The sequence below is a fragment of the Pseudomonas sp. SZ40 genome (assembly GCF_052958135.1).
Window position 1 is genome coordinate 1 of the sequence record NZ_JBQWIF010000013.1, and the last position, 114,682, is coordinate 114,682.

General features: G+C 61.7%; 103 protein-coding genes, 3 tRNA genes and 1 pseudogene (1 of these 107 cut by a window edge). 27 read left to right on the top strand and 80 right to left on the bottom strand.

Annotated elements, in window-relative coordinates:
* Both ACT9T4_RS12365 and ACT9T4_RS12370 read right to left on the bottom strand, forming a co-directional pair.
* Positions 1 to 73 (bottom strand) — tRNA-Gly (locus tag ACT9T4_RS12365).
* A 27-nt stretch (positions 74 to 100) separates the two neighbouring features.
* Positions 101 to 176, bottom strand: a tRNA-Glu gene (locus ACT9T4_RS12370).
* A gap of 387 nt (positions 177 to 563) precedes the next feature.
* Here ACT9T4_RS12370 and ACT9T4_RS12375 point away from each other — a divergent pair.
* On the top strand, positions 564 to 1,322 hold the full coding sequence (locus tag ACT9T4_RS12375) for a hypothetical protein (RefSeq protein ID WP_231570248.1): 759 nt from the start codon (positions 564 to 566) through the stop codon (positions 1,320 to 1,322).
* Positions 1,323 to 1,331: 9 nt separating this feature from the next.
* Here the strand turns inward: ACT9T4_RS12375 and ACT9T4_RS12380 are convergent, their stop codons facing one another.
* Both ACT9T4_RS12380 and ACT9T4_RS12385 read right to left on the bottom strand, forming a co-directional pair.
* Positions 1,332 to 1,814: a free L-methionine (R)-S-oxide reductase MsrC gene (locus ACT9T4_RS12380; protein ID WP_042556659.1), complete on the bottom strand. Its 483-nt coding sequence runs from the start codon at positions 1,812 to 1,814 to the stop codon at positions 1,332 to 1,334.
* Positions 1,811 to 2,701, bottom strand: a complete 891-nt coding sequence (locus tag ACT9T4_RS12385) for an ATP-binding protein (protein WP_179537964.1) — start codon at positions 2,699 to 2,701, stop codon at positions 1,811 to 1,813. Before ACT9T4_RS12385 ends, ACT9T4_RS12380 begins: the two co-directional genes overlap by 4 nt.
* A 99-nt stretch (positions 2,702 to 2,800) precedes the next feature.
* Here ACT9T4_RS12385 and ACT9T4_RS12390 point away from each other — a divergent pair, with 99 nt between their 5' ends.
* Positions 2,801 to 5,110, top strand: coding sequence for a hybrid sensor histidine kinase/response regulator (locus ACT9T4_RS12390; protein WP_179537963.1), 2,310 nt, complete (start codon positions 2,801 to 2,803; stop codon positions 5,108 to 5,110).
* 4 nt (positions 5,111 to 5,114) lie between these two features.
* On the opposite strand, the gene ACT9T4_RS12395 is transcribed toward ACT9T4_RS12390, so the two are convergent.
* The 3 genes from ACT9T4_RS12395 to msrB form a co-directional block, all read right to left on the bottom strand.
* On the bottom strand, positions 5,115 to 5,567 hold the full coding sequence (locus ACT9T4_RS12395) for a MarR family winged helix-turn-helix transcriptional regulator (RefSeq protein WP_499117199.1): 453 nt from the start codon (positions 5,565 to 5,567) through the stop codon (positions 5,115 to 5,117).
* The gene (locus ACT9T4_RS12400) at positions 5,560 to 6,048 is read right to left on the bottom strand and encodes a glutathione peroxidase (RefSeq protein WP_042556663.1); all 489 of its coding nucleotides are present in this window, start codon (positions 6,046 to 6,048) and stop codon (positions 5,560 to 5,562) included. Before ACT9T4_RS12400 ends, ACT9T4_RS12395 begins: the two co-directional genes overlap by 8 nt.
* Positions 6,049 to 6,164: 116 nt before the next feature.
* Positions 6,165 to 6,563, bottom strand: a complete 399-nt coding sequence (gene msrB, locus ACT9T4_RS12405) for a peptide-methionine (R)-S-oxide reductase MsrB (RefSeq protein WP_042556664.1) — start codon at positions 6,561 to 6,563, stop codon at positions 6,165 to 6,167.
* Between the two features lie 147 nt (positions 6,564 to 6,710).
* Between msrB and ACT9T4_RS12410 the strand changes: the two genes are divergently transcribed.
* From ACT9T4_RS12410 to htpX, 3 genes are all read left to right on the top strand, one after another.
* Complete coding sequence (locus ACT9T4_RS12410) at positions 6,711 to 7,922, top strand: pyridoxal phosphate-dependent aminotransferase (protein WP_042556665.1); 1,212 nt, start codon at positions 6,711 to 6,713, stop codon at positions 7,920 to 7,922.
* 21 nt (positions 7,923 to 7,943) lie between these two features.
* Positions 7,944 to 8,390: a hypothetical protein gene (locus ACT9T4_RS12415; protein WP_042556666.1), complete on the top strand. Its 447-nt coding sequence runs from the start codon at positions 7,944 to 7,946 to the stop codon at positions 8,388 to 8,390.
* Positions 8,391 to 8,616: 226 nt separating this feature from the next.
* Positions 8,617 to 9,489 carry a protease HtpX gene (gene htpX, locus ACT9T4_RS12420; RefSeq protein ID WP_042556667.1) on the top strand — a complete coding sequence of 291 codons (873 nt, stop codon included), beginning with the start codon at positions 8,617 to 8,619 and terminating at the stop codon, positions 9,487 to 9,489.
* A 58-nt stretch (positions 9,490 to 9,547) separates the two neighbouring features.
* On the opposite strand, the gene ACT9T4_RS12425 is transcribed toward htpX, so the two are convergent.
* Positions 9,548 to 10,198, bottom strand: coding sequence for a thiopurine S-methyltransferase (locus ACT9T4_RS12425; RefSeq protein ID WP_042556668.1), 651 nt, complete (start codon positions 10,196 to 10,198; stop codon positions 9,548 to 9,550).
* Between the two features lie 106 nt (positions 10,199 to 10,304).
* Between ACT9T4_RS12425 and ACT9T4_RS12430 the strand changes: the two genes are divergently transcribed.
* A complete protein-coding gene (locus ACT9T4_RS12430; RefSeq protein ID WP_499117203.1) occupies positions 10,305 to 11,072 on the top strand; it encodes a DODA-type extradiol aromatic ring-opening family dioxygenase in 768 nt (255 codons plus the stop codon).
* Here ACT9T4_RS12430 and pabB read toward each other — a convergent pair.
* The 4 genes from pabB to ACT9T4_RS12450 form a co-directional block, all read right to left on the bottom strand.
* Complete coding sequence (pabB, locus tag ACT9T4_RS12435; RefSeq protein ID WP_499117205.1) at positions 11,069 to 12,421, bottom strand: aminodeoxychorismate synthase component I; 1,353 nt, start codon at positions 12,419 to 12,421, stop codon at positions 11,069 to 11,071. The genes ACT9T4_RS12430 and pabB overlap by 4 nt on opposite strands.
* A 197-nt stretch (positions 12,422 to 12,618) precedes the next feature.
* Positions 12,619 to 14,301, bottom strand: a complete 1,683-nt coding sequence (locus tag ACT9T4_RS12440; protein ID WP_444964374.1) for a DEAD/DEAH box helicase — start codon at positions 14,299 to 14,301, stop codon at positions 12,619 to 12,621.
* A gap of 324 nt (positions 14,302 to 14,625) precedes the next feature.
* The gene (locus ACT9T4_RS12445) at positions 14,626 to 15,024 is read right to left on the bottom strand and encodes an ester cyclase (protein WP_499117208.1); all 399 of its coding nucleotides are present in this window, start codon (positions 15,022 to 15,024) and stop codon (positions 14,626 to 14,628) included.
* 56 nt (positions 15,025 to 15,080) lie between these two features.
* Positions 15,081 to 15,854, bottom strand: coding sequence for a spermidine synthase (locus tag ACT9T4_RS12450; RefSeq protein WP_156152820.1), 774 nt, complete (start codon positions 15,852 to 15,854; stop codon positions 15,081 to 15,083).
* Between the two features lie 167 nt (positions 15,855 to 16,021).
* Between ACT9T4_RS12450 and ACT9T4_RS12455 the strand changes: the two genes are divergently transcribed.
* The 3 genes from ACT9T4_RS12455 to ACT9T4_RS12465 all read left to right on the top strand — a co-directional run bounded on the left by ACT9T4_RS12455 (position 16,022) and on the right by ACT9T4_RS12465 (position 18,488).
* A complete protein-coding gene (locus ACT9T4_RS12455; RefSeq protein ID WP_042556673.1) occupies positions 16,022 to 17,368 on the top strand; it encodes a class II 3-deoxy-7-phosphoheptulonate synthase in 1,347 nt (448 codons plus the stop codon).
* 152 nt (positions 17,369 to 17,520) lie between these two features.
* Positions 17,521 to 17,688, top strand: coding sequence for a DUF2897 family protein (locus ACT9T4_RS12460; RefSeq protein WP_082045928.1), 168 nt, complete (start codon positions 17,521 to 17,523; stop codon positions 17,686 to 17,688).
* A gap of 44 nt (positions 17,689 to 17,732) precedes the next feature.
* Positions 17,733 to 18,488, top strand: a complete 756-nt coding sequence (locus ACT9T4_RS12465; RefSeq protein ID WP_499117211.1) for a CPBP family intramembrane glutamic endopeptidase — start codon at positions 17,733 to 17,735, stop codon at positions 18,486 to 18,488.
* Positions 18,489 to 18,540: 52 nt separating this feature from the next.
* Here the strand turns inward: ACT9T4_RS12465 and ACT9T4_RS12470 are convergent, their stop codons facing one another.
* From ACT9T4_RS12470 to ACT9T4_RS12505, 8 genes are all read right to left on the bottom strand, one after another.
* The gene (locus tag ACT9T4_RS12470; protein ID WP_499117213.1) at positions 18,541 to 19,071 is read right to left on the bottom strand and encodes a hypothetical protein; all 531 of its coding nucleotides are present in this window, start codon (positions 19,069 to 19,071) and stop codon (positions 18,541 to 18,543) included.
* Positions 19,072 to 19,188: 117 nt separating this feature from the next.
* Entirely contained in the window at positions 19,189 to 19,776 is a 588-nt protein-coding gene (locus tag ACT9T4_RS12475) for a hypothetical protein (protein ID WP_042556675.1), read from the bottom strand.
* Positions 19,773 to 20,363 carry an RNA polymerase sigma factor gene (locus ACT9T4_RS12480; RefSeq protein WP_042556676.1) on the bottom strand — a complete coding sequence of 197 codons (591 nt, stop codon included), beginning with the start codon at positions 20,361 to 20,363 and terminating at the stop codon, positions 19,773 to 19,775. The genes ACT9T4_RS12475 and ACT9T4_RS12480 overlap by 4 nt, the downstream gene beginning before the upstream one ends.
* A gap of 2 nt (positions 20,364 to 20,365) precedes the next feature.
* Positions 20,366 to 22,027 (bottom strand): vWA domain-containing protein, encoded by a 1,662-nt coding sequence (locus ACT9T4_RS12485; RefSeq protein ID WP_499117216.1) that lies wholly within the window; start codon positions 22,025 to 22,027, stop codon positions 20,366 to 20,368.
* Positions 22,028 to 22,097: 70 nt separating this feature from the next.
* Complete coding sequence (locus tag ACT9T4_RS12490; RefSeq protein WP_042556721.1) at positions 22,098 to 23,540, bottom strand: aminotransferase-like domain-containing protein; 1,443 nt, start codon at positions 23,538 to 23,540, stop codon at positions 22,098 to 22,100.
* Positions 23,541 to 23,749: 209 nt separating this feature from the next.
* On the bottom strand, positions 23,750 to 24,559 hold the full coding sequence (locus tag ACT9T4_RS12495; RefSeq protein ID WP_042556678.1) for an OmpA family protein: 810 nt from the start codon (positions 24,557 to 24,559) through the stop codon (positions 23,750 to 23,752).
* Positions 24,556 to 24,828, bottom strand: coding sequence for a DUF4398 domain-containing protein (locus ACT9T4_RS12500; protein WP_179540036.1), 273 nt, complete (start codon positions 24,826 to 24,828; stop codon positions 24,556 to 24,558). Before ACT9T4_RS12500 ends, ACT9T4_RS12495 begins: the two co-directional genes overlap by 4 nt.
* Positions 24,829 to 24,918: 90 nt before the next feature.
* A complete protein-coding gene (locus ACT9T4_RS12505) occupies positions 24,919 to 25,752 on the bottom strand; it encodes a substrate-binding periplasmic protein (protein ID WP_042556680.1) in 834 nt (277 codons plus the stop codon).
* Positions 25,753 to 25,850: 98 nt separating this feature from the next.
* Between ACT9T4_RS12505 and ACT9T4_RS12510 the strand changes: the two genes are divergently transcribed.
* Positions 25,851 to 26,804 (top strand): alpha/beta fold hydrolase, encoded by a 954-nt coding sequence (locus ACT9T4_RS12510; protein ID WP_042556681.1) that lies wholly within the window; start codon positions 25,851 to 25,853, stop codon positions 26,802 to 26,804.
* Positions 26,805 to 26,859: 55 nt separating this feature from the next.
* On the opposite strand, the gene ACT9T4_RS12515 is transcribed toward ACT9T4_RS12510, so the two are convergent.
* Positions 26,860 to 27,606: a sulfite exporter TauE/SafE family protein gene (locus ACT9T4_RS12515; protein ID WP_499117220.1), complete on the bottom strand. Its 747-nt coding sequence runs from the start codon at positions 27,604 to 27,606 to the stop codon at positions 26,860 to 26,862.
* 88 nt (positions 27,607 to 27,694) lie between these two features.
* Between ACT9T4_RS12515 and ACT9T4_RS12520 the strand changes: the two genes are divergently transcribed.
* Entirely contained in the window at positions 27,695 to 28,651 is a 957-nt protein-coding gene (locus tag ACT9T4_RS12520; protein WP_499117222.1) for a LysR family transcriptional regulator, read from the top strand.
* 10 nt (positions 28,652 to 28,661) lie between these two features.
* Here ACT9T4_RS12520 and ACT9T4_RS12525 read toward each other — a convergent pair whose 3' ends face one another.
* Together ACT9T4_RS12525 and ACT9T4_RS12530 are read right to left on the bottom strand one after the other, a co-directional pair.
* A complete protein-coding gene (locus tag ACT9T4_RS12525; protein ID WP_042556684.1) occupies positions 28,662 to 29,591 on the bottom strand; it encodes an electron transfer flavoprotein subunit alpha/FixB family protein in 930 nt (309 codons plus the stop codon).
* Entirely contained in the window at positions 29,592 to 30,341 is a 750-nt protein-coding gene (locus ACT9T4_RS12530; RefSeq protein ID WP_042556685.1) for an electron transfer flavoprotein subunit beta/FixA family protein, read from the bottom strand.
* Positions 30,342 to 30,654: 313 nt separating this feature from the next.
* On the opposite strand from ACT9T4_RS12530, the gene ACT9T4_RS12535 reads away from it, so the two are divergent.
* Positions 30,655 to 32,319 (top strand): electron transfer flavoprotein-ubiquinone oxidoreductase, encoded by a 1,665-nt coding sequence (locus tag ACT9T4_RS12535; protein ID WP_499117224.1) that lies wholly within the window; start codon positions 30,655 to 30,657, stop codon positions 32,317 to 32,319.
* Positions 32,320 to 32,500: 181 nt separating this feature from the next.
* Here the strand turns inward: ACT9T4_RS12535 and ACT9T4_RS12540 are convergent, their stop codons facing one another.
* The 3 genes from ACT9T4_RS12540 to ACT9T4_RS12550 all read right to left on the bottom strand — a co-directional run bounded on the left by ACT9T4_RS12540 (position 32,501) and on the right by ACT9T4_RS12550 (position 34,454).
* On the bottom strand, positions 32,501 to 33,067 hold the full coding sequence (locus ACT9T4_RS12540; protein WP_499117226.1) for a DUF1285 domain-containing protein: 567 nt from the start codon (positions 33,065 to 33,067) through the stop codon (positions 32,501 to 32,503).
* A gap of 42 nt (positions 33,068 to 33,109) precedes the next feature.
* Positions 33,110 to 33,715 carry a DUF4823 domain-containing protein gene (locus ACT9T4_RS12545; RefSeq protein WP_499117228.1) on the bottom strand — a complete coding sequence of 202 codons (606 nt, stop codon included), beginning with the start codon at positions 33,713 to 33,715 and terminating at the stop codon, positions 33,110 to 33,112.
* 100 nt (positions 33,716 to 33,815) lie between these two features.
* A complete protein-coding gene (locus ACT9T4_RS12550) occupies positions 33,816 to 34,454 on the bottom strand; it encodes a TetR/AcrR family transcriptional regulator (protein WP_027906448.1) in 639 nt (212 codons plus the stop codon).
* A 74-nt stretch (positions 34,455 to 34,528) separates the two neighbouring features.
* On the opposite strand from ACT9T4_RS12550, the gene ACT9T4_RS12555 reads away from it, so the two are divergent.
* Positions 34,529 to 35,662 carry an aminotransferase class V-fold PLP-dependent enzyme gene (locus ACT9T4_RS12555; protein ID WP_042556689.1) on the top strand — a complete coding sequence of 378 codons (1,134 nt, stop codon included), beginning with the start codon at positions 34,529 to 34,531 and terminating at the stop codon, positions 35,660 to 35,662.
* Between the two features lie 219 nt (positions 35,663 to 35,881).
* Here ACT9T4_RS12555 and ACT9T4_RS12560 read toward each other — a convergent pair whose 3' ends face one another.
* The 13 genes from ACT9T4_RS12560 to ACT9T4_RS12620 form a co-directional block, all read right to left on the bottom strand.
* On the bottom strand, positions 35,882 to 36,664 hold the full coding sequence (locus ACT9T4_RS12560) for a TatD family hydrolase (RefSeq protein ID WP_179537945.1): 783 nt from the start codon (positions 36,662 to 36,664) through the stop codon (positions 35,882 to 35,884).
* Positions 36,665 to 36,756: 92 nt separating this feature from the next.
* Positions 36,757 to 37,113, bottom strand: a complete 357-nt coding sequence (locus ACT9T4_RS12565) for a PilZ domain-containing protein (RefSeq protein ID WP_042556691.1) — start codon at positions 37,111 to 37,113, stop codon at positions 36,757 to 36,759.
* A gap of 34 nt (positions 37,114 to 37,147) precedes the next feature.
* Positions 37,148 to 38,134, bottom strand: coding sequence for a DNA polymerase III subunit delta' (locus ACT9T4_RS12570; RefSeq protein WP_499117232.1), 987 nt, complete (start codon positions 38,132 to 38,134; stop codon positions 37,148 to 37,150).
* On the bottom strand, positions 38,127 to 38,759 hold the full coding sequence (gene tmk / locus ACT9T4_RS12575) for a dTMP kinase (protein ID WP_042556693.1): 633 nt from the start codon (positions 38,757 to 38,759) through the stop codon (positions 38,127 to 38,129). Before tmk ends, ACT9T4_RS12570 begins: the two co-directional genes overlap by 8 nt.
* The gene (mltG, locus tag ACT9T4_RS12580) at positions 38,756 to 39,820 is read right to left on the bottom strand and encodes an endolytic transglycosylase MltG (RefSeq protein ID WP_499117234.1); all 1,065 of its coding nucleotides are present in this window, start codon (positions 39,818 to 39,820) and stop codon (positions 38,756 to 38,758) included. Before mltG ends, tmk begins: the two co-directional genes overlap by 4 nt.
* 3 nt (positions 39,821 to 39,823) lie before the next feature.
* Positions 39,824 to 40,636 carry an aminodeoxychorismate lyase gene (gene pabC, locus ACT9T4_RS12585; RefSeq protein ID WP_042556695.1) on the bottom strand — a complete coding sequence of 271 codons (813 nt, stop codon included), beginning with the start codon at positions 40,634 to 40,636 and terminating at the stop codon, positions 39,824 to 39,826.
* Complete coding sequence (gene fabF / locus ACT9T4_RS12590; RefSeq protein WP_179537884.1) at positions 40,636 to 41,880, bottom strand: beta-ketoacyl-ACP synthase II; 1,245 nt, start codon at positions 41,878 to 41,880, stop codon at positions 40,636 to 40,638. The genes pabC and fabF overlap by 1 nt, the downstream gene beginning before the upstream one ends.
* Positions 41,881 to 42,093: 213 nt before the next feature.
* Positions 42,094 to 42,330, bottom strand: a complete 237-nt coding sequence (gene acpP / locus ACT9T4_RS12595; protein ID WP_003245177.1) for an acyl carrier protein — start codon at positions 42,328 to 42,330, stop codon at positions 42,094 to 42,096.
* A 192-nt stretch (positions 42,331 to 42,522) separates the two neighbouring features.
* On the bottom strand, positions 42,523 to 43,266 hold the full coding sequence (gene fabG, locus ACT9T4_RS12600; RefSeq protein WP_042556697.1) for a 3-oxoacyl-ACP reductase FabG: 744 nt from the start codon (positions 43,264 to 43,266) through the stop codon (positions 42,523 to 42,525).
* Positions 43,267 to 43,280: 14 nt separating this feature from the next.
* Complete coding sequence (fabD, locus tag ACT9T4_RS12605) at positions 43,281 to 44,219, bottom strand: ACP S-malonyltransferase (RefSeq protein WP_499117239.1); 939 nt, start codon at positions 44,217 to 44,219, stop codon at positions 43,281 to 43,283.
* Between the two features lie 99 nt (positions 44,220 to 44,318).
* A complete protein-coding gene (gene plsX, locus ACT9T4_RS12610) occupies positions 44,319 to 45,335 on the bottom strand; it encodes a phosphate acyltransferase PlsX (RefSeq protein ID WP_499117241.1) in 1,017 nt (338 codons plus the stop codon).
* 3 nt (positions 45,336 to 45,338) lie between these two features.
* Positions 45,339 to 45,521: a 50S ribosomal protein L32 gene (rpmF, locus tag ACT9T4_RS12615; protein ID WP_025167420.1), complete on the bottom strand. Its 183-nt coding sequence runs from the start codon at positions 45,519 to 45,521 to the stop codon at positions 45,339 to 45,341.
* A gap of 12 nt (positions 45,522 to 45,533) precedes the next feature.
* Complete coding sequence (locus ACT9T4_RS12620; RefSeq protein ID WP_042556700.1) at positions 45,534 to 46,061, bottom strand: YceD family protein; 528 nt, start codon at positions 46,059 to 46,061, stop codon at positions 45,534 to 45,536.
* A gap of 111 nt (positions 46,062 to 46,172) precedes the next feature.
* On the opposite strand from ACT9T4_RS12620, the gene ACT9T4_RS12625 reads away from it, so the two are divergent.
* From ACT9T4_RS12625 to ACT9T4_RS12640, 4 genes are all read left to right on the top strand, one after another.
* Positions 46,173 to 46,751 carry a Maf family protein gene (locus ACT9T4_RS12625; protein WP_499117244.1) on the top strand — a complete coding sequence of 193 codons (579 nt, stop codon included), beginning with the start codon at positions 46,173 to 46,175 and terminating at the stop codon, positions 46,749 to 46,751.
* Between the two features lie 277 nt (positions 46,752 to 47,028).
* Positions 47,029 to 47,973, top strand: coding sequence for an aliphatic sulfonate ABC transporter substrate-binding protein (locus ACT9T4_RS12630; RefSeq protein WP_197077073.1), 945 nt, complete (start codon positions 47,029 to 47,031; stop codon positions 47,971 to 47,973).
* A 98-nt stretch (positions 47,974 to 48,071) separates the two neighbouring features.
* Positions 48,072 to 48,995, top strand: a complete 924-nt coding sequence (locus ACT9T4_RS12635) for a sulfurtransferase (protein WP_042556703.1) — start codon at positions 48,072 to 48,074, stop codon at positions 48,993 to 48,995.
* A gap of 253 nt (positions 48,996 to 49,248) precedes the next feature.
* Positions 49,249 to 50,406: a YeeE/YedE family protein gene (locus ACT9T4_RS12640; protein WP_499117247.1), complete on the top strand. Its 1,158-nt coding sequence runs from the start codon at positions 49,249 to 49,251 to the stop codon at positions 50,404 to 50,406.
* Positions 50,407 to 51,809: 1,403 nt separating this feature from the next.
* Here the strand turns inward: ACT9T4_RS12640 and recD are convergent.
* The 9 genes from recD to ACT9T4_RS12685 all read right to left on the bottom strand — a co-directional run bounded on the left by recD (position 51,810) and on the right by ACT9T4_RS12685 (position 67,522).
* Positions 51,810 to 53,834, bottom strand: coding sequence for an exodeoxyribonuclease V subunit alpha (gene recD, locus ACT9T4_RS12645; RefSeq protein WP_499117249.1), 2,025 nt, complete (start codon positions 53,832 to 53,834; stop codon positions 51,810 to 51,812).
* Positions 53,831 to 57,466: an exodeoxyribonuclease V subunit beta gene (gene recB, locus ACT9T4_RS12650; RefSeq protein WP_499117251.1), complete on the bottom strand. Its 3,636-nt coding sequence runs from the start codon at positions 57,464 to 57,466 to the stop codon at positions 53,831 to 53,833. Before recB ends, recD begins: the two co-directional genes overlap by 4 nt.
* On the bottom strand, positions 57,463 to 60,912 hold the full coding sequence (recC, locus tag ACT9T4_RS12655; protein WP_499117253.1) for an exodeoxyribonuclease V subunit gamma: 3,450 nt from the start codon (positions 60,910 to 60,912) through the stop codon (positions 57,463 to 57,465). Before recC ends, recB begins: the two co-directional genes overlap by 4 nt.
* Before the next feature lie 352 nt (positions 60,913 to 61,264).
* Positions 61,265 to 62,530 carry an OprD family porin gene (locus tag ACT9T4_RS12660; RefSeq protein WP_499117255.1) on the bottom strand — a complete coding sequence of 422 codons (1,266 nt, stop codon included), beginning with the start codon at positions 62,528 to 62,530 and terminating at the stop codon, positions 61,265 to 61,267.
* Between the two features lie 130 nt (positions 62,531 to 62,660).
* Entirely contained in the window at positions 62,661 to 63,977 is a 1,317-nt protein-coding gene (locus ACT9T4_RS12665; protein ID WP_042556708.1) for an MFS transporter, read from the bottom strand.
* Between the two features lie 180 nt (positions 63,978 to 64,157).
* Positions 64,158 to 64,799, bottom strand: a complete 642-nt coding sequence (locus ACT9T4_RS12670) for an N-carbamoylsarcosine amidohydrolase (protein WP_499117257.1) — start codon at positions 64,797 to 64,799, stop codon at positions 64,158 to 64,160.
* Between the two features lie 7 nt (positions 64,800 to 64,806).
* Positions 64,807 to 65,559, bottom strand: coding sequence for a maleate cis-trans isomerase family protein (locus tag ACT9T4_RS12675; protein WP_042556710.1), 753 nt, complete (start codon positions 65,557 to 65,559; stop codon positions 64,807 to 64,809).
* Positions 65,556 to 66,377: an alpha/beta fold hydrolase gene (locus tag ACT9T4_RS12680; RefSeq protein ID WP_499117259.1), complete on the bottom strand. Its 822-nt coding sequence runs from the start codon at positions 66,375 to 66,377 to the stop codon at positions 65,556 to 65,558. Before ACT9T4_RS12680 ends, ACT9T4_RS12675 begins: the two co-directional genes overlap by 4 nt.
* Positions 66,374 to 67,522 (bottom strand): FAD-dependent monooxygenase, encoded by a 1,149-nt coding sequence (locus ACT9T4_RS12685; RefSeq protein WP_499117261.1) that lies wholly within the window; start codon positions 67,520 to 67,522, stop codon positions 66,374 to 66,376. Before ACT9T4_RS12685 ends, ACT9T4_RS12680 begins: the two co-directional genes overlap by 4 nt.
* Before the next feature lie 318 nt (positions 67,523 to 67,840).
* On the opposite strand from ACT9T4_RS12685, the gene ACT9T4_RS12690 reads away from it, so the two are divergent.
* The 4 genes from ACT9T4_RS12690 (at position 67,841) to ACT9T4_RS12705 (ending at position 73,911) form a co-directional block, all read left to right on the top strand.
* Positions 67,841 to 68,893, top strand: a complete 1,053-nt coding sequence (locus tag ACT9T4_RS12690) for a 2,5-dihydroxypyridine 5,6-dioxygenase (protein ID WP_499117263.1) — start codon at positions 67,841 to 67,843, stop codon at positions 68,891 to 68,893.
* A 188-nt stretch (positions 68,894 to 69,081) separates the two neighbouring features.
* Positions 69,082 to 69,531, top strand: coding sequence for a MarR family winged helix-turn-helix transcriptional regulator (locus ACT9T4_RS12695; RefSeq protein ID WP_042556714.1), 450 nt, complete (start codon positions 69,082 to 69,084; stop codon positions 69,529 to 69,531).
* A gap of 352 nt (positions 69,532 to 69,883) precedes the next feature.
* The gene (locus ACT9T4_RS12700) at positions 69,884 to 70,378 is read left to right on the top strand and encodes a (2Fe-2S)-binding protein (RefSeq protein ID WP_499117266.1); all 495 of its coding nucleotides are present in this window, start codon (positions 69,884 to 69,886) and stop codon (positions 70,376 to 70,378) included.
* A complete protein-coding gene (locus ACT9T4_RS12705; RefSeq protein ID WP_499117268.1) occupies positions 70,369 to 73,911 on the top strand; it encodes a molybdopterin cofactor-binding domain-containing protein in 3,543 nt (1,180 codons plus the stop codon). The genes ACT9T4_RS12700 and ACT9T4_RS12705 overlap by 10 nt, the downstream gene beginning before the upstream one ends.
* A 6-nt stretch (positions 73,912 to 73,917) precedes the next feature.
* Here ACT9T4_RS12705 and ACT9T4_RS12710 read toward each other — a convergent pair whose 3' ends face one another.
* From ACT9T4_RS12710 to ACT9T4_RS12780, 15 genes are all read right to left on the bottom strand, one after another.
* Complete coding sequence (locus ACT9T4_RS12710; RefSeq protein WP_042556086.1) at positions 73,918 to 74,565, bottom strand: TetR/AcrR family transcriptional regulator; 648 nt, start codon at positions 74,563 to 74,565, stop codon at positions 73,918 to 73,920.
* 90 nt (positions 74,566 to 74,655) lie between these two features.
* Complete coding sequence (locus ACT9T4_RS12715) at positions 74,656 to 75,432, bottom strand: hypothetical protein (protein ID WP_499117271.1); 777 nt, start codon at positions 75,430 to 75,432, stop codon at positions 74,656 to 74,658.
* Positions 75,433 to 75,811: 379 nt separating this feature from the next.
* Entirely contained in the window at positions 75,812 to 76,372 is a 561-nt protein-coding gene (locus ACT9T4_RS12720; protein ID WP_499117273.1) for an ankyrin repeat domain-containing protein, read from the bottom strand.
* 109 nt (positions 76,373 to 76,481) lie between these two features.
* A complete protein-coding gene (locus ACT9T4_RS12725) occupies positions 76,482 to 77,981 on the bottom strand; it encodes a catalase (RefSeq protein WP_499117325.1) in 1,500 nt (499 codons plus the stop codon).
* A 92-nt stretch (positions 77,982 to 78,073) separates the two neighbouring features.
* Positions 78,074 to 78,781, bottom strand: coding sequence for a hypothetical protein (locus ACT9T4_RS12730; RefSeq protein ID WP_499117275.1), 708 nt, complete (start codon positions 78,779 to 78,781; stop codon positions 78,074 to 78,076).
* Positions 78,782 to 79,136: 355 nt separating this feature from the next.
* Complete coding sequence (locus tag ACT9T4_RS12735; RefSeq protein ID WP_499117277.1) at positions 79,137 to 81,059, bottom strand: methyl-accepting chemotaxis protein; 1,923 nt, start codon at positions 81,057 to 81,059, stop codon at positions 79,137 to 79,139.
* A gap of 395 nt (positions 81,060 to 81,454) precedes the next feature.
* On the bottom strand, positions 81,455 to 81,991 hold the full coding sequence (locus ACT9T4_RS12740; RefSeq protein WP_042553237.1) for a cupin domain-containing protein: 537 nt from the start codon (positions 81,989 to 81,991) through the stop codon (positions 81,455 to 81,457).
* 149 nt (positions 81,992 to 82,140) lie between these two features.
* Positions 82,141 to 83,328: an MFS transporter gene (locus tag ACT9T4_RS12745; protein WP_499117280.1), complete on the bottom strand. Its 1,188-nt coding sequence runs from the start codon at positions 83,326 to 83,328 to the stop codon at positions 82,141 to 82,143.
* Between the two features lie 188 nt (positions 83,329 to 83,516).
* Positions 83,517 to 84,329, bottom strand: a complete 813-nt coding sequence (locus ACT9T4_RS12750; protein WP_179537868.1) for an aspartate dehydrogenase — start codon at positions 84,327 to 84,329, stop codon at positions 83,517 to 83,519.
* Entirely contained in the window at positions 84,326 to 85,093 is a 768-nt protein-coding gene (locus ACT9T4_RS12755) for an alpha/beta fold hydrolase (RefSeq protein ID WP_042553240.1), read from the bottom strand. The genes ACT9T4_RS12750 and ACT9T4_RS12755 overlap by 4 nt, the downstream gene beginning before the upstream one ends.
* Before the next feature lie 157 nt (positions 85,094 to 85,250).
* Positions 85,251 to 86,285 (bottom strand): proline racemase family protein, encoded by a 1,035-nt coding sequence (locus ACT9T4_RS12760; protein WP_042553241.1) that lies wholly within the window; start codon positions 86,283 to 86,285, stop codon positions 85,251 to 85,253.
* 72 nt (positions 86,286 to 86,357) lie between these two features.
* Positions 86,358 to 87,845 carry an aldehyde dehydrogenase family protein gene (locus ACT9T4_RS12765; protein WP_042553242.1) on the bottom strand — a complete coding sequence of 496 codons (1,488 nt, stop codon included), beginning with the start codon at positions 87,843 to 87,845 and terminating at the stop codon, positions 86,358 to 86,360.
* A gap of 65 nt (positions 87,846 to 87,910) precedes the next feature.
* The gene (locus ACT9T4_RS12770) at positions 87,911 to 88,468 is read right to left on the bottom strand and encodes an NIPSNAP family protein (protein ID WP_042553243.1); all 558 of its coding nucleotides are present in this window, start codon (positions 88,466 to 88,468) and stop codon (positions 87,911 to 87,913) included.
* 10 nt (positions 88,469 to 88,478) lie between these two features.
* A complete protein-coding gene (locus ACT9T4_RS12775) occupies positions 88,479 to 89,231 on the bottom strand; it encodes an SDR family oxidoreductase (protein WP_179537863.1) in 753 nt (250 codons plus the stop codon).
* Between the two features lie 74 nt (positions 89,232 to 89,305).
* Positions 89,306 to 90,961, bottom strand: coding sequence for a choline dehydrogenase (locus ACT9T4_RS12780; protein ID WP_042552883.1), 1,656 nt, complete (start codon positions 90,959 to 90,961; stop codon positions 89,306 to 89,308).
* Between the two features lie 478 nt (positions 90,962 to 91,439).
* On the opposite strand from ACT9T4_RS12780, the gene ACT9T4_RS12785 reads away from it, so the two are divergent.
* Complete coding sequence (locus ACT9T4_RS12785) at positions 91,440 to 92,468, top strand: LacI family DNA-binding transcriptional regulator (RefSeq protein ID WP_042552882.1); 1,029 nt, start codon at positions 91,440 to 91,442, stop codon at positions 92,466 to 92,468.
* Positions 92,469 to 92,529: 61 nt separating this feature from the next.
* On the opposite strand, the gene ACT9T4_RS12790 is transcribed toward ACT9T4_RS12785, so the two are convergent.
* Entirely contained in the window at positions 92,530 to 93,465 is a 936-nt protein-coding gene (locus ACT9T4_RS12790) for a cupin domain-containing protein (protein ID WP_499117285.1), read from the bottom strand.
* 117 nt (positions 93,466 to 93,582) lie between these two features.
* Here ACT9T4_RS12790 and ACT9T4_RS12795 point away from each other — a divergent pair, with 117 nt between their 5' ends.
* Positions 93,583 to 94,497, top strand: coding sequence for an alpha/beta fold hydrolase (locus ACT9T4_RS12795; RefSeq protein ID WP_499117287.1), 915 nt, complete (start codon positions 93,583 to 93,585; stop codon positions 94,495 to 94,497).
* A gap of 15 nt (positions 94,498 to 94,512) precedes the next feature.
* On the opposite strand, the gene ACT9T4_RS12800 is transcribed toward ACT9T4_RS12795, so the two are convergent.
* Positions 94,513 to 94,758 carry a hypothetical protein gene (locus tag ACT9T4_RS12800; RefSeq protein WP_499117289.1) on the bottom strand — a complete coding sequence of 82 codons (246 nt, stop codon included), beginning with the start codon at positions 94,756 to 94,758 and terminating at the stop codon, positions 94,513 to 94,515.
* 158 nt (positions 94,759 to 94,916) lie between these two features.
* Here ACT9T4_RS12800 and ACT9T4_RS12805 point away from each other — a divergent pair, with 158 nt between their 5' ends.
* Entirely contained in the window at positions 94,917 to 95,180 is a 264-nt protein-coding gene (locus tag ACT9T4_RS12805) for a hypothetical protein (protein ID WP_499117291.1), read from the top strand.
* A 144-nt stretch (positions 95,181 to 95,324) separates the two neighbouring features.
* Here ACT9T4_RS12805 and ACT9T4_RS12810 read toward each other — a convergent pair whose 3' ends face one another.
* Positions 95,325 to 95,573, bottom strand: coding sequence for a hypothetical protein (locus ACT9T4_RS12810; protein WP_499117293.1), 249 nt, complete (start codon positions 95,571 to 95,573; stop codon positions 95,325 to 95,327).
* A gap of 419 nt (positions 95,574 to 95,992) precedes the next feature.
* Here ACT9T4_RS12810 and ACT9T4_RS12815 point away from each other — a divergent pair, with 419 nt between their 5' ends.
* Entirely contained in the window at positions 95,993 to 96,268 is a 276-nt protein-coding gene (locus ACT9T4_RS12815) for a hypothetical protein (protein WP_042552876.1), read from the top strand.
* 280 nt (positions 96,269 to 96,548) lie between these two features.
* Here the strand turns inward: ACT9T4_RS12815 and ACT9T4_RS12820 are convergent, their stop codons facing one another.
* The 5 genes and pseudogenes from ACT9T4_RS12820 to ACT9T4_RS12840 all read right to left on the bottom strand — a co-directional run bounded on the left by ACT9T4_RS12820 (position 96,549) and on the right by ACT9T4_RS12840 (position 103,768).
* Positions 96,549 to 97,337 carry a methyl-accepting chemotaxis protein gene (locus ACT9T4_RS12820; RefSeq protein ID WP_499117326.1) on the bottom strand — a complete coding sequence of 263 codons (789 nt, stop codon included), beginning with the start codon at positions 97,335 to 97,337 and terminating at the stop codon, positions 96,549 to 96,551.
* A 75-nt stretch (positions 97,338 to 97,412) separates the two neighbouring features.
* Positions 97,413 to 98,234: pseudogene (locus tag ACT9T4_RS12825) on the bottom strand (MCP four helix bundle domain-containing protein); the annotation flags it as partial.
* A gap of 409 nt (positions 98,235 to 98,643) precedes the next feature.
* A complete protein-coding gene (locus tag ACT9T4_RS12830) occupies positions 98,644 to 99,366 on the bottom strand; it encodes a hypothetical protein (RefSeq protein WP_499117295.1) in 723 nt (240 codons plus the stop codon).
* A gap of 1,105 nt (positions 99,367 to 100,471) precedes the next feature.
* The gene (locus tag ACT9T4_RS12835; RefSeq protein WP_179537854.1) at positions 100,472 to 101,524 is read right to left on the bottom strand and encodes a hypothetical protein; all 1,053 of its coding nucleotides are present in this window, start codon (positions 101,522 to 101,524) and stop codon (positions 100,472 to 100,474) included.
* Between the two features lie 537 nt (positions 101,525 to 102,061).
* Positions 102,062 to 103,768 (bottom strand): DNA cytosine methyltransferase, encoded by a 1,707-nt coding sequence (locus ACT9T4_RS12840; RefSeq protein ID WP_257026806.1) that lies wholly within the window; start codon positions 103,766 to 103,768, stop codon positions 102,062 to 102,064.
* Positions 103,769 to 104,089: 321 nt separating this feature from the next.
* On the opposite strand from ACT9T4_RS12840, the gene ACT9T4_RS12845 reads away from it, so the two are divergent.
* Entirely contained in the window at positions 104,090 to 104,554 is a 465-nt protein-coding gene (locus ACT9T4_RS12845) for a very short patch repair endonuclease (protein WP_179537853.1), read from the top strand.
* Positions 104,555 to 104,825: 271 nt separating this feature from the next.
* Here the strand turns inward: ACT9T4_RS12845 and ACT9T4_RS12850 are convergent, their stop codons facing one another.
* The 5 genes from ACT9T4_RS12850 to ACT9T4_RS12870 are packed head-to-tail and all read right to left on the bottom strand — an operon-like array spanning position 104,826 to position 112,303.
* Entirely contained in the window at positions 104,826 to 105,740 is a 915-nt protein-coding gene (locus tag ACT9T4_RS12850) for a PD-(D/E)XK motif protein (protein ID WP_179537852.1), read from the bottom strand.
* The gene (locus ACT9T4_RS12855) at positions 105,733 to 106,431 is read right to left on the bottom strand and encodes a DUF6339 family protein (protein WP_179537851.1); all 699 of its coding nucleotides are present in this window, start codon (positions 106,429 to 106,431) and stop codon (positions 105,733 to 105,735) included. Before ACT9T4_RS12855 ends, ACT9T4_RS12850 begins: the two co-directional genes overlap by 8 nt.
* Positions 106,428 to 107,387, bottom strand: a complete 960-nt coding sequence (locus ACT9T4_RS12860) for a hypothetical protein (RefSeq protein ID WP_179537850.1) — start codon at positions 107,385 to 107,387, stop codon at positions 106,428 to 106,430. The genes ACT9T4_RS12855 and ACT9T4_RS12860 overlap by 4 nt, the downstream gene beginning before the upstream one ends.
* Complete coding sequence (locus ACT9T4_RS12865; RefSeq protein ID WP_499117300.1) at positions 107,384 to 109,429, bottom strand: hypothetical protein; 2,046 nt, start codon at positions 109,427 to 109,429, stop codon at positions 107,384 to 107,386. The genes ACT9T4_RS12860 and ACT9T4_RS12865 overlap by 4 nt, the downstream gene beginning before the upstream one ends.
* Positions 109,430 to 109,432: 3 nt before the next feature.
* Positions 109,433 to 112,303 (bottom strand): Z1 domain-containing protein, encoded by a 2,871-nt coding sequence (locus tag ACT9T4_RS12870; RefSeq protein WP_499117302.1) that lies wholly within the window; start codon positions 112,301 to 112,303, stop codon positions 109,433 to 109,435.
* 304 nt (positions 112,304 to 112,607) lie between these two features.
* Here ACT9T4_RS12870 and ACT9T4_RS12875 point away from each other — a divergent pair, with 304 nt between their 5' ends.
* The gene (locus tag ACT9T4_RS12875; protein WP_179537847.1) at positions 112,608 to 113,075 is read left to right on the top strand and encodes a hypothetical protein; all 468 of its coding nucleotides are present in this window, start codon (positions 112,608 to 112,610) and stop codon (positions 113,073 to 113,075) included.
* Positions 113,076 to 113,209: 134 nt separating this feature from the next.
* Here the strand turns inward: ACT9T4_RS12875 and ACT9T4_RS12880 are convergent.
* The 4 genes from ACT9T4_RS12880 to pheT form a co-directional block, all read right to left on the bottom strand.
* Positions 113,210 to 113,286 (bottom strand) — tRNA-Pro (locus tag ACT9T4_RS12880).
* A 90-nt stretch (positions 113,287 to 113,376) separates the two neighbouring features.
* Positions 113,377 to 113,733, bottom strand: coding sequence for a MerR family transcriptional regulator (locus ACT9T4_RS12885; RefSeq protein ID WP_042552872.1), 357 nt, complete (start codon positions 113,731 to 113,733; stop codon positions 113,377 to 113,379).
* Positions 113,714 to 114,016: an integration host factor subunit alpha gene (gene ihfA, locus ACT9T4_RS12890; RefSeq protein WP_013791841.1), complete on the bottom strand. Its 303-nt coding sequence runs from the start codon at positions 114,014 to 114,016 to the stop codon at positions 113,714 to 113,716. Before ihfA ends, ACT9T4_RS12885 begins: the two co-directional genes overlap by 20 nt.
* A gap of 3 nt (positions 114,017 to 114,019) precedes the next feature.
* On the bottom strand, positions 114,020 to 114,682 hold the 3' end of the coding sequence (gene pheT / locus ACT9T4_RS12895) for a phenylalanine--tRNA ligase subunit beta (RefSeq protein ID WP_499117305.1). 1,716 nt of this gene lie beyond the right edge of the window; only the last 663 of its 2,379 coding nucleotides appear in the window; the start codon falls outside the window, past its right edge — the gene reads right to left on this strand; its stop codon occupies positions 114,020 to 114,022.

The following is a 114,682-nucleotide window of genomic DNA, read 5'->3' on the forward strand; positions in this document are numbered from 1 at the left end:
AGCGGGAAACGAGACTCGAACTCGCGACCCCGACCTTGGCAAGGTCGTGCTCTACCAACTGAGCTATTCCCGCATTTGTTGCTTCCACTTCTTTTCGAAGTGGCGTCCCCTAGGGGACTCGAACCCCTGTTACCGCCGTGAAAGGGCGGTGTCCTAGGCCACTAGACGAAGGGGACGTTGCCCGGAATTTCCGGCTTCCTCGTTGTGCTTTTCAGCATTACCGTGGAAGTGGCGCGCATTCTATGGAGCCTTTCAACGGTCGTCAACCTCTCAAATAAATATTTTTAAAATCAACGACTTCACCCGGGATTTCAGCCACCCGGAGAGAGCCGTGGCCCCTTCTTGCCAGCAGTCCCTATAGAGGATGGCAGTCAAGCGTGTTGCTGCCATGCTGGCAAGTGGCCCACAATGCGAATGATCGGCGGCTCGGCTTGCCTACGGGCTATGGCCACAGGGTCTGCGCTGCTCCCCTGGCTCGGCGCAATCACCGCTAGGAGCCTACTCAACTAAGCACTACACTCGTGTCGAAAGGCGCTCTAGAGGTTAAAACGATGTCCTCGTTGATGATTACCATGGCGATAGTAGCTGGCATCACCTTGCTGGTGCTCATCGCCTATCTGAATCAACTGGCCGAAAACAACAAGCGCAAGAAGGCACGCCTCAAGGCGGACCTGGGCGAGCGCTACCGGCGTATCGCCGATCTCAACGAGCAGTTCGCCGGCCAACTGATGAGCCCGGAGCTGAAACTGCTGCTCAGCCGCCTGCAGTTGCACTTCGCCGAACGCCTGCTGGAAGTCGACAAGAAGGATGCGGCCTATGCCGCCATGGCCGAGGAACTGCGCAAGTTCATTGGCCAGGGCGAAGCCATCGCCGTTCGCAACGCGCCCTTCCCGGTGACCGATGATGAACGCGCCAAACTGGTTCGCGCTCAACTGGAAGCCCTGCATGGCCAGATCACCAAGGCGGCGCAGACCGGTCTGTTACCGGTCGATGAGGCCAAGCACTGGGCACAGGAAACTCGCCACATGCTGGCCCAGCTCTATATAGAGCTGTACGGCAATCAGGCCCGTCAGGCGCTGCAGCAGCAACAGAACGGCCATGCACGCCTCGCTCTGGAGCGCGGTGTGCAGTTCCTGCAGAAGCAGGCCGACACCGCACGCTACCAGGCACAGTTGGCGCAGTTCCAGAAACAGTTGGCGCGCGTAAACGCCACGCTGGTCAGCCCGGAGCGGCAGGAAGGCGACGAGTCCAGCGAGCTCAACGAAGGGCTGAAATCACTGGAAGGCGATGGTGACTGGAAGAAGAAGGCGCTGTACGACTAGCGCCTCCCCTTAGCAATCACTCGCCTGTAGCAGCACAGCCGCAAGGCCTTCGATACCGCGCTGGTCTGCCTCGCTGAAGCGACCGATCAGCGGGCTGTCCAGGTCCAGCACACCGATCAGCCGGCCGTCCTTGATCAACGGCACGACCAGCTCACTGTTTGACGCACTGTCGCAGGCGATATGCCCGGCGAAGGCATGCACGTCCTCGACCCGCTGGGTTTGCAGCGATGCCGCCGCAGCGCCGCATACGCCGCGGCCGAACGGGATGCGCACGCAGGCGACCTTGCCCTGGAATGGCCCCAGCACCAGTTCATCGCTCTTGACCAGATAGAAGCCGGCCCAGTTGAGCCCTTCGAGCTCGTGGAAGACGAAGGCGCTGAACTGCGCAGCGTTGGCGATGAAATCCCGCTCGCCACTCAGCAGCGCCTCCAATTGGGCGGTCAACAGCGGGTAGCCGTCGAGGCCGGCACCACTTTCACTCAAATCGATCATCGCGACGTCTCCAGCAGTTGCAGGCCCACCCACTGGCGGGCGAATTGATAGGCACAACGGCCGTTGCGATTGCCACGCCCGGTCGCCCAGCGCACGGCAAGCTTTTCCAGATCCTCGTTCCACTGCCACTGCAGGCCGTTCTCCGCCGCCTGAACCTCGATCCAGTGGCGCACCACATCCAGGTAATGCTGCTGGGTAAAGGGATAGAAGGACAACCACAAACCAAAACGATCCGACAGCGCGATCTTGTCCTCGACCGCCTCGTTCGGGTGCAACTCGCCATCGACGACCTTGGTATTGGCGTTGTCACTCTCGCGCTCCGGCACCAGGTGGCGACGGTTAGAGGTGGCGTACAGCAGCACGTTCTCCGGCGAGCGCTCCAGGGAACCGTCGAGCACGCTCTTGAGCACCCGGTAATCGCCCTCGCCCGCCTCGAACGACAGGTCATCGCAGAACAGGATGAAACGCTGCGGCAGTTTCATCAGTTGCTCCACCACACGCGGCAGATCGGCCAGGTGATCACGCTCGATCTCGATCAGGCGCAGCCCGGCGCTGGCATGTTCGGCCAGCAGCGCGCGTACCAGTGACGATTTTCCGGTACCGCGAGCGCCCCACAGCAGCGCGTGGTTGGCCGGCATACCCTGAACGAACTGGCGGGTATTGCGCGCCAGTTGCTCGCGCTGGGTGTCGACACCGATCAAATCGCTGAGGCTCATGTCCAGGCTCACCTTCAACGGCTGCAGATAGCCGCCGCGTCCTTCACGCTGCCAGCGAGCGGCCAGGCTGCGCTCCCAGTCCAGCGGTTCGCGGGTGGCAGGCAGCAACGGCTCCAGACGTGTCAGAACGCTGTCGGCACGTTGCAGAAAATCAAGCAAGCGGGAATCCACGGTCAGTTCCTCGAATCATCAGTATGTGAGGCAGGTGTGCCGAAAAGCAGGCCATATCGACTATGCTTGAGCAGCGATCGGAACGAGACAGCGCCTTATATGGAAATCCCACTGACACAGCGGCTGTCATTCAAACAGGCCGGTATCACCGTCATGGTGGCGTTCATCATTGGCACGCTGCTCAGCCTGGTGCAGATAGGCGTCGATTATGCCAGCGAAGATGCCGCCATCAACCGCGAGATTCGTGCGCTGATGGAGATCAGCCACAATCCTGCCGCGCGTATCGCCTACAACATCGACGCCGAACTGGCACAGGAGCTGGTCGCAGGCCTGTCACGCTCGCCCGCCGTGACGGGCGCACGCATCGTCGACAGCAATGGCGAATCCCTGGCCAGCACCACGCAGCCCCCGGCGGAAAGCAACTATCGAATCTTCAGCGACTTCCTGTTCGGCAACAGCCGCCATTTCGAAACTCGCCTGTCGGTCGAGCATGCGCCTGACGAACAACTGGGCATGCTGCAACTGGACATCGACACCTACGCATTCGGCAGCAACTTCCTCAAGCGCTCGCTGCTGACCCTGGTCAATGGTTTTACCCGCAGCCTGCTGCTGTCGGTGATTCTGCTGGTGCTGTTCTATTTCATGCTGACCAAGCCACTGAACCAAGTAATCCAGGCGCTCGCCGATCGCGACCTGCGCACCCCGGATCGCACCCGCCTGCCCTGCCCGCCCGGCCACGAGCGCGACGAGATCGGCGTGCTAGTGGATGTCGCCAACCGCCAGTTCGCCAGCATCGCCACCGAGATCGAGCATCGACGCAACGCCGAAGACCGCCTGACCGACTACCTGGGCGAACTGGAAGCCATCGTTTCCGCCCGCACAGTCGAGCTGAAGGCCGCCAACAGCCGCCTCAGCCGCTCCAACGAAGAGCTCGAGCAAGCCCGGCACGACGCCCTGGCCATGGCCCAGGCACGCTCCATTTTTCTGGCCAACATGAGCCATGAGATCCGTACCCCGCTGAACGGCCTGCTGGGCATGCTGGCACTGTCTCTGGAAGGTCCATTGGGCAGCGAGCAGCGCCAGCAACTGTCGATCGCCCATGATTCCGGCAAGGTGCTGGTCGACCTGCTCAACGATATTCTCGACCTGTCGAAATTCGAGGCCGGGCAGCTGGAACTGGAACGCATCGCCTTCGACCCAGGCGCACTGGTGGAAGGTACCGCGAGCCTGCTATCGCAGAATGCCCTGCCCGGCGTGGAGCTGACCTGCCTGATCGACCCGAACCTGCCTGCCCAGTTGCTCGGCGACCCGACGCGGGTGAGGCAGATCATCAGCAACCTGCTGTCCAATGCCCTGAAGTTCACCCGTGAGGGCCGCGTCGATATCCGCATCAGCGCGGAGGCGGAGCGGGTTCGCATCGAGGTCTGTGACACCGGCATCGGCATAGCCGCCGATGCCCAGGCACGTATCTTTCAACCCTTCACCCAGGCTGGCGCGGACATCACCCGGCAATTCGGCGGCACAGGCCTGGGCCTGGCGCTGACCCGACGCCTATGCGAAGCCATGCAAGGCCAGCTGGAACTGCAATCCACGCCCGGCAGCGGCAGCCGCTTCACCGCAACGCTGCCACTGCCGAGCCTGCAGGCGGCGCCAACAGCACCTCGGCTATCTGGGCGTGTACTGGCGATCTGCGCAGCCGACACCGGCCTCGCCGAACTGCTGCCCACCCTGGTGGAAAGCTGGGGCCTGGATTACCGGCGCCTGGACAGTGCCGAACAGGCCAGTGACATCGATGCCGACGTGCTGATCAGCGACTGCCCGAGCTGCATGAAGCGCCTGCGCCAGCGCACGGCGACGCCGATCATTCTGGTGACTGCCTACGGCAGCTTCCTCGACACCGAACAGGCAATCGCGCTATCGCCGCTGGAGCAGGTCGCCAGGCCCCTGACCCGCCAGCACCTGCTGCAGGCGCTCGGCCACGCCCTGCAGGAGCCCGCCGAGAACCCGGCAGGCTCACAGGCACCTGCCGCGGCGCCACGCAAGCAGGCGCGTGTATTGCTGGTCGAGGACAACCCGGTCAACCAATTGGTGGCCAAAGGCATGCTCAGCAAGCAGGGCATCGACGTGACGCTGGCCAACAACGGCGAGCAGGCACTGGAACGACTGCAGGAGGAGACCGTCGATCTGGTGCTGATGGATTGCAACATGCCGATCATGGACGGCTACGAAGCCAGCCGACGCATTCGCGCCAACCCCGCCTGGCAGCATCTGCCGATCATCGCCCTGACCGCCAACGCGCTTTCCGAAGAGCGCGAGCGCTGCCTGGCAGCGGGCATGAGCGATTACCTGGCCAAGCCCTTCCGTCGCGAAGAGCTGCTCGGCCTGCTCGACAAGTGGCTGCCAGCCTGACGGTTCAAGGCACCTGAAGACTGCGCATGCGCTGCAGCAACTGATCCAGTTGCGCGCGCAGCGGCTCCAGTTCCGCGCTGTCGACAGCGTGTTCGCAGAGCAGTTCGCGCTTCAGTTCTGGCACTTGGGCGCGCAACTCGCGCCCAGCGGCGCTGAGCCCCAGATGCACTTCGCGCTCATCCTCGGCACTACGTCGACGCTGCACCAGGCCGGCTTGCTGCAGGCGCTTGAGCAGAGGCGTCAGGGTGCCCGAGTCGAGCAGCAAGCGTTCACCAAGAGCCTTCACGGTCGGTTGCGCAGGCGGCGTTGCATCCCACTCCCAGAGCACCAACATGGCCAGATACTGGGGATACGTCAGTTGCAACCTGTCGAGCATCGGCTTGTAGGCACGCACCACCATGCGGGAAGCGGCATACAGCTTGAAACACAGCTGCTGATCGAGTTGCAGTTCATCCATCGAGCAGCGCTTCGATGGCAGCGCTCAGCGCCTGGGGCTTGGTGGTGGGCGCATAGCGTTTCACCTGGCGGCCATCGCCACTGATCAGGAACTTGGTGAAATTCCATTTGATGCGTTGCGTGCCCAACAGGCCGGGCGCCTCGCGCTTGAGCTGCACGTACAGCGGGTGCGCGCCATCACCATTGACCTCGATCTTGCGAAACAGCGGGAAACTGACGCCGAAATTCAGCTCGCAGAAGCTGGAAATCGCCTTCTCGTCACCCGGCTCCTGCTTGCCGAACTGATTGCAGGGAAACCCCAGCACCACCAGCCCTTTGTCGGCGTACTGCTTCCAGAGGCTTTCCAGGCCCTGATACTGCGGGGTGAAGCCGCACTGGCTGGCGGTGTTGACCACCAGAATCGCCTTGGCGCCGAAATCCGCCAGGCTCTTACGCTCGCCGCTGATCGTGATGCAGGGTATCGCCAACAGGTCTTGGGTCATGGGTGCGGGCTCGCCGGGGTAAAGGAGCGAGAAGAATAGTCGGCAATTGAATTGCACACAATTCAATTGCTCAAAAACAAGGCCCGTCATAAGCGGGCCGAATGATGACTCGCGCTCTACGCCTGGCGTGGCACGTGCTTGAGCGACACCGAGTTGATGCAATAACGCAACCCGGTCGGGCGCGGGCCATCGGGAAATACGTGTCCCAGGTGAGCGTCACAGTTGCTGCAGCGCACTTCGATACGGTGCATGCCGTGGCTGAAGTCTTCCAGCTCGGTGATGACCTCGGCGTTCAGCGGCTGGAAATAACTCGGCCAGCCGCAGCCGGAATCGAACTTGGCATCGGAGTCGAACAGTGGCGTGCCGCAGCACACGCACTGGTAGACGCCAGGCACCTTGCTGTCGTGGTACTCCCCGGTGAACGGACGTTCCGTGCCGCCCAGCCGGCAGACGTTGAACTGCGTGTCCGACAACTCCTCGCGCCAGGTTTCCAGTGGTTTTTCGAGCTTGCTCACAGGCCGTCCTCCTCGGGATAAAAAAGCCCTATCTGTATCTTTGCCCGACTCAGGCTGACACGTATGATTCGACACCTCAACCCGCCACGGCTCGCCGCCGCCTCGGCCCGCTGAAGGCCGCACCTCTTCGATTCGGGATTCTTCACCATGCAGGTCAGCAAATCCAACAAGCTCGCCAACGTCTGCTATGACATTCGCGGTCCGGTGCTCAAGCACGCCAAGCGTCTGGAAGAAGAAGGCCAGCGCATTCTCAAGCTGAACATCGGCAACCCGGCCCCCTTCGGTTTCGAAGCACCCGATGAAATTCTTCAGGATGTGATCCGCAATCTGCCTACTGCACAGGGCTACAGCGACTCCAAGGGCCTGTTCAGCGCGCGCAAGGCGGTGATGCAGTACTACCAGCAGAAGCAGGTGGAAGGCATCGGTATCGAGGACGTCTACCTCGGCAACGGCGTATCCGAGCTGATCGTCATGGCCATGCAGGCACTGCTCAACAACGGCGACGAAGTGCTGATCCCGGCCCCGGATTACCCGCTGTGGACCGCTGCCGTGGCCCTTTCCGGTGGTAACCCGGTGCACTACCTGTGCGACGAACAGGCCGGCTGGTTTCCGGACATCGCCGACATGCGCGCCAAGATCACCCCGAACACCAAGGCCCTGGTGCTGATCAACCCGAACAACCCCACCGGCGCGGTCTACTCTCGGGAAGTACTGCTGGACATCGTCGAGCTGGCGCGCCAGCACAATCTGGTGGTGTTCTCCGACGAGATCTACGACAAGATTCTCTATGACGAAGCCCAGCACATCTGCACCGCCTCCCTGGCGCCGGACGTGCTCTGCCTGACCTTCAACGGCCTCTCCAAGTCCTATCGCGTGGCCGGCTTCCGCTCCGGCTGGGTAGCCATTTCCGGGCCCAAGCACCGTGCCACCAGCTATATCGAAGGCCTGGATATACTCGCCAACATGCGCCTGTGCGCCAACGTGCCGAGCCAGCATGCGATCCAGACCGCCCTCGGTGGCTACCAGAGCATCAATGACCTGGTACTGCCCAACGGCCGTCTGCTGGAACAGCGCAACCGTACCTGGGAACTGCTCAACGACATTCCGGGTGTCAGTTGCGTCAAACCCATGGGCGCGCTGTATGCCTTCCCGAAGATCGACCCCAAGATCTGTCCGATCCACAACGACGAGAAGTTCGTGCTCGACCTGCTGCTCTCCGAGAAACTGCTGGTGGTTCAGGGCACCGCGTTCAACTGGCCGTGGCCGGACCACTTCCGGGTCGTCACCCTGCCCCGCGTCGATGACCTGGAGCAGGCGATCGGCCGAATCGGCAGCTTCCTCAAGACCTATCGCCAGTAACGGCATCGGGGACCGAGAGCCATGGACCTGCAGATAGACGACTTCTACAAGGACGCCGCCAGCGGTCTGCTGGCGCTGTATCAGGTATTCCCGCGCAAGGCCGCGTTGTACGTGGAAGACCTGATCGGCCGCGAGGAGCCGGATGAGTTCGGCCTGCCGAGCAAACGCCACCAGGCCTGCCTGGACGCTCTGCTGTGGCTCGCCGACGAGGGTTACCTGCGTTACGAGTCGACTATCGGCTACGACGCCGTCGACCAGGCGGTCCTGACGGAAAAAGGCTTCCTGCGTCTGTCGCGCAGCCTCCCCCACGCCCTGCCCGATGGCGAGGTGCCTCCTCCGGCAGTACACCGGGTGATGGCTACCCTGGCCTTTCAACTGCGTGAAGCCCTGGCTCAGCAACATGGTGAACGGATTGCGCGACTGACCCGCCAGCTCTTCGAACAGCGCGCTGCAGCGCCCCGCTCCTAGCGGCAGAGGTGCCGGGAAAACCGCAATAAACGCGGTTTTTCTCGGCCTCGATTGAAATAAACCGGAAAAACCCCATCTAAGCAGCTGTCCCCCTGCTGCGCAGTGGTCCCTGACAGGGGCCGTGCGACACAGTTTGAAATAGTCACTCGGTTGAATAGCCACAGGGCGAGCCCTTATATAGCCGCCGTATCGAGCCTGTATTTCCCGTGAGGAGTCGTTTCACACCATGATGCGCATTATGTTGTTCCTGGCTACCAACTTGGCGGTGCTGGTCATCGCCAGCATCACCCTCAAACTGCTGGGGGTTGATCGCTTTACCGGCCAGAACCACGGCAGCCTGCTGATTTTCTGCGCCGTCTTCGGTTTCGCCGGCTCGCTGATCTCGCTCTTCCTGTCCAAATGGATGGCGAAGATGAGCACCGGCACCGAGATCATCACTCAACCCCGCACGCGCCATGAACAGTGGCTGCTGCAGACCGTCGAAGAGCTGTCCCGCGAAGCCGGCATCAAGATGCCGGAAGTGGGTATCTTCCCGGCCTACGAGTCCAACGCGTTCGCCACCGGCTGGAACAAGAACGATGCACTGGTCGCCGTCAGCCAAGGCCTGCTCGAGCGCTTCTCGCCCGATGAAGTGAAAGCCGTACTGGCCCACGAAATCGGCCACGTCGCCAATGGCGACATGGTTACCCTCGCGCTGATCCAGGGCGTGGTGAACACCTTCGTGATGTTCTTCGCCCGCATCTTCGGCAACTTCGTCGACAAGGCGATCCTCAAGAACGAAGGCGGTCACGGTATCGGTTACTTCGTGGCGACCATCTTCGCCGAGCTGGTACTGGGCATCCTGGCCAGCATCATCGTCATGTGGTTCTCGCGTAAGCGCGAATACAAGGCGGACGAAGCTGGCGCCCGACTGGCCGGCACCGGCGCCATGATCGCTGCACTGCAGCGCCTGCGCGCCGAACAGGGCGTTCCTGTACAGATGCCTGACAGCCTGACCGCTTTCGGTATCAATGGTGGCCTGAAGAACGGCCTGGCCGGCCTGCTGATGACCCACCCCAAGCTGGAAGATCGCATCGAAGCCCTGCGCCGCCTGGGCTGATAGCGACGCGAACGAAAAAGGCGACCGCGAGGTCGCCTTTTTTGTGCCTGCCATTCGCTCAGAGCAGCCGCAATCGATAGACACGCTCATCCATGCGAGTGAGCCCTCGGGCAGTGAATCGCTCCTCCATGGCGTCCTGGCTTTCCAGCAGTTGGCTATCCCAGACACTGCCGGACCAGCCGCTCACCTCCTCATCGCTGACGGAAAAGGGTGGCCCGTTCATCAACGACTGATCGTAGTCCAGGGTCACCAGCAACCCCTGGCTTCCTCCAGGCAGCACGCTCTGCAGATGGCGGACATAACGCTCGCGCATCTCGGCTGGCAAGGCGATCAGAGCTGCGCGGTCGTAGAACAGCGCACAATCTGCGAGCTGTTCGCTGCCGAGCGCGAAGAAATCACCACAGTACAGCTCGATCCTTCCGTGCCGGTAAACCAGAAATGCCCCCTCCTGAGTGACCGTCGCGTCCAGACCCTGCTCGGCGAAGAATGCCTCGACGGCGGTGCGTGCCAGCTCCACGCCAATCACCCGATGCCCCCGCTCGGCCAGCCACACCATATCCAGGCTTTTGCCACACAAGGGCACCAGCACCCGAGCGCCATCCGCTGCCGTAAAACCAGGCCAATAGCGGCGCAGGAACGGGTTGACCTCGGCCGCATGAAAACCGATCTGATTATTCTGCCAACGCGTTTGCCAGAACGCTTCCTGCATGATGCCTCCACGAAACAATCGATAAAACAGATAAAAACAGCCATCAAATAGCCGTTGTTCACCCAGCCTAGCTGATAGATCATCATCCTACCTTCAGGAGATCATCATGTTACCCAGCCTGTTCATTTCCCATGGTTCACCCATGCTTGCCCTGCAGCCAGGCGCCAGCGGCGTTGCTCTCAGCCGTCTTGCTGGGGAGTTGCCGAAACCACGCGCCATCGTGGTGGTATCGGCGCATTGGGAAAGTGCCGAATTGCTGGTGATGAGTGCGGCTCAACCGCAAACCTGGCACGAATTCGGCGGCTTCCCCCCGGAACTCTATCAGGTGCAATACCCGGCGCCCGGCAACCCGCAACTGGCAGAGGACATCCTGCAGCGCCTGAAGACCGCCGGCCTGCCTGCCCGTGCCGATGAGCGCCGGCCGTTCGACCACGGCAGTTGGGTACCGCTGTCGCTGATGTATCCGCAAGCGGACATTCCGGTGGTGCAGGTGTCGCTGCCAAGTCACAAGGGCGCAGCCCTGCAGGTGCAGGTTGGCGAGGCGCTGGCCGGGCTGCGTGAGCAGAACGTGCTGCTGCTCGGTTCCGGCAGCATCACTCACAACCTCGGCGAACTGGACTGGCGTGCCGCTCCGGAAACGGCGACGCCCTGGGCTGCGGAGTTCCGCGACTGGGTGGTCGACAAGCTGCAGCGTGATGACCTGCAGGCGCTGCTCGACTACCGCCAGCAAGCGCCTCATGCCCGTCGCAATCACCCCAGCGAGGAGCACCTGCTGCCGCTATTCTTCGCCCGCGGTGCCGGCGGCACCTGTCAGATCGAACACCAGGGTTTCACCCTCGGAGCGCTGGGCATGGACATCTACAGCTTCGCCTAGCAGAAGCGCTCCAGGGTGCTGAGCAGGACCTGCACCTTGGTAATCGACTCCTGATACTCGGTCTGCCAGGCCGAGTCGGCAACGATACCGCCACCGCCCCAGCAACTCATGGTGCCGTGCCTGGCCAGCAGGCTGCGGATGGCGATGGAGCTGTCCATCTCGCCGCGCACGTCCAGATAGAGCAGCGAACCGCAATACAGACCGCGCCGGGTGGGCTCCAGCTCGTCGATGATCTGCATCGCGCGAATCTTCGGCGCGCCGGTGATGGAGCCGCCCGGAAAGGCGCCCAGCAACAGGTCCAGCACATCCTTGTCGGCAGCCAGCTCACCGGTCACCGCACTGACCAGATGATGCACGTTCGGGTAGCTCTCCAGTGCGAACAGCTCGGGCACGCGCACCGAGCCGATCCGGCAACTGCGCCCCAGGTCGTTGCGCAGCAGATCGACGATCATCAGGTTCTCGGCGCGGTCCTTGGGGCTTTCGAGCAAGGCGCGGGCATTGTCCGCATCCTCCTGATCGCTGCGCCCACGGGGCTGAGTCCCCTTGATCGGTCGGGTTTCCACCTGCCCCTTGCTGACCCGAATGAAGCGCTCGGGCGAGAGGCTCAGCACCGCACCGCCATCTGCCAGCGTCAGGTAGCCGGAAAACGGCGTCGGGCAGGCCTGGCGCAGGGCGCGGTAGGCCTGCCAGGGCTCACCCTGGTAGCTGGCACGAAAGCGCTGGGCGAAGTTGACCTGATAGCAGTCACCGGAAGCGATATAAGCATGAATGCGGGCGATGGCACGGGCGTACTCATGTGCCTCGATGTCGGCCTGGAAGGGCCCAAGCAAGGCGAATGGCGCCTCTTGCGACGCGACTGGTGGCGTGCACCGGAACAGGGCGAGCAAGCGCGCCTGCTCGCTGCTGGAGAGCGATGGGTGAAACACCAGTTGACTGGTCTGTGCATGGTGGTCGCTGATCAATGCCCAGGGGTACAAGCCGAATACGGCATCGCCAAGACCCAGGTCATCCCTGGCCTGCTCGGGCAGCGCCTCGATGCGACGACCGAAATCATAGGCGAGGTAACCGAGCAGGCCACCCGCGAACGGCAACTCGAGCCCGGCCGGTAGCTCGGCCTCACCCAGAGCCGCCAGCCCCTCGCGCAGGCGCGCGAAGAAGTCCATGCCTGACTCACCCTCCTCCGCGCTCAGCGTCGCCTGAGGCCAGGCGCTGAGCAGGTCGTAACGCCCACGCGACGCGATCGGCCGACCGGAATCCAGCAACACCGCACCCGGTGCCTGGCGCACCCGTTCGAAATAAGCGGCGGGATCTGCCTGATACGGCAGGGAGTGGACGAGACAGGTAGGCATTCAATGCATCACACGGACAAGGACGGCCGATTGTAGAGCCGCCGAGGGGATAGTCCTAGGGTCTGTTGCCGTTTCAGCACGACCGCGCCACAGCGGCAACAGGCCCTGGCTTCCAGCGCCTGGCTGAACGAGCTTTTCGAGGCCCGGAAACGACTCGGGGGAGCCAATGGCTCCCCCGAGTTCTACAGCATCGCGGATCAGTCTTCGCGATAACGACGCAGCTTCAGCGGCTTGCCGGCAACACGGGTGTCCTTGAGCTTGCTCAGCAGACGCTCGAGGCCATCTTCCGGCAGCTCGACCAGGCTGAAGCTCTCGCGGATCTGGATCCGACCGATCGCTTCACGAGCCAGACCACCTTCGTTGAGGATAGCGCCCAGCAGATTCTTGGCAGCGATGCCATCACGCGCACCCAGCGCGGTACGGCAACGCGCACGACCTTCGCCCAGCGGCATCGGCGCCCGGCGCTCGCGGGGATCGCTACGCTCACCACTGCGCTCGCCTTCACGCTCGCGACGCTCACGCGGAGCACCACCAACGCCCGGCACCAGCGGCTGCTCGCGCTCGACGCTGGCCAGATCCAGAGGCTGACCATTGGTAGCCTTTTTCAGCAGCGCAGCAGCCAGGGCACGTGGCGTGCAGCCGATGTCAGCGGTCAGGCGATCGAGCAGTTCACCATGGCTGGCCTCGGCATCGGCAACCAGCGGCGCCAGGCCATTGGTGAGTTTCTTGATGCGCGCATCGAGAACCTGCTGGCCGTTTGGCAGTTTGACTTCACCAACCTTCTGACCCGTTACGCGCTCGATCACCTGCAGCATGCGACGCTCGCGCGGCGTTACCAGCAGCAGCGCACGACCTTCGCGACCGGCACGGCCGGTACGACCGATACGGTGCACGTAGGACTCGGGGTCGTACGGCATGTCGACGTTGAATACGTGGGTGATACGCGGCACGTCGATACCACGGGCAGCGACGTCGGTAGCGACGACGATGTCCAGACGGCCATCCTTGAGGGACTCGATCACGCGCTCGCGCTGGTTCTGGGCGATGTCACCATTCAGGGCGGCAGCCTTGTAGCCTTTGGCTTCCAGCGCAGCGGCCAGATCCAGCGTCGCCTGCTTGGTACGCACGAAGGCGATCAGCGCGTCGAATTCTTCGACTTCCAGCAAGCGCAGTACGGCGTTGGTCTTCTGATCGGCATGGATCATCAGATGCGCCTGCTCGATACGCGAAACGGTCTGCGTCTTGGCCGCGATCTTGATGTGCTGCGGATCACGCAGGTGCTTTTCAGCGATGGCGCGGATCGAGTGCGGCAGGGTCGCGGAGAACAGCACGCTCTGGCGGCTTTTCGGCATGGCTTCGAAGATCACTTCGAGGTCATCCATGAAGCCCAGCTTGAGCATTTCGTCCGCTTCATCGAGCACCAGGTACTGGATGGTCGACAGCACTTTCTCGTCGCGACGCAGGTGGTCGACCAGACGGCCCGGGGTGGCAACGATAACCTGCGCGCCCTGGCGGATGGCCTTGAGTTGCGGGCCCATAGGTGCACCGCCGTAGACGGCGACCACGTTGAGGCCGGGCATCTGCTTGGAGTAGGTTTCAAACGCGGTGGCGACCTGCAAAGCCAGCTCGCGGGTCGGCGCCAGAATCAGTGCCTGGGGCTCGCGCTTGGCCGGATCGATTTTTGACAGGATCGGCAGCGCGAACGCCGCGGTCTTGCCGGTACCGGTCTGAGCCTGGCCGATCATGTCCTGGCCGGAGAGAATCACCGGAATGGCCTGGTACTGGATGGGCGAAGGCTCTTCGTAGCCGACGGCGGTCAGGGCGGAGAGAATATTGGCGTGAAGGCCGAGTGCGGCGAAGCCGCCGGTTTCCTGGGTCATGGGTCTGCCTCTAGTGCATCCGCAAAGACCCATGTTCCAAAGCTGCACATGCCATGTAGGACCTTGTGGGTCACCCTGGCAGCCATGTCGGCGGGGATTTGCGAAAACGTGGTGAAAAGTGAATCGTCAAGATAGCCCGCATTGCGGACTGGCTGCCGAAAATAGCTTCCGGGCGAGTTGCACTACTTGAACGTGGCCATGAATTGGCCGGCGCGTACTATACCGGAATTCATATAGACGTGTGCGTTTTTTCACACAATAAACAGTCCATTGCGGCGCGTCAGGCGACCTGCGGCATTGTGCCACGGGCCGTATTGCAGGTGGTCAGACCCTGCTCGTCAATTGCGCCTCGATGGCGGCTTTATCCACCACCGACCAGACTTCGGCGATCTTTCCGTCGCGAAACGCGTAGAACACGTTTTCGCTGAAAGCGACTTTGCGACCATTGACTGGCAGATCGAGAAAGCGGCCTTTCGGTGCGCAATGAAAATCCAGGCGACTGCCGATGGTCGATTCTTCACAAGTCAGCAGACGGATGTTGAAGCGCAGATCGGGGATTTCCTGAAAGTCGCGCTCGAGCCTCTCTCGGTAACCGGTGAGGCCCAGGCGACGACCATTGTGCACCGCGTCGTCGTGAACGAAATTCCCCAGGTTCACCCAGTCCTGACGATTCAGGCAGTCGATATAGGCGCGGTACACCGCCGGAAGGTCTTGCTCACTCATGGTAATACTCCGTCAGAATGGTTTACTGACAGTGCATACGCCGGTTAATTCCTGATTCAGCTGGCCATGCGCACGGCGTCGATCAATGGCTGCAGCGAATAACCCAGGCGCGCCTGCAAGGCTTCGGCGCGGCGGCTCACTGCCTCGCGGTCGAATTGCTGGTCCAGCTCGGCGGGCACCAGCACCACCACGTTGCCCTCGATCACCGGGCACTCCCAGTAATGCCGGTGATAGAGGCCACGCAGCAGCGCAGCACCCAGCGGCTTGCCGTCGTCACCGGCCCACTGGTTGATGATCAACCAGCCGCCCGGGTTGAGCTTGGCGCGGCAGTCATCGAGAAAGCGCCAGGCCAGATGACCGACACCCGGACCGGTGTCGGTATAGAGATCGACGAAGATCAGGTCGGCACTCTCCGCACTGGGCAGCAGCTCCATGGCATCACCGATGCGCATGGTCAGGCGCGGGTCGTCCTCCAATCCCAGGTATTCCATGGCCAGGCGTGGCACATCGGGGCGCAGCTCGATGGTTTCGACATCGTCGAGCGGCAGGAACTTCAGGCACGCCTGGGTCAGGTTGCCGGCCCCCAGGCCAAGGAACAACGCAGTCTCCGGTGCCTCGTGGCACAGCGCGCCAGCGAACATGGCGCGGGTGTAGTCGTACTCCAGCCAGCTTGGATCGGCAGTGAACACACAGCTCTGCTCGATCGACTCGCCGAACTCGAGAAAGCGGTATTCTCCGATTTCCACCACGCGGATAACGCCAAAGGCGTCGTGCACCTCGGCCAGCACGACCTCGTCCTTCATTTCCTCCACCGGAGGCAAGCCAGGCATACGCAGATTCTCCACCATCGCGTTCCCCGGCTCAGGCCGGGCTGGCATCGATTGTCGATGATCGCGCGCACTCAGGTCACGCGATAAATGCCTGACGATAGCCTCAGCGCGCCTTGGCACACCCGGCGATCGGTTACCATGACCGATCACCAACAAGAGATGCCGCCATGAGTCAGCCCTGGAGCCCCGATAGCTGGAGAGGCAAAGCCATCCAGCAACAACCTGTCTACCCGGATGCCGCGCAACTGAGCAAGGTCGAGCAGACCCTGGCCAGCTTCCCGCCGCTGGTGTTCGCCGGCGAGGCGCGGGAACTGCGCAAGCAGTTCGCCGAGGTGACCCAGGGCCGGGCGTTCCTGCTGCAGGGCGGCGATTGCGCGGAGAGCTTCGCCGAGTTCAGTGCGGCGAAGATCCGCGACACCTTCAAGGTGCTGCTGCAGATGGCCATCGTCATGACGTTCGCAGCTGGCTGCCCGGTGGTCAAAGTCGGGCGCATGGCCGGCCAGTTCGCCAAGCCGCGTTCGGCCAATGACGAAACCATCGACGGCGTCACCCTGCCCGCCTACCGTGGCGATATCGTCAACGGCATCGGCTTCGATCCGGTCAGCCGTGCTCCCGACCCTCAGCGCCTGCTGCAGGCCTATCACCAGTCCACTGCCTCACTGAACCTGTTGCGCGCCTTCGCCCAGGGCGGCTTCGCCGACCTGCATCAGGTCCACCAGTGGAACCTGGACTTCATCGCCAACTCGGCACTGGCTCAGAAGTATCACCAGCTGGCCGATCGCATCGACGAGACCCTGGCGTTCATGCGCGCCTGCGGCATGGACGGCGCGGCGCAGGTTCGCGAAACCAGCTTCTTCACCGCCCACGAAGCCCTGCTGCTCAACTACGAAGAAGCCTTCGTACGCCGCGACAGCCTGACTGGCGGCTTCTACGATTGCTCGGCACACATGCTGTGGATCGGCGATCGCACCCGCCAGGTGGACGGCGCCCATGTCGAATTCCTGCGCGGCGTGGGTAACCCCATCGGCGTCAAGGTTGGCCCGAGCATGACCGACGAGGACCTGATCCGCCTGATCGACATCCTCAACCCGGACAACGACCCAGGTCGCCTCAACCTGATCGTACGCATGGGCGCCGACAAGGTCGAAGCCGGCCTGCCACGCCTGATCCGCACCGTGCAGCGCGAGGGCCGCCAGGTACTGTGGAGCAGCGACCCGATGCACGGCAACACCATCAAGGCATCGAGCGGCTACAAGACCCGCGACTTCGCGCAGATTCTCGCTGAGGTTCGTCAGTTTTTCGCCGTGCACCATGCCGAAGGCAGCTATGCCGGCGGCATCCATATCGAGATGACCGGCCAGGACGTCACCGAGTGCATCGGCGGTGCCAAGCCGATCACCGAAGCCGGTCTGTCGGACCGTTATCACACCCATTGCGACCCGCGGATGAACGCCGATCAGTCTCTGGAACTGGCGTTCATGATTGCCGAGACGCTGAAACAGGTCCGCCGCTAGCGCGTTAGAGGCAACGGTGGGTCAGGCCACATTGATTCACCGTCATCAGCCCGCCTGAAGCTGCTTTAACCTGAACGAAGACAACCGACAGACGGTCTTCTGTACAGAGCCGATCGACACCGAGGCTCACCTATCCATAGAAGGAGTCGCACATGCCCTGGTATGCCTGGTTGATCCTGATTGTGGCGATCGGCTCCATCGTCGGTGGCCTGTTCATGCTGCGTGATACGGCGAAGAAACTGCCACTCAGCGACGAGCAACTGAAACGCATCCACGAGCGCAACGTCGAGCAGGATGCCAAGGACGCTCAGGATCGCTGATCCCATTCGAGCGCTGTAAACTGCGTCTCCGCTCAGGAGGCGCAATGCCCTTATCTCTTCGACTGCTATTGCCGCTTTGCCCCCTCGCCACCGGCGTGACCCTGGGCTTCATCGAGCCTGTGGGGCTGTCAGTCGCCTGCCTGTTCATCGCCCTGGTACTTGCCCCCAACCACCTGCCTGCGAGGATCCGGGACAGCCTGGTGATGATTGCCAGCCTGTTGCTGGCCGCGCACCTGCTGCCCGGCTTCGCCCCCTGGGTCCTGGGCGAGCCCGAGCGGATCAGCAGTGACGCACCGCCCTACCTGCTGCGCCTTTCGTGGGACAAACTGCTGGTGGGTTGCACCCTGCTCGCCTGGTGGCTCGGCCAGCCCTCGCGACACGGCGACAAGCCGATGCTGGCCGTGCCGGTGTATGCGGTGACGCTGCTGGCGGTCCCCGGTCTGGCATTGTCGCTGGGCGTGGTGGGCTGGCAGCCGAAGTGGCCCGACATGTTCTTGCCCTGGCTGATCATCAACCTCGGCGTGGCCGTATTGGCAGAGGAGTTGCTGTTTCGCGGCCTGCTGCAGAGACGTCTGGTCGAATGGCTGGGTACCTGGCCGGGGATTCTCTGCGCCTCCCTGCTGTTCGGCGCTGCACACATTCCCTTCAGCCCCTGGTTCGCCGTGGTGGCGACCGTCGCCGGGCTCGGCTACGGCGTGGTGTTTCACCTGACCGGCCGGCTGAGCGTGGCCATCGCGTTGCATGGCTTGGTCAACCTGCTGCACTTCACGCTGCTGAGCTACCCGCTGCGTATCAGCTGACCGCCACGGCCGGAAACCGGTACGCTGGGCGATTTTGCTCGTGCAGCCCTGCCTAACGGCGGAACTCGAAATGCAGCTCGGCACCCTCCACCGAATTGGAAAACTCGGTACCCGCCTCTCCGGTGAGCAACCTGCCACTCAGCTGGAAAGGGTTGAGCGAGGGTTTCTTCTCTTCGAAAAAAGCCGGCAGGATTGGCGCGATACCGTCATCCGCCGCACGGTTTTCAGCATCGAGCTGGGCAGCCAGTTCCTTCGGCAGGCTCAAATCGAGCTTGGTCTTGGGCGGCGCCGCCTGCACGACCTTCTGCGGTTTTTTCTCGGTCTTGGCTCGCTCTGCCGCCTTTTTGGCGGGCGCAGCACGCTTGGCTTCGTCTGCTGCATCTGCGGCCGGCGCCTGCACCGCTGGCGCCGCCTCTTCGGGTGCAGCCTTGGCCGGCTGCTCGGCGGGCTCGGCTGGCTTGTTCGGGGTCTGGCTGGCGGCGACCGCCGGCTCACTGTTCTTGCGCGGCGTCTCCCCGCCCTGGTCATCGGAACCACAGGCGCTCAGAAGCACGGCAAAAAATATCGGCAATAGGTAACGCATCGAGGTCATCGCGGCAGTTCACGCAGTTGCGGTTAAAGACTCATTCTAAAACGCCTGAAGAATAACGCCAGCCGGGCTGCCGAATGGCAGCACCGCCTGTCGATGCCCATCGATGCGTCAGGGTTGCGGCAAACGCAACAGCTCGGCCTCGACGTCCAGATCGGGGTACTGCTCTTTCAGGCGTGCCGCCCGCTGCTCGGCCTCCCCCCCTTCGCCGCGCGCCCGCAGATCGGCGATCTCACGCAGCGCGCTCGACACATTGCCCGGCAGTGGCGCCATCTTGGCCGTCATACGCGCGACGATCTTCGGCGCCTCGGCCGCTTCGCCCATCACCGAGCTCGAGGCGGGGCTTGGCGGTGCCTGCAACGCCATCGGCGCCGGGGCCTGACGCTGCATCACCGTGGGCGGCGCATCATAGGCAGGTGGAGCCTGCTCGAGCGTTTTCAGGCTCAGACCAAGCCCCAGCCCGAGCAACGCCAGGCACCCGAAGGCTGCCGACCAGCGCCCGCGCCCCGATGCGCCAGCCAACCAGCCCAACAAACGCTGCCAGGCGCTTTGCGCCTGTGGCTCGTGTGCTCTTGCGGCCTCGGCGGCGGCAGCCAGAATACGGGCATCGAGTGCCGACGACGGCCGCTGGCGATCGTACTGGCGCACGTGCCGCAGCAGGTCCTCGTCACCCTCGAAATCGTGCCGGTGATCGTTCATGGAGATACCTCTTCGGCCACGCTGAGCAGGCGACGCAGTTTCTGCATCGCATAGCGCAGGCGACTTTTAACCGTTTCTGCCGGCGTGTGGGTCAGCTCGGCAATCTCGTGCAATTCCAGGTCGGCGTGGGCGCGCAACAGAAAGACCTCGCGCTGCTCCGCGGGCAGGTCATCGAGTGCAGCCTGGATCCGCGCCTGATCCTGGCTGAGGCTCAGTTGCCGCTCAGGATCGGGATCGCCGCTGGGCTGATCATGCAGGTGCTCGTCGAACACGTCCTCGTGCTGCTGACGCTTGCCATGCTTGCGCCAGTGGTCGATCAGGCGGTTGCGGGCGATCTGGTAGAGCCAGGTCTTGAACAGCACTGCCACCTCGCGCTGCAGGGACTCGCTGCGGATCAGGCTCATCCAGGTGTCCTGGAATACCTCTTCGGCGACCGCGTGATCGCCGCACAAACCAAGCAGAAATCGAAACAGACCGAGGCGGTGCCGCTCGTAAAGCTGCGTGAACGACGCGGCATCGCCGCCCCGGTAGCGGCGCAACAACTCGGCATCGCCGGGCTCTACGGCGGTTGGGGGATTGGCGGTCACACTCAGTCGACTCCGGTAGCACGGGAATCGCCAGTTTGCAGGCTTTGCGCCAGTTCCACCAGTTGCACGAACTCGTTGCGCAGACCGAACGGATCGTCGCCACGACTGCCCCGCGCCAGCGCCGCCGTAGCGGCCCAGTCGAAGTTCCCGGTGTAGCGGCTCCCGCTCAGTTGCTGGGCGAAGGCTGCCACGGAGGCCGCGAAACGCAGGTCCTCACTGGCCTTGCTGATTGGCGTGTAGGACACAGGCGCCTCGATGGCCGTTTCCAGCAGGCGGCTGTGATTCTGCTCGGGCGTCTTGTAACGGATGCGCAGCCAGGCCAGCTCGCTGTCGCCCGAGCTCGCTTGCGCCGCCTGCCGATAGCGCAGCGGCTCCAGCCAGCCCTCGTTGCCGACCGGCACGATCTCGTACAGCGCTGTCACGCTGTGCCCGGCACCGATGTCGCCGGCATCGACCTTGTCGTTGCTGAAGTCTTCACGCTTCAGCGCGCGGTTCTCGTAACCGAGCAGGCGGTACTCGCTGACTCGAGCCGGGTTGAATTCGACCTGAACCTTCACATCCCGGGCGACCGTGGCCAGGGTCGAGCTGAGCTGTTCGACCAGCACCTTGCGCGCCTCGCGCAGGTTGTCGATGTAGGCGTAGTTGCCATCGCCAGCATCGGCCAACTGCTCCATGAGCCGCTCGTTGTAGTTGCCCGTACCGAACCCCAGGGTGGTCAGCGAGATACCGCTCCTGCGCTTGTCGGCAGCGAGCGCCTTGAGGCTCTCGAAGTCGCTGATGCCGACATTGAAGTCACCATCGGTGGCCAGCAGGATGCGATTGATGCCGCCTTCGATGAAGCCCTTCTGCGCCTGTTGGTAGGCGAGCTGAATGCCCGACTCCCCCGCCGTCGAACCGCCGGCCCGCAACTGCTCGATGGCTGCGCGGATAGCCCCCTTGCGCGAGCCGGACGTTGGCTCCAGTACCACGCTGGAGTCACCGGCATAGACCACCAGCGAGACGCGATCCTGGGCCCTTAATTGATCGACCAGCAGTTTCAGGGTGCTCTGCACCAGCGGCAGGCCCTCGGGGCGATCCATCGAACCGGATACATCGACCAGGAACACCAGGTTGGCGGCCGGCAACTCGGCGACTTGCAGGTCGGACGCCTTGACGGCGATGCGCAGCAAGCGGCTCTGCGGGTTCCAGGGCGTCACCGCCAGCTCGCTGCCGACCCCGAACGGTGCGGCACCTCTGGACATCGGATAGGCATAGGGAAAGTAATTGACCAGTTCCTCGAGGCGCACCGCCTCGGCCGGTGGGAGCCGCCCCTCGTTCAGGAAGCGCCGCACGTTGGCGTAGCTGCCGGTATCCACGTCGATGCTGAAGGTCGATACCGGTGCCTCGGCGACGGATTGCACGGGATTGGCGGCCAGACGCTGGTACTGCTCGCCGCTGGCCTCGGCGACCGACGCATGAGCCTGATCAGCGGCCAGTGGCGCTGCCATGCGCGTCATCATCGGTGCGGGACGAACCTGCTGCTGGATCGATGCCACTTCACTGACAGTTGGCGGCTCGCTGCGCGGCGCCTCGCTGGCATCTTCATGGCTGGCCGTGCAGGCCGTCAGCGACAGCACGACACCGCTGGCAAGGCCGCACAACAGAGGCTGGGCAATCATTTTCATGGTGCATCTCCTGGATCGAAAGAGTCGCTCTGATCCAGTAGACGCACGGCTGACCTGATTCGGGTTAACGCTAGAAGCTGCTGGCGGCTGCCTCCTGACAGAGCTGGCTGGCCAGCATGCCGAGGGTCATCAGGGCGCGCTCCGCTTCGCGGTTCCAGGGGATCCCGCAGTTGAGGCGCACGCAGTGGTTGAACTGCTCGGTGTTGCTGAAGATCAGCCCCGGGGCGATGCTGATACCCTGCTGCAAGGCGCTGACGTGCAGATCCTTGGTGTTGACCCGCGCCGGCAGACTGACCCAGAGAATGAAGCCGCCATTGGGCCGGGTAATCTGCGTACCCTCGGGGAAATACTGCTGCACCGCCAGCTGGAAGGCACTCAGGTTCTTGCGGTATTCCTGACGGATGTGCCGGAGATGACGGTCGTAGCCACCATTTTCCAGGTAAGCGGCCACCGCCATCTGGGTGACGCTGCAGGCCGAATGGGTGGTGAACATCTGCAGCCGCTGGATTTCGTCCTGATACTTGCCGGCAATGATCCAGCCGATGCGCACCCCAGGCGACAGGGTTTTGGAAAAGCTCGAGCAATACACCACACGCCCTTCCAGATCCCCGGCCTTGAGCGCCTTGGTGCGCCCCTGTTCGAACATCAATTCGCCGTAGATGTCGTCCTCGACGATCTGGATATCGAAGTCGCTGGCCAGGCGCAGCAGCTGTTTCTGCCGAGCCTCGGGAATGGTGCCACCCAGCGGGTTGCTCAGGCGCGCAGTAAGCACCAGCGCCTTGATCGGCCACTGGCTGGCAGCCAGTTGCAGGGCCTCGACGCTGATCCCGGTGGTGGGATCACTGGGAATCTCGATGACCTTGAGCCCGAGCAGATCGGCCAGTTGCAGCAAACCGTAATAGGTCGGCGACTCGGTGGCGATCAGGTCGCCGGGGCGCGTCAGCACCCGCAGGGACATCTGCAGGGCGTCCACGCAACCGTGGGTGATCACTACTTCGGAGGGATCGACCAGCACACCGGCATCGCGCATGCGGATCGCCACCTGGCGGCGCAGCGGTTCGAAACCGGGGCTGAACATGTAGCTGAAGGCGCGCGGGCTCTGGAAGCGAGTGACCTTGGCAAGCTGCTGATGCAGGGCGCGAACCGGCAGGTAGTCGACATGAGGCACCGCCGCCCCGAGGGGAAACACACCTTCTCTGCGCGCTTCGCCGAGCACCTGATTGATGATGCTGCTGCGCGTCACCAGGCCGGGCCGTTCGACCCGCGCGATATCCGGCGTATCGGCAGTCAGCGCAGGCGTCTGGTGCACGTAGAAGCCGGACTGCGGACGTGCCCGAATCAGGCCCAGGTCTTCCAGATTGGCATAGGCCTGCAGCACCGTGGCATGGCTGACGCTGAGCTGGGCGCTGAGCTTGCGCACCGATGGCACCCGCTCACCGGGCTGATAGACGCCACGACGGATATCATCCGCCAGCTGCTGAGCGATACGCTGATAGAGCAACAGATTGGTCATGGCCGCTTCATCCCGGGACTGAACCATAACAGTACTCCAACTGAATGTTTCTGTACCGGTACAGCCCTGAAATATCTCGACGATACAGCCGCTTGGTTCGGGAATGATCTTTCCAGGCCGCTGATGACGACCCGAGGGTAGAAGCCAGCGCAGACGGTCATGAAAAACCCCGCACTGGCAGTCAGCAGCGGGGTCCTGCGCCATGGTCTCTAGCGAGTCGCGCCCAGCCGCCCCTGCTCATCGGAGAACACGATCTCGACGCGACGGTTCTGCGCCTTGCCCTTGGCCGAAGCGTTTTCAGCCACCGGGAAGCTCTCGCCAAAGCCTTGCACCTCGATGCGCCCGGCATCGATGCCCAGATCGATCAGCGCATCGGCGACGGTCTGCGCGCGATCCCGAGACAGCTGCAGATTTTCCTCGCGCTTGCCGCTGCTGTCGGTGTAACCCTCTATGCGCAGCACGCGGCGCGGGTTCAGCTGCAGAAACTGCACGAGCTTCAACACGGTGCGATTGGCGCTGGTCTTGAGGTGCGCTTCGCCCGCGTCGAACAGCACGTCGCCGAGGGTCATCACCAGACCGCGGTCGGTCTGCGCAGTGGCCAGGCTGACGATCTGCTCTTCGAGCCAGGCATTCTGCTCCTGCACGCTGGTCAGCTTGGCTTCACGCAGCGCCAGTTGCAGCCGCTGACGCTCGAGCTCCAGGCGTGCAGCACGCTCCTGATCCAGAGCGAGCTGCGCATGCTCACGGGCAATCTCGCTGTAGCGCTGGCTCAGGTAGGCGTAATGGGCGACGTCGTCACCGCTGCCCCAATAGCCGGACAAGCGCTCGGCACGCCCAAGAGACTCGCCGGCACGAATGACATCCTTGGGCGCGCTACGCAGCACCTGAGGATCCTCCCTGACCGACTGGAAGCTGCTACGGGCAGCGTCGAGCGCAGCGCTGTGCTGGTCATCGAAACCGGCGCAACCGCTCAGAACGGCGCCAACCAGCGCCACGGCACTCATCCGCGACAGGCTCATGGCATGGCTCCCAACTGATCGCGAAGCCGCTTGATATGGCGGTTCAGCTCGGTCAATTGCGCCTGGCTGCGCAGCGTCAGCACCCGAGCCTCGGCCAGGCGCGCATCCAGCTCGGCCTGTTCGGCCTGAACACGAGCAGTGCGGTACGCCTCCTCGTCCATGGCCGAACGTGCCCGGGCAAGCTTGTCCTCGGCCTGGGTGAGCTCGGCGACGGTTTCGCCGGCAGCCACGGTACGGGCCTGCTCGATCACCTGTTCGGTGAGGCGCATCTGCTCCGAAGGTGCAGGGTCAGTGGCACAGCCTTGAAGCAACAGCAGCGCCAGCGCGGCGCCGGTATATCGATAGATCACAGGTACGTCCTACTGATTCGGAACACTACTGGCAGCGGGTTGCGGCTGTTGTTCCTTCCAGCGCTGCAAGTTGCGTTGCAGAAGGGTTTGCGGCACGCCAGCGGCGGTGAATTCTGTCATTTTTCTGGCCAGCTGTCCGCGCAGCCAGGGGTCGTTGCACGCCGAGTTGTGCGACAGCGCCAGGTGCAGCCCCTCGCTGGAAACCGGCGGATCGAGCACCTGCAGATCGTCCTGCAGGCCCAGGGTCGAAGCCAGCGCCTGCCCCGGATAGCGCTCGTAGAGCACGTAGTCGGTACGCCCCAGCAACAGTTTCTGGAACGCCTGGGTCAGGCTGGAAACCCCTTCGAGGGTCAGGTTGTCCTTGGCATAGGTGTCGAACGTCTGCCCGAAGCTGTTGTTGACCAGCGTGTCACCGGTACGCCCCTGCAGATCGGCCCAGCCGGCATACGGGAAATCGCTGCCCTTGCGCACCCAGACCACGCTCGGCGTCGACAGGAAAGCTGGGTGAACGAAGTCCATGCTTTCCAGCCGTGATACGGTCAGGAAGGCGCCGGCGAGCATGTCGATACGCCCGGTTCGCACATCCTCCTGCGCCCTCGACCACGGCCCCGCGTAGACCACCTCGATGCCGACACCGAGCTCCTCGGAAACCGCCTTGAGCAGGTCGACGGTGGCACCGATCAGTTGCCCCGGGTTCTGCGGGTCACGCCACAGGTAAGGCGGGTACTCGGGGTTGCCGGTCGCGACCAGTCGCTCGCATTTGCCGGCAGCCTGCGCACCACCGGCCAGCAGCGAGCCGGCAAGCAACAGCACAGCTGACCTGATCAAACCTCGCTCACCCATTGGCACTCTCTCGATTCAGATATCGGCCGGACAGCCACCGGCACAAGATTCGTGACATGCTAGCTCATACTCCTTCGATATTCAGCGATAAACGCCGCATGAAGAAAATGATTCTCGCCGTATTCGTCGTCATCGCCCTCGCCGCAGGCGCGGTGCTCTACCTGTCGCCCGCGGCGCAATTGACGGCCTATCAATCCATCGAGCAGTGGCGCGCCGGGCTGCACGAGCGCAGCGTCAGCGTCAACGACCTGAACGTCAGTTATTACGAAGGTGGCCCGCAAGGTGCCGAGACCGTGCTGCTGGTTCACGGTTTCGGTGCCGACAAGAGCACCTGGCTGTGGTTCGCCCGGGATCTAACCGAGCGCTATCACGTGATTGCCGTGGACCTGCCCGGCTTCGGCGACAGTGGCCGGCCGCACGGCAGCTACGATGTCGGCACCCAGGCCGAGCGCCTGGCAGCCTTTGTCGATGCACTGTCGATAAGACGCCTGCATCTGGTTGGCCACTCCATGGGCGGGCATATCGCAGCGCTCTATGCGGCCCGCTACCCGGAGCAGGTCACCAGCCTGGCCCTGATGGCCAATGCCGGCATCGATGCGCCACGGCGTAGCGACTTCTTTCGAGGTCTGGAGGAGCGCGGCGACAACCCCCTTGTGGTGGAAAGCACGCTGCAGTTCGATCAGCTCCTCGACTGGCTGTTCGTCGCCCCGCCCCAGTTGCCGGAGCGCATCCATCAGTACCTGGCGCAACGTGCCGTCGACGACAGCGCCCATCAGCGCGTGGTTTTCGACCACCTGCGCCAACGCTACCTGCCCCTCGAGCCCGAACTGCCACGAATCAGCGCCCCCACGCTGCTGCTCTGGGGCGATCAGGATCGCATTCTGGACGTATCCAGCATCGAGGTGATGAAGCCGCTGCTGGCAGACCCGAGCGTAGTGATCATGAAGGGCTGCGGTCACGCGCCGATGCTCGAGCGCCCCGAAGAAACCGCGGCCCAGTACCTGCAATTCGTCGGTACCCATGGGGCACAGGCCACGGCCACGAAACAGTAGCCGGACGCGTAACCAGCCTGTTCCGGCGAGACAGCGAATGGATCGTCTCCTGCCGTCAGAAGAAAGGCCGCGAGATCAGCTCGAGCCCCAGAATCAGCAGAAACCACAGGAAGCACAGACGGAAATGCCTTGGACTCAGGCGCGCACGAATCGACTGCCCCAGCCACATCCCCAGCAGCGCCGGGATGACCGCCAGCGAAGACACACCCAACTGGTCGACGCGAAAGGCTCCCTGCAACAGCAAACCGCCCGCCAGCGCCAGGGTCGACACCGTGAAGGACAGGCCTAGCGCCTGCACCAGTTCGTCCTTGCTCAGGCGCAGCGCCTGCAGATAGGGAACCGCGGGCATCACGAAAACCCCGGTGCCCCCGGTGATCAGCCCAGTGACGATCCCCACCAGCGGCGACAGCGTTCGCTCCCATCGCGCGGGTACCGAGACGGCCGGAGACACCAGGGCATAGCTGGCGTAGGCCAGCAGCGCGCACCCCAGCCCGAAGGCAGACCAGGATGGATCGACCCGCACCAGCAGTGCCGTACTGCTCAGGGTGCCCAGCAGGATACCCAGCGCCATCGGCCACAGGCGGCGCAACAGACTCACCGTCGCCGGGCCCGCCAGGCTCTGCCAGAGGTTGCTGACCAGCGAGGGGATGACCAGCAGGGCCGCAGCCGCCGCTGGCGACATGAAGGTCACCATCAGGCCCATGGCAACCGTGGGCAGGCCCATGCCCGTCACGCCCTTGACCACTCCGGCCACGAGGAAGATCAACATCAGCGGTAGCAACAGGAACAAGGATTCGTTCATGCGCCCATTTGGCCTGTCAGAGCGCTTTCGCACAATCAGGATCTTTCATCGTATCCTCTGGTTTTTCCGAAGGCTGAGGAGCGCTGACATGCGACCGGATCTGGCCGACCTGCGCCTCTTCTTGTGCGTGCTGGAGGCGGGCAGCATCACCCGCGGTGCAACCCTGGCGAACCTTGCCCTGGCCTCGGCCAGCGAGCGGCTGCGCAACCTCGAGCGCGATGCTGGTGTGGCGCTGCTACTGCGCCTGCCGCGGGGCGTAGCGCCGACCGAAGCAGGTGAAGCCCTGGCGCACCATGGCCGCCTGATCCTCGACCAGCAGTCGCTGCTTCAGGACGAGTTGCGTGACTTCGCCAACGGCGCGCGGGGCACACTGCATCTGTATGCCAATACCGCGGCGCTGACCGACTTCCTCCCTCCCCGACTCGCTCCCTGGTTGGCCCAGCGCCCAGGGCTGCACCTCGAACTCAAGGAGCGCACCAGCGCCGAGATCGTCGGGCTCATCGGCAGCGGCCTGGCCGAAGCCGGTATCGTGTCCGACGCCGTCGAGGCCCAGGGCCTGCACATGCAGCCTGTGGCGAAGGATCATCTGGTTCTGATCATGCCTACCGAGCACCGCCTGGCAGACCAGACCACGCTGCAACTGGCCGATGTGCTCGACGAGCCCTTCGTCGGCCTGGCAGCAGGTAATGCCTTGCAGGACCACATCCTCGATCACGCCCGCTCGGCTGGCGGTGAGCTGACCCTGCGCATTCGCCTGAAAACCTTCGAGGGCCTGTGCCAGATGGTCGCCCATGGTGTCGGCCTGGGCATCGTCCCACTGACCACCGCCAGCCGCTACCGGCGCCGCCACGGATTGCGGACGGTATCCCTGAGCGATGACTGGGCACGCCGTCAGTTGTGCCTCTGCTTCGGTTCCTGGCAGGCGCTGTCCCCGCCCATGCGCAGCCTGCTCCTGCACCTTGGCGTCACCGCCGAAGCCGCCCTTGCCCGAGGGCTGGCAGGCAATAAAAAACCCGCTCGAATGAGCGGGTTCTCTGGGTGCTGAAACAGCTGGATCAGACCAGCTTTTCCAGCTCCGGGACGGCTTCGAACAGATCGGCGACCAGGCCATAGTCGGCAACCTGGAAGATCGGTGCTTCTTCGTCCTTGTTGATCGCGACGATCACCTTGGAGTCCTTCATGCCAGCCAGGTGCTGGATGGCACCGCTGATGCCGACCGCGATGTACAGCTGCGGAGCGACGATCTTGCCGGTCTGGCCGACCTGCATGTCGTTCGGCACGAAACCGGCGTCGACCGCGGCACGGGAAGCACCGACCGCTGCACCGAGCTTGTCGGCCAGGGTGTACAGGTGTTTGAAGTTGTCGCCGTTCTGCATGCCGCGGCCACCGGAGACCACGATCTTGGCAGCGGTCAGTTCCGGACGATCGGACTTGGCCAGCTCCTCACCGACGAACGCCGACTTGCCGGCATCGCCGCCTGCCGAAACGTTCTCGATGGCAGCGGAACCGCCTTCGGCCGCCACGGCGTCGAAACCGGTGGCACGCACGGTGATCACTTTCACGGCTGCGGAGGATTGCACGGTAGCGATGGCGTTACCGGCGTAGATCGGACGCTTGAAGGTGTCCGGGCTCTCCACGGAGACGATCTCGGAGATCTGGTCGACGTCCAGCTGTGCAGCGACGCGCGGCAGGATGTTCTTGCCGTTGCTGGTGGCGGCAGCCAGGACGTGGCTGTAGGCCTTGCCGAGCTCGGCAACCAGCGGCGCGACGTTTTCCGGCAACTGATGAGCGAATGCGGCATTGTCGGCAACCAGCACCTTGGCGACGCCAGCGATCTTGGCAGCCGCTTCAGCGGCAGCGCCAACACCCTGGCCGGCGACCAGTACGTGGATGTCGCCACCGATGGCCTGTGCGGCAGCGACGGTGTTGAGGGTCGCTGGTGCCAGCGCGGAATTGGTGTGTTCAGCGATAACCAGGATAGTCATTTAGATCACCTTCGCTTCGGTTTTCAGTTTCTCGACCAGTTCGGCAACCGACTTGACCTTGATACCCGCACCGCGTGCAGCTGGCGCTTCGACCTTGATGGTCTTGACGGTGGAGGCAGTGGAAACGCCCAGCGCGTCAGGGGTCAGGGTTTCCAGCGGCTTTTTCTTGGCCTTCATGATGTTCGGCAGCGAGGCGTAACGCGGCTCGTTCAGGCGCAGGTCGGTGGTGACGATGGCCGGCAGGTTCAGCGCAACGGTTTGCAGACCGCCGTCGATCTCACGGGTGACGTTGACCTTGTCGCCGCTGACTTCCACCTTGGAGGCGAAGGTACCCTGGGCGTAGCCGGTCAGCGCAGCCAGCATCTGGCCGGTCTGGTTGTTGTCGCTGTCGATGGCCTGCTTGCCGAGGATGACAAGCTGCGGCTGCTCCTTGTCGACCACTGCCTTGAGCAGCTTGGCGACCGCCAGGGAGTTCAGCTCTTCGGCCGACTCGACCAGCACGGCGCGATCGGCGCCCAGTGCCAGTGCGGTACGCAGTTGTTCCTGCGCCTGGGCAGGGCCGATGGAGACGACCACGATTTCACTGGCGACGCCCTTCTCTTTCAGGCGCACGGCCTCTTCAACGGCGATTTCGCAGAAAGGGTTCATCGACATCTTGACGTTGGCAAGATCGACGCCACTGTTGTCCGGTTTGACGCGAACCTTGACGTTGTAATCGACCACTCGTTTGACAGCTACAAGAACCTTCATGGATTCCTCGTTACTCTCCGGTGAATAGGAATGTCGCCAGAAGCGAGCATGCGGGTGATGCAGACAAGCAGACACCATAGCTCAGGCGGCGAGCGCAAAACCGCCCGTATCTTGACCGTCACACCTGGCTCGGTCAATACGCCCTGGCTGCGAGCCATTCGTGTTGTAGCTCGATTCTAGCAGGCCTACAGAAAATTCAAACAAACGTTTGTATTGGCCCTAATCGAGGCTGGCTATATACTGCGCGAGCGTGCCTTGGGAAGGTTGCTGGCTCGCCATGAAAAATTAGAGAGCCTTGATGAGGAGATAGCCCGTGGAACGCGAATTTATGGAGTTCGACGTCGTCATCGTCGGCGCTGGCCCTGCCGGCCTGTCCGCCGCTTGCCGTCTGAAGCAGAAGGCCGCCGAGGCTGGCCAGGAAATCAGCGTCTGCGTGGTCGAGAAAGGCTCCGAAGTGGGTGCCCACATCCTTTCCGGCGCGGTCTTCGAGCCACGCGCCCTGGACGAACTGTTCCCCGACTGGAAGGAACTGGGCGCGCCGCTGAATACGCCGGTCAAAGGCGACGACATCTACGTGCTGAAAGATGCCGACAGCTCCGTCAAGGTTCCGGGCTTCTTCGTGCCCAAGACCATGCACAACGAAGGCAACTATATCATCTCCCTCGGCAATCTGTGCCGCTGGCTGGCCCAGCAGGCGGAGAATCTCGGCGTGGAAATCTACCCGGGTTTCGCCGCTCAGGAAGCGCTGATCGATGAAAGCGGTGTGGTTCGCGGCATCGTCACCGGCGACCTGGGCGTCGACCGCGAAGGCAACCCCAAGGAAGGCTATTACACCCCCGGCATGGAACTGCGCGCCAAGTACACGCTGTTCGCCGAAGGCTGCCGTGGCCACCTTGGCAAGCAACTGATCAAGAAATACAACCTCGACAGCGAAGCCGACGCCCAGCACTACGGCATCGGCATCAAGGAAATCTGGGACATCGACCCGAGCAAGCACCAGCAAGGCCTGGTGGTGCACACCGCCGGTTGGCCGATGGACATCATGGGCACCGAGAACACCGGCGGCTCCTTCCTCTATCACCTGGAAAACAACCAGGTGGTGGTCGGCCTGATCATCGACCTGTGCTACGCGAACCCGCACCTGTCGCCGTTCGACGAGTTCCAGCGCCTCAAGCACCACCCGGTATTCAAGCAATACCTGGAAGGCGGCAAGCGTGTCGCCTACGGCGCCCGCGCCATTGCCAAGGGCGGCCTGAACTCGCTGCCGAAGATGGTATTCCCAGGTGGCGCCCTGATCGGCTGCGATCTCGGCACCCTCAACTTCGCCAAGATCAAGGGCAGCCACACCGCCATGAAATCCGGCATGCTGGCTGCCGAGGCCATCGCCGAGGCCCTGGCCGCTGGCCGTCAGGGTGGCGACGAGCTGGGCAACTACGTCGACGCCTTCAAGGCCAGTTGGCTGTACGACGAACTGTTCCGCAGCCGCAACTTCGGCGCGGCGATCCACAAGTACGGCGCCGTGGTCGGTGGCGGCATCAACTGGGTCGACCAGAACCTGTTCGGCGGCAAGCTGCCCTTCACCCTGCACGACGACAAGCCGGACTACGCCTGCCTCAAGCCTGCGGCCCAGAGCAAGAAGATCGACTACCCGAAACCGGACGGCAAGCTCAGCTTCGACAAACTGAGCTCGGTGTTTCTGTCCAACACCAACCACGAAGAGGAGCAGCCCTGCCACCTCAAGCTGGCCGACCCGAGCATTCCGATCGACAAGAACCTGCCGCTGTACGACGAACCGGCGCAGCGCTACTGCCCGGCCGGCGTGTACGAAGTGGTCGCCAACGACGATGGCAGCAAGCGCTTCCAGATCAACGCGCAGAACTGCGTGCACTGCAAGACCTGCGACATCAAGGACCCGGCCCAGAACATCACCTGGGTGGCGCCGGAAGGGACGGGTGGGCCTAACTACCCCAACATGTAAGGATCTGCGCACAATCTGCTGCGCGTCGGCCCTGCAGCGTTTAAAACAGGCTCGGAATGCTCATTTACAACTCGTAAACTCCGCTTCCTCGCCTGTTTTTGCCTTGCAGGGCTCTAGCTCGCTAGATCGTGCACAAATCTTGGCTATTGAAAGGCTCCCACGGGAGCCTTTTTCATGGGCCCTAGTCCAGCGGCCCGATGGGAAAGAACACGCCACCACTCCACACGCCCAGCCATGGCTGGCCGTCGATTTCACGGGCTTGCGCCAACTCGACCAACTGGTAGAAAACGTTGCGATGGATCAGCGCGTCCAGGTTGGCGCGCACGTGCACGTAGGGCGATGGTTCCTGAGTCTGCGCGTCCAGCTCGACCCGCAACGGATGCTCATCACCCGCCTCGACCTCGTCGCCGACATTGCTGACGAAGCGCAGCACCTGCCCTTCACCCTGCCCCGTCACCTGCACGGAGATTGCCACGAAAGGCGCGTCATCGACCTTGATGCCGACCTTCTCTACCGGCGTGACCAGAAAGTAGTCGTCGCCATCACGGCGAATGATCGTCGAGAACAGCCGCACCATGGCTGGCCGACCGATGGGCGTACCCATGTAGAACCATGAGCCGTCGCGGGCGATACGCATATCGATATCGCCGCAGAAATCGGGATTCCACAGATGCACCGGCGGCATGCCCTTGCTGCCTGCTGGCGGAATCTGCGCCAGCAGATCGCCGGCCTTGTCGCGTTCACTCATTACCCTTCCTCACGCTCCGAGGAGCACCAGGCGGCAGTGCCCTCAACGACTGAATCCGAGCAGTGTACGCGCATAATCCTCGAGCGGCGCCCGGATCAGGTCTTCGGGCCTGGCGTCGTAGAACGTCAGGAATCCGCCACGACTGTGAATTCGCGCGGTGTCCACCAGATAGCGGGTGTTGGTTTCGATCAGCATCAACTGCAGCACGCTGCGGTCGGTACCGAGACGATCGAAGGCCTCCTGATCTTCCCACTCCTCCATGGTGCCGATGCGGTCATCGGCATAGGCGAAACGGGTGTAGAGCAGATAGTGGGCACCGGCGGCGCGGGCTTCGCCCAGCGCCTCATCCAGGCCGACAGGCGCCTTGGCGCGACGTACCATGGGAAAGTATTCGACGAAACCGCGGAACGCTTCCTCGGCCACCACGTTGGGCCGCGGATAGGCGTGCTTGCCACTTGGCGCGAAGTGGCCCTGAGCGATGTAGATGAACGAGTCACCCTGCAGCCGCCAGGACGCCGAGCGCCGCACCTTGCTGTGATCCAGCACGCCCGCGTCACGCAGGTGGTAGGTGGCGCCATCGGCCATGTCGCTGACATTCATGCAGCCAGTAAGGCTCAGCAATAGGGCCAGGGCGAAAAGATTACGCATGTGAACTCTCCCGAGACCGGCGACGGAAAACCGGCGAATGACTGCTCCAAGCAGGTTTCGCGCCAGTCGGCTCACTCGTCGCCCGAATCGGCCGGAGGGGTCAGGCGGGAGGCGTCTCGCTGTCTCGCTTGCGCTTGTTGCCCATGCGCACGCCGATATCCATCAGGAACTGGAAGAAGCCTTCCTGATCTTCCAGCACATTGCTCCAGAACGGCGAGTGATAGAGCGCCACGGCCCCATGCACCAGTGCCCAGGCAGCGCAATAGTGGAAGTACGGGGGTACGTCTTCGAGCTTGCCCTCGGCGATACGCCCCTTGATCAACTGGGTGAGGCGCTCGAAGTTGGAGGCGCGGATGCTGTGCAGCTGCTCCACCAGCTCAGGTACCTGATTGCCCTTGACCACCTTCTCTTCCAGGCGATCGAACAGCCGGTAGCGTTGCGGGTCGCGCATGCGGAATTCGAAATAGGCCCGCGACAGCGCTTCCTTGTCACGGTCGATATCGGACGAATGCAGCAACTCGTTCAGATCACGCTCGTAGTCGAGCATCAGCCGCAGGTAGATCTCCGCCTTCGACTTGAAATGCTTGTAGATGGTGCCTTTGCCGATACCCACAGCGTCGGCAATCATCTCCACGGTCACGCTGTCCTCGCCCTGCTCGAGGAAGAGTTTCAGAGCGATGTCGAGAATCTCCTGCTCGCGGCGGCGAAACTCACGGATCTTGCGGGGTTCTTTCTGCATAAGGAAATGACAAGGTCGTAATTCAAGTCCGGTATTATGCCTAACTAACGCCAAATTGCACGGATCACGCGCTCATGAATGCCATCATCGACGAGTTTCCCCAACCGGACGATCTCTACTACCTGAACCACGCTGCGGTCGCCCCCTGGCCGGCACGCACCGCACGGGCCGTAGAACGCTTCGCCCGGGAGAACATCACCACCGGCGCCCGTGATTATCCGCAATGGCTGGAAACAGAACGGCGCCTGCGCGAGCGCCTGGCGCGCCTGCTAAACGCCCCCTCGCGAGCCGACATCGCGCTGCTCAAGAACACCTCGGAAGCCCTGTCGTTCGTGGCCTTCGGCCTGGACTGGCGCGACGGTGACCAGGTCATCATCAGCACCGAGGAGTTCCCATCCAACCGCATCGTCTGGGAAGCGCTGCGCCCGCAGGGCGTTGAAGTCGTCCAGGTCGACCTGCAGGACGGCGATGCCGAAAGCGCCCTGCTCGCCGCCTGTACGCCGCGCACCCGCCTGATGGCCATCAGTGCGGTGCAATACGCCAGCGGGTTGCGCCTGGACCTCGATCGCCTGGGAGCCGGCTGCAGGCAGCGCGGCGTTCTGCTCTGCGTCGATGCCATCCAGCAGCTGGGTGCCATGAGCATGGATGTGCAAAGCAGTGGCTGCGCCTTTGCCATGGCCGACGGCCACAAGTGGTTGCTCGGCCCTGAAGGCCTGGGCGTGTTCTATTGCCGTCAGGACCTGCGCGAGCAGTTGACCCTGCACGAATACGGCTGGCACATGCTCGAGCACGCTGGCGACTACGACCGTGACGACTGGCAGCCGGCCCGCAGCGCCAGACGCTTCGAATGCGGCAGCCCCAACATGCTCGGCGCCATGGCGCTGGAAGCGAGCCTTTCGCTGCTCGAGGAGGTCGGCATGGCACACGTCGAGCAGGCGGTGCACGAGCGCGTGCAGTGGCTGCTCGACGGCCTGCGGGACATCCCGGGGGTGCAGATGCGCAGCATCGTCGAGCGCGAAAAGCGCGCCGGCATCCTGACCTTCGCCATGGATGGCTGGGACAATCGCGCGCTGCACGAACGTCTCAAGCGCGAACAGATCATCTGCGCTCAGCGCGGTGGGGGTATCCGCTTGTCGCCGCACTTCTACACCGAGCCGCGGATCATCGAGCACACCCTGAAGCTGCTGCGTCAGCTTGCCAGCGAATAAGCACTCAGCAGCGGGAAAAGTATTCCAAATCCGTTTAAAGGCGGGGATGGACGTCTGCCGCACATGGCCAATACTTCAGATACCGGTGCGACATACCCCCCCAAGTGTCGCAGCGGCCGGAGTGCCGAGGACCGCGCACTTCGCTTGACTCCTAAAGGTCTTGACCCGGCTTCTGCGCGAAACCGGGTTTTTTTTGCGCGCGATCCCGGTGGCGACGACTCAGGCCACCCGGGCCAGCGGGAACAGGCGCTTGAAGTTCTCCCCCGTCTGCCGCGCCAGCTCTTCGTAACTGACACCACGCAACACCGCCAGGTACTCGGCGACATCACGCACGTACTCCGGCAGGTTTGGCTTGCCACGATGGGGAATGGGCGCCAGATAAGGGGAATCGGTCTCCACAAGCAGGCGATCGGCGGGCACCTGACGGGCGACTTCGCGCAATGCATCGGCATTGCGGAAGGTGACGATACCGGACAGCGAAATGTAGAAGCCGATATCCAGGGCCGCCCTGGCCATCTCCCAGTCCTCGGTAAAACAGTGCAGCACGCCGCCCTGGGGCAGCGCCGCCTCGCGCAGCAGCGTCAGGGTGTCGGCACGGGCCTCGCGGGTATGCACGATCACCGGTTTGCCGGTGATCTGAGCGGCTTGCAGGTGCAGGCGGAAAGCCTCCTGTTGCAGCTCAGCCGCTTCCGGTTCGTAGTGATAGTCCAGGCCGGTTTCACCGATGGCGACCACCCCTGGGTGGTCCAGCTCGGTGAGCAGCCAGTCCAGCGCCGGTGCGCTGCCTGGCTCGAGATCGAGCGGATGGATGCCGACGGAGCAGTCGACGTCGGCGTAGCGCTGCGCCAATTCGCGCACGGTGGCAGCGTTATCGGCACTCACGCCAATGCACAGGAAGTGGCCGACACCACGAGCGCGGGCGGCTGCCAGTGCTTCGTCCAGCGAACCGCCGCGGGCGGCCAGGTCGAGACGATCGAGGTGGCAGTGGGAATCTATGAGCATAAATCAGAGCCTCGAGCGGCAAGCGTGGCGACGCACGGGATCAGGCAGACGGCGAGGCCTGCCGATCATCCGTGACCACCTGCTTGCCGTCGTTACATCGTATGGGTGGGGCGATCGGACTTGAGGGCGCCTGCCAGGTAGGTCTCGATCTTGTTGCGAGCGGTGTTGTCGCCCTCGTTGAACTGTACGCCCACGCCTGCAGCGCGGTTGCCCTGGGCGCCCTTCGGAGTGATCCACACCACCTTGCCGGCGACCGGGATCTTTTCCGGCTCGTCCATCAGGTTGAGCAGCATGAACACTTCATCGCCGAGCTTGTAGCTCTTGTTCGTGGGAATGAACAGGCCGCCATTCTTGATGAAGGGCATGTAGGCGGCATAGAGCACGGATTTGTCCTTGATGGTCAGGGACAGGATGCCGTTACGGGGCCCCAGATTGGGTGGCAAGCTCATGCGTGATTCCTGATGTCGAAACGTGGTCTCGATTCTAGCCCGGTCCAGGCAGGCTTGCCCACTGCACCAGCAAGGCTTCGAGAAGCAGAACACGGTTGAGGTTGGCCTTGCCCAGCACTTTCTGCCGCTGCTGCAGCAACCACTCCTGAATATTCAACACTTTGCCCTGGGGCGCTTTCTGCGCCAGGTACTGCACGACCTTGCTCATGTCCGTCGGGCCTAGCCCCTGTTCGTCCTGGGTGAGCTGGTAGCGCAGGATCAGATGAGCCCAGTCACAGAACCAGTCGAACAGCAGCGGCAGGGGCACGGCGTTCCAGCTCTCGGCCAGCTGGCTGGCGGAAATCTGCTGCTTGTGCAGCTTCTTCACGCCCTCGGCGACCAGCGCACGCTGCTCACGCACGCCTTGTGCCTGCAGCCTGACCGCTGCCAGCGGGGAACCTGCAGCCAGGTACAGCAGCTCGCGAATTTCATGCTCGGAAGTGCCCGGCAGCGCCTCGCTCAACCACTGCAAGCTCACCGCTTCGCTGGGCAGCGGGCAGGCCTGCTGTACGCAACGGCTCTTGATGGTCGGCAGCAGACGGCTCGGCTGGTGACTGATCAACAGCAGCACGGTGTCGCCCGAAGGCTCCTCCAGGCTCTTGAGCAGAGCGTTGGCGGCGTTCAGGTTCATCGCCTCGGCAGGCTCGATGAGAATCACCTTGCGCCCCCCGAGCTGCGCCGTCTGCACCACGAAATTGACCAACGCACGCACCTGATCGACCTTGATCGGTTTGTCGGCCTCTTCCGGCTCGAGCACGTAGTTGTCCGGGTGGCTGCCGGCAGCCAGCAGATGGCACGACTTGCACTGCCCGCAGGCCTGCTGCGCCACCGGCGACTTGCACAGCAACAGCGCCATCAGGCGCTCGGCCAGCGCCCGCTTGCCGATGCCAGCGGGGCCATGCAGCAGGTAGGCGTGGGCATGTTGCGCGCGCCCGGCGAGTTGCTGCCAGAGCTCCGCCTGCCAGGGATAGACATCAGCCACGCTGCAGCTCCAGCAATTGCGGCAGCAGCGCATCGAGGTCACGTTGCACGGCCTCGAGCGATTGGGCGGCATCGAGAATGCGATAGCGCGCCGGCTCGGCCCTGGCCCGCTGCAGGTAGGTACTGCGCACAGCTTCGAAGAAATCGCGACCTTCCTGCTCGAAGCGGTCCAGACGACCACGGGCTGCCGCCCGTGCCAGGCCGACCTCGACCGGCAGATCGAACACCAGAGTCAGATCTGGGCGCAGCGCACCCTGAACGAAATTCTCCAGTTGGGCGATGCGCTGCACATCCAGGCCACGGCCCCCGCCCTGATAGGCGTAGGTCGCATCGGTGAAGCGGTCACACAGCACCACCGCACCACGCTGCAGAGCCGGCACGATCACCTGGGCCAGATGCTGAGCGCGTGCCGCGAACACCAGCAGCAGCTCGGTATCGCTGGCCATGCGTTCGTCACTGGGCGCCAGCAGCAGCTCGCGTACTCGCTCGGCCAGCGGGGTGCCGCCGGGTTCGCGGGTCAGCAGCACATCGACGCCCTGCTCGCGCAACAGCGCCGCCAGGTACTCCCGATTGGTGCTCTTGCCGGCGCCCTCGGGGCCTTCCAGGGTGATAAACAAGCCGCTCACTGGTTGTCCTTATCGCTGTTCTGGGGAGTTGGCGCAGGGCTGGAACGGTAGTCCGCACGGCGCTTCAACTGATATTCACGGACGGCACGGTTATGCGCGTCGAGGGTTTCCGAAAAGACGTGGCTGCCGTCGCCACGGGCGACGAAGTACAGGGTCTTGCCCGGCACGGGGTGCAGCGCCGCATTGATCGCCTCACGGCCGACCAGGGCAATGGGCGTCGGCGGCATGCCGTCGATGGTATAGGTGTTGTAGGGCGTTGGCTCACGCAGATGGGCACGCGTGATGCGCCCCTGGTAGCGCTCACCGAGGCCGAAGATAACCGTCGGGTCGGTCTGCAGGCGCATACCGGTGGCCAGGCGCCTTACGAACACCCCGGCGATTTCACCACGCTCCTCGGGCACGCCGGTTTCCTTCTCGATCATCGAGGCCATGATCAGCGCCTCGTAGGGATCCTTGTAAGGCAGAGAATCGGCGCGGTTCGCCCACTCTTCGTCGAGTACCACCTGCAGACGCTTGTGAGCCTGCTTGAGCAGATCCACATCGCTCATACCGCGTACATAGCGGTAGGTATCGGGGAAGAAGCGCCCCTCGGGGTTGAGGCCCGGCAGGCCAAGCTTGGCCATCAGCTCGGCATCGCTCAGCTCACTGAGGGTCAGTTCCAGCTTGTCCTGACGCGCCAGCGCTGCACGCACCTGACGAAAGCTCCAGCCCTCCACCAGGGTCAGGCTGTACTGCACCACTTCACCGCGGCGCCACAGGTCGAGCAGATCACGCGCGCGCAGGTCGGGGGTCAGGCGGTATTCACCGCTGTGCAGCGGCTGGCCCTGCAGGTTGAAGCGCCAGTACAGGCGCAACCACAGTGCACCGTCGATCACACCGTCCGCTTCCAGGCGATTGAGCACGCCACCAGGCGTGGCACCGACAGGCACTTCGATCAGGCGCTCCTCACCGAGCGCCAGAGGCTGCTCTAGGGCGCGGTGCTGTTGCCAGGCCACGAAGCCCAGGGTGAGACCGGCCAGCGCCACGGCAATTTCCAGCAGCAACAGTAATTTGCGAATCACGAATCAGCAGTCCAGTAGATGACGAGCAATGCCCTGCAGTTTACGGGTGAGCGGCCCGACCGGCCAGTGACGGCCTTGCAACTCGCGGACCGGCCACACGCCGTACAGGCTGTTGCAGAGAAAGACTTCATCCGCGGCCAGCAGTTCGTCCATCTGCACATCGCCCACCTGGCAGCTGACACCCAGGGCCTGCGCCTGCTCCAGCAGCTCGGCACGCATCACCCCGGCCACGCCGCAGCGGCTCAACTCGGGAGTCGAGAGCACGCCATCACGCACCAGGAACAGATTGCTGAACACCGCCTCGACCACCCGCCCCGACACATCGCGCATCAATCCTTCAGCGTGCTCGGCGTCCTGCCACTCGGCGCGGGCCAGTACCTGCTCCAGGCGATTGAGGTGCTTGAGGCCGGCCAGCAGCGGCTGCTCGGCGAGGCGGGTTTCACAGGGAAACAGGCGAATACCGTTGTCGCCGTGCTGCGGCGGGTAAGCCGGCATGGCGCCAGCCTGAAGGATGTGTCGTGGTGATCCGGCAGATGGAGCGTACCCCCGCTGGCCATCACCGCGGGTGACGATCAGCTTGGCAACGCCCTGCCCCAGCTCGGCACAGAAGGCCGACAGCTCGCTGCGCAGGCGCGCGGCATCCAGATCGATGCGCAGCCGTGCACAGCCTGCCGTAACCCGTGCCAGGTGGCGCTCCAGCAGTACCGGGCGACCGCCCTGCACGGCCATGGTCTCGAACAGGCCGTCACCGTAGGCCAGGCCGCGGTCCACGAGGGGCAGCGACGTGGCCAGCCGGCCATCGACCCAGGTGAGCATCAATCAGCGTACCGGCGGAATACCAGCGAGCCATTGGTACCACCGAACCCGAAGGAGTTGGACAGCGCCACCTCGATCGGCATCTTGCGTGCTTCGTGCGGCACGAAGTCCAGGTCACAGCCCTCGTCCGGCTCATCCAGATTGATGGTTGGCGGTGCTACCTGATCACGCAGCGCCAGCACACTGAAGATCGCCTCCACCGCCCCCGCTGCACCCAGCAGGTGACCGGTCATCGATTTGGTCGAGCTGACGGCCAGGGCGTGAGCATGATCGCCGAACACCGACTTGATCGCCGCCACTTCGGCCTTGTCGCCAGCCGAGGTCGAGGTGCCGTGGGCGTTGATGTATTGCACGTCCGACGGCTGAATACCCGCATCGCGCAGAGCGTTGGCCATGCAGCGCGCCGCACCGGCACCGTCTTCGGGTGGCGAGGTCATGTGGAAGGCGTCGCCGCTCATGCCGAAACCGATCAGCTCGGCGTAGATGGTCGCGCCACGGGCCTTGGCGTGTTCGAGCTCCTCGAGCACCAGTGCTCCGGCGCCGTCGGACAGCACGAAGCCATCACGTCCCTTGTCCCACGGGCGGCTCGCCTTGGTCGGCTCGTCGTTGCGGGTGGACAGTGCGCGAGCCGCTCCGAAGCCGCCCATGCCCAGACCACAGGCAGCCATTTCGGCACCGCCGGCGATCATCACGTCGGCCTCGCCATAAGCGATGTTGCGCGCCGCCATGCCGATGCAGTGGGTACCCGTGGTACAGGCGGTGGCGATGGCGTAGTTGGGGCCCTGCAGACCCAGGTGGATCGACAGGAAACCGGAAATCATGTTGATGATCGAGCCAGGCACGAAGAACGGCGAAATACGCCGCGGCCCTTGCTCCTGCAACGACTTGCAGTTGTTCTCGATGTTGGTCAGGCCGCCGATGCCGGAGCCCATGGCCACACCGATACGATCACGATTGGCGTCGGTGATTTCCAGGCCGGCATCGCGCGCCGCCTGAAAGCTGGCCGCCAGACCGTACTGAATGAATAGGTCGAGCTTGCGCGCCTCTTTGGCGGACAGATACGGCTCGACATCGAAATTCTTTACCGAACCACCAAAGCGGGTGGAAAAGGCGGAAAGATCCGTGTGTTCGATCAGGCCGATGCCACTGCGGCCGGCCAGAATGCCCTGCCAGCTGCTCGGCACATCGTTACCCAGCGGCGACAACATGCCCATACCGGTAACCACGACGCGTCTACGCGACACAGCAATCTCCTCTTATCAGGTTTTTCGACGCCTCGATGCACCTGGCAAGCCTTTGCCCAGGCATTGATCATCTGGCGATTGGCTCGGCGTGCAGTTTCACTCGAGCGAAAAAACGCCGCTGGCGTTTCTCTTGAATCTACAGCGAGCCGTCAAAGAAAAGCCGCACGCCTTTACAGACGTGCGGCTTTTCCAATTCGGGAAGCGACGAACTGCTTACTGAGCGTGAGCAGTAACGTAGTCGATTGCTTCCTGAACAGTGGTGATCTTCTCGGCTTGTTCGTCCGGGATCTCGGTCTCGAATTCTTCTTCGAGAGCCATCACCAGCTCAACGGTGTCAAGAGAGTCGGCACCCAGGTCTTCAACGAAGGAAGCGCTGTTGGTTACTTCTTCTTCCTTCACGCCCAGTTGCTCGGCAACGATTTTCTTGACGCGTTCTTCGATGGTGCTCACGTGTTGTCACTCCTATTGGACAAATCCAGCCAGCTGGTTGTGCCGGCAAGTGTATAGAAAGGGTTTTCGGCTTTTCAAGCTGAAAGCCGATGGCGGCCACGGAAATACCTCGACGACCCTTCATGCAAACCAGCAATTTTGCTACCAAGTTTGTATCGGATCGAAGACGTTCGCCGATGGCATCGCCCGTATTCAGCTCATGTACATCCCGCCGTTCACAGGGATAGTAGCCCCTGTGACGTAAGCTGCACCATCGGAAGCGAGGAAAGAAACCACGTTAGCGATCTCTTGCGCCTGCCCCAAACGGCCCAGCGGAATCTGTGTCAGCAGCGCTTCGCGCTGCGCTTCCGGCAATTCACGGGTCATATCGGTGTCGATGAAACCCGGTGCCACCGCATTGACGGTAATCGAACGCGAACCAACCTCACGGGCCAGCGCACGACCGAAACCTTCGAGGCCAGCCTTGGCCGCTGCGTAATTCACCTGGCCGGCGTTGCCCATGGCACCCACCACCGAACCGATGTTGATGATACGCCCGAAACGCGCCTTGGTCATGCCGCGCAGCACAGCCTTCGACAAACGATAGAGGCTGTTGAGGTTGGTATCGATGACGTCATACCACTCGTCGTCTTTCATGCGCAGCATCAGGTTGTCGCGGGTGATGCCGGCATTGTTGACCAGCACCAGAACCTGACCGAAATCCTTCTGGATCTTTTCCAGGGTGGCCGCGACGGATTCGTCGTTGCTCACGTTGAGCATCAGGCCAGTGCCTTCGATGCCGTTTTCCTTGAGGGTAGCGGCGATGCGCTCGGCACCGGCTTCGGACGTAGCGGTACCGATGACCACGGCACCCTGACGACCCAGCTCCAGGGCGATCGCCTGGCCAATGCCGCGGCTTGCGCCAGTGACCAGTGCAACCTTACCTTGCAGACTCATAGCATTCTCCTAGTTCAGGCCAGTGCGGCGCGCGCAGCGGCAAAGGCCTCGGGGGTGTCGAGGTTGTGCGTGTTGACGCCCTTGACACAGCGCTTGTTCAGACCCGAGAGCACTTTGCCCGGGCCGCATTCGACCAGATCGGTGACACCGTGCTCGCCAAGGCGAACCATCGACTCGACCCAGCGTACCGGGCTGTACAGCTGAGCCAGCAGGTCGCGCTTGAGGGTGTCCAGATCGGCCACCACATCGGCACTGACGTTCTGCACCAGCGGGATCTGCGGCGCCTGCCAGGCGATGGCGGCGACGGATTCGGCGAAGCGCTCGGCAGCCGGACGCATCAGCTCGCAGTGCGACGGCACGCTGACCGGCAGCGGCAGCGCACGCTTGGCGCCACGGGCCTTGCAGGCCTCGACGGCGCGAGCCACGGCGGCCGCGGAACCGGCGATGACCACCTGACCAGGCGCGTTGTAGTTCACCGCGCTGACCACTTCTCCCTGTGCAGCTTCAGCGCAGGCAGCCTGCACGTCGCCATCTTCCAGACCGAGGATGGCTGCCATACCGCCCTGCCCGGCCGGTACGGCCTGTTGCATCAGCTGACCACGCAGTTCGACCAGTTTCACCGCTTCGGCGAAGCCGATGGAACCGGCAGCGACCAGCGCGCTGTACTCACCCAGGCTGTGCCCGGCGACGAACGCGGGGCGCGCGCCTCCTTCCGCCAGCCACAGACGCCACAAGGCGATGGAAGCAGCCAGGATCGCCGGCTGGGTCTTGTCGGTCTGATTGAGCTGCTCTTCCGGGCCCTGCTGAGTCAGTGCCCACAGGTCATAGCCCAGGGCGCTCGAAGCTTCGCCGAAGGTATCGAGGATCAGCGCGTGCTCTGCGCCGTGTCCGGCCAACATGGTCAGCGCTTGCGAGCCCTGACCGGGAAAGACGAATGCGAGGGATGCAGACATGGAACGGTTCCCTTAGTGATCTTCTCGTCGAAAATTAACGCTCACCCTTCGGCAAGCGCTCGAAAACTGAAATTTTGGATGGCTGCCCATCGCAAGTGGTCACATATTACGGATCAAGTGCTCAATCCGACCACTCAGTCGCTGCGGCAAATTCTCCCGTACATCGGTCATTGCCCGGCGAATGGCGCTCTTTATACCATCCGGCCCGGCACTGCCGTGACTCTTCACCACGATGCCCTGCAAGCCGAGAAAACTCGCACCATTGTGCCGCGCAGGCGCCAGCTCGCCACGCAAACGACGCAGCAGCGGCAACGCCAGCAGGCCCGCCACGCGCCCCAGCAGCGTGCTGCGAAACAGCGCCTCGAACCGCGACACCATCATGGTCACCAGCCCTTCGCTGGACTTGAGCAGCACATTGCCGACGAAACCGTCGCACACCAGCACATCGGCATCGCCGCGATACAACCCGTCGCCCTCGACGAAGCCGACATAGTTGAGCCCCTCGATGCCTTCGAGCAGCGCAGCGGCCTGCTTGACCTGCTGATTGCCCTTGGTTTCCTCGCTGCCGACATTGAGCAGACCCACCCGCGGCGACGCCATGCCCTGTACCTCGGCAGCCACCGACCCCATGATCGCGAACTGACAAAGATGCTCGGCCGTGCAGTCGACGTTGGCGCCCAGGTCGAGCAGATGGCAAACGCCATTGCGACTCGGAATGGCCGCGATCATCGCCGGCCGGTCAATGCCCGGCAGGGTCTTGAGCACATGCCGCGACAGAGCCATCAGCGCACCGGTATTGCCCGCACTCACGCAGGCATGCGCCCGCCCGTCACGCACCATTTCGAGGGCCACGCGCATGGACGAGTCCGGCTTGCCGCGCAGGGCCTGGCCTGGACGCTCGCCCATATCGATTGACTCGGCAGCATGCTCGATGCGCAGGCGCGAGTGATCGACACCGGGAATTCCAGCGATCAGGGTTTCGATAAGGGGGGCTTGGCCAACGAGGACCAGGTGCAGCGAGGGGAACTCGGCCAGACAGGCGATGCTGGCTGGAACAATGCAGTGGGGACCGAAGTCCCCACCCATTGCATCAATCGCGATGATCGGAGCGGACAAGATTTACTCGTCAGCGCCCTTGTCGATCACTTTGCGACCACGGTAAACGCCTTCCGGCGATACGTGGTGACGCAGGTGAACTTCACCGGTGCTCTTCTCTACGGACAGAGCGTTACCCTCGAGCGCGTCATGCGAACGACGCATGTCACGGGCGGAACGGGATTTTTTGTTCTGCTGAACAGCCATACTAGTAAACTCCTAAACGTTTGGGTCACGCTTTAACTGTGCCAATACACTGAACGGGTTGGACCGCGTCACCCCGTCCTCGCTCGATTCGGGCTCATCAAGGCCCGCCGGCTGCTGGCAATCTTTCGGGTCATGAACCGGCACGATGGGCAAGGCGAGCAACAGCTCATCCTCGACCAATGCCAGCAGATCCAGAGGATCTTCACCCATTTCCAGTACGTCATAGCCTTGCGGCACGGACTGGGTATTCGCGCCTTCCTTCACCACAGCGTAATCACACTCGCTGAGGATCGGTAAGGTGACCTGATCCAGACAACGCTGGCAAACCATCTTGACTTCGACCTCCAGCTGGCTGTGTATGACCACAGCATGGCGCTCGTCACGCTCGAAGACGAACTTCGCGCGCACGTTGCCGCCATTATCGGCAAGAGGGTCGCAGAGCCGCGACAAATCGGCCAGCAGTAACTCACCCTGAAGGGTGGCACCACGATCGGCGAGTTTGCGTGGATCAACGTGAGGTGGAATCGGGCCATTTGACATAGGCGCCGCATTCTATGGATGCAACCGTGCGCTGTCAAAGGAAATTCCGCCTGTCCAGCCCCTTTGCCGACAGCTAGAATTCTCTGCCCATTGCACACGAGGTCAACGCCGATGTCATCTCTGGTTCTCGCCTCCAGCTCCCCCTACCGCCGCGAGCTGCTGAACCGTCTGCGCCAACCCTTCGAGTGGGCTGCGCCAAGCATCGATGAATCGCGCCGGCCTGACGAGTCCGCCGAGGCGCTGGTGCGTCGTCTGGCCAGGGAAAAAGCCCAGGCGCTGGCCGGGCGTTTCGCTTCGCACCTGATCATCGGCTCCGACCAGGTCGCCGTGCTCGATGGGCGGATACTCGGCAAACCCCACGATTACCAGCGCGCCCACGCACAACTCAGTGCGGCAAGCGGCAGGAGCGTCAGCTTTCTTACCGGCCTCGCGCTGCTCGACAGCCGCGACGGTTCCTGCCAGGTCGATTGCGTTCCTTATACGGTGCATTTTCGCACCCTGAGCGCAGAGCAGATAGAGCGCTATCTGAAAGCAGAAGAACCTTACGACTGCGCTGGCAGCTTCAAGGCCGAAGGCCTGGGCATCAGCCTGTTCCGCAGCACCGAGGGTGCCGACGTCAACAGCCTGATCGGCCTGCCCCTGATCCGCCTGGTCGAGATGCTCGACGTCGCCGGCGTACAGGTACCCTGAAATGCTTTCTTACAACTACTGAAACGCCAGGCTACGCCGTCTTCACGCCCCCACTCGGATACCGGCATTGCGCCAGCTCAAGGCTTTCAGGGCGGCGTGAATGCTGAAGCATCGGCCTGCCTGCAATTCCATCTAAGCTAATTCCTTTAAATTATTGGCCTCGTATTTTTTAGATCGCCTAGTTTGCCTCTACCGGATCACCGGACACCCTGCTGAACCCAGACCGTCCCGTGACCCGCCTCATCCGTGGCTGGCCACGCCATAGATGAGGCTTATCATGTCCCTGCTGCGCCCCATGCTGATCGCCGCCAGCCTGCTGCTCGCCCTGCCCCAGGCCCACGCTGAAAACCTGCGTATCGGCTACCAGAAGTCTTCGACCCTGATCAGCATCCTGAAAAGCCAGGGCACGCTGGAGAAGGCCCTGGCCGACCAGGACGTGACCATCAGCTGGCACGAATTCCCCAGTGGCCAGCCGCTGCTGGAATCCCTGAACGTCGGCAATATCGACCTGTCCGCCGACGTCGCCGATACCGTACCGGTATTCGCCCAGGCAGCCGGCGCCGAGCTCACCTACTTCGCCCAGGAAGCCCCCTCGCCGGGTGCCCAGGCGGTGATCGTGCGCGAAGACTCGCCGATCAAGACCCTGGCCGACCTCAAGGGCAAGCGAATTGCCGTCACCAAAGCCGCCGGTAGCCATTACCTGCTGATCGCCGCACTGGCCAAGGCCGGCCTCAAGTTCAGCGATATCCAGCCCGCCTACCTGACACCCGCCGACGGCCGCGCCGCCTTCGAGAACAAGCGCGTGGATGCCTGGGTGACCTGGGAGCCCTTCCTCAGCGGCGCCCAGCAACAACTGCCGACCCGCACCCTGGCCGATGGCGAGGGCCTGGCGGACTACCAGCGCTATTACCTGACCAGCACCCGCTTCGCCAAAGCCAACCCCAAGGTGCTGGAAATCGTATTCGCCGAGCTGGAAAAGACCGGCGACTGGGTACGCAGCAACCCTCGTGAAGCCGCCGAGCTGCTCGGCCCGCTGTGGGGCAACCTGGACCCGGCCATCGTCGAGAAAGCCAACGCACGCCGCAGCTATCAGGTTCGCGCCGTGCTGCCGGGCAGCCTCAACGAGCAGCAGAAGATCGCCGACGCCTTCTACAAGGAAGGCCTGCTGCCCGCGCCAGTGGATGCCGTGGACGTCGCCACCTGGGCACCAGAGAAGCGCTGACAGCAGGGCGCATCGCAGGGAGGGCCAGGACGATCAATAAGAACTGCCACGACACAGCCCCAACAACGCCTATCGCATCAGATGAAAAGGAGCCTCACATGCACATTCGTTCCCTGTTCGGCGCCGGCGTGATCGCCGTCGCCAGCCTGCTTTCAGCGCCCACCTGGGCGGCCAGCGAGTTTCTGGTCAGCACCGACTGGCTGGAGAAGAACCTCGACAATCCTAAAGTACGCATCATCGAAGTCAGCGTGGTGCCTGGCGTGTATGAGCGCGGCCATATTCCCGGCGCGGTCAACCTGGCCTGGCACAGCGACCTCGTCGATCCGGTGAAACGTGACATCGCCAGCCAGGAAGCCCTGCAGAGCCTGCTGCGCAAATCCGGTGTTTCGAACGACACCACCACCATTCTCTACGGCGACAACAACAACTGGTTCGCCGCCTGGGGCGCCTGGGTGTTCGATGTCTACGGCGTGGAGAACGTGAAGCTGCTCGATGGCGGGCGAGTCAAATGGGAAGCGGAAAAACGCACCCTGAGCAACCGCGCCAGCAGCCCGGGCAACGGCAACGTCACCCTCAAGGCTGCCAACAAGGAGCTGCGCGCCTTCCTGCCGGACGTACTGGCCTCCGCGGAAAAACGCAGCGACGCGCAACTGGTGGATATCCGTTCCGCCGACGAATACAACGGCAAGGTCTTCGCCCCGCAGGGCGTTCAGGAACTGGCCGTGCGCGCCGGCCACGTGCCGGGCGCCGTCAACGTTCCATGGGGCCAGGCAGTCGCTGCCGACGGCACCTTCAAGTCCGCTGAAGAGCTGAAGAAAGTCTACGCCGCCGTGGGCATCGACGGCAGCAAGCCGATCATCACCTACTGCCGTATCGGCGAGCGCTCCAGCCACACCTGGTTCGCCCTGAAGAAAATCCTCGGCTACGACGTGCGCAACTACGACGGCTCCTGGACAGAATACGGCAATGCCGTCGGCGTACCCGTGGTCAACGTCGCCGGCACGGTCTGGGGCGGCAAGTAACCCTCGGCAGAACACCCTTTGACGGGGCGGACGCGCCAGGCATGGCGTCCGCTCCTTTTTCATGGCCTGCCATCCATGGCGACCACCCTACGGGCCGTCGCAAGCGACGTTAAAAATCGCTCCCGCCGATTTTTCATGGGCGTCCTCGACGGGTCCCGTAGCCCGGTGTCGAGCGAAGCGATACCCGGGATCAGCCCCGGTCATTACCTGCCCGATTCCACCCAACGGACAACCGTCAATGGAGCGACCTCACATGCCCACCTTGCGTACTGGCAGCGCCACCCTGATTCTGTTCGCCCTGGCCACAGCCGCCTGGTTGCTGGCCACGCCGAGCAACGAGGGGCGGGCGCTGAGCTTTTCGCTGCTGGCAGGCGGCCTGTTCGGCGTGCTGCTGCAACGTTCGCGCTTCTGCTTCTTCTGCGTCAGCCGCGATTTCATCGAGCGCCGCGACCCGAGCGGGCTGCTCGGCATTCTCGCCGCCCTGGCGGTCGGCACCCTGGGCTACCACGCGGCCTTCGGCGCTTTCCTCCCCGACCCTGCCAGCGGCCGCTTGCCGCCGGATGCCCATATCGGCCCACTGAGCTGGGTGCTGGCGTTGGGTGCCACTCTGTTCGGCTTGGGCATGGCGATTTCCGGGTCGTGCATCAGCGCACACCTCTATCGACTGGGCGAAGGCGTCCTGGCTTCGGTGCTGGCACTGCTCGGTGCACTGGTGGGCTTCTTTTTAGGCTTTCTGAGCTGGAACACCCTGTACCTGGCGAGCATTCAGGAGGCCCCGGTGATCTGGCTGCCAGCTCAACTCGGTTATGGCGGCTCGTTGCTGCTGCAACTGGCGTTGCTTGGCGGCCTGGCGCATCTGCTGCTGCGCTACCGCAAGGATGAAGAACCCCGACAAGCGCACGTCGGTCTTCGTGAATTGCTATTCGGCGCACGCTGGCCAACCTGGGTTGGCGGCATCCTCATCGGCACACTGGCGCTGGCGGCCTACCTGCGCGTCGGTCCGCTGGGCGTCACCGCCGAACTCGGCAGCCTGTCGCGCACCGCCGCCAATGGCCTGGGCTGGCTGCCCGAACGCCTGGAAGGCCTGGACGGTTTTTCCGGCTGCGCCACGGTGGTGAAAGAAACCCTGCTGTCGAACAATGGCCTGTTCATTCTCGGGCTGGTCCTCGCCGCCTGGGCCAGCGCCCTGCTCGCCGGCGATTGCACACCGCGCTGGCCAGGCGCCCGGGAAGCGCTGCGCAACGTGGTCGGGGGCATACTGCTCGGTCTGGGCGGCATGCTCGCACTCGGCTGCACCGTCGGCACCCTGCTCTCCGGCATCATGGCCGGCGCCGCCTCCGGCTGGCTGTTCGCCGTGTTCTGCTTCATCGGCCTGATCGCCGGGCTGCGCCTGCGCAGGGTGATTGGCTAACGACAAAAACCGCAATCGTGAAATCCTGTAGGGTGGGTCACGCTCTATCGACACACCAGGCCATTCAATGCCGATGGTGGCTGGCGAACATCGATACGCCTTTGAACTGCGCTCCGAGCGAGGATCGCAATGGTGGATGAAAAGAGCGCCGGCTACGCGCCCCGATCCACCCTACGGGCTGAAGCCCACCCTACTTCCCAGGGGCATGAACCGTAGGGTGGCGCTTTAGCCCACCAAAGCCATTCAACACCGATGGTGGCTGGCTGTTTAAAGCATGCGGTTCGGGGCTTTGGGCTGTGGGCGTTGTCGGTGGTGGGCTGAAGCCCACCCTACTTTCCAGGGGCATGAACCGTAGGGTGGTGCTTTAGCCCACCAAAGCCGTCCAACACCGATGGTGGCTGGCTATTCAGAGCATGCGGCTCGGAGCTTTGGGCTGTGGGTGTTGTCGGTGGTGGGCTGAAGCCCACCCTACTTCCAAGGGGCATGAACCGTAGGGTGGCGCTTTAGCCCACCAAAGCCATTCAACACCGACGGTGGCTGGTGGCTCAGAGCATGCGATTCGGAGCTTCGGGCTGTGGGCGTTGTCGGTGGTGGGCTGAAGCCCACCCTACTTCCAAGGGGCATGAACCGTAGGGTGGTGCTTTAGCCCACCAAAGCCATCAACCCGATGGTGGCTGGTGGCTCAAAGCATGCGGCTCGGAGCTTCGGGCTGTGCGCGCTGTCGGTGGTGGGCTGAAGCCCACCCTACTCCGCTGCGCCTGCGCAAGGTGATTGGCTAACGACAAAACCGCAATCGTGAAATCCTGTGGGGTGGGTCACGCTCTATCGACCCACCAGGCCATTCAATACCGATGGTGGCTGGCGACATCGATACGCCCTTGAACTGCGCTCCGAGCGGGGATCGCAATGGTGGATGAAAAGAGCGCCGGCCACGCGCCCCGATCCACCCTACGGGCTGAAGCCCACCCTACTTCCCAGGGGCATGAACCGTAGGGTGGCGCTTTAGCCCACCAAAGCCATTCAACACCGATGGTGGCTGGTGGCTCAAAGCATGCGGCTCGGAGCTTCGGGCTGTGCGCGTTGTCGGTGGTGGGCTGAAGCCCACCCTACTTCCAAGGAGCATGAACCGTAGGGTGGTGCTTTAGCCCACCAAAGCCGTCCAACACCGATGGTGGCTGGCTATTCAGAGCATGCGGCTCGGAGCTTTGGGCTGTGGGTGTTGTCGGTGGTGGGCTGAAGCCCACCCTACTTTCCAGGGGCATGAACCGTAGGGTGGCGCTTTAGCCCACCAAAACCGTTCAACACCGACGGTGGCTGGTGGCTCAGAGCATGCGATTCGGAGCTTCGGGCTGTGGGTGTTGTTGGTGGTGGGCTGAAGCCCCACCCTACTCGCTGTTGGTGGGTTATGTACTCAACCGCTCCCACAGCCCGCTGCGGCGCTCGACGCGGCGCCCGATGGCGGTTTCGAATACGCCGGCGCGGCTTTCGATGAGGCTGAAGCAATCCCGGGCGCGGGTGATCCCGGTGTAGACCAGCTCCTTGGTCAGCACCGGGTTGAGGTTATCCGGCAGCACCAGGGCGCAATGGGCGAACTCCGAGCCCTGGGATTTGTGCACGGTCATGGCGAACACGGTTTCCACGGCGCCGAGGCGACTGGGCAGGATCGAGCGCAGGCCGCCCGAGCCGTCGTTGCGCGGGAATACCACGCGCAAGGCCGAGCGCAACGGGCCGCCCTCCTCCAGCGCCGGCTCGGGCAATCGCAAGGCGATGCCGATATCGCCATTCATCAACCCCAACCCGTAGTCGTTGCGCGTGACCAGCACCGGCCGGCCTTCGTACCAGCCGTGCTCCTGCTCGATCAGCCCGCGCTGCAGCAGCGCGTGGGCGATGCGCCCATTGAGCGCCTCGACGCCCCAGGGGCCCTTGCGCACCGCACACAGCAGTTGAAAACGATCGAACGCCGCCAGCACTCTGGCGGCCCAGGCATCCCAGCGCTCCTCACCGTCGGACAGCCCGGGGCGCTGCTCACGGAGAATGCTCAGGTAGTCGGCATAGCCCACCGGGCGTTGCTCACCGCCTGGCAAACCATCGAGCAGCAAGCGTTCGAAGGCGCGATCCTGCTCGCCCGTCAGGCGCAACTGGTGCAGATCCGCGCCACCGGCAGCCAGCACCTCGCGAGCCTCCATGGCCGCACCGCGATTCACCGCCAAAGCCAGACGCCCGATGCCGGAGCCCCCGGCGAAGCGCCGGGAGTGACGGAGCATGACGATGTGCTGCGACAGCGCCCGCTCTCCAACCTGCAACTGTGCGTCGTCAATCCGCTCGCCAGTCTGCCGCGCCAGCCACTCGCCGGTGGCGTGACTGTAACCGCCCGCCTCGGCATCACGGCACAAATCGCCGAGCACCGCGCCCGCCTCCACCGACGCCAGCTGGTCCTTGTCGCCGAGCAGGATCAGCCGCGCATGGGTCGGCAGCGCATCGAGCAGATTGGCCATCATTTCCAGGTCGATCATCGAGGCCTCGTCGACCACCAGCACATCCAGCGGCAGCGGGTTGGCGGCGTGATGACGGAAATGCCGACTGTCCGGCCGACTGCCCAACAGACGGTGCAGGGTGGTGACCGTCTTGGGGATCTGCTCGCGCACCGTTTCGCTGACGGGCAGCGTCGCCACTTGCGCACCGATGGACTCGGTCAGCCGCGCCGCCGCCTTGCCGGTAGGCGCCGCCAGGCTCAGGCGCAACGGCGCGCCCTGATCCAGCGCGGCCGCCTGCAGCAGCGCCAGCAGGCGTACCACTGTGGTGGTCTTGCCCGTGCCGGGGCCGCCGGTGATCAGCGTGAAACGCCCCCGTGCCGCCAGGGCGCAGGCCAGTTTCTGCCAGTCGGTGAGGCGCTGACCGCCCAGCTCCAGGGGCTCGGGAAACAGCACCGCCAGGCGCTGAGCGAGATCGGCCGGCGCATCCGCCGGGGCCTGCAAGCGCTCGCCGATATCAGCAGCGACGCTGCGCTCGTAATCCCAGTAGCGGCGCAGATACAGGCAGGTGCCGCGTAGCACCAGCGGCGCGACCTCATCCTCGGCATCGTGCAGCAGCGCGCTGTTCGCGCAGGCCGCCAGCCAGGCATCTGCGCTCAGACCGGCAAGCACCTCGGAAGGCAGCAGGCTGACGCCCTCGGCGTCCTCGCCTTCCGGCGGCAGCGACAGCGCCGAATCCGGATCGGCCAGGGTGGTCTGCAGGTCGAGGCACACATGCCCCTGGCCCAGTTGATGGCTGGCCAGCGCCGCTGCCAGCAGCAGCAAGGGCGATGCCTCGGGGTCGAGCTCGGCGAAGAAATGCGCCAGGGTACGATCCAGCTCGCGCAGCCAGCCGCGCTCGCTCCAGGCGGCCAGCAGGGCGAACAGACCGTCACGGTTGTCGAGCATCGGCGTCATGCCAGTACCTCCACGGGCTCGCCGAGAAACAGCGCGTCCAGTTTTTCGATCAGCGCCCGCTCCGGCCGCGCCAAATATTGCCCGGCCCCCGGCGCACGGAGGAACAGGTACAGCGCCCCGCCCATGTGCCGATCGTAGTCGTAATCGGCCAGGCGCAGCCGCAAGTGGCGATGCAGCGCCAGCACGTACAGCACGTACTGCAGATCGTAGCGATGGCTGGCCACGGCAGCGCTCATGGCCTCAGCGGTATAGGCCTGCTCGTCGGCGCCCAGCCAGTTGGACTTGTAGTCGACCACGTAGTAGCGGCCCTCATGCTCGAACACCAGGTCGATAAACCCCTTGAACATGCCATTCAAGGTATCCGGGCTCAGTTGCGGGCGCGCCACGCCGGGCATTTCAGCGCGTTGCACCAGCGCATCCAGACGCAGCACGTCGACCCGCCGGGCCTCGAACCAGAACTCCAGCTCCGCCTGGTACTCGCCCAGGGTCGCCAGGCTCACTGACTGGCCATTACCCAGCGCCATGGGCTGCACCAGCAGGCCCTGCAGCCACAGCCACAGCGGCTCGATCCAGCTTGCCAGGCCGCGTCGCTGACAACGCCGCGCCAGGTGTTCGCGCAGCACGTCCGGCGCTGCCGCCATCTCCGCGAAGCCTTGCGCCGCAGCGATTTCCAGCAGGCCATGGAGGAAGGTGCCGGGGTTCGGCCCGCGTGGAAAACGGTGCAGCCCCTGGGCGGAGACCGGAATCTGCTCCAGCGCCAGTGCCGGGCGCTCGTCGTCACTGGCGATCTGCACGGCCGAGCTGTCCGGTGAAACGTCGTCGTGGCGATCGACCGTACTGGCCTCGCCCTCCTGCATGCGCAAGGCACTGTAGGAGGCGATCCACCAATGCTCGGCAGCACGCCGTGATGGCGTGCGCCACTGCGGCTCGAACGCGTTGGCATCCTGCGCACGGTACTGCTGCTCACTGGCAACCGGTGCGGGCAGCACCACGCAACGGGGTGGATCGGCCAGCGGGCTCAGCCAGTCGCTCAGTTGCGCGCTCTGCGCCAGGGGCTGCCCGCCGCCGAGCAGATAACCGAGCGCGCACTGGTGCAGCCGCGAGGTCTTGGCGGTACCGATCTTCAGGTCAGCGATACCCAGCCAGCAGGCGTGCTGGGCGCGGGTCAATGCCACGTAGAGCAGGCGCAGGTCCTCGCCCAGACGCTCCTGCTCGGCCTGAGCCAGGCTGGCCTCGTCGGGTTTGAGCAGCAGGCGGCGGCGCTCGCCGTCGTGGACCTGCACCGGTTTCTTGTCGTCCAGCGGGCGGAAGGAACAGATGAAGGGCAGGAACACCAGCGGGTATTCCAGGCCCTTGGATTTGTGGATGGTCACCACGCGCACCAGCGCATCGTCGCTTTCCAGGCGCAGCACCTGCTCCTCGGCAGCCTGACCGCGCCCGGCCAGGGACTCGCCAAGATGACGGATCAGCGCCAGTTCGCCGTCCAGTTCGGCGGCGGCCAGCTGCAGCAACTCGGCCAGGTGCAGCAGATTGGTCAGCACCCGTTCGCCGTCAGGACGGCTCATCAGTCGCTGTGGCAGGCCGAAATCCTGTAGCAACTGGCGCAACATCGGCAGCACGCCCTGGCGCTGCCAGCGCTGGCGATAACCACGGAATTGCATGACCCGCGCCTCCCAGAAGCGCTCGTCGAGGTTCAGCTGTTCCAGCTCGGTGAGGCTCAGGCCCAGGGTCGAACTGGCCAGTGCCGCGCGCAGCGGGCGATCCTGATCGGGCTCGGCGCAGGCGCGCAGCCACAGCAACAGGTCATGGGCTTCCACGGTGTCGAACACCGAATCCTTGTCCGACAGGTACACGCTGCGTACGCCACGCATGGCCAGCTCGCCACGAATCGCCTGGGCTTCCTTGAAATCGCGCACCAGCACGGCGATATCGCTGGGCTGCAGGGCGGTCAGCGTGTCGCCTTTGATGAAACCAGCACGTTGCTGCTGGCCAAGCACCAGCAGGCGGACGATCTCGCTCGCCGCGCTGGCGGCCAGGGCGTCCAGATAACGTCCCTTGGCGACCGCCTCGTCGCTGGGCAGTTGCCAGAGGTTGAGCGATGGCTGCGCCTCGCTCTCGACCGTCCAGACTTCCTTGCGCCCCTGAGCGCCGACCGCAATGAACGGCAGGTCGTCACGCAGCAGAAAGGCACCCTGCCCGTCCTCGCGTGACTCGGCCAGTTGGAACAGCCCGTTGACCGCCTCGACCATGTGCTCGCTGGAGCGGAAGTTGGTGTCCAGGTTGTAGTGCCGCCCGGCGGTGGCACGGCGTGCACGCAGGTAGGTGTGGATGTCCGCGCCGCGGAAGGAATAGATGGCCTGCTTGGGGTCGCCGATCATGAACAGGCCGCAATCGTCGCGATTCGCCTCCACCTGATAGAGGGTGTCGAAGATGCGGTATTGCAGCGGGTCGGTATCCTGAAATTCGTCGATCAGTGCCACCGGGAACTGCTGACGTATCACCTCGGCCAGGCGCGGGCCGCTGTCGCTCTGCAGGGCGTCGTCCAGGCGGGTGAGCATGTCATCGAAGCCCATCTCGGCGCGCTGGCGTTTCTCGCGGTCGAAGCGCTGGCGGATCCAGGCGGCGGCGTGGCGCAGCGCGGCATCGCCCGGTGCGGGCAGCCCATCGAGCTGCGCCTTGAGCGTGGCCATGGCATCCAGTGCCGGATGCGCAGGCGGCGCCCCCACCTTCCAGGCCTCGGCCAGGCCGTGCGGGGTCAGCCGCATGAAGCCGGTGCCGATATCCAGCACTTCATCATCGCCCAAGGCCCAGGCGCGCAGCTTGTCGAACCAGGGCACGTAGAAACGCGCCTGCAGCTTTCTGGCATCGACCTGCTTTCCGGCCGCCGCCTGGTCGAGCAGGCCCTGCAACTCGTCGGCCCAGGCTGCCCAGGGTTGCTTGAGTGCGATCAGCGCGCGCTGCCGCGCCTGCAAGGTTCCATCCAGCAGATCGCCCAGCGCCAGGGCGGCGCCATCGTCGTCCTCGCCGAGCAGCGGGCGAATGCGCATGCCCAGCTCGTCCGGCGCGCCCCAGTTCTCCGCCACCCATTCGAGGGCCAGGCCCTGCAGCGGGTAGCAGTGCTGGCGCCAGTAGTCGCGCACCACCTCGGCGAGCAGCTCGCTGTGGTCGGTTTCCAGGGTCTGGCTGAACAGGCTGCCGCTGTCGAAGGCGTGTTCACGCAGCATGCGCTGGCACCAGCCGTGAATGGTCGACACCGCCGCCTCGTCCATCCATTGCGCGGCCAGCTCCAGGCGCCGGGCGCACTCCGGCCATTCGGCGCAGGCGAAGTCGGCCTTCAGGGTCGCCAGCAAGGCGTCACCCTCGGCATCACCGCGAAACACCGTGGCCGCCTCTACCAGGCGCGCCCGGATGCGGTCACGCAATTCACGGGTGGCGGCGTCGGTGAAGGTCACCACGAGAATCTGCGGCGGCAGCAGTGGCGCGCGGAAGGCGGCTTCACCGCCATGCTGGAGGATCAGGCGCAGGTACAGCGCCGAGATGGTGTAGGTCTTGCCGGTACCGGCGCTGGCCTCGATCAGGCGGCTGCCATGCAGCGGAAAACGCAGCGCCAGGGGGCGTGTTGACTGGCTCATGGCTGGTGGTCCTTGAGTTCGGCAATGTCTGCATCGAGCAATGATTTGTAGAGCACGGCCCCCCAGTGGGCGAACTGACCGTTTTGCAGCAGGGCGTCGAAGCCCGGGTACTGGCGAGCCAGGCTGGCGCTCTGCTGCACTTCCCCGGTGACCAGGTGGCCGCCTTCGTAGACCTTGCGCGCGGCGTCTATCGCCTTGTCCTCATCCTCGTCCTTGTCGAGCTGGGCGAACCAGGCCGCTACCGTTCTGATCGCCACCGGCAGCGGTGCCTGCATGCCCTCGGCATAGGCTTCCAGCCACTGGCGCAGGATACGCTCGCCCTCGGCCCGAGCCAGCGGCTCGAAGGCCAGGCGCACGTCTTCGGCGACCAGCAGGGTGGTAAGTGGGTGCCCGCAGGCCGCGGCCACCACATGGCTGACCCAGGGCCTGAGCAGGCGGTGCCACTTCAGCGAGCGATCCTTGCGCTTCAGGCCACCCGCTTGCAGCTCCAGGCGCGCCAGGGTATCGCCGGCAGTGCGCAGTTCGCCGAGCCAGTCTTCGAGCTCCAGGCCGGCATGGGCGAAGCTCAGGCGAATCGGCGACGGCAGAGGCTCGGGCCAGCGCGCCAGCAGGGCTTCGTAACCACGCAGTTGCTCCGGCATCGGCTCGAGCAGTTGCGCGCGCAGACGATCGCCGAAGCCCGCCACCGGCAGCAGACCGCTGCGCTGGATACGCCGCGCGGCCCGCGTCAGCGCCGCGTCGACACCCTGGTTCTCTTGCAGCGCCAAGGCTGCAGCCTGCAGCAGCGCCTGCTGGATCTGGTGACGCTGCAAGCCATCCAAGGCGAAGGGTTCGCTATCCAGCTCGGCCTGCTCGGTTTCGTCCAGGTGCACCTTGAGGCGCACGGTGAAGAAGTGCTTCACCGGGTCGCGCAGAAAGCGCTGCAGTTTTTCCAGATTGAGCGCGGCATCCGCCAGATAGGCACCCAGTGGCTGCTCGAGCGGCTGGGCCACCGGTGCACGGTGCGATGCGGCCCATTCGTGCACGTAGCTGAACAGCGGCCCGCTACCGGAAAAGTAACGGCGGCTGAAGGGTTGCAGCGGGTGTTCGGTGGTCAGGGCGTGGAGCAGATCGCCGTTGCCCACCAGGCGCCAGGCGCTGGCCAGGTGGTCGCGCAACTGGCCGACCAGTACCGAAGGCGGTCGCTCGGTGTTGTCGCGAATGCTGCGCCCGACCCAACTGATGTACAGGCGCTCGCGCACCGCCAGCAGCGCCTCGAGCAGCAGGTAGCGATCGTCCTCACGGCGCGAGCGATCGCCGGGGCGGTAGTCGCCGCCCATCAGGTCGAAGTCCAGCGGCGCCTGGCTGCGCGGGTAATCGCCATCGTTCATGCCCAGCAGGCAGAGGTGACGAAACGGGATGGCGCGCATCGGCATCAGCGTGCAGACGTTCACCGCGCCCGCCAGGAAGCGCTGGCTGAGGCCACCCTGGTCGAGCCCGCCCAACCAGGCCTCACGGACCACGGCCAGCGGCAGGGCCTCTTCCAGCGTGGCCGCTTCGCAGAGTTCCAGCCAGCTCTCCAGCGCATCCTGGGCCTGGTTGCGCAGTACCTCGTCGCGCTCGTCCTGGGGCAGGAAGAAGTCGTCCAGCAACGCTCGCAGACGCTCGCCCCAGGTCACCGGCAGCAGCGTCTCGGCAAGGCTGCCGCAATGCGTTTCCAGCACGTCCAGCAGGCGTGTCAGCGGGCCGATCAGCGCGGCATCCAGGCCGCCGATCTCATCGAAGGGCTCGATGCCCGCACGCGCACCGGCACCACCCACGGCGTAGCCGAGCAGCATGCGCCGCAGGCCGAAGCGCCAGCTGTTCTGCTCCAGCCCGGCGCCCAGGCCAAGGCCTTCGCGCTGCTCGGCATCCAGCCCCCAACGCACGCCAGCGCCCTCCAGCCAGCGGCGCAGCACCGAAAGCTGGTCTTCGGGAATGGCGAAGCGGGCTCGCACCGCGGCCACGTCCAGCAGGTCGAGAATCTCGCTGACGCTGAAGCGGCTGTCGGGCAGGCGCAGCAGATGCTCCAGGGCGATCACCAGGGGCTCCTTGCCGCGCAGCCCCTGGTCCGCCAGGGTGAAGGGAATGAAACGCGGATCGTCGCTGGCGAACTGGCCGAACACCGCGCGAATCTGCGCCGCGTAGCTGTTCACGTCGGGCACCATGACGATGATGTCCCGCGGGCGCAGCGTCGGGTCCGCGCTGAACGCCGCCAGCAGATGATCGTGCAGCACCTCCACCTCGCGCTGGGCGCTGTGGGCGACATGGAAGCGCAGAGACCGATCCTGCTCGGGGTCGACAGCGGGCCAATGCGTGCGGCTCTCTTCCACCGGGCGCAGGTCGAGAATGTCGTTCTGCAGTTGGCCGAGCAGCGTGCCCTCGTTCATCGTGCTGAACAGGTCGATGCGCTCGAAATGCTCACGGTAGCGCTGCGGCTCGTCGTACTGATCCAGCAGGTTGATGTAATCGCGCCCCTGCTTGCCCCAGGAGGCCAGCAGCGGCTGGCCGTGCTGATGCAGCTCCACGGCGTCGAACAGCCCCAGTTGACCGACTTGCCCAGCCTGCCCGCCCGACTTGCGCTTGTGTCGGCGATACTCGTGGCGCAGCAGGTCCTTGTCTTCGACGATATCGCCCCAGTGGTGCTGCGACGGATTCTGCACGTAGAGCATCACCTGGCTGAAGCGCGCCATGGCCGCCAGCGCCTCGAGCATCTGCGCCGGCAGTGAAGAGATACCGAACACCGTGACCCGGCGTGGCAGGCCACGGGGCGGCGCATCCAGCTCCGCCAGCCTGGCGACGAAGCGCGGGTGCACGCCCGCCCGGCTCTGGGCCAGGTGCTCATCGCCAACATCGGCCAGCAACGTGCGCCACAGCAGGGGTTGCCACAGCGCGCTTTCGTCCATCTCGTGCACGCCGCCACGGGCGGTGCGCAACTGATCGCGCCCTTCGGCCCAGTCCGCCAGCCAGTCAGCGCGGTACACCTGGTACTGGTCGAACAGATCGGCCAGGCGCTCGGCCAACTGGTGGCGCTTGCGCAGGTCGGCATCGTCCGCCAGAAAGCGCCGCAGCGGTGCGAAACAGGGCTCGCTCAACAGGCTCGGCAGCAGGCGCATCAACCGCCAGGTCAGCGGCGCCTTGTCCAGCGGCGACTGCTGGGGAATCGCCTCGCTGCCCAGCACGCTGCGGTAGGCCTGCCAGAGAAAGCGTGCTGGCAGGCTCACATCCGTGGCCGCGGCGATACCACAGCCCTCCTGCTCGGCCAGCGCCAGCTTGAGCCACTGGGCGATGCCGTTGCTCTGCACCAGCAGTACCTCGTTCTCCAGCGGGCGCAGCGGGTACCGACGCATCCACTCCACCGCCAGGGCGCGCAGCTCCTCGAGGCGGTTGCCATGGATGACGATCAGACCGGGGTTCAGCGCCGACATGGATGGGGTTCCCGAATGTGCAGAATCAGACGGTGAATGATGACAGAGCGAGGCGCCAGAGTGTGACGCAAAGAGGCAATTGATTGGCTGGCGAAGGCACAGCGGCCATATCAGCCGCACAGCGGATTCCCTATCCATGCCTGCACTCTCGCGTGGCCCCAAGCACAAAGCCCCGACCATCCGGGGGGAGGGTCGGGGCTTCATGCGGTATCAGCGCAGAGAGCAGCAATGGCCTGGGGCCCGGGCATGCCAGGAATACGCGCTGACTCAGCGGTACGACAGTCCCTCTTGTTCGCAACCAATGCCAGGTCAGCGGCAACCGCCGAAACGTCCGCTACCCGCCTGCCGTGACCTAGAACAGGCCAAGCGTGTAGCTGACGATCAGCCGGTTCTCGTCGATGTCGGTGCGGTAGTTGGAGCGCGCCGTAACATTGCGCCAGCGCAGCCCCAGCCCCGCTAACGGGCCACTCTGCACCACATACGCCAGATCCAGATCGCGTTCCCAGTCCTCGCCTTCATAGCCCTGCCCGGTACGCACATTGCCACCCGTGACGTAACGCAAGGTACTGGTCAAGCCAGGGATGCCAAGCACGGAGAAATCGTAGTCATGGCGCACCTGCCAGGAGCGCTCACCGGGCGCGGCGAATTCGTAGGTGGGCAAGGTGTTGCCCATCGGGTTGGTATTGGCGCCTACCTGAATGAAGCCGTCATCACCGTCGATCCGCTGATGCCCTGCATAGACGGTGTGACCACCATGCCTGGCCGAGAACAGCGCGAAGGCTGCCTGGTTGTCGAGCTTGCCGGCGATGCTGCGCCCTTCGTCACGGCTATCGAAGTACCCGGCGCTCACCCCCAGCGTCCAGTCGCCAAGAGGCTCGGCATGCTTGAAACTGTAGAACCGCTGCTGATAGATGTCCTGCAATTGCGCCTGCCAGATGCCGACGCTGGTGCGTTTGGCGTTGAAACTGTAATCCGCACCGGCGTAGTTGAAGCGGTCACTGGTGAAGCGGGCGATACGTGCCGGGTTGACGGGGTCGTTGATCAGCCCGTGCATCTCCTGGCGATCCGTCGAGTCGCGCAGGCTGGTAGAACGCATCTGCCCAGCCTGCAGCGTCAGCCCCTCGATCTCGTTGGATACCAGCGCAGCCCCCTGATAGGTCGGCGGTAGCAAACGCAGATCACTGTGAAACAGCACGGGAAGATGGGGCCGCAATTCACCGACCTTGAGTTCGGTACGCGACAACTTCACCTTCAGGGCTGCACCCATGCGCCCATATTCATGGGCTCCCCGACCGTCGTGCACCGGCAGCAGACCACTGCTGGTACGCCCGCGACCGCTATCGAGCTTGATGCCATAGAGCCCCAGCACATCCACACCAAAGCCAACCGGGCCACGGGTGTACCCCGAACGGAAATCGAAGATGAACCCTTGGGCCCACTCCTGGGTTCTCGATTGCGTGCTGCTACCGACGATCCCGGAATAATCGCGGCTGAAAAAATAATTGCGCAGTTGCAGGTCAGCTTGGGAGTCCTCCATGAATCCGCCCTCCTCGGCCTGAGCGGACAGACCCAGCCCTGCGACCAGACAGCCCCCGACAACACGACGCATGCAAGTCATGATCGACACTCCAAAAAGACGAACGCAAACGCACGCCTTGGAAAAAATGGCGTGAGAATGAAAAAGATGGGAAGGGTTTAAAATCCGGAACGCGCGACAGCACGCTCCGGCAACACCAGGAGCGCTCGCCTTAGCGGTTGACCAGTTTCGCGGGCAGCGCGATCACCAGGAAGCAGCTGAGCAGCAGGCAACCGGCGAAGAACCAGAGCGCGGCGTGGCTGGTGCCGGTCAGGTCGGTGACCAGGCCCATCAGCGAGTTGCTCACCAGGCCGGCGATATTCGCCACCGAGCAGGCCAGGGCGAAGCCAGTGGCAGCCGCCGTGCCCTTGAGGAACGTGGCCGGCAGGCTGAAGAACACCGGCACGGCACCGATGATGGCCGCCGAGGCGATGGCGAACAGCGTGACGGTCATGATCAGGTTGTCACTGAAGAAAGTGCTGCTGGCCATGGCGATGGCGCCGATGATGAACGGCACGATGATGTGCCAGCGACGCTCACGGTGACGGTCCGAACTGGCGCCGATCAGCAGCATGCCCGCCAGCGCCGCGAGGCTCGGCAAGGAGGTCAGCAAGCCGATATGGAAGGTATCGGTCACCCCCGTATTGCGGATGAAGGTCGGCATCCAGAAGCCCATGGCGTAGGCACTGAGCAGGATCGAGAAGTCGATGCCGCCGAGCATCCACACCTTGAGGTTGAAGAAGCCGTCACGAAAGCTGTGCTTGCTGCCTTTGCCTTCTGCGTCATCGGCCGCCAGATCGCGGGCCAGTTGCGCCTTTTCATCGGCATCGAGCCACTTGGCCTGATTGAAGTGATTGGGCAATGCCCAGAAGGTCAGGATACCGAGCAACACGCTGGGAATCGCCTCCAGCAGGAACAGCCACTGCCAGCCCCGCAGCCCGTTCACCTCGTCGAAGTGATTCATGATCCAGCCGGAAATCGGGCCACCAATCACACTGGAAAGGGGCAGGCCGATCATGAACAGGGCAATTATTCGTCCGCGTCGGTACGTCGGGTACCAGGTGGTCAGGTAATACAGCACGCCTGGCAGGAAGCCCGCCTCGGCAGCCCCCAGCAGAAAGCGGATGATGTAGAACTCGGTGGTGGTGGTGACGAACATGGTGCAGGCCGACAACAGGCCCCAGGTGATCATTATCCGCGCGATCCAGACCTTGGCCCCGACCCTCTCGAGCACCAGATTGCTGGGCACCTCGAACAGGATGTAACCGACGAAGAACAGACCGGCGCCAAGCCCGTAGGCCGCCTCGCTGAATTGCAGATCGGTGAGCATCTGCAGTTTGGCGAAGCCGACGTTGATGCGATCCAGATAGGCGGCGAGGTAACAGAAACACAGGAAAGGGATCAGCCTCCAGGTCACTTTCCGGTATAGCTCGCGGGTACTGTCGGGTGCACTGCCCACGGCGGTGCTGGTGGTGGGTACGTAAGGCATTGCGTGTCTCCTGGCGGTGACTTGTGATTTTTGTTGAAGCCAGCAGTCGTCGACGCCCGCAAGCGTCATCAACCGATGACCTTCCAAGGCAGCGTCAGGGCCGTACCCGAGGCACGGCGGCCACCCGCATCAGGGCGACCCGTGGAAAGAGCGGCGTACCGCAGATTCCTTATTGAGTGTTCACGCAGACAGTCGGTCGAGGTACGCCAACGCCTCCTCGAGGCTGACCACATCGCCGTATTTGCTGTCGATGTCGAACAGATTCGCCTCATGGGGCGCCTGGTGCCGATCCCCCACGCAGTCACGCACGACGATGGTGCGGAAACCGTGCTGCACACCATCCACCGCACTGGCGCGAATGCAGCCACTGGTCGAGCAGCCGGCCAGCAACAGCGTGTCGATACCTCGGGCGTGCAACTGAGAAGCCAGACTCGTGCCGAAGAACACACTGGCGTATTGCTTGGTGAGCACCTGCTCGCCTGGCTGGGGCGCCACCTGCGGGCAGAACTCGGCCAGCGGGTTGCCGTCGACCATGTCCTTCATCACCGGCGCCTTGCGTACCCACATGCCGCCGTCGGCGAAATCGGCGGCGTGATAGCGGATGTTGCTGTGCACCAGCGTGATACCCAGCCGGCGCGCCACGTCGAGCAAGGCCACCGATTGCTCCACCGCGCTGACCACACCCGGTGCATACAGCGGCGCGCCCGGCGTGGTGTAGCCCTGCATGAAATCGATCATCAGCAGCGCCGGCCGCGTACCGAAGCCGATACGCTGCCCCCAGACGCCCTGATAGTTGTCGCTAAGACTCTGCGCGCTCATCACCACCTCCTCAGTAGGCGCCGGACAGCAGCGCGCCGGCGCCAGGCACGATTGGTTCCAGATCCAGCGCCTTGAGCATGCAATAGGTGGTGGCGATGGCCGCCGTGACCACCGGTTTGCCGGTCAGCGCCTCGACCTTGGCCACCGCCGGCAGCGACTGCATTTGCACGCACGCAGACAGCACCACCACATCGACACCCTCCAGGTTCATGCCCGCGACGATATCCGGCAGGTTGGCCGGGTCATGGCGCGCGACCTGCAGATTGTCGGGGATTTCCAGGGCACGCCAGTCGACCACCTCGAAACCCTCTTCACGGATGTAGTCGACCACCAACTCGGTGAGCGGCTTCATGTAGGGAGCGACGATGGCGATGCGCTTGGCCTTCATGACCTTGAGCGCCTCGACCAGCGCACCCGCGCTGGTGATCACCGGCGAATTGGCGTCGTTGTCGGCGGTCACCTGGCGCAGACGTTTTTCGGACTGGCGATGGTAGCCAAGCCCCATGGCCATGATCGCCACCAGGCAGGCATAGCCGAGCACGTCGACCTTGGCGTCGGACAGCTCCAGCGCGCAACGATCCGACTCGGCATCCATGGCTGCCAGCTCCTCCTTCTTCACCTGTTTCATGCGCATGCGCGCCGAATGAAAGGTGAAGCGCTCCGGGCGAATCGCCTGGCGCGCGGTGAGCATCGCCGGGATCTCGGTTTCCATGGTGGTGTTGGAGCTCGGCACGATCTGGCCGATGCGATAGAGCGTGTTCATGGCAGAACCTCGTGGTGAATGGGCTGGCCGAGAAAGTCGCCGAAGGCGGCGAAGAAACCGTCGAGATCGTCCCAGGGGATCATGTGCCCGGCGTCCGTGACGCGAACGACCTGCAAATCGCTCTTCAGCGCGCGCAGCTCGGCTTCGTCGACCGGCTCGATGACCCCGCCGCGCCCTGCCACCATCAGTAGCGCAGGCTGTTTCACGGCAGGCAGATACTGATGGATATCGACCTGATGGAACTCCTCGAAAGCCTGCACGATGGCCGGCTCGTAACAGGTGTGCAGCCACTCGGCACGCAGCTGCAATTGCTCCTGGCTCCAGGTCGGGCAGAACGCCTTCATCGCCTCGGCATCCATGCCCTGCTCGGCCTGACGGATGGAGTCGACGTACCAGGGCAGCTTGCTCGGATAGTCGCGCCGGCCCGGCCCGGACACAGGCGGATCGATCAGCACCAGGCGCTCCAACCCCTTGGCGCCCAGCGCCGCGGCGCGAATGGCGAAGCGCGCGCCCATCGAGTGGCCGAGCAGGCTGTAGCGCTCGAACCCCAGGGCAGCGGCGAAGGCGATGATGTCGGCGGCACAGGTATCGGTGTCATAGGCCAGCTCCGCACCACTGGAGGACAGACCGCGCCCACGCACGTCGAGAATGTAGGTATCGAACTGACGCCCCAGCACCTCGCCGACGAACCCCCAGGTGATCGCCGGGCTGGTGATGCCGGGCACCAGCAGCAGTACCGGCCCCTGGCCGCCGTAGCGCAGGTAGTGCTGGCGAATGCCGTTGGCCTGCACGTTGCCGCCACCAATCAGGGTGCTCATGCCGCCACCCCGCTTTTCAGCGGCTGGGCATAGACGTCATAACCGTAGACCCAGGCAGGATCCTCCTGCGTACGCAGGAAGGTATTGGCGTTGGAGACGGCCTGTACGCGCGACGCACGCTCCTTGCGATTGGCCTCGTAGAGCTCGAAAGCCGTGCGGAAATCCGACAACCCGGTTTCCTGCAGGCAGCGGGTCAGCATCGCCGCATCCTCGATCGCCATCCCGGCGCCCTGGGCCATGTGCGGCTTCATCGGGTGGCAGGCATCGCCCAGCAGCACCAGGCGCCCACGACTCCAAAGCGGCAGCGGGTTGCGGTTGCGCAACGGCCACTTGGTGATGTCTTCGGTGCTGCGGATCAGCTTCTGCACCGTGGAGTGGTAGCCCTCGAACGCGGCCAGCATTTCCTCCTGGCTGCTGTCCACGTAGTTGCCCTGGAAATCCCAGGCCTCATGCGGCACGCCCGAGACGAAGTAGTACTCATCGCGCTTGCTGGTGGTGTGATAGACCATCAGATGACGATCATCCGTCCACCATTTCACGCAGGGCTCGAACAGATCGGCGTGCCGCACCAGACTTTCGCCGCGAATCAGCGCACGGTGCGCGACCCAGCCGCTGTAGATAGGCGATTCGGCGCCCAGCAGCTCCTCGCGAATCTTGGAATGAATGCCATCGGCACCGATGACGATATCGGCAGTGGCCTCTGAGCCATCGGTAAAGCTCAGGCGTACCTGGTCGCCTTCATCGACGATGCGCTCCAGCCTCTTGCCGAACCGCACCGTGCCGGGCGCGATGCTGTGCATCTGCAACACGTGCATGTCACCACGGTGAACGGTGATGTAGGACGCCCCGTACTCGCGCCGGGCGAACTCACCCAGCGGAATGCGTGCCAGATACTCCCCCGACTCGCCATCGCGGCTATGCCAGAAGTCAGGGTGCGAGCCCATGTCCTCGAGCGGCTTCTCCAGCCCCATGCGCCGGAAGATCTTCATTACGTTCGGCCCGACATGAATACCGGCCCCCAGCCGGGAGAACTCCGGCGATTGCTCGTAGACCGTGACCTCGAACCCTGCCTGTTGCAACAGGGTAGCGGCAGCGGCGCCCCCCAGCCCCGCACCAACGATGGCAATTCTTTGCTGAGCCCCCATGGGCGCACCTCCTCTCTTGGATACGACGAAGCGGGTTTCCCCACCGAACAATTACAGTGTATGCACTATATTTTTAAAAAGTGAAGAGCCTTCCTCAAAAAAACCGCGCGCCGCGAAAACTGCTACCAATCATCAATAAAAAGCTCACAAAACAGCAATTGTGTAGATAGGTAACGCTGCAAGCGAAACCTTGCCAAGATCTTCAGGCTGGTGTTTTATTTAAACAATTAGAGTGCACACTCTATAAAAACGCACCATCAGACAGCAGCAAGGCACCAGCTCGGTGCACCCTCCTCACGACTTTTCAGGAGACACGTCATGCCGGTAAGCGATAGCGAACTAACCCAGATGTTCGAACAGGTGCTGACCCTGTCCAGGGTCGATGCGACCCAGAGCGTCGCCATTCTCAAGAGCCATTACTCGAACCCGAGAACCATGCGCGCCGCCATGGATGCCGCGCAGCGACTAAACGCCAAGGTGTATGCCGTGGAACTGCCGTCGTTCAACCACCCGAGGGCGATGGGCAACGACATGACGGCCTACTGCGGCGACACCGCGTTGACCGGCAACCTCGCCGCACAGCGTGCACTGGAAGCTGCCGACCTGGTCGTCGACACCATGATGCTGCTGCACTCTCCGGAGCAGGAGCAGATCCTGAAGACCGGAACCCGAATCCTGCTCGCCGTGGAGCCACCCGAAGTACTGGCGCGCATGCTGCCGACCGAGGACGACAAACGCCGCGTCCTGGCGAGCGAGGCGCTGCTCAAGCAGGCGCGCAGCCTGCACGTGAAGTCCGCTGCAGGCAGCGACTTCCATGCCGCTCTGGGGCAGTACCCGGCGGTCACCGAGTACGGCTTCGCCGACGAGCCAGGCCGCTGGGATCACTGGCCCAGCGGTTTCCTGTTCAGCTGGCCGAACGAGGAAAGCGCGCAAGGCACCCTCGTGCTGGACGTCGGCGACATCCTGCTGCCGTTCAAGAACTACTGCCGCGAGCGCATCACCCTGGAAATCGACAAGGGCTTCATCACCGCCATCCACGGCGGTTTCGAAGCCGAGTACCTGCGCGACTACCTCAAGTACTTCAAAGACCCGGAGGTGTACGGCATCTCCCATATCGGCTGGGGGCTGCAACCCCGCGCGCAGTGGACAGCCATGGGCCTGCACGACCGCAACGACGGCATGTGCATGGACGCGCGTGCGTTCTACGGCAACTTCCTGTTCTCCACCGGGCCGAACACCGAGGTCGGCGGCACACGCAAGACGCCCTGCCATCTGGATATTCCACTGCGCAACTGCGATATCTATCTGGACGATCAGGCCGTGGTGCTGGCTGGCGACGTGGTCTATCCCGAAGCCTCGAAGGCTGGCTGACACGGCACCACGGGCGCGGCCGCAGGCGTCGGGCAACAAGGGCTACGGCACTGTTCGTCGCCATGTACAGCCCGCAGCCCGTGGCGGCCGCGCAACGCTCCAGCGCCAGCCGGAAAATACTGCAGGCAGACACGCGACCGCCCTGCACCGCTATACTCGGCCACCTGCGCCTCGAACCGAATGCCCCCATGTCGACCGACAACTGCCCAGAAAACACCTACCAGGTAACCGAACAGATCGGCCACCTGCTGCGTAAGGCCTATCAGCGCCATACGGCGATCTTCCAGCAGAACGTCTGCGACGCTCAGCTGACCTCCATCCAGTTCGTCACACTGTGCGCCCTGCGTGACCATGGCCCGAGCTCCCAGGCCGAGCTGATCAAGGCCACGGCCGTCGACCAAGCCACCATTCGCGGCATCGTCGAACGCCTGAAGGCGCGCAGCCTGGTCGCCCTGTCGCCCGACCCCGACGACCGTCGCAAGGTCATCGTCGAACTGACCAGCGCGGGCCAGGCACTGCTGACCGAGATGATTCCCTGTGCCCAGGAAATCAGCGAGCTGACCATGGGCAGCCTCAATCCCGGCGAGCGCATCGCCATTCTCTACCTGCTGCGCAAGATGAACGACAGCGGCGAGTAGGCCGCAGATCGTCCACGACTCTGCCGACAACTGCCTCGAGCAAGGTGCAGGTAGCCTCCCAGCAATCCCCCGTGGGAGCGGGCCACGCCCGCGATTGATACGCATGGCGCACGCTCGCGAAGCAGGTTCGTCACTGCTACGCCACCGTGCAGCCACTGCCTGCAAATCTGCCACGACAGCTACCGGCAGACAGCTGCCCCCCTCCTCCTGAATTGCCCAAGCCACTCGCCCTGGCCCATTCCTTGCCTACCCAAAAGCATATTTCATGAAGTAAGCACTTAACGAACTAAAAGCCTCCTTCCTGGGTAATGCGGTAACGCCGGGATCGGGCAGACAAGGCAGCAAGGCATCCATGGAAAAGAACCTGATCCTGCAAGTGAATGGGCAGGCGGTGCAGCTCAATGCTGAGCCGCAGACCCCCTTGCTCTACATCCTGCGCAACGATTTGGCCCTCAATGGTCCCAAGTACGGCTGCGGCCTGGGTGAGTGCGGCGCCTGTACGGTAATCGTCGATGGCCGCGCCACCCGCTCGTGCGTATTTCCCGTTGGCGGTGCCGTAGGCCGCAGCGTTACCACCCTGGAAGGCCTGGGTTGTCGCGAACGCCCCCATCCGGTGCAGCAGGCCTTTATCAGCGAACAGGCGGCGCAGTGCGGTTACTGCCTCAACGGCATGATCATGACCATCAAGGCCCTGCTCGATCGCAACCCACACCCCAGCGACGAAGAACTGCGCAACGAGCTGTCGGCGAACCTGTGCCGCTGCGGCACCCACGTCGAGATCATGCGCGCGGCCCTGCGTGCCGCCGGCCGTCCCGCTGCCCCGCACGGAGAAACCCCATGCACCTGACCCGCGACCAATGGCTCGAACAGCCCGATGCGCTGCTGGTGATCGATACCATCCAGCCCCCCTCCGGCCCCATGCCCAAAGGCCAGAGCGCCACCTTGAAACCTCGCGAACTCGGGCTGTTTCTCGCCATCGCCGGTGACCGAGTTCATGCCTTCAACGGTCATGTCGACCTGGGCACGGGTATCCGCACCTCGCTGGCGCAGATCGTCGCCGAAGAGCTGAACCTGGACATGGATCAGGTCGAGATGGTCCTGGGCGACACCGAGCGAGCGCCGAATCAGGGCGCAACCATCGCCAGCGCGACCATCCAGATCAGCGCGATTCCTCTGCGCAATGCCGCTGCGGAAGCGCGACGCCACCTGGGCCGGCTGGCCAGTGAGCGCTGGCAGACGGATGTCGAGCAGCTCAGGCTGCAGCGCGGCCGCTTCCATCACCCGGACGGCCGCGAGCTGAGCTTCGCCGAACTGATCGCCGGCCAGCACATTCGTCTGTCCATCAGCGGCGACGCGCCACTCAAACCGGCAAGCGAATACCGCCTGGTGGGCCAGGCCGCGCAGCGCGTGGACATTCCCGGCAAGGCCACGGGCGAGCTGACCTACGTCCACGACATGCGCCTGCCGGGCATGCTGCATGGCCGCGTGGTACGTCCGCCCTACGCCGGCTACGACAGTGGCGAATTCGTCGGCAACAGCCTGCTCTCGGTCAACGAAAGCTCCATCGCCGATATCCCGGGCATCGTCGCCGTGGTGGTGATACGCGACTTCGTCGGCGTGGTCGCCGAGCGCGAGGAGCAGGCAGCTCGCGCCGCCCAGCAACTGGAAATCGAATGGAAACCCTGGACACAGAAACTGCCCGACATGCGCGATATCGCCCAGGCCATCCGCGACAACCCGCGCATCGCCCGCACGGTTCTCGACAAGGGTGACGTCGAGCAGGCCCTGGCCAACGCCGACCAGCGACTGACCCGCAGCTACCTCTGGCCCTACCAGTTGCACGCGTCGATCGGCCCTTCATGCGCACTGGCCGACTACAGCGAGCAGCAGTCGAAAGTCTGGTCGGGCACCCAGAACCCTCACTTGCTGCGTGCCGACCTGGCCTGGTTACTGGAGTGCGACGAGAATCGCATCGAGGTGATTCGCATGGAGGCCGCCGGCTGCTACGGGCGCAACTGCGCGGATGACGTATGCGCCGATGCCCTGCTGCTGTCCAGGGCGGTGGGCAAACCGGTACGGGTTCAACTCACCCGCGAACAGGAACACGTGTGGGAACCCAAGGGCACCGCTCAATTGATGGAGGTCGACGGCGGCCTGAATGCCGATGGCAGCATCAGCGCCTACGATTTCCAGACCAGCTACCCGTCCAACGGCGCGCCGACCCTGGCGCTGCTGCTCACCGGCCGCGTCGAGCCATTGCCGATGATGTTCGAGATGGGCGACCGCACCTCGATACCGCCCTACGACTACGAGCACATGCGCGTCACCATCAACGACATGGCCCCGCTGGTGCGCGCGTCCTGGATGCGCGGCGTTTCTGCCATGCCGAACAGCTTTGCCCACGAGTCGTACATCGACGAACTGGCATTCGCCGCCGGGGTGGACCCCGTCGAATACCGCCTGCGCCACCTGGACGATCCACGCGCCAGGGATCTGATCCAGGCCACCGCCCAGCGCGCCGACTGGCAGCCGCGCACCCAACCGCAGCAAACGCCCGCCGAGGGTGACGTGCTACGCGGCCGGGGCTTCGCCTATGCCCGCTACATTCACAGCAAGTTCCCCGGTTTCGGCGCGGCCTGGGCTGCCTGGGTCGCCGATGTGGCGGTGGACAAGCGCACCGGCGAAGTGGCCGTTACCCGCGTGGTGATCGGCCACGACGCCGGCATGATGATCAACCCCGAGGGCGTGCGTCACCAGATCCACGGCAACGTGGTGCAGTCCACCAGCCGGGTACTCAAGGAGCAGGTGCAGTTCGAGGATTCGCGAGTCGCCAGCACCGAATGGGGCACCTACCCAATCCTGACCTTTCCCGAAGTGCCTGCCATCGACGTGATGATGATGCCTCGGCAGACCGAACCGCCCATGGGCAGCGGCGAATCGGCCTCCGTACCCAGTGCGGCCGCCATTGCCAACGCCATCTTCGACGCCACAGGCCTGCGCTTTCGCGAGTTGCCGATCACCGCCGAACGGGTTCGTGCCGCGCTCGCTGCTGACGGCGGGGCCGACAGCGCAGCGCCAGCGGCTCCCGCCACGGGCAAACGCAGCAAGTGGTGGCTTGGTGGCCTGGCTGGCGTGCTGGGCGCGACCCTGGGCCTGCTCACCACCGCCCTGCCCTGGCGCGCGGAGATCGCCCCCGTGGCACCAGCGGGTTCCGGCACCTGGTCCGCCGCCACCCTGGAGCGAGGCCGCTTGCTGGCAGCCGCTGGCGACTGCGCGGTCTGTCATACCGCGCCTGGCGGTGCCAGCAATGCCGGCGGCCTGGCCATGGACACCCCGTTCGGTACGCTGTACAGCACCAACATCACCCCGGATCGTGAAACCGGCATCGGTAGCTGGTCGTTCGGCGCATTCGAGCGCGCCATGCGTGAAGGCATCAGCCGCGATGGCCGCCACCTGTACCCCGCATTTCCCTACACGGCGTTTCGCAACATCAACGATGCCGACATGCAGGCGCTGTATGCCTACCTGATGTCGCAGCCCGCCGTGAAGCAGCCTGCCCAGGCCAACCAGATGAGCTTTCCGTTCAACATCCGCCCGCTGATGGCTGGCTGGAACGCGCTGTTTCTCGGGCGCGGCGAATACCAGGCCGACCTGGCCCGCAGCGAGCAATGGAACCGTGGCGCCTACCTGGTCAACGGCCTGGGCCACTGCGCCGCCTGCCACTCGCCGCGCAACCTGCTCGGCGCGGAAAAAGGCGGCCAGTCGTTTCTTGCCGGGGGGATGGTCGACGGCTGGGAGGCACCGCCACTCAGCGGCCTGCGCAGCAGCGCTACGCCCTGGACGGAGGCGGAACTGACCGACTACCTGAGCAGCGGGTTCTCCGAGCGCCACGGCGTGGCTGCCGGCCCAATGGGCCCGGTGGTGAGTGAGCTGGCGATGCTGCCGAAAAGCGATGTGCAGGCCATCGCCAATTACCTGATCTCTCTGGACGCGCCAGCGCCAGCGCAGACTGTCGCCAGCAGCACGGCCCCCGACCCGGCAGCGCTCGCCCGTGGCCAGCGCACCTTCGAAAGCGCCTGCCAGGCTTGTCACAGCGATGGCCTGGGCCCGCAATTGTTTGGCGTGAGCCCATCGATGGCGGTCAACAGCAACGTGCACAGCCGCATGCCGGACAACCTGTTGAAGGTCATCCTGCATGGCATCGACACGCCGGCGACTCCTGAACTCGGCTACATGCCGGCCTTCAAGGACAGCTTCAACGACCGCCAGGTCGCCGAACTGGTCGCCTATCTGCGCCACCGCTTCGCCAGCGAGCAGCCGGCGTGGCTCGACCTGACCCAGAAAGTCGCGCACGTGCGCGCCAACCCCGGCACCCACTGAGCCCCATCACGACGCCGCGCGGCGCAGACCGCGCAGTACCACGTCGCTGATGAACGCCAGCCAGCGCGCCTTCTCGCTGACGCTGACCAGTTCGTCATCGAGAAAACAGCTCAGCGTGTGCAGGTTGGAGTTATAGAAGTAGCAGAGCGAGGCGATCATCAGGTACAGGTGCCGGATGTCGATATCCTCGCGGAAAAGCCCCTGCGCCTGACCGGCGGCGACGATCGGCTGCAACACGCCCACTGCGGTGCCGGAGAGCGCCCGCAGGTTGCCCGACTTGCGGGCGTGCACGCCTTGCAGCAGGTTTTCCGTGCCGAGGATGGTGATGAACTCAGGGTGCTTGAGGTAGTAGGTCCAGGTAAAGGCGACCAGATCGCGGATCGCCTGCTCGGGGTCTGCCAGATCGAACACCTGCCGGGCCTCGGCCCGGTTGAACTGGGCGTAGATGTGCTCCAGCACATTGACGAATAACTCATCCTTGCTGCCGAAGTAGTAATAGATCATCCGCTCGTTGCACTTGGCCTGGCTGGCAATCTGCTCGGTGCGCGCCCCGGCATAACCCTGACGGCTGAACACCTTAACCGCCGCCTTGAGGATTGCCGCCCGACTGCGATCCGCCTGGGCAGCTCGCGTACCGGTCTTGGCCTTTTCCATGGTGTATCCCGCTGGCTTAATCGACGGCGAAGTATGCGGCATCTGCTCCCGGCCAATCCACTTTGCCGCCTGCCTCCCCGCAGGACGCGCCTAGCCCACGTCCTTGCGCCGGGTGCGCTCGTTGATCACCCGGGCACGGCGGAAATTCCAACCGAGCAGCAGCTTCGAGGCGAGGTTTTCTCGGCTGTGCGGCTCACCGTAATGCAGCAGCACGGTGGAGCGCAGCGCGTTGGGGTCGCAGGGTTCGTTGGCGTGCAGCGAACGATAGCCCCAGAAGAAATAGGCGTTGCCGGGCACGATCTTGATCTTCGCCGGTTTCAGCCAGCTGCGCTTGACGGCGAAGGTCACCAGCTTCTGGGTCAGGGTGTTCTGCATCAGCGCCTTTTCCAGAATGTTGACGTACAGGTTGCTGCGGATGTTGCGCAGGTTGGGGAAGAAGATGAAATCCCCGCAGTCGCGGCCTTCGCTGGGCGTCACCAGCGGAATGAGCGCGGTCAGCGCTGCGGCGTCGTAGTGGAAGTAATAGGACTCGCGCTTGCCGGTCTTGCCCTGCAGGCAGCGCAGCGCCGGGAAGATGTCGGGTGAGCGCGGTGGTTGGCCGGTGCCGGTCTTGTAGATGTGCCTGAACAGGTCCATCACCTGGGGCGACACGCTCATCTCTTCGAAGATGCTGCCCCTCACGGCATCCTGGCCCTGCATGGCGAAGTACTCGTGGTGGTGCCGCTCCACTTCGTAATTGACGTGGGTGCGGGCCGCCTGCAACTGCTCCTCGGAGAGGAAACCCTCGATGACGGAATATCCCTGGCTCTCCATTTCGTTGACGATGCGCGGCACGACCTGCGGGTCGGCCTTCTGAAAATCGGGCATTGTGGTCGCGTCCTTCTCTGCTGTTTCGACGGTCACGCCAATCGGCAAGCCTCGGGATGTCCTCCGACCCGACTCGCACCTTCATATCGCGGGTTCGCCGTTCGCTCGCCAGGGGTGATCATCCAGGCCAAGCCGGAGATGGCCCGCCCAACGGGCCACGCTGAATGGGAATTACCTCCAGACAGGCAGTTGTAGCCCAGCCAGGGCCGTTCGATGCGCGACCAGCGGCAGCTTCTGACGAATGGCATGGTGGCCAGAGAATGGCCAACTAGAGGCTCCCGGGCCCGATACGAAGCGCCAGCCGCCTAGCGCACCTGGGCTGGAGCGTTAGCGGCTATGAATCCGACGCGCCGCAGCAGTGACGGCACCATCGTCGTCCTCAAGGCGGCTCCTGCGACCAGCGTGTACGAATGTCGCCTTGTTCCAGGCGCTGAGGGTTGTTGCCGAAGGCATCCTCGGCACTCATGTCGGCGCCCTTGTTGGCCAGGGCATCGAGCATGTCCTTGCGCTGGAACAGGGCCGCGTACATGGCGGCCGTCTGGCCACTGCCATTGCGTTGATCAGGGCTGCAGTCGGCGTCGAGCAGCCGCTTGGCGATGCGCACCTCACCCTTGAAGATCGCCCCCATCAGGGCGGTGTTGCCGCGCTGGTCCTGGGCGCAGGCATCGGCACCAGCGCTCAGCAGGCGCTCCACCGCCTCGCGGTGGCCGTGGTAGGCCGACAGGATCAGCGCCGTGTAGCCCTTCTCGTCAGCCGTATCGAGGTCGTAACCGGCCTGGATGAATTCGTCGAGCATCGCGGTATTGCCCGCCCGCGCCGCATCGAAGTAGTAAGTGCGCAATTGCGCCTGGATGTGCTCGGCATCGCCGGCGGGCGGAGTATCGGCCAGCAGCGAAGTCGCGCCGGTCAGCGTCAGCGCAAAGCAGAGGGTACGCAACATGGGAACCTCCCGAACGGCCAGCGGCCGCTCCCGGGTTGGGGAACCCGTGGCGCACGGCCCGCTCGGGGGCGGTGCGCCACGGAGTGACCGGCGTGGGCCGGTCGCAAGGTCAGTCCTGCAGCTTGGCGGCCAGTGCCTTGACCCGTGCCAGATCGCCCTTGGCTACCTGGGTCAGCCCCTCGCCGTACTGCACATCGGCCTTGTAGAAGAACGACAGCATGATGTGCTTGCTCTCGTCTTCAGCCTCGGCCAGGGCACCGCCCAGGCTGGCGATCAGATCGCCCTGCATCTTCTTGTCGTAGGAACGGTACAGCTCACCGGCCTGCAGGAAGTTCTGCTCGCGCTGGATCTTCTTCTGCTCGGTGCTGCCGCTCAGTGGCAGGTTGCTGTAACGCGCATGCTCGCTGGCAGGCCGTGGGTTGATGCGACTGGGCTCGTAGTTCACTTCGGTGGTGGTGTGGCCGATGTTCGCCGCGCCATCCTGATTGCCGTTGTTGACCGCCACCTTGGCCTGGTTGATCGGCAGGAACGCGTGGTTGGCGCCCAGGCGATACATCTGCGTGTCGGCATAGGAGAACAGCCGGCCCTGCAGCAGGCGATCCTCGGAGGGCTCGATGCCCGGCACCAGGTTGGACGGCGCCATGGCCACCTGCTCGGTTTCTTGGAACACGTTATCCGGGTTCTTGTTCAGGACCATCTGGCCAATTTTCTTGTAGGGCACGTCCGGCCAGATCTTGGTGGCATCCAGCGGATCGAAGTCGTACTTGGCCAGGTCAGCGGGTTCGAGCACCTGAATGTACAGATCCCACTTCGGGTAGTCGCCGGCGTTGATCGTGGTGATCAGGTCGCGGCTCATGTGGTTGAAGTCCTTGCCCTGGATCTGCTCGGTCTGCTGCGGGTCGTTGTTCTTGACCCCCTGCAGGCTGCGCCACTGGAACTTGACGTAGCGGTACTCGTTCTTGTCGTTGACCAGCTTGTAGGCGTGCACGCCGTTGCCGTTCATCTGCCGGTAATTGGCCGGCGTCCCTTCGTTGGAATACAGCAGCGTCAGGGTGCGGGTGGCTTCGGGCACGTGGCTGAAAAAATCGAACTGGGTGCGGTTGCTGCCGTAGTTGGTGTTCGGGTCGGGCTTGAAGGCATGCACCATGTCCGGGAACTTGATGGCATCGCGGATGAAGAAGGTCGGGAAGTTGTTGCCGACCAGATCCCAGTTGCCTTCGCTGGTGTAGAACTTGGTGGCGAAGCCGCGCGGGTCACGCAGGGTTTCCGGGGAATGGTTGCCGTGCACCACGCTGGAGAAGCGCACGAACACCGGTGTGGTGGTGCCCTTGGTGAAGACCTTGGCGCGACTCAGGTCGGAGATGTCGGCACTTGCCGTGAACTCGCCGTGGGCGCCGGTACCCCGCGCATGCACCACCCGCTCGGGGATGCGCTCGCGGTCGAAGCGCTGCAGCTTCTGGATCAACTGCACGTCCTGCAGCAGCGTGGGGCCGGTGCTGCCTGCAGTCTGTGAGTTCTGGTTATCGCCGACCGGGGCGCCGTTGTCGCGGGTCAGAGGCGCAGCGTGGGCGGAAAAGCTGAACAGAGAAGCGGACAAGGTCGCCGTCATCAAGCCAAGGGCAGGTGCCCATGAATTTTTGGGTTTCATGGATGAATCCTCGTTTTCTTATGGTTCCAAGCGCGTCATGCGCTTTCCCAAGGCTACGAGAGGTCATCCGCTGGTCTAAATTGGGAAAACCCAGCGCCCCGATAGACAATGCTTATTACGCGATAGAGCCCGAAAGTGATAAGCGAAGCGCCGATCGGCCGCGGCTCGTGGGCGAAGCGATAGCGGCCATTCAGCGAAATCGCGGTATGGCCACCATTCGCCGGCAAGCCGGCTCCTACACGACCCTGTGGATACCAGAGCCATGTAGGAGCCCGCTTGCGGGCGAAGCGATAGCGGCCATCCAGCAAAATCACGGCATGCCCACCAATCGCCGGCAAGCCGGCTCCTACGCGACCCTGTGCATACCAGCGCCATGTAGGAGCCCGCTTGCGGGCGAAGCGATTGCAGCCATCCAGCAAAATCACGGCATGCCCACCAATCGCCGGCAAGCCAGCTCCTACGCGATAGTGTGGATACCAGAGCCCGCTTGCGGGCGAAGCGATGGCGGCCATCCAGCGAAATCGCGGTATGCCCACCCATCGCCGGCAAGCCGGCACGACCGTGTGCATACCAGCGCCCACGTAGGAGCCCGCTTGCGGGCGAAGCGATAGCGGCCATTCAACAAAATCGCGGAACGGCCACCATTCGCCGGCAAGCCGGCACGACCGTGTGGATACCAGCGCCCACGTAGGAGCCCGCTTGCGGGCGAAGCGATAGCGGCCATCCAGCAAAATCGCGGCATGCCCACCAATCGCCGGCAAGCCGGCTCCTACGCGACCGTGTGCATACCAGCGCCCACGTAGGAGCCCGCTTGCGGGCGAAGCGATAGCGGCCATTCAACAAAATCGCGGCATGCCCACCAATCGCCGCAAGCCGGCACGACCGTGTGGATACCCGAGCCCATGTAGGAGCCCGCTTGCGGGCGAAGCGATAGCGGCCATTCAACAAAATCGCGGTATGGCCACCATTCGCCGGCAAGCCGGCTCCTACGCGATTGTGTGGGTACCAGCGCCCGCTTGCGGGCGAATCAATAGCGGCCATCCAGCGAAATCGCGGCATGCCCACCATTCGCCGGCAAGCCGGCTCCTACGGTGTCGTGGGCATTCCGCCTGGGCGTCACACGCGGAAGTGGCTGACCATCATCTGCAGCTGGTTGCCCAGACGCGCCAGTTCGATGCTCGATGCGGCGGTCTCCTCACTGGCTTCTGCGGTCTGCTCGGAGATGTCGCGCACGTTGACCACGCTGCGGCTGATTTCCTCGGCGACCGCGCCCTGCTGCTCGGCGGCGGCGGCGATCTGCTGGTTCATCGCCTGGATGTTGGACACCTTGCGGGTGATCATCCCCAGCGCCTCACCGGCCTTGCGGGTCAGAGCCACGGTGCTGTCGGTCAGCTCGCGGCTGCCGTGCATGATGGCTGCCACCTGCTGGGTGCCCTGCTGCAGACCAGCGACCAGGCCTTCGATCTCTTCGGTGGATTTCTGCGTGCGCTGAGCCAGCCCGCGCACCTCGTCGGCCACCACGGCGAACCCGCGCCCCGCTTCACCGGCACGCGCGGCCTCGATGGCGGCATTGAGGGCCAGCAGGTTGGTCTGCTCGGCCACCGCCTTGATCACGTCCATCACGCCGCCGATCTTTTTGCTCTCGCTTTGCAGCTCGCTCATGGCATCGGTGGAACGGGTCACTTCGGCGGCCAGGCGATCGATCTGCGCGATGGCTTCCGCCACCACCCGATCACCCTGGCTGGCCTCGTGGTCCGCATCGGACGCGGCCTGGGAGGCCTCGGCAGCACTGCGCGCCACCTCCTGCACGGTAGCCGACATTTCCTGCATGGCCGTAGCCACCTGATCGGTCTCCACCTTCTGGCTGTTGACCCCGGCGCTGGTCTGCTCGGTGACGGCCGACAGCTCCTCGGCGGCGCTGGCGATCTGCGTGACGCCATCACGGATGCCACCAATCAGCTCACGCAGGGTGCTGCCCATGCGCTGGATACCCTGCTGCACCACACCGAGCTCGTCGCGACGGCTGACCTGCAGAGTCTGGGTGAGGTCACCGCTGGTGATGCGCTCCACCGCTTCGAGGGTTTCCTGCAGCGGACGGGTGATCTGCCGGGTGATCAGCCAGGCGGCGAGTATGCCCACCAGCAGGGCCAGCAACGTGGCGCCGATCATCATGCGGGTGGCGAAGCCGGTGTCGCTGTCACGCAGCTTGACCTGCATGGCCAGCAGCGCGTCGCTGCCCTTGACGATCTCCTGCACCTGATCGGTCATGGCGTCGCGCAACTGCAAGCGCTCGGCGGTTGCCGTGCGATAGGTACCCAGCAGGCTGCGGTAGGCGGTGACCGAGCTCTCGAGCTGCTGGATCTGGTCGCGATAGTCGCCGGCGAACACGGTCGCCAGGCCATCGAGCCCCTGATCGACGCGCTCGATCTGCTGGTTCAGTGCCTGCTCGGTGCGCTCGTTCACATCAGCGGTGTAGGTGAGCACGCGGTAACGCAGGGTCTGCACGTCGTCCTTGAGCCGGGCGATGGCCTGGTAACGCGCGAAGCCCGCTTCGTCGCCCACGGCAGTGCGGGCCACTTCGTCCCTGACACGGTCGATCAACTCACCGGCGCGATCCGCCATGTCGACCATCTCGGTGCGGGTCTTGTTGGCGGTGGTGTAGGTCACGTTGGTCTTGTCGTAGGCCTTCTGATACTGCTCGATCAACTCGATCTGCTGCTTGATCAGCCGTACGTTCTCCGGGTTCTGGAAGTGCGGCAACATTTCCTGCTGCCGTTGAGCCAGCACACGAATCTGCTGCTGCACCTTGTCGGCTTCCGCCGCACCGCCATTGGAGAGCAGGTACTGCAAGCGCGCCACACGCAGATCGGTGAGGGTATGCGTGAGGTCATTGACGTCGGTCATGCGCTCGCTGCGCTGCACCACGCTGTCCAGGCTGGTCCAGCTGACGGCGGCCAGGGCCATGGTCAGCGCCAGTACGAGGCCGAACCCCAAAGCCAGTTTCATGGTGACGCTGATATTGCCAAACCACGTATTCATGGATCGCTCCAACTGCAAATTCATGTGATGAGGAAACTGGAGACTTATTCTTGTTGAGCCAGCCCGCACTCCAAGCGCGGTTCTGAGACGGCATCCCAGCCGGTGTCGCGATGATTCACCCATCGAAATGACGATGCTGTGGGGTCCGCCGAAGCGAACGATATCACTTTGATATTGCACAGACGCAGTGGCGCGCGGCTTGGTTCAACCTAAATCGCGATTGGCTGGAAATTGAATGCGGCGCTCTGGGGCGCGGGTATCGGCAATACAGCCCTTGCCCGAGCGGATGGACAGGAGATCGGCCTTGGCACGGGCGGGCGGAGGGTGAAGCGATACGGGCGAGCGTTCAGAGCTGTTTGCTGAAGCATCGCCCGTGCTTGCGGCGTGGAATCCGATCAGTCGAACCGCGGGACGTAGGCATCCTCGAGCGGCGGGCCGAACGCCGTGGTCTTCTCGATCTCCAGAACGTTGGCTGGCCGTGGGAACGGCTCGGGCTCGGGTTGCCCAGGCTGCTTGTCGATACCAATGTCCTTGAAGAATATCTCCAGGCCGTTTGGCTGGATGAACCACAGCCAGTGCAGCTCGCTGTCGCTGTCGTTGATGAACATGTGCCGGCGGCCGCGGCCGACGAAGATGGTCACGCCCGGCTTGACGATATATTCCTTGCCATCGATGCGCGCCTTGCCCTCCCCGCGGATGAAATGCAGCACTTCGTCATGTATCGGGTGGTAGTGCTCCCTCACGTAGCTGGCCGGCGGCAGCGTCTGCGTGCCCAGGCTGAACGGGCTCTGAATTTCCAGCTCTTCGGGATCGATACGCACGGAAATGAAGCCATTGGCCGGCACGGGCTGCCAGTAGTCCTTTCCGTCGTCTGGCCCGAGTACCAGAATATCGCCCAGATCAGCATTGTTGCCTTTCTCGATCATCGACATCGTATTGCCCTCTAGAAAAGTGGCCTTACCGTCGAAGTGGCACCCGCAGCCGCGCCTGAAAAGGCTACTGCGTCTCTTCGACAGGATCGGCAAAGGGCCGTGAAGCGCTGCACGCCAATTGCTCGGCAGGGCTTTCACGGCCATGACGGTCAGTCAGCGAGCGGACTCGTGGTCGCTCGCTGGCGCACTTCCAGTTGCCCTTTCCAGGCGACCAGACTGACGATGAACATGGCCAACAGCGGCAGCGACATGCTGAACTGCAGGCCGATGTGATCCGACGTAGCGCCGATGATTGGCGGGCAGATCAGAAAGCCCAGATAGCCAATGGTGCCGTTCAGCGCCAGCCCCAGGCTGGGCGCCTGCGGGTACGCCTGAGCAGCCTTGCTGTAGAGAATCGGTGTCATGTTGGCCAGCCCGAGGCCGACCAGCATGAAGCCGACGATGGCAGTCAGCGGCGCAGGTGCACTGATGGCCAGGGCGAAGCCGACAACGCCCAGCAGCCCCGAACAGACCAGCACCCGGTCACGGCCATAACGGCGAATCAGCGGGTTGCCGATCAGGCGCCCGATCGCCATGGCGAAGCTGAAGCCACCGAAAGCGAATGCAGCGATACCGGTGCTGGTGCTGGCCACGTCGGTCAGGTACTTGGCGCTCCAGTTGATCATCGAGTTCTCGGTGAAAAGCGACATGACCGTCAGCATCGCGATGATCAACAGGGTGCCGTTGGGCCTGATCACCACCTTCTTCTTCTCGGCAACCGTGGCCAGAGTCGGACGCAGGTGACGCAGCGGCCTGGCACACAGCAGGGTGGTCAGCAGCATCAGCACTGCGGCCACGCCCAGATTGGTCAGCGCGCTCAGTGCATAGGCATCCAGTACCGACACCAACCCGGCGCCAGCCATGCCACCGAAACTGAACGCGGCATGGAACCAGGACATCAGTGGTTTGTTCAGCTTCTCCTCGATGATCGAGGCATGGGTATTCATCGAAATGTCGATGACGCTGTTGCACATCCCGAAGAACAGCAGAATGACGAAGAACACCTCGTAGGACGGCGATATCACCAGCAGTGGCAGAGAGATCGACAGCAATATCCCGCCGATGACTATCGACGCACGGCTGCCCAGTTTGTTGGCGACGCTGCCAGCCAGGAAGATCATCAGCATGGTACCCGCCGCGAACATGCTCAGGGCGGCCCCCAGCTGCCCATCGCTCAGACCGAGCGCCCTGCTGATGGCCGGAATGTTGGTGGCCCATATCCCCAACACCAGGCCATTGACGAAAAAGATCGATGTCGTTGCGTAACGTGAATATTTCAGATCACTGACGATGCTCATGGCTGGATCTCGCTGAACATTGGTTGCGTGACTGGGTGCTAGGTGAGCACCCAGGGTTGGCATTCCAGGCCGTAGTCAGACTAAAGCCCGTAATCGATTACAAATCAACGTATTCAAAATCGTCATGGCGCGGCCCGCGCAGTGCCCGCCCCTTCCCCATCCGGCTCCTGCGCCAAGCCGCCCGGCCATCAGAACACCAGCGCCTGTAACTGCTTGGCGACCGCCTCTTCGATGCTCAGCGCAGCCAGCCAGGATGTCTTGACGTTGTCCGGCAAGGGGTTGTTGATCAGGCGGATCGACAGTTCGCCAAAGGCGCCTCGTGCCTGAACCTCATGGACGTTCTTGTGCACGCCAGGGTCGGCGATCAACTGGACCTGAGTCAGCTCGAAACCGACGCCGGAGAGCGCCACCGCGGCGGTCACGTTGGCGTTCTTCGGGAACAGCACCGACGCCTGGGCGGCCGAACCGCGAAAGATGGTGGTCGGTTCGTCGATGCTGGCCAGGTCGAATACATCGTCGGCAGGCGTTCCGCCCCAGGCCTGAGGTGGTTTGCGACCGATGTAGATGACTTCGTCCAGCCCAGCCGCACGGGCCGAACGTATGGCATCGAGCCCGCCAATCGCCCCCGAGACCAGAATCAGGCGTGCCTTGCCGGCATTGGCAGCCTGCTCCAGATCTTCCCTGAGGGCCCTGTCGGCCAGCGCTCCGATGGAGGCGATCACCACATCGATACCCGCCCGCAGGCAGGCCGGAACGGCATCCACGACCGCGCCATGGCCAGCACACTCGATGACCAGATCGGGTTGCCAGTCGATGAGCGACCGAACGTCACTGAACAGCGTCAGGTGACGAGACTCGGTGAAAGCCTCGGGGTGCTGCATGCGATCCACGACCGCATAGGAGGCCGATGGCAGGTGCTGGGTCTGCAGGGCTTCGAGCACGCGCCTGCCGATTGCCCCCAGGCCGATGATGCCGACTCGCCTGATTGTTGGTTCACTCATGCTAAGGACTCCCAGAATTCGGCCAAGATCGCCGTGTACAGGTCAGTGCGAGTGAGCGGCGCGAAGTGGCCACCGTTGAGCGCCAGCAGCCTGGCCCTGGGGATCAGGCTGGCCAGCTCCTCGCTGTGATGGAAAGGAATGATGTAATCGTCAGGTGCACCGACTACCAGGGTGGGCGCCTGGACGGCCCCCAGTTCGTCGCGGCGGCTGTACCCCAGCAACATGTCCATGCGCGCCTGGGTCATGCCGACATCCAGAGGTGACGGTTCGTCGAAGTTCACGGCGCCGTCGATGGCGAACTGCTCGCCGTACCAGGCCGAGGGATAGCCGGCGAAGCGCGTCAGCGCGTTGTAGGCGGTACCTCCCAACCAGGCCAGCACATACTTGCGGTAGGCGAAGAAGTCCTCGAAGCGCTTGTCCGGGCGCGCCCAGCCACTGCTCAGCACCAGGCTGCGAACCCGCGGCCCATGGTCGAGTGCCAGCGCCTGGGCGACCAGCGAGCCGGTGGAGTGCCCCACCACGTGCGCCCGGTCGAGCTCCAGCTCGTCGAACACCCTGAGCGCGGCGGCGACGATACCGGGGATGTTCGGCAAGCCGTCGATCTCGCTGCCACCGACGCCGGGATGATCGAAGGTGATCACTCGCCAGGACTGGCTCAGCGCCGCCACGCTGGGCTCCCAGAAGGACGCCAGCCCACCCAGGCCGGAAATCAGCACGACAGCATCGCCCTGCCCCTTTTCCACGATGTTGATCGCTGCGCTCATGGCGCTCTACTCCCTTTCCGAGCAGCGTGAATTGCTTTGCACATCTGCATGCTCCTCATGCCTCGGCTTGCCAGCCGCAAGCCCGTAATCGTTTACAAATCCAGGCGGACAACCCGCTGGCGGATTGTCTTCGAGCGTCTCTGCTGCGGGACGGGCGTCAGCCGCTCCTGCGCCAGGTATCGCTGAGGGTGTAGCCGGTGGGGAACGGATCGCTGGGATCGAGCACGTACTGATGAAACCCCGTCAGCCAGGCCTGCCCGGAAATGGTCGGGCGGATGCACGGGCGGCCCCCGATACTCATGGTCTCGACGATCTCGCCCACGAACTCGGTACCCAGGATGGATTCGTGGACGAACTTCTCGCCCATGCCAATCTGCCCGCGGGCATGCATCACCGCCAACCGGGCGCTGGTCCCGGTACCGCAGGGTGAGCGATCCAGCCGCCCTGGAGAAACGATGACGCCATTGCGCGAACGCTTGCCCAATGGATCGTCCCGTAGCGGGCCAGCGAACAGCGTCTGGTTGATGGTGTGGATCTGGGGGTTTTCCGGATGCACCGCAGGCACCTGCTCGGCGGCAGCGGCCTTGATGACTTCACCGACACTGACCATATCGGCGGCCTCGTCCGGGGTGATGGCAAAGCCCAGGGCCTGGGCATCGGCCAGCACGTAGATCATCCCGCCGTAGGACACGTCGACCTTCAGCGAGCCAATGCCCGGTACCTCGATGAAGCGGTCCAGCGCGAAGACGAAACACGGCACGTTGGAGAACGTCACGCTGGTGCACTTGCCATTGCGGCACGCCGCTTCGACACGCACCAGCCCGCCAGGAGCCTCGAGGGTCAGGCGCGTGACCGGCTCGGCCATGGGGAGCATGCCGGTCTCGAGCAGCACGGTCACCGTACAGATCGTATTGGTGCCCGACATCGGCGGGTAGAACTCGGATTCCATGATGACGAACCCCACATCCGCCTCGGGATGCGCGGACGGCAATACCAGGTTGACGCACTGGGTGACGCTGCCGCGAGGCTCCTGCAGCAGCAGCTTGCGCAGGTCGTCACCCTGGGTCTCCAGGTACTTCATCTTGTCGAAGATGGTCTGCCCGGGGACGTCCAGTACGCCGCCGGTGATCACGTCATTGCGCTCACCAGCCGCATGGGCACTGACCACATTGATCATTCGCTTGAAGTTCATAACCAGACCTTCGTTCAGGGAGTGGTGCCTGATCCCTCGGCGCCGCAACGGCGGTGCCGAGGGTCGGCTGCATCAGCCAAGGGTATTGGGCAGAACAGGCGTGCGCGGCCCGGTCTTGATGAAGGTCGCCTTCACCTCGAGGAACTCGTGCAAGCCGTCGACACCGTTCTCACGCCCGTAGCCACTCTGCTTGAAGCCACCGAATGGCAACTGCGGTGCGCTCTCCAGGTAGGTATTCACGTATACGGTGCCGCTTTGCAGTTTCTGCGATACCGCGAGCGCCTTGTCCAGATCCTTGGTCCAGAGGCCATTACCCAGGCCATAGAGCGTATCGTTGGCCAGTTCGATGGCTTCGTCGACCGTCTTGAAACGGGTGACCGTCAATACCGGGCCGAAGATCTCCTCGCGGAAGATACGGTGCTCCGGTCGCACCTCGGTAAAGATCGTCGGCCCCACGAAGTAGCCTTTGCCCAGGCTGCCCTGAGTCAGGCGCTCACCGCCACACAGCAGCCGCGCGCCCTCCTGCCTGCCCACCTCGATATAACCCAGCACGCTGTGCAGATGCTGCTCGTGAATCAGCGCACCGATCTGGGTCTGGTCGTCCAGAGGCAGCCCCACCACGACCCGCGAGGCACGCTCCACCAGCCTGGCGACGAACTCGTCGGCCACCGATTCTTCGATCAGCAGCCGCGTTCCCGCCACGCACTCCTCGCCCTGATTGAGGATTACCCCGAACAGCACACCGTCCAGCGCGGCCTCAAGATCGGCATCGGCGAACACCACGTTGGCGGCCTTGCCACCCAGCTCCAGCGCTACCCGGGTAAGGTCGCCAGCGGCGCTGGCAGCGATCTGCTTGCCAACCCGGGTCGAACCGGTAAAGGAGATCATCGACACATCGGGGTGGCGCGTCAGGCGCTCGCCCACCACCTCGCCACGACCGGTGACGATATTGATCAGCCCGGCCGGAAAACCAGCCTCGGCCGCCAGCCGGGCGACCTCCAGTGCGCTACCGGAGGTCAACTCGGAGGGCTTGATCACTACCGGGCAACCGGCAGCCAGTGCGTAGGGCAGCTTCTGGAACAGGCACACCAGGGGGAAGTTCCACGGCACGATCAGGCCGACCACGCCCCGCGCCTCGCGGGTGACCAGGCCCAGTCTGTCGTCGCCGAGATGGGTAAAGGCCTCGCCCTTGATCTGCCACGCGAGGGACGCGGCAAACCGGGTCAGCTCGGCAGCCCACGACACCTCTCCCCTGGCATAGATGATCGGCTTGCCCACCTCTTCGGCCTCGATTTCTGCCAGGCGTTCGGCATCTCGCTCGATCAGATCGGCAAGCCGGCTCAGCAACTTCGCGCGTTCTGACCCCGGTAGCGAGGACCAGGCGCTGCTGACGTGCAGCGCCTTGGCCCGCTCGACGGCAATGTCGACATCCTGGGCACTTCCCTCGGCGAAGCGCGCCAGCAGGCCACCATGCGCCGGAGAATGGCGCTCGATGTGCTGCCGGCTGGAAGGTGCGTACTCGCGCCCATCGATCCAGTGGTCATAGGTTCTGGTGGACATGCTGTTTCTCCTGAAAAGGGTATGTATACGTTTACATTCGAGATTAAACATTGCACCGCAAGGGGCTAGCTGCAGCGGGCCATCAGTGGCTCGATGCGGCGGCTCTCGATACTGACTGCAGCCTCCAGCGTCGACAGCGGTGTCTGTGCACCAGCCGTCATCACCAGCACCTGATTGGGGTCGCTGAACTCGGTGGTCCATACGCCACAGCAGGGCTGTCCCGAGGCATCGACGCTACGGTGGATGCGGTCGATCACGGCCGATGCAGTACCCGTGGCACAGCGGTAAGAATGCACAAAGCGCGCCTTGCACAGCTCGACTTCCGAACGCGGGTTGAGCAATTGCAGGAACTGCCTGCTGACCAGAGGAGCGGCCTGCGGCAGGAACGCCTCGCGCCAGGCCTTCACCTTGCCCAGTTCGGCCCGCAACCGCGTTCGCTCATCGAATGACTGATAGCGCCACAAGTGGCTGAAGTAGATGCAATTGTCCACCTGCTCCTGCCACATACCCAGCAGCGCCCCGTAGTCATTGCCGCGAATCGGCAGGCAGCACGTCTGGAACAGTTGCCAATAGCGCTCCCAGGCCTGCTCGGTGAATTGGTACTCGCGCAGTTCATCGATCATTCCGGCATCCTCACCAGGCGGTGTAGCCGCCGTCGACGGTGAACATCGCACCGGTGGCGAAGGTGGAGTCGTTGCTGGCCAGGAACAGGATCATGTTGGCGATATCCACCGGTTCGCCCATCTTGTTGAGCGGCGAGCGAGCTTCCAGCCCCTTCTTGAAAGCCACCGGATCGGGCACCGATTCGAAGATCTTGTCGTAGTAGCTGGAGGCGATCACACCGGGTGCAACGCTGTTCACCCGCACACCCTCGAGGGCGTGATCCAGTGCCATGGCTCGCGTCAGCGCCGCCACTCCGCCCTTGGCCGCCACGTAGGCTGCACGATCCTTGATGCCGACCACCGAGATGGTCGAGGCCAGGTTCACCACAGCCCCACCACCGCGCCGAACGATCTCGGGAATCGCGTATTTGGAACAGAGGAATACGCCCTTCAGGTTGACGTCGACGACCTGATCCCAGGTCTCCTCTTCGAGGGTGACAACGCTGCCCAGCGTGCCGAAGCCGGCGTTGTTGACCAGAATGTCCAGCCCGCCGAACTTGCCGACGCTGGCAGCGACCATGGCCTCGACCTGACCGGCCACGGCCACGTCCACCTCGACGGCGAAAGCCTGGGGGCCGATGTCGGCAGCCACACGGCGGGCCAGTTCGATATTGCGGTCAGCCACCACCACCTTGGCCCCTTCGCGGGCGAAGAGTCTGGCGGTAGCCTCACCGATGCCGGCGCCAGCACCGGTGATAAGGGCGACTTTCTCGTGCAGTTTCATGATGCATTTCCTGAGTGCAAAAGGACGGCGCATGCGCCTGGGCCGCCAACCCGCCGGAGCCGGTCGGCGAGAAATCATTCCGGCACGTAGTACGGCGCGCTGGATCCAGCCAGTGGGCTGCGGCCACGAATGTCGTCGGCGATCTTCTCGGCCATCATGATGATCGGCGCGTTGAGGTTGCCGCTGACGATCTCCGGCATGATCGAAGCGTCGACCACCCGCAGGTTCTCGATGCCATGAACCCGACCACGGGCATCGACCACGCTGTTCTCGTCCACGCCCATGCGGCAGGTGCAGCACGGGTGATAGTTGGTTCCCGCCAGGCCGCGCAGGGCTTCGAGAATCTGCTCATCGGTCTGCACCGCAGGCCCGGGCGTGACCTCTTCGCCGCGGTAGGGATCCCAGGCCGGCTGCGCGACCACATTGCGAATCGCCCTCACGGCCGCGATGGCATCCTGCTGGTCCTCTGGAGTGGACAGGAAGTTGAAGACGAACCGCGGTGCGTCCCGAGGATCGGCCGACCCCAGCCAGACGCGGCCGGTGCTGGTCGGGCGCATCAGGCTGAAGAAATACTGGAAGCCGTTCTCCAGCTTCACGCTGCCGTGCTGGAACTCGCCCAGCATCGGGATGAACTCGAACTGCACGTTCGGCACCTGAATGTCATCACGGGTGCGGATGAACGCGCCTACTTCGAAGAAGTTGGTGGCTCCCAATCCCTTCTTGAAGAACCGCCACATGAAGCCCAGCTTGAGCTTGCCCAGGGCCGTCAGTTGCTTGGCAATCGAGACGTTCTGCGTGGCGCGGTATTGCACGGGCGCAGCAACGTGATCCTTCATGCCCTGCCCCACGGCCGGCAGATGCGCCACGCAGTCGATGCCGAACTCGGCCAGATGCTCTCGGTCACCGATCCCGGAGAGCATCAGCAGATGGGGCGAATGAATGGCACCTGCGCAGAGCACCACCTCCCGGCTCACGCCAATCACCTGAGGCTCGCCGTCGCGTAGCAGGTGGACGCGCATCGCCCGCGTTCCTTCGAACTCGATCCGGGTGACAAGAGCCTTGTCGCACACGTGCAGATTGCCGAGATGGCGATTAGGGTGGATATAGGCCCGGGAGGTGCTCCAGCGAATGCCCTTGTGAACGTTGCGCTGGGTGATGTGCACACCCTCCTGGCGGTAGCCGTTGTGGTCATCGGCCCGCGCATAACCGGCCTGCTCGCCCGCCTTCAGGAAGGCGCGATAGAGCGGGTTATCCGCCTTGCACGTCTCGATGTGCATCGGGCCGCCAACCCCGCGATAGTCGTTGCCGCCCTTGTCGAAGGTCTCCGCCTTGCGGAAGTACGGCAGGCATTCGGCATAACTCCAGCCGGCCAGCCCAAGGGCGCCCCAGTTATCGTAATCCCAGGGGTTGCCACGCACCCAGTTCATGCCATTGATCGATGACGAACCGCCCAGCACCCGGCCACGCGCCTCGTAGATGCTGCGATCCCCCAGCTCCTTTTCGGGCTCGGAATGGATGTACCAGTTGAAACGGTCATTCATCAGCGGAAAACCCAGCGCCGCCGGCATCTGGATATACAGGCTCCTGTCGCTCGGGCCGGCCTCCAGCATCAGTACCGAGTGCTGCCGGTCCTCGGCCAGGCGTGCGGCCAGCACACTGCCGGCAGAGCCGGAACCGATGACGATGTAGTCGTACGTACTTGCTGTAGATCGGCCGTTGATGTCACGCATGAGTCCACCCGAATTGAAAGCTGGAAAACACTGTAATCGTTTACAAACCAGAGAAGCAAAATTTGGAAACCCACACCCTACCGGGCCAAGCTCCCAATCAATCTGCGCTTCGACGTACAAGTGCCCAAGCATAAAGCGCGCCATTGCCAGCCAATTGCGTTGCCGACTCAGTGTTCATGCGGCTTGGCGTGATCGGGCGGATCAGCGTCTGGCACCGCGCAACCTGTTACCGCACCAAGCCGATGCGAAAAGCGGTAACAGTGCACTGAAAACGATTACAATCATTCACAGGCAAACCGTAGGGCTTTGGCCCATACCGCGAAGCAAGCGATTGATCGTCTCCCTGCACGCGCCTCTCTGCCCAGAGCGGGCGAGCCCCGGCGGCACGAACGCGGGCAGTTTTTTGATGCAGCACCCCATTGAATCCCGCAGAATCCTGCGCACGCAGCAACTGCACCACGACACCAGAGGAGCACGTGTGAGCATCGCCAAGAACAACCAGACCCGATGCAACGTCACGGATGTCGCCAAGGCTGCAGGCGTCTCCGTTGCCACCGTTTCGCGCAGCTTCAACCTGCCCCATCACGTACGCGACGACGTGCGGGAAAAGGTCCTGAAAGTCGCCGCCCGCATGGGCTACACGCCCAACTCGGCGGCCAAGGCGCTGCGCCTACGCAAAACCAACGTCATCGGCGCCATCATCCCCACCCTGGACCACTCGATTTACGCCACCATGGTGAAGAGCTTCCAGGACAAGCTCGCCGAGTACGGCTATGTGGTTTACGTGCTCAGTTGCGGCTTCGACTCCGGCGCCATCTACGAAAAAGTGAAGCTGCTGGTCGAGCGCGGTGCCGAAGCGCTGCTGGTGGTCGGTGACATCCGCGACCCGGCGCTGACCAAATACCTGCAGGAACACCGGATGCCGGTCATCTGCACCTACTCCTATTTCGATGACCGCGCCTTCCCCTTCATCGGCTTCGACAACTACCAGTCCACCCGGCAACTGACCGACTACCTGCTCGGCCTTGGCCATCGGCACATGGCGATGCTAACCGGCCCCATGAAAGGCAACGATCGCCAGGAGGCCCGCCAACGGGCGTTCATCGACACCCTGGCCAACCACCCGGATAGCTGCAGCCACGCCATCTACGAAAGCACCGATGGCTACACCATCGCCTTCGGCGAACAGACCCTGCGCCGTATCCGCCTCGAGCACCCCGAGATAACGGCCATCGTTTGCAACAGCGACGTGATCGCCTTCGGCGTGCTCTCGGCCTGCAAGAAGCTCGGCATCGACGTGCCACGGCAGCTCTCCGTGACCGGTTACGACAACTTGGAATTCGCCGACTACCTCGATCCGCCGCTGACCACACTGTCGATTCCAGCAACGGAGATGGGGCTGCTCAGCGCCGAAGCGCTGATCGCCAACCTGAAAAACGGCACCGAGATCAAACCGGCGCTGCTCAGCACGCAGATGATGATTCGCCAGTCCAGCGACAGGATCTGAGCGGCTACAAAGGCACTGCGGCATCGAGGGCGGTTAATAGCAGTCAAACAGCCGCCCTCACCTACCCACCATCCCGCCTGCCAGCCCTCACCGAACCGGGCGGCACACCGACCGAGCGCTTGAAGGCGCGGCTGAAAGCGGCCAGTGAGCCGTAGCCGAGTTGCTCGGCTACGGCTTCGACCGCCTGGTGGTCATGACTGAGGCTCTGCTGGGCCAGGCGCATGCGCAGGTCCGTCAGGTAGCGCAGCGGCGAAACGCCGGTCGCGCGCAGAAAGCGTTGCGCGAACACCGAGCGCGACTGCCCGGCTTCGCTGGCCAGCGAGGCCACCGTCCACGGGCGCCCCGGGTGCCTGTGCATCATCACCAGGGCCTTGCTCAGCCGTGGGTCCTGCATCGCGCCGATCCAGCCGGAGGCCACCCCACAGCCTTTGGCCACCCAGCCGCGCACGATCAGCGCCGCGATCACTTCCGCCAGGCGCGCAAGAATGCCCGCATGCCCGGCCAGCAGCACCAGGGATTCACGCTCCATGGCATCGAGTAACGGACGAATCTCCGGCGAGCTGTGCAGGATGGTGTCGACCCGCATCACCTCCGGCATGGCCTCGACCAGAGGCTGCATACCACCCAACTCCAGCGTCATGCAGCAACTGAAGATGAGCGCCGCCTGGTCAGCCTCCGTCGACTCCCAGGGCTGGTCATCGGCAGGCACAGCCGGGTCGAAGGTGCGTATATCGCGGCTCAGCGTGTCTGGCCTGGACAGCACCGCATGTTGGCCGCCACGGGGAATCAGCACCGCATCGCCGCTGTCGAGCCGGTGCAGTTCGCCAGCCGGGCTGCGCAGCCATACCGGGCCGCGACCGACGAACTGGAACTGCGCCCGCCCTACTTCGTTGCTGAAGCCGACACCCAGCGGGCGTGGCACTTCCATCCTGCGAAATTGCACACCGCACAGGCGCATGCCCAGCAGCAGTTCGCTGATCAGGTCATTGGCACTCATCGGGGCTCCTCGCAGATCAGGACGATGGATCAACAGATCCGCACTCTATGCCATAGCTCGTCCCAGGTCACCGACCTAGACTTCAATCCATCCACTTCGCCGATAATGAGTTCCCCCATGCGCCACTCCCCTTTCACCCGCACCCTGCGCGGCATCTGGCTTGCCCTGCTGCTGGCCGCCCTGTCGCCCGCCGCCATGGCGGCAGAAAAGCACTACAGCGTCACCGCCCCCGACGGCCTGAAACTCGCCGTGCAGGAGACTGGCAACCCGGACGGCCCGGCCATCGTGTTCATCCATGGCCTGCTGGGCAGCCGCCTGAACTGGGAACAGCAGACCAGCAGCCCCGACCTGCAAGGCTACCGGCTGATCACTTACGACATGCGCGGCCACGGCCTCTCGGGCAAACCCGATGATGCTGCCGCCTATGCCGACGGGCGCCGCTACGCCGATGACCTGGCCGCCGTGCTCGAGGCGACCGGCGCCAAGCGGCCGGTGCTGGTGGGCTGGTCCCTGGGCGGGCTGGTGATGTCCGACTACCTGGCCGCTTACGGCGACACGAAGATCGGCGGCGCCGTGTACGTCAACGCGGTGATCGAGCTCAACGAGAAACTGATCACCCCGCACCCCGAGGTGTATGCCAGCCTGGCCTCCGATGATCTGAAGACCCACCTCGATGCGCTTCGCACCTTTCTGCGCCTGTGCTTCCACACCCAGCCCGACGCCGCGACCATGGAGCTGCTGCTGACCAACGCCGCCATGGCGTCCTGGCCGATGACCCGCAGCATTCCCACGATGACCTCCGCCGCTACCGAAGGCCTGCCCAAGGCGAAGGTACCGCTGTTGCTGTTGTACGGCGCCAGGGACCAGCTCGTTGAAGTGCAACCGAGCATCGACCGCGCCAAGGCCCTCAACCCCAAGGCGCAATCGAAGCTCTACGCAGAATCAGGCCACGCCCCCTTCCTGGAAGAGGCCGCGCGTTTCAACCAAGACCTGGTGAACTTCGTGGAGGCAGCTGCTGCAGGCAAGCAGTGAGGAGTGGTAGCGGAGCTAACCCTGCCGCCGCTGACGCACGACCGAGTCCTCATATGCCACGACCAGTCGGCCAGCCTTGTCGATACCCGGCAGCAGCGCCAGGACCCTGGCTGGCGTTTCGTGGCTGAACTGCACGGTGTAGCCGCTGCCATCCGAGAAGGGTTGGGCTTGCGCCACCCAGGCCTCGACCAGGCTCAGGTCGAGGTCGATATCCCGAGCGATGTCGGAGAGGGGAATTGGGGGCGAAGCGAAGGCAGTCATATCGAGTTCCTTCTCGGGGTTTTCTCGAGTTTAGCCAGCACATTCCGGAACACCAGCACGAGATTCCGACAAAGTGCGTAGGGCCCGTCCGATTCTCTGACTAGATTTCAACATGAACAGCCCATGAGGGGCTGAACATAGCGAAATGGAGAATCCCTATGCGCCATCTTGCCCTTAGCCTGACTGCCGCTCTATTCCTGTCCGCCACGCTGATACCCGCCGCCGTGGCGGAAAGCCCCGCCGAGAAAAGCATCCGCGAAGACAATCGAGACCTCGACAAAGGCGTCGAACACGACGCCAAGGAACTCGAAAAAGGCGTGCACCACAGTGATGAAGAAATCGACAAAGGCATCGACCACGACAGCAAGGAACGCCACAAGGCCGATAAACACATCGACAAGGAACTGAAGAAGGATTTGTAGATGGTTGCTGGCGGGGGCCCGGCTGCGGGCTTTCGCCTCGCCTCGGCGTGATGCTGGGAGCCACTACCTGCGAAGAGTTGGCGCACATGACCTTGCCAGTAGAGCCAGAGCCAACCGCGGGGCCTCGGGGAATCAGGTGAAAAGCTACTTTTTGAGCAGCAGCCTCAGCCCGCGATAAAGCAGATAAAACAGCGAAAGCATTGCAGTGCCCAGAAACATCATCACCGCAAGCGCCTGCATATCCTTAGAGAACTGAGCCGCTGGAATATAGCAATCCGCACTGATTCTTCGGCAGCCCAAGCTGACTGCACGCAACCCGAAAGCGATGTACAGACAGAACTCGACAGCCAGCGCGACAAGAAAGCCGCCGATCACGAACAAAGCCCGCCTCACATCCGCACTCCTTAGTGAAAAATTCCCACAGCGAACGTTACAGACGCGCAAGGCACGCCTCTATGGTTGCCATCACAAAACCCGCGAGCTAGAGTGCGTCCGTCACGGTCTATCCCGTGGCCGGGTGTGACAACCTGAATGTTCGAGACGCGGTGCGTCCAAATTGCCTAGCCGGTATCCATTACCGTGCTACTGCATTTCTATGGCGGTCCGTACGGGGCAGGCTTCGGCCTGGCCGGTTCCCTCGGACGCCGGTTTGTCACCCCCGTACGGTCCGTCACCATAACCGCGTGACAACGGCGGTGGCGGCTCCTTAATAAGTTCGAGGAGCATAAGGAAAATGCGCTATCCAGCTTTTACGCCAGAGCACCACCCTGCCCGTTCGGCAGACTCCGCCACCTCCAGCCAGGAGGTGCACCATGACTAACCTGCACTGCCGTGTAATCCGCTTCCCCAAACGGCAAAGCCCTATCCCTCAAAAACCATTCCCAGCCGTCGACCTACAGGGCGAGGCAGAATTGCGTGCCAGTTTGGTATGCGACCTTTTCGACGAGGTCATCAAAAAGAAAGACGAGCCCCAGGACAGCATGCAGATACATGTGGCCGCGCTGTTTGCCAAGGATTTGGTTGAAGAGATGGTGGTGTTGTATCGAAGGGCGCTTTGTGAGGATCCGGGAGGGGAAATACATAATTAAAAGTCCAACACGGTAACTCCCGACTAACGAGAGCAATGCTCGCTGAAATCACAATGGCAAACATGCAACCTTTAACGGTACTACGATGAAAAATCTGAGCCGGTGAACCCGGCTCGGATCTTCTGAGCCCAACGAAAATAATGCAGCCGGATGCTTTCTATGACCAAGAACAGCGGTGCAGCGCCCCGGCGGCTGCTGATATTCGCTGGGTAGAAGAACGCCAAGCATCGGCGGTGCACCGCAGCGTGGCCGACAATCGCGCAGCCACGCTTAGTCCTAACTACACCACGAACTGCTGGGTCTGTTGGTGCAGACGGCTTGCCATCTGTGCCAGTTCGCGGCTGGCAACGAGACTTTGCTGGGCGCCGTTGACCACCTCGGCGATGCTGCTGTTGAGCTGATTAACGTTTTTGCTGATCTCGTTGGCGACTGAGGTCTGCTCTTCTGTTGCGGTTGATATCTGCTCGTTACCGGAAGCAATTCCCTCAACCGCGCTAGTGATGGAAATCAGGGCGTCACCCGCATCGCTGGCCCGCTGCACACAGTGCTGGACGTGTTCGCGCGACTCCTGCATTACAGCCACCGCGGCACGAGCTCCGCTTTGAAGCGCATCAATCATGCTCCTGATCGACTCGGTCGCAGTGTGGGTATTACTCGCCAAACCACGGACTTCATCCGCTACGACCGCAAAGCCGCGCCCCGCTTCGCCGGCCCGCGCAGCTTCAATCGCAGCATTGAGGGCCAGCAAGTTGGTCTGCGCCGCAATACTCTGAATCACACCCAGCACTTTGCTGATTTCACCACTTTGCGCATGCAGGCTATCGATTACCTCGCCAGCCTGAGCCACAGATACCGAGACCCCTTGTACAGACTCAACACTCGCCTGTACCAACACACCGCCTTCTTGGGCCTGTCGGTTAGCATTAGATGCGCTGTTTGCAGTAGAGAGTGCGTTACTAGCCACCTCTTGGACCGCCATGCTCATCTCATGCACAGCGGCAGCAACCATATGTGTTTGGTCTCCCTGAAGCGTTGCAGTTTGGCTGACCTGGGCGCTGATCGCGCTCATTTCCTCGGAAGCACCGGAGAGCTGTGTCGCCGTTGCAGACAGATCAAGAATCAAAGCCCGCTGATGCTCGATCAGGGAGTTGAAAGCACGGGCAGTTTCAGCCACCTCATCTCGACCAACTCCATTGGCGCGCAGGGTGAGGTTCGAAGTCTGCTGGACCGTTGTAATAACGCTGCGCAGCCCTGACAGTGGGCGAATGATGGAGAGGCTTATTAGCACCGCCGCGATCAGTAGGCCTACCAACGATGCGGCTCCGATCACCAAGAATGTTTTTACCACTGCCTGGTACTGCAAATCAGAAGCGACATAGAGCGCCTGGCCCTCACTCAGTTGCAGATCAATCAAGCTGGAAAGCTTGGCTCCTAGTGGGTCGAAGGCCTCATAAAGAGTGGTATTGAAACGCTGACTTTCCATCGTCCGTAAGGTGCCATCGTTGACGGCTCGGATGAACGCCTGAGAAACATCACGCACGTGCATCAGCGCACCATCCACCTCGCTGACCATCGTTCTCTCTCTTTCTGTCAGCTGAGTAGCCCGGTACTCCTCCCAAGCCTTGTTGCCGCGCAGCAGCGCCGTATTGAACTCCTGATTCAAGCGCACCTCGTCGGTTAAACCGGCGCGGTACTTGTGAAGGGTATCGACCATGCTGACGGCATAGCTGTCCGACACAATCTTCAGCTGGCTGATGGGCTTCATTCTGTCGAGGAAAAGGTGTCCCAAGCTATCATTTATGCGTTGTGCGTTGATCGAGGCGATAAAAATGACCGCCATGAGGACCAAAAGGGGGGCGATTACGAGCAGGGCCAAACGGATACGAATGGTCAGGTTAGCGAACATGGGGGATATCTCGAGAAGGACGGCGGCTTGCCGGAGCACCTGCTCCGGCCTGAAAGCCATAGGTCCTAAATAGAAGCTCTGCGTTTTCACGCATGAGCTAAAGAAGCGTCCTTGCACCGGATGGCGCGTGTACCACTTTTCTCTGGCGGTGTCGGCTGCGTCTTACCCGCGTCATGGATGGCACTGGTCGACTTTTGAAAAGGCACTACTGGCTATCGACCTCCGCTGTAGGAACTTGAAGAGCTGTTTCGCCAATTCCGACTCAAGGTAACCGGTCAGCGATCAGTGCTTTGCGCTGCCGAACTCGCCCTCTGTCAATCTTACAGCCGGACGACTCTAGTAGCCTTTGCCTGCCCCTCGCAGCCCCTCTCCTCTGACCAGACTCAGCCTCACCAGCAGCGATATCCGGTAACGGACATCGGCAGAGCACCATGAAAGCACCCTACCAGTGATTTCTATCCTGATGATCTCAGTAACCGGGTACCTGTAAAGATGGATTCTCAACGATTCCAATGAGGTAAGGCTCAAGCTTCGTCTCATCCAGACCTATAAGCGTCTTCACTGCACCTACCGCTTCCAAAGCTTTCTGAATGGACGAAGAGTCGATAGCTCCACTGTGCGGAACTACCAGCGGCAGCTTGTCATGGCTCATGCCATAGGCTTGGAAGTGAATCTTTCCAAAAGCTTTGTTGTTCTGAACCGCGAAAGCTATCGGCATCAACCCACTCAAATCCAGGTTGCTCGCCTTGGTGTTGAGCTCTGCAGTTATCCTGAAGCCGACTCCGATACGACCTGTAACAGATCGATTGCCGCCCGCATCCACGTTTTCGATCCTGGAAGCACCGTAGTCAAAGATAACCTTGTAGCGCCCCTTTCCCGCGCTCGACTCAGCTCCCAGATACCTGAATGAGCCCTTGTTGTCATACTGCTCAATGCTGACAATCACATCGGTAGTCGTCAGGCGCTCCCGGATCTGCTTGGAAGTAAGCGACCACACTTCACTTTCTCGACTCCCACCAGCTTGCCCACCATAAATTTGCATCGTCTTCACTGGCCTTGGTGTTGTCACGGGAACGATCGCACCAGCAGGCGACGTCAACCCCGCCATTTCAACATCGGAAATGCCCGTTGCACTACATCCGGCCAAGACGCAAAACCCTATCCACAAAGCAACCTTCAGCGAAGATTTCATAGATCGTCCATTTAAAAAGTATTGGTTTAAGTTGGCCCAAGTGCCCCCAATACCCCAATGGGGGCCAGCCTCGGTTTGGGAAACCAGGCTAAGAGCAATGCACAAATTAATTCGCTTATCTGATTTCAAAAATTCCAGCGGCACGTTTTATCGATATTCAAATGAGGCATGACTTAATTTCAGAGGTACGCCTCCAAGCATTAAGTTCTGTACGCTGTGCAATGCTGCGGATGCACTTAGCGAGGTGACAAGGAACCTCCTACAACATAATAATCCGTGTTCGTGAACCATCACGCCTCGTCAGCACACTTGCGATTGCTCAGAGGCTTAGGCGACACGTTGTTGTTAGTACAGGAAGTAGCATAGACACACCCTGAAGCCCAGCTGAATAAATCAGGCTCAATAGTGGCAGCGGATCGGCACCATCGTGAGACTGCGACAGTCCGAGCGACCACAGTCTAATCTGGCTTTAACGCTAATCGCTGTCGATAAGTACTGTCTGATCGTCAAGATAGCACCTAGGGCAGGCTCCAACGATGGCAAAAGTGTCAAATACCAAAAATGTATTTTGCGAGCACTGTACGAGCGTAATACCACGACACCAGAATGGTAAGAACTATCATTACCACCCAATGAGCCTGACATGTATGACGATGGTCTAGTCTCTCCCTTCGAACAACTCTACATCAGCCATCACCGCTGGTTGCACGGCTGGTTGCAGCGTCGCCTGGGGTGAAGCGCTGATGCCGAGGAGCAGAACTGTGTGCCAATCTGTTATGGGACCTTTTCGACGGGGTCATCAGAAAGAAAGACGAGCCCCTATACAGTATGCAGATACATGTGGCAGTGCTATTTGAAGGACTTGGTCGACGAGATGGTGGTGCCGTATCGAAGGGTGCTTTGTGAAGCGCAGGAAGGAAGTAAACATTCCTAAACGGCTTTTCCACAACCGCGATCATGACTGATTGAAAATCTGTTTACAAAACCAGCTTGAGGAAATAAGGAGTTATTTAGGGCTCTTGTAATGAAATGACTCGAGGCCGCTTAGGCGTGCCTTGAATTTAATAGCTCAAAAAAATAAACAACAGTTCAGCTTTCGCCTACATCACTTGCGTGCACAATCCTCAATTTTCAAGATATCAGAGCGCGGAATCACATAGATATTTTTAGACTCATCATCCCAAGGGCGAGCGTAGAAATAATCCGTACTTGACGCCGGAACACGCAAATTAACACTTTTTCTGAAACCAGCATCAGAAAGTTCTTTAACTACGCCTTCGTCATCTCGCCAAGTATAAACAACACAACCTCGCCCGCCCATCGCCCCAACGCCAAGCACATACCCAACAAAGAAATTATTAATCGGAGAATAAACACTAATCACGACCATTGCGAAACCTGCCACATAGCTTGCACGAATTAGAATCCCGCCACCCTGAGAAAACTTAGAAAGAACGACAGCGGTCGTAACCTGTAAAAACGCAAGAACAATCATAGCAACAAAACAAGCCACGACCAGCTGAGCATTGTTTTCCCCAAGCCATCTCTCTAGGATTGCACCAACGCCTATTAAAACCACTACTTGAGCCGAAGAACAAAAAAACACAAAAAAAATGTTTTCCTTAACGCGAAACATCCAAAAACCAGGATCACTATGCGAAACAACCAATATCTGAGTCAACATCATGACTGCCAGTGCAATAGATGACAAGAGCAGGTAGTTTCCACTTAAGTATGGCCAATCCCAAAGCAACATTGCCATGGTAATTAGCATTACAAACAAAAGACCTAAAATCCAATTAAACAAAAGCGTGCCCGGATGGGTATCCTTACAATTCGATCCAGAGTTAATTACTACAGGAGCGCCCACTATGCTGTTCCGAAAAGCTTTACTTTCGACCAATAGAACTCCAATTGGAGCTGATAAGGTCAGAGTTAACGCCATCGCCGAAAAGGAAACAAGAACAAACAAAGCAGGAAGCCCCACAATCACATCAGAAGACATGATACTTAGAGGAATACCTTGCCCTACAAAATAAATATGAACAGCAACAACGGACAATGCTAAAACACCTGCGGCCATAAAAATCCAGTTCTCTCGGTAAAATACACCGAGTTTTCGAAACTCATAGGCCCATATGAGACGCGCCCTAGACATAGAAGAATCCTTTTAAATTAAACGCCCACCAAAAATGGTAGGAAAATCATTATCACACACCAGGCAAGCGTCAAATCTTGCACGCATCAAGTTTCTGATAAAAATTCCAAAGACTTTCAAAAGAGAATCTTTTAACCATACATGCTATCGGCAACAACCCCTTAGCTTCACCAATGAAGTAGCTAAACTTCAACGACATGCATAAGACCCTGACGCCTACACCCTCTTCACCTAACCACTGAACCTGAAACGCTTGACCAAATTCGACCGCAGATACAGAGTTACCACAAGCACTTTATCCGCCGCCGAAGATGATGCTCGCCGCCAAAGCTCCAGAGACGAATACTGGCAAATCATGCTAAAGAGCATTAAAAATGCTAGCACTAAAAAAAGCGCCCGATAACTTGGCGCGTTTTAGTAATAATACTGGCGGCAGCTGCCCCTTTCCTCAGTTACTAATATTGCAGATTTCCGTCTCATCTAATCAGGCAGGACGGTGAAAGGGATGAGTTCGGCTCGCTGAGGGCACTGAAGAATCTAATCAAGGTCTGCTATCAGCGGCAAAAATTTTTCATTTTGCAATAATTGATTGCTCATAAAATCCTGCTTCTCAACAATCCGCCGACATACAACGTCATATACAATTTTTGCTATCTTGTTTGCCAAAAGAGGCGGCACTGCATTACCTACTTGGTGATATTTTTGAGTTCGATTTCCTTCGAAATAATAGTTATCCGGAAATGTTTGAAGCCGTGCCGCCTCACGAACAGTTAGACTACGACATTGGGCTGGATCGTAGTGGATAAAATAGTGCCCATCCTTAGAAATATGGCTAGTGATAGTAGTTGCTGGAAGCCCTTCAAGCTGTACCCTGAAGCGATCACTAAACTTGCCGCTTTCCCAATTTTTGTGAGCGGGAGCGAGGCCAGGAAGTGAGAATTGCTGATGGCCCTTTGGAGAATATTTATTGTGCAAAGCGAAGGTGCTTGCGAATGCGTATCGTCTGAGGTCAGACGGCATATGACCACGCGCATCATGACTCATCCAATACTTAATATTGGGATCCTGATACCAAGCGTCTAGGGATGGCACGCCAGTACTACCTTGCCCCAACTCCTTTACTACTCGATCGCTGCCTGGACTGTTCGGCGCACTGAGAAGTGATTGTCGGGTATCGCGCAGAGGTCTAATCAACTCACCATTTTCAAGTTCCGCGTAATGCAACAAATCATCTACTTCATCGGAAACAACCCTATACCAAGCCTCTTGGGAGTCCAAACGTCGTGACAGCTTACTTCTTAGCCTAGGTAGCCCACCAATAGCTTGTTTAACCGATACGGGGTCAGCTGGTTTCAAGAGTTCATGTGATGGAACATTACCATGCTCATCGAGTGCTATTCCTAGAAGAATTACTCGATGGCGAGCTTGTGGAATGCCGTATTTTTCTGCTTCGATGATAAAAGACTTTGGCTTCACTCTGTCTATAGATTCCGAAGAGCTGAATGACTCCTCGGAAACGAGAGAACAAATTTTGTATTTCTGACCGCCCTCGGCATTATCCAATGCCTTGGTAGGGTCCACCAAATCCTGCAAAATTTGCTTGAATATCCCTTTACCACCAACTTTGGAAGACAAAATCCCTTTAACATTTTCCATGACGAAAACACTCGGCCGATAATCCTTGATGATTCGCAGATAATCTTTGTACAGAAAATGCCGATGATCATCTTCAGGAACATAACCCTGCTTGGCTTGGTTTCTGGCTCTCCCAACAATCGAATACGCTTGGCATGGAGGCCCACCAATAAGTACCCATGGGCGACCTTCCTTATTTAATCTGGCGTTGATGAGCTCATTCAACTCCCTATCGCCTTGCTCTGAACCCAAGGTTATTTGTCGTGCCTCTCGCTCCGCACGATTCCAGAACTCAGCTGTCTCGGCAGTGCTAGGCTCTGCCGCCTCTCCATTACAGTACCGATAGTAATCCTGCAGCCCTTCAGGGTACTCACGCTTGAGCAAACGGTAAAAAGCACGCAGCCTTAACGTTCTCCTAGCAACAGGATCCATTTCGGCAGAAACGATGATATCGAAATGCTTGCCATCCCCAGAGGATGAAAAACCCTCACCCAATCCGCCAGGGCCGGCAAAAAGGTCGACGATTTGGATAGCATCTTCAAGAGCCACAGCTGGCTCGTCGATCGCCTTCGGCGGGAAGAGGAAATTCTGGTATTGAATCATTGGCATCGTTGTTCAAAAAATCAGGAATGGCAACAGCTTAGGTAGCATAGCCTCGGTACTCTACCAGGATTGGCGCAGCAGCGCAGCTCCAGCATCGTTCGCAGCCGCTATAACGCCCTTGGCGCATGCTTTGCTAGGGTCAGCAGTCCCAACAACAGACTTCTTGCTGAGGGAAAAACAGAGCCTCAAGCCATGCTCGCGACCAGAAACACCAAAAACAATCGTCTTTTGTCCAGCGAAAGGTAGCCAATGCCGATTAGCCTAGAATGCGCATTAAGGGATTTCAAAGGTCGTATGATTCTACAAGCGGATTTTGGGAGAGGGTACATGGACATAGTCAGTAAAGAAGTCAGGTCTCGCATGATGGCCAACATACGCAGCAGCGATACGGTCCCGGAGATGAAGGTTCGAAAAATGCTCCATAGCCACGGGTTCAGGTATCGATTGCACCCACGTGAGCTCCCAGGTCGCCCCGACGTGGTTTTACCTCGCTACCGGCTCTGCATATTCGTTCATGGCTGCTTCTGGCACAGGCACCCGGGGTGCAAGTACGCGACGAACCCTGGCTCTCGCGAAGACTTCTGGCGTCTGAAATTTGAGCAGAATTTGAATCGTGACATTAGAAACAGGAACGAGCTATTGAGGCAAGGTTGGCGGGTTTTTGAGCTTTGGGAATGCGGAATCCGCAAGCAAGAAGCAGAAATGAAATGGCTTTTGGAGGCCGTACCAAATTTTAACGAAAAATACATCTCTTGGCCCGCCTTTCTTTCGGCGCCTAAAACTCAAAATTAAGCTCAATTTACTAATCCAACCAATTTTTCTATGAAATAGGCTGCTGCATCATCGCTAGTTGCAAGAAAATTAAACCAACATAATTAGACAGACTGAGCTTGAGGGTTAGTGAAGCGTATTGCTACAGCACACTGTGCTTTCCAGACCTGCACTATCAAGCAAAAGAGGCAATCGCACAACCATCAAGGCAACACAAAAAAATTACTATTGATAGTCTCCAAGGCATGAGCAAACCTCCTCAACAAAGACAATATACAACTATCACTGGCAATTACAACTGACTTGACTTCAGACCCGAGAGATCAACCCTATATTCGAGCTGAACAACTCCTGCCGGCAAGACCCCATTTATAAAACTCTCAGGTGTTATCTTGGGAAAACTTTCATCAACAACATAAGATCTTGCTTCTAGCAACCTATATCCTTCTTTACGCGCGGAACATCCTGCCTCCATACCAAGACGCAGCAGAGCCCCTTCGAGCATGGCTGCATCGACGCCAAGCACAACGAGACGATCGCAAACAAGATCGATCGACAGACCGCCATCAACCGGCTCAAATCTACAATGAACTAGCTGTAACGGCTTACCGGATGATGCAGCCAGCTGAAACTGACCAGATATGTTTATCACAGTCCCGTAGCGGCTGATCGTCGACTTAATTTCGTAATCAGTTGCTGGAGTATTAACGTCAACCACACCGCCGAAAGGACCACTCCACTCAAAGGCGATCCCTTTAATGACCAACGCTTCCAAAGCCAGCAGCTCGGCGAGCACTTCATAACCATGCTTGTCGACCAATGCGTTGCCAAGCAGATGCCGCCACCTTTGCCACCATGCTAGCGGATCAGCCAGCAGCGCGTGGCGTACGGCGATGCCAGATTCGATGCTGATCATATGCTCGCAGATCAACCCGAATTCGTTGCGAAGCCATTCAATCGACGATTCTAGCCGCAGGAAACGCCGATGCTGCCCCGCAACAACACGCTCTACTGTTCGGAGTCTGGCACCAGCAAATCCTTCTGAGATTTCTTGAGATTTAGAGCACTCAACTGCAACACCAAAGCTATCGCCTTCACGGAAGATCCACGCGGGACAATTTAATGGCATCGCTTGGATAGGCAGCATCCGGCCACTCTGATCAAGGTTGGCAAAGCCTTCCTGAATCTCTTTCAACAAATTACTCATAATCGCTATTCAGCCCTACAGGGGCACATCCCACATCAGCAAAAAGCGCGTCGACGTAGCCGAACAAACCACCCTCGCAAAACACAGGTTCCTTCAAGACGATTTGCGCTGTATTGAGTTTCATGATTGCCCTGAACTGATCTTGGGAGGGTTGGCGCAACCGCCGCATCTTGAAAATCAGCCGTGTCAAATCAATCCTGAAACCACCCTTACCAGGACGCTCGACCAGTTGCACGACCGTATCTGTTGTAACGCTCTCCAATATCTTTCGAGTGTTTTCCTCGGTTCCCTGCCATGTCAGGTGGACGGTCCACCACATCGCCCGCAACCAGATGCGGCTTCGACCTTTCCAGAACCGCACTGGCGGTGCGCCGTTCCAACGACTTTTCACTAGATCCGGCAGTACCCTAAGAGACAGAAAGCGCCACCAGCCATCATCTGCGGCAGTACGAATATCCATGCCAGCCCCCGCCAATGTTCGATACAAGGCAAGACCAACTTTCATGTCATAGGCGCCAGGCCCTAAAGCATTGCTCCCCGCCAAGGGGTCATAGAGCGACACAACGGCAAGTAGTTGTCGGCGTAACTCTTCCATTTCCGGATTGGGTACCTCCGGGAGAAATGCATCGCTTCTGATCATCTCGTCAAAATGGCGCTGCGACAGCTTGAGATTCAATGTCGGAAAGTTCATTGATCTTTCTCCAGCTCTTGGACCCTTCGATCAAGCCAGCGTTGGGTAGATACAAACAACTCCGGAACGGAGCTTGTATTCAGATCACCCAAGCGAATGAATGAGTGCACCGCGTCTGCAATACTGGCGATACCTTCACCGGCGTCTGGCGCGCTCAGGTATGTGTCGAAATGCGGCCCCATTTCTGCCTTGACCTGAGAAATGACCAACGCAAGCCAAGCTGCAAACACCTGACGCATCAAAGGCGACTGCTCGATATTCACTGCCCTGCGATCACGCAACTGTTCAAAATGCGGGTGAGCGTTGTTCAGTACAAGTGCGACATAGTCGCTGGAGAATGGCTCACCCTGAGGGTCGCTCCAGCAGGCTTTCAATTCCCACAGAGGCCCCTTCGCACCCAGAGGTTCCTCCAACACGGGAAACAGGGAACCGTCACCGTCAATAACGACTTCGATTGGTTGCGCCAAAGAGCCCAGACGCGCACCTGACTGATGCGCAAATCCGGGTACGAACTCTACCGAGCATTGACCAAGAAAAGCTTGAATACAGAGAAAACCGCTCCCCCTGACCGTACCGGGCTCCAACTCTATGCTGAGCACTACGGTGCCGTCTTCATCCTTGCCTCGTAGAACATGAACGTGCCCGAGCGTCCGCCAGCAGGAGTCAGCAGATACCCACTCCAACGCCAGCAACACTTCTGCATCCGGGCTCGCTACACCGTCAATGCCGAAAATGGCTTCCTGCAGTAGAGCCCGCGCGATCAAACATTGAACCCCCAAGGAATGTTCGGCCGGGTTCCAGTCACTGTCTTTGCCCAAGGCAAATTGATCATCACCAACCGCAATAGCGCCAGGATCAATACCGCCATGTGACCGAAATTTATAGCTCACTTCGAGATCGCTTACGCCGCCGAGTGGCGCATTCAGCATTCGATACAGAGGTAGCCGAGTACTCATTCCCCCGCTCCATTTTGAGCCGCAATTCGGACACCAACTACCGGCCGCAACAACTTGCCACCGGATTCAGTCATCCTCACGTGAAGCTCCCCCTCCAGCACCAACTCCTGCTGTACAGGCGTGGCAGCAGCCGCGAGTCTGATGCCAGTCCCATCGGCAATTTCCATGCTTTCTATAAAAGCAACCGCACTACTGATGCTGAGTGACTCCAATCGAAACGGAAATGCTCCGAGCCCGCTTTCGAACCATTTATCAAAGGTGATCGGGCCGGCTTCGGAGTCCACAGAAACAGTGATTTCCCTCGGTACGTCTAGCTGCACCATCCCCCATCTCAAACACCACTCCATGACGATAGAGGATGCTGCGTACCTGACCGCCACTATCTCCAAGTCGGGCGTATGTACCGAACCTCCTCGAGGGCGTTGTCCGATAGCAGCACGCGGCGACGCTTTGCCAAATCGCCCATCCCCGCCAAACCCACGACTGGGCAGTACAAGTTCGGCAAGTTTGCGTGAAATCCGCATCAGAGGTTTGACGGTAACGCTGGGCTGAGGCGGCACACCAAAATCCTTCAAGGCCCGACCACATTGGGCGCGGATCTTTTCAACCACTCGCCCGCCGTTTACGTCTATCCAAGCGGCATGATCCGCACGCTCGCAACTCCTCAGATAACTTTCAAGACTCTGTATGGTCGAGCGCAAGCCCCGGGCTTCGGATGGGAGCAGCTCTTGCTCCGAATCTGGTAGAAAGAGCGCGACAACATATCGACCATCAGAAAATCCTGTAAACCCACCGCCCCAGCCTCGCGAATCGATACTGTCATCCCAACAGATGTTCATCCCTGGAGAGCGCATGAACGTCACTATCGGTCGACGGGGCGCGCCACTATCTATCTTGGAGAAGATGCAGGTTTCTGGGCTGGGTACGTTGTCTGGTGCATCCATCTGTAGCTGGCTTGGAGCCATTGCCACGGCAAGTAATCTACCCGCCTGACCACTGCCAACGAACTCACCGCGCAATTGAATCGCTCTGCAGAGTACCTCGTTGCTCTTCACACCTCTGATCGCCAGATAGTCTTTTTCCTCCGCCGCCGCTCCTATCGCGCGATCATATAAGCACTGGCTAACACGAAATACCGGCAGCATGTCAGCGCTGGTTATATCCTTGCCATTCACGGATGCATTCAAATATCTCCCAGTGGCAAAGAGGGGATTATCCAAGCGCGCACTAAACCAGCGCTGAATAGCAACATTCACGTAATTTTCGTAACTGCTGTACCACCATGGTGCAGGCCCACCTTCCTCATCGAAAACAGGCAACAGATTTTCCCTGAGCAATGGAATGATTATTGCTGTTCCTGTCGATTTACCTAAAAATGGCTGAGTGCCCAACGTCTCCAGAATTTCGTGAATCTGCTCCGGTGCCGTGATGGCTCGTAGGCTATCATCAGCCCCCCACCAAGCAATTCCAGTTTGCGTCTTAAGCAGCAGGCGGTCAGCACGGCCTTCATCCTCCACCAGCGAAGCTACTAGTCGCTCCTCATACCCTATTGCCGTCTTGATGCGACTGTAGTAGATCACCAAGCCAGCTCCCATGCGGAAGTAGCAGGTCTTGCCCAGCCCCCAAGAACCACCCGAACCATCGTCCGAGTGAGTCCTGCCGATTTCGAACACTAGCTTCAGAAAATTTCCGTGCTGACCTGTAGCCTCGACGCTTTCGAAACTCATCGGCCCTGTCAAACCCTCGGTATTTGAATCACGAATTTCAAGTACCCTTGGAGTGCGAGGATACCGCTCCCTGAGGATCTGCAAATTCAGTCCATCACTGAAAGTAGAAGCAATCGCGTCCAGCGAGTGCTCGCGAAAATGAAAATCCACCGAAACCGGCTGACTTTCATTACCATTGCGCCCTGCGTCAAGCGCGTTCTGAATGGACTCTCGAACTAATAAATCTAGCGATGGTGTTTCTTCGTTCTGCAGCGCGCGAAGCAAAAATGCACCTGACTCCTGCATTGGCTGCAGTTGGAGGCTGTAATATTTCATAAGTCAGATCACGCTTACCGTTTCTTCCAGATCTTCTTCCGATGTCGTGAAGGTATCCGGGATATTAACCGTGACGTGGGTTACATAATTTTTCTGTTTGCCTTGCGAACCTGGTAGATAAAGACTGATACCGACTATATGTGCTTTGGCATTAAGCGCTTCTCTCTTCCGTCGCGCCGCAGCAGCAACCTTTGGAGTACGTGCTACGCTGTTCTGATCGATGAGATAAATCAACAGTTGAGGTACTGTTCCAACACCACCTTGACCACGAAGGTTTGCTACCTCAGAGCTTCTGAAACCTGCCTTAGAAATATCCTTCTCATCAAGGCCTTGGGCATCGGCCAGAAGATCTTTCGGATCTCTCAGCGCACCAATGGACACACCATTATCCGATCGTTTATCTGCGAAGCGGCTTCGATTGATCCGACCAACAGTTTTGCCAGAAACCTCCCAGCTGTTTTGCGGACTCGGTGTGCTGCCCGCCACGACGACGTTCCATTTCATGTAGCCAGCTTTTTCAGAATTCTCACTGAGCCATTCAAGAAAGGCATTCATGTCAGAGAAGAACTGATTCCCGGGATGAAACGACAGGCCGCCTAGGTAATGAGCTATATGACTAACCTCAACATCGCGCCAAACAAGGCTATTGGTCCCCTTTAGTTCAGACTCTTGGAGTCTGCAGCCTGCACCTGCAAGAAACTCCTCAGTCAATGACAAATTAGTATTGAGCAATGCGGTAGCATCATCGCCGTCGTGGAAAACTGTTGTTTGTCGATTGATTCCCGAAAAATCAAATTCTGCTTCGATCGCGCGCTGCATCTTATTTGCACCTGTCGGCCGAATCCAGGCGAGCCGCGCATGCACACGTACCCGAGGCCCGAATTCCTCCGGTTTAGCGCCGCCATGCATGAAGCGCTGCAGATCATCACGAAGCTCTTCCTCCGCGACTGTCATGAACTCGTATTTTCTTCTCGTATCATCAGTCATCCAAATACGCGGCAGCAATTCGTAGCCTCTGCGATAACCAAACCACCGCCCCATTTGCATGAGAGAATCCGCTTGCGCCGAGCCGCGAAGGAAAAAAGTACTGACCAGATTTTCAATCGTTAGTCCCCTCGAAAGCGTGCCGCCGCCGATAACTATGAACGCCGTGCAAAAATTCAAGCCTTGATCGGGATCAGGATAGAACAACCGTCGAACTTCGTTCTCATCGGTGACGCCGTTATTAGCGCAGTTATCGACACACACATGGGTGCCGCGGTGATACATCCGATTGGCGTTCTCATCCAACTGAATTGCCGTAACCGTATCTAGAAGTGTGTGGATTTCTGCAGAAAATCTGTCAAAACGCGGCAACTCTCGAAGTTCAGAGATTCGCCCGTAGTCAGGAAAACGCTCAGTAAATTGCGCAACATCAAGCCCTGAAGAAACGCGGTCCCACACTGGCCTAAAATTTTCTGCCAATTGATCATCACCATACTTCGACCAAGCTTCTAGCGCTGCCTGCACAGCTTCGCTTACATAGCGATGATGAAGCTGTCTTGCGCTGGTGTGGATCAACATGCTTACAGGCTTTACAGCACCGGATAATCTCATCACTGCAACGCAACATAAGTACCAGATCAGACTCTGTTGCAGCGCCTGAGGCAATACCAAGGTTTCTCCCTTGTGAAGGCTACCAACCTGCTCCAGATCACTATTGGTGATTTCACGGACTATTCCAAGCGGCTCCTTCTCATTTTCATCATAACCAAAAATCTGTACAGCTCCAAAATGCTCATCCGCTTGCGGCAGCGCCGCGATGAAATCCGATGGGTATAGCGTATCGCCTGGTCCTTCATTGAGAAAGTTTGCAGCCGGTGTAGCAGTAAACGCGACGTAATTAACGCACTGCAACGGAAGACTGATCAGCTGAAGGATGAGTTTATTAATGGCCGTACGCTCAGCCTTTGAAAAGTCATTAGAATTGATACCCGCCTGATCTGCCTCGTCATCAATCACAACAAGCCGCATCTGCGACATTCCCACCGGGTGTGCCTTGATCCACGCAATGAGATGTCTTAGGCGGGCCGGGTTCTTCAGACAAACGACAAGATGACGATCTCTTCGGCCTGCGTCGAACTGCATATCCTGCGCACGGGCACCATATGGGCTGTTCCTCGAAGGATGCTCGATCGCCTTCCAGCTGACATTCCCATCGTGTTGGAATAGGTCGCCGACCAGACGCTTGCTTGTCTGCACCCGCAAGTTCTCGAGTGTTCCAGTTAACACAACGAACAGATTCCATCGATAGTCTGCCGCCATGGAGATCAGGCCAGCCATATTAGCTGTCTTGCCGGACTGCACATGCCCTACTACCAGTCCTTTTACTGCTTTGCGACCCTGCGTGGTCTGCCGAAGGTGTTGGAGGATGCGCACAGCAGATTTCTGAATATTATCAACTGAGGCTCCCTTCCACCCCTGCGCGATCAAATACTTTCTGTAAAGCTGCCAAGCACTCCGGGCATCTTGGGGCACAGCCATGCCGGGCTCGGCCTCTTCCGGCCCCACAAAAATCAGCGGCCTTGCAGCTGCAACAGATTGCTGTTCGGCCTGTTGCTTACGCCGAACGATCTCCCCCCAGCATTCAAACCGCTCCTCGGAACTCTTACCCAGCGAAGGCCAGCCGGCCATTTCCTCCTGCGACAGAAGCCATTCATTGACCTTTTGAAGTGATCCCCCCAGCCGACCGAGCATGGCGATTTCCTCCCAACTCCTGCCATTTAAGCGCCAACTATCAATGAACGCGCGGCATTTGTCGTAAGCTGGGTCAATACTGTAATCAATCATTAGCATCCCTACTGCATTCAAAAGGGCAACTTGAATCGGGAACATCGCCCTACATCCAAGTCAGGGACAAGGATAGTGGCACAGCGCCGCCAACCTTGCAAAATCACGCTGTCAGGCACCGGAAATATCAAATGCATAGCAGCGGCAGCCTGCCAATTCAATTTCAGATGCCGACCAACTCAGCCGCTCGCAGAGCTTGGTTCAAGCTATGAAGATTCTTATAACGTCCAGCCCCTAGGAGAGCCATGAACAAAACCAGGCGCCTCACAGTAGCTCAAAGCCCACACAACTCTGCAGAGCTCAACTACCTGCACTGCAAAGTCAAGATGTCAACCGAGACTGCAACTACATGGTCCTGACGAAGTACTTTTCAACCAACGACGGCTCCCTTCCCGAGATAGAGGCGAACTACCCTACAACCACCTTGGCAGCTAAAGCCTTCGAGCTCCTGTACGAATGCGGAGCACAAAACGCCACCATTGATGGCGGCTATCTTTGGATGCGCGCGACGCAGAGTGAAAAGCCGTTCTCTGGCGCAGCCGACGCCTTGCTGGTGGCCTCGGAGCAGGCCGACCCGTTTCACGTGGTTCTCGGTGGTATCCGCGTGACTGGACAGGAGATACCCGACTTGGGGGTCTGGGTATCCGCTGAAGGCCTGGTACTGGACTATCGAATGGGTCCGGAATGGGGTCAGGCGGAGATCGAATCGTTTCTGGAGCTACTGCGACAGCTACGGGATCTAGGCGGCGTGATATCTGCCACTTGGTGGGGCGAGGACGGTGAGCGTGATTTCCTCGCCGCCCTGAGGCGCCGCTGACCTCTCCTCTGGCCAGCCCCAGCCTCTCGCGCATACATGCACGAGGAGTGGCTGCCAAAGAGGCTGAATCGGTATAAAACGCACAAACAAAAAAGCCCGATCATTTCTGATCGAGCTTCGATGTTGGGATTATTTGGTCGGGACGGAGTGATTCGAACACTCGACCCCTTGCACCCCATGCAAGTGCGCTACCGGGCTGCGCTACGCCCCGACGGGTGTTGCTGGTGCCTTTGGCGTTAGCCGAAAGCGGGAGGAACTATATACTAAGCATCTGAATTACGGAAGGTTTTTCTTCAGAAAATCATTTGCGCAGTACGAGGAGGACATCTTCCAGCTCGGCGATCATCTGCTTGATGAGCTGCTTGTACTGGGTGGTGTCGTCCTTGGCTTCTTCGCCGGTGAGGCGCAGGCGTGCGCCACCGATGGTGAAGCCCTGGTCGTACAGCAAGGCGCGGATCTGGCGGATCATCAGCACATCCTGGCGCTGGTAATACCGACGGTTGCCGCGACGCTTCACCGGGTTCAGCTGCGGAAACTCCTGCTCCCAGTAACGAAGCACGTGCGGTTTCACCGCACAGAGTTCACTGACCTCGCCGATCGTGAAATACCGTTTGCCGGGTATGACAGGTAATTCGTCGTTATGACTTGGTTCCAGCATATGCTTCGACCCTGGCTTTGAGCTTCTGGCCGGGGCGGAAAGTCACTACACGGCGGGCCGTGATAGGGATTTCCTCCCCTGTTTTTGGATTACGACCGGGGCGCTGACGCTTATCGCGCAGATCGAAGTTACCGAAGCCTGAGAGTTTCACCTGCTCATTGAGTTCCAGGGCCTGGCGGATTTCTTCGAAGAAGAGCTCCACCAGTTCCTTGGCTTCTCGCTTGTTCAGGCCCAGTTCATCGTACAGACGTTCGGCCATCTCAGCTTTCGTCAGTGCCCCCATACGCTAGTTCCTTAACGTGGCGTTGAACCTTTGTTCCAGGGAGGTGAGGATGTTCTGGGTTGCGGTACTCACCTCATCGTCATTTAGAGTGCGCGATGGATGCTGCCAGGTCAAGCCAACGGCGAGGCTTTTTCTAAGCGGATCAATACCTTTACCGTGATAAACATCAAACAACCTTAGGTCGGTGAGCCATTCCCCTGCCTGGGCGCGGATATCGGCCAGCAAATGCTGGGCTGGCACGTCGCGGTCGACCAGCAAGGCGAGGTCGCGGCGCACTTCGGGGAAGCGCGACAGCTCCCTGAATGCCGGCATGCGGCCCTGGGTGATTTCACTCAGCACCAGCTCGAACAGGAACAGCGGCTGATCGAGGCCGAGGGTTTTGGCCAGTTCCGGGTGGATGGCACCCACGTAGCCGACCAGGCGCCCTTCCCGCTCGATGCGTGCAGTCTGGCCCGGATGCAGGGCACTGTGCTCGCCCGGCACGAAGGCGAAGCTGCCGATGTCGCCAGCTGCAGCCAGGAGGGCTTCGACGTCTGCCTTGGCATCGAAGAAGTCGACGCTGTCACGGCCATGGGCCCAGCTCTCCGGCAGGCGGCTGCCGGTGATCACGCCAGCGAGCATTGGCTCCTGCTTGAGTTCGTCCAGCTGGCCGACGAAGCGCAGGCC

Coding starts and splice junctions, on each gene's coding strand:
- ACT9T4_RS12375 (WP_231570248.1), top strand. CDS start 564: ATGATTACCATGGCGATAGTAGCTGGCATCACCTTGCTGGTGCTCATC.
- ACT9T4_RS12380 (WP_042556659.1), bottom strand. CDS start 1,814: ATGATCGATTTGAGTGAAAGTGGTGCCGGCCTCGACGGCTACCCGCTG.
- ACT9T4_RS12390 (WP_179537963.1), top strand. CDS start 2,801: ATGGAAATCCCACTGACACAGCGGCTGTCATTCAAACAGGCCGGTATC.
- ACT9T4_RS12395 (WP_499117199.1), bottom strand. CDS start 5,567: ATGGATGAACTGCAACTCGATCAGCAGCTGTGTTTCAAGCTGTATGCC.
- ACT9T4_RS12400 (WP_042556663.1), bottom strand. CDS start 6,048: ATGACCCAAGACCTGTTGGCGATACCCTGCATCACGATCAGCGGCGAG.
- ACT9T4_RS12410 (WP_042556665.1), top strand. CDS start 6,711: ATGCAGGTCAGCAAATCCAACAAGCTCGCCAACGTCTGCTATGACATT.
- ACT9T4_RS12415 (WP_042556666.1), top strand. CDS start 7,944: ATGGACCTGCAGATAGACGACTTCTACAAGGACGCCGCCAGCGGTCTG.
- htpX (WP_042556667.1), top strand. CDS start 8,617: ATGATGCGCATTATGTTGTTCCTGGCTACCAACTTGGCGGTGCTGGTC.
- ACT9T4_RS12425 (WP_042556668.1), bottom strand. CDS start 10,198: ATGCAGGAAGCGTTCTGGCAAACGCGTTGGCAGAATAATCAGATCGGT.
- ACT9T4_RS12430 (WP_499117203.1), top strand. CDS start 10,305: ATGTTACCCAGCCTGTTCATTTCCCATGGTTCACCCATGCTTGCCCTG.
- pabB (WP_499117205.1), bottom strand. CDS start 12,421: ATGCCTACCTGTCTCGTCCACTCCCTGCCGTATCAGGCAGATCCCGCC.
- ACT9T4_RS12440 (WP_444964374.1), bottom strand. CDS start 14,301: ATGACCCAGGAAACCGGCGGCTTCGCCGCACTCGGCCTTCACGCCAAT.
- ACT9T4_RS12445 (WP_499117208.1), bottom strand. CDS start 15,024: ATGAGTGAGCAAGACCTTCCGGCGGTGTACCGCGCCTATATCGACTGC.
- ACT9T4_RS12450 (WP_156152820.1), bottom strand. CDS start 15,854: ATGCCTGGCTTGCCTCCGGTGGAGGAAATGAAGGACGAGGTCGTGCTG.
- ACT9T4_RS12455 (WP_042556673.1), top strand. CDS start 16,022: ATGAGTCAGCCCTGGAGCCCCGATAGCTGGAGAGGCAAAGCCATCCAG.
- ACT9T4_RS12460 (WP_082045928.1), top strand. CDS start 17,521: ATGCCCTGGTATGCCTGGTTGATCCTGATTGTGGCGATCGGCTCCATC.
- ACT9T4_RS12465 (WP_499117211.1), top strand. CDS start 17,733: ATGCCCTTATCTCTTCGACTGCTATTGCCGCTTTGCCCCCTCGCCACC.
- ACT9T4_RS12470 (WP_499117213.1), bottom strand. CDS start 19,071: ATGCGTTACCTATTGCCGATATTTTTTGCCGTGCTTCTGAGCGCCTGT.
- ACT9T4_RS12475 (WP_042556675.1), bottom strand. CDS start 19,776: ATGAACGATCACCGGCACGATTTCGAGGGTGACGAGGACCTGCTGCGG.
- ACT9T4_RS12485 (WP_499117216.1), bottom strand. CDS start 22,027: ATGAAAATGATTGCCCAGCCTCTGTTGTGCGGCCTTGCCAGCGGTGTC.
- ACT9T4_RS12490 (WP_042556721.1), bottom strand. CDS start 23,540: ATGACCAATCTGTTGCTCTATCAGCGTATCGCTCAGCAGCTGGCGGAT.
- ACT9T4_RS12495 (WP_042556678.1), bottom strand. CDS start 24,559: ATGAGCCTGTCGCGGATGAGTGCCGTGGCGCTGGTTGGCGCCGTTCTG.
- ACT9T4_RS12500 (WP_179540036.1), bottom strand. CDS start 24,828: ATGCGCCTCACCGAACAGGTGATCGAGCAGGCCCGTACCGTGGCTGCC.
- ACT9T4_RS12505 (WP_042556680.1), bottom strand. CDS start 25,752: ATGGGTGAGCGAGGTTTGATCAGGTCAGCTGTGCTGTTGCTTGCCGGC.
- ACT9T4_RS12510 (WP_042556681.1), top strand. CDS start 25,851: ATGAAGAAAATGATTCTCGCCGTATTCGTCGTCATCGCCCTCGCCGCA.
- ACT9T4_RS12515 (WP_499117220.1), bottom strand. CDS start 27,606: ATGAACGAATCCTTGTTCCTGTTGCTACCGCTGATGTTGATCTTCCTC.
- ACT9T4_RS12520 (WP_499117222.1), top strand. CDS start 27,695: ATGCGACCGGATCTGGCCGACCTGCGCCTCTTCTTGTGCGTGCTGGAG.
- ACT9T4_RS12525 (WP_042556684.1), bottom strand. CDS start 29,591: ATGACTATCCTGGTTATCGCTGAACACACCAATTCCGCGCTGGCACCA.
- ACT9T4_RS12530 (WP_042556685.1), bottom strand. CDS start 30,341: ATGAAGGTTCTTGTAGCTGTCAAACGAGTGGTCGATTACAACGTCAAG.
- ACT9T4_RS12540 (WP_499117226.1), bottom strand. CDS start 33,067: ATGAGTGAACGCGACAAGGCCGGCGATCTGCTGGCGCAGATTCCGCCA.
- ACT9T4_RS12545 (WP_499117228.1), bottom strand. CDS start 33,715: ATGCGTAATCTTTTCGCCCTGGCCCTATTGCTGAGCCTTACTGGCTGC.
- ACT9T4_RS12550 (WP_027906448.1), bottom strand. CDS start 34,454: ATGCAGAAAGAACCCCGCAAGATCCGTGAGTTTCGCCGCCGCGAGCAG.
- ACT9T4_RS12555 (WP_042556689.1), top strand. CDS start 34,529: ATGAATGCCATCATCGACGAGTTTCCCCAACCGGACGATCTCTACTAC.
- ACT9T4_RS12560 (WP_179537945.1), bottom strand. CDS start 36,664: ATGCTCATAGATTCCCACTGCCACCTCGATCGTCTCGACCTGGCCGCC.
- ACT9T4_RS12565 (WP_042556691.1), bottom strand. CDS start 37,113: ATGAGCTTGCCACCCAATCTGGGGCCCCGTAACGGCATCCTGTCCCTG.
- pabC (WP_042556695.1), bottom strand. CDS start 40,636: ATGCTCACCTGGGTCGATGGCCGGCTGGCCACGTCGCTGCCCCTCGTG.
- fabG (WP_042556697.1), bottom strand. CDS start 43,266: ATGAGTCTGCAAGGTAAGGTTGCACTGGTCACTGGCGCAAGCCGCGGC.
- fabD (WP_499117239.1), bottom strand. CDS start 44,219: ATGTCTGCATCCCTCGCATTCGTCTTTCCCGGTCAGGGCTCGCAAGCG.
- rpmF (WP_025167420.1), bottom strand. CDS start 45,521: ATGGCTGTTCAGCAGAACAAAAAATCCCGTTCCGCCCGTGACATGCGT.
- ACT9T4_RS12620 (WP_042556700.1), bottom strand. CDS start 46,061: ATGTCAAATGGCCCGATTCCACCTCACGTTGATCCACGCAAACTCGCC.
- ACT9T4_RS12625 (WP_499117244.1), top strand. CDS start 46,173: ATGTCATCTCTGGTTCTCGCCTCCAGCTCCCCCTACCGCCGCGAGCTG.
- ACT9T4_RS12630 (WP_197077073.1), top strand. CDS start 47,029: ATGTCCCTGCTGCGCCCCATGCTGATCGCCGCCAGCCTGCTGCTCGCC.
- ACT9T4_RS12635 (WP_042556703.1), top strand. CDS start 48,072: ATGCACATTCGTTCCCTGTTCGGCGCCGGCGTGATCGCCGTCGCCAGC.
- ACT9T4_RS12640 (WP_499117247.1), top strand. CDS start 49,249: ATGCCCACCTTGCGTACTGGCAGCGCCACCCTGATTCTGTTCGCCCTG.
- recD (WP_499117249.1), bottom strand. CDS start 53,834: ATGACGCCGATGCTCGACAACCGTGACGGTCTGTTCGCCCTGCTGGCC.
- recB (WP_499117251.1), bottom strand. CDS start 57,466: ATGAGCCAGTCAACACGCCCCCTGGCGCTGCGTTTTCCGCTGCATGGC.
- recC (WP_499117253.1), bottom strand. CDS start 60,912: ATGTCGGCGCTGAACCCCGGTCTGATCGTCATCCATGGCAACCGCCTC.
- ACT9T4_RS12660 (WP_499117255.1), bottom strand. CDS start 62,530: ATGACTTGCATGCGTCGTGTTGTCGGGGGCTGTCTGGTCGCAGGGCTG.
- ACT9T4_RS12665 (WP_042556708.1), bottom strand. CDS start 63,977: ATGCCTTACGTACCCACCACCAGCACCGCCGTGGGCAGTGCACCCGAC.
- ACT9T4_RS12675 (WP_042556710.1), bottom strand. CDS start 65,559: ATGAACACGCTCTATCGCATCGGCCAGATCGTGCCGAGCTCCAACACC.
- ACT9T4_RS12680 (WP_499117259.1), bottom strand. CDS start 66,377: ATGAGCACCCTGATTGGTGGCGGCAACGTGCAGGCCAACGGCATTCGC.
- ACT9T4_RS12685 (WP_499117261.1), bottom strand. CDS start 67,522: ATGGGGGCTCAGCAAAGAATTGCCATCGTTGGTGCGGGGCTGGGGGGC.
- ACT9T4_RS12690 (WP_499117263.1), top strand. CDS start 67,841: ATGCCGGTAAGCGATAGCGAACTAACCCAGATGTTCGAACAGGTGCTG.
- ACT9T4_RS12695 (WP_042556714.1), top strand. CDS start 69,082: ATGTCGACCGACAACTGCCCAGAAAACACCTACCAGGTAACCGAACAG.
- ACT9T4_RS12700 (WP_499117266.1), top strand. CDS start 69,884: ATGGAAAAGAACCTGATCCTGCAAGTGAATGGGCAGGCGGTGCAGCTC.
- ACT9T4_RS12705 (WP_499117268.1), top strand. CDS start 70,369: ATGCACCTGACCCGCGACCAATGGCTCGAACAGCCCGATGCGCTGCTG.
- ACT9T4_RS12710 (WP_042556086.1), bottom strand. CDS start 74,565: ATGGAAAAGGCCAAGACCGGTACGCGAGCTGCCCAGGCGGATCGCAGT.
- ACT9T4_RS12715 (WP_499117271.1), bottom strand. CDS start 75,432: ATGCCCGATTTTCAGAAGGCCGACCCGCAGGTCGTGCCGCGCATCGTC.
- ACT9T4_RS12720 (WP_499117273.1), bottom strand. CDS start 76,372: ATGTTGCGTACCCTCTGCTTTGCGCTGACGCTGACCGGCGCGACTTCG.
- ACT9T4_RS12725 (WP_499117325.1), bottom strand. CDS start 77,981: ATGACGGCGACCTTGTCCGCTTCTCTGTTCAGCTTTTCCGCCCACGCT.
- ACT9T4_RS12735 (WP_499117277.1), bottom strand. CDS start 81,059: ATGAATACGTGGTTTGGCAATATCAGCGTCACCATGAAACTGGCTTTG.
- ACT9T4_RS12740 (WP_042553237.1), bottom strand. CDS start 81,991: ATGTCGATGATCGAGAAAGGCAACAATGCTGATCTGGGCGATATTCTG.
- ACT9T4_RS12745 (WP_499117280.1), bottom strand. CDS start 83,328: ATGAGCATCGTCAGTGATCTGAAATATTCACGTTACGCAACGACATCG.
- ACT9T4_RS12750 (WP_179537868.1), bottom strand. CDS start 84,329: ATGAGTGAACCAACAATCAGGCGAGTCGGCATCATCGGCCTGGGGGCA.
- ACT9T4_RS12755 (WP_042553240.1), bottom strand. CDS start 85,093: ATGAGCGCAGCGATCAACATCGTGGAAAAGGGGCAGGGCGATGCTGTC.
- ACT9T4_RS12760 (WP_042553241.1), bottom strand. CDS start 86,285: ATGAACTTCAAGCGAATGATCAATGTGGTCAGTGCCCATGCGGCTGGT.
- ACT9T4_RS12765 (WP_042553242.1), bottom strand. CDS start 87,845: ATGTCCACCAGAACCTATGACCACTGGATCGATGGGCGCGAGTACGCA.
- ACT9T4_RS12770 (WP_042553243.1), bottom strand. CDS start 88,468: ATGATCGATGAACTGCGCGAGTACCAATTCACCGAGCAGGCCTGGGAG.
- ACT9T4_RS12775 (WP_179537863.1), bottom strand. CDS start 89,231: ATGAAACTGCACGAGAAAGTCGCCCTTATCACCGGTGCTGGCGCCGGC.
- ACT9T4_RS12780 (WP_042552883.1), bottom strand. CDS start 90,961: ATGCGTGACATCAACGGCCGATCTACAGCAAGTACGTACGACTACATC.
- ACT9T4_RS12790 (WP_499117285.1), bottom strand. CDS start 93,465: ATGAGTGCCAATGACCTGATCAGCGAACTGCTGCTGGGCATGCGCCTG.
- ACT9T4_RS12795 (WP_499117287.1), top strand. CDS start 93,583: ATGCGCCACTCCCCTTTCACCCGCACCCTGCGCGGCATCTGGCTTGCC.
- ACT9T4_RS12800 (WP_499117289.1), bottom strand. CDS start 94,758: ATGACTGCCTTCGCTTCGCCCCCAATTCCCCTCTCCGACATCGCTCGG.
- ACT9T4_RS12805 (WP_499117291.1), top strand. CDS start 94,917: ATGCGCCATCTTGCCCTTAGCCTGACTGCCGCTCTATTCCTGTCCGCC.
- ACT9T4_RS12815 (WP_042552876.1), top strand. CDS start 95,993: ATGACTAACCTGCACTGCCGTGTAATCCGCTTCCCCAAACGGCAAAGC.
- ACT9T4_RS12820 (WP_499117326.1), bottom strand. CDS start 97,337: ATGAGCGCGATCAGCGCCCAGGTCAGCCAAACTGCAACGCTTCAGGGA.
- ACT9T4_RS12830 (WP_499117295.1), bottom strand. CDS start 99,366: ATGAAATCTTCGCTGAAGGTTGCTTTGTGGATAGGGTTTTGCGTCTTG.
- ACT9T4_RS12835 (WP_179537854.1), bottom strand. CDS start 101,524: ATGTCTAGGGCGCGTCTCATATGGGCCTATGAGTTTCGAAAACTCGGT.
- ACT9T4_RS12840 (WP_257026806.1), bottom strand. CDS start 103,768: ATGCCAATGATTCAATACCAGAATTTCCTCTTCCCGCCGAAGGCGATC.
- ACT9T4_RS12845 (WP_179537853.1), top strand. CDS start 104,090: ATGGACATAGTCAGTAAAGAAGTCAGGTCTCGCATGATGGCCAACATA.
- ACT9T4_RS12850 (WP_179537852.1), bottom strand. CDS start 105,740: ATGAGTAATTTGTTGAAAGAGATTCAGGAAGGCTTTGCCAACCTTGAT.
- ACT9T4_RS12855 (WP_179537851.1), bottom strand. CDS start 106,431: ATGAACTTTCCGACATTGAATCTCAAGCTGTCGCAGCGCCATTTTGAC.
- ACT9T4_RS12860 (WP_179537850.1), bottom strand. CDS start 107,387: ATGAGTACTCGGCTACCTCTGTATCGAATGCTGAATGCGCCACTCGGC.
- ACT9T4_RS12865 (WP_499117300.1), bottom strand. CDS start 109,429: ATGAAATATTACAGCCTCCAACTGCAGCCAATGCAGGAGTCAGGTGCA.
- ACT9T4_RS12870 (WP_499117302.1), bottom strand. CDS start 112,303: ATGTTCCCGATTCAAGTTGCCCTTTTGAATGCAGTAGGGATGCTAATG.
- ACT9T4_RS12875 (WP_179537847.1), top strand. CDS start 112,608: ATGGTCCTGACGAAGTACTTTTCAACCAACGACGGCTCCCTTCCCGAG.
- ACT9T4_RS12885 (WP_042552872.1), bottom strand. CDS start 113,733: ATGCTGGAACCAAGTCATAACGACGAATTACCTGTCATACCCGGCAAA.
- ihfA (WP_013791841.1), bottom strand. CDS start 114,016: ATGGGGGCACTGACGAAAGCTGAGATGGCCGAACGTCTGTACGATGAA.